General features: G+C 58.4%; 100 protein-coding genes, 5 tRNA genes, 1 pseudogene and 1 other annotated feature (2 of these 107 only partly in view). Of the genes and pseudogenes, 57 read left to right on the top strand and 49 right to left on the bottom strand.

Annotated features, from left to right (window positions below; all coding sequences use genetic code 11):
- Together G5193_RS03740 and G5193_RS03735 are read left to right on the top strand one after the other, a co-directional pair.
- On the top strand, window positions 1-116 hold the end of the coding sequence (locus tag G5193_RS03740) for a phage tail terminator protein (RefSeq protein ID WP_106843615.1). The gene continues 331 nt to the left of window position 1, outside the view; the window shows 116 of its 447 coding nt (coding positions 332-447); its start codon lies beyond the left edge, outside the window; its stop codon occupies window positions 114-116.
- Entirely contained in the window at window positions 116-865 is a 750-nt protein-coding gene (locus tag G5193_RS03735) for a hypothetical protein (RefSeq protein WP_421204972.1), read from the top strand. The genes G5193_RS03740 and G5193_RS03735 overlap by 1 nt, the downstream gene beginning before the upstream one ends.
- Window positions 866-931: 66 nt before the next feature.
- Here the strand turns inward: G5193_RS03735 and G5193_RS03730 are convergent, their stop codons facing one another.
- The 3 genes from G5193_RS03730 to G5193_RS03720 form a co-directional block, all read right to left on the bottom strand.
- Window positions 932-1,531 carry a hypothetical protein gene (locus G5193_RS03730; RefSeq protein WP_421204971.1) on the bottom strand — a complete coding sequence of 200 codons (600 nt, stop codon included), beginning with the start codon at window positions 1,529-1,531 and terminating at the stop codon, window positions 932-934.
- Between the two features lie 200 nt (window positions 1,532-1,731).
- Window positions 1,732-2,016, bottom strand: coding sequence for a hypothetical protein (locus tag G5193_RS03725; protein WP_421204970.1), 285 nt, complete (start codon window positions 2,014-2,016; stop codon window positions 1,732-1,734).
- Window positions 2,017-2,762: 746 nt separating this feature from the next.
- Complete coding sequence (locus G5193_RS03720; protein ID WP_421204969.1) at window positions 2,763-3,518, bottom strand: hypothetical protein; 756 nt, start codon at window positions 3,516-3,518, stop codon at window positions 2,763-2,765.
- A 110-nt stretch (window positions 3,519-3,628) separates the two neighbouring features.
- Here G5193_RS03720 and G5193_RS03715 point away from each other — a divergent pair, with 110 nt between their 5' ends.
- The gene (locus G5193_RS03715) at window positions 3,629-3,772 is read left to right on the top strand and encodes a hypothetical protein (RefSeq protein ID WP_421204968.1); all 144 of its coding nucleotides are present in this window, start codon (window positions 3,629-3,631) and stop codon (window positions 3,770-3,772) included.
- A 121-nt stretch (window positions 3,773-3,893) separates the two neighbouring features.
- Here the strand turns inward: G5193_RS03715 and G5193_RS03710 are convergent, their stop codons facing one another.
- Window positions 3,894-4,610: a hypothetical protein gene (locus G5193_RS03710; RefSeq protein WP_098968959.1), complete on the bottom strand. Its 717-nt coding sequence runs from the start codon at window positions 4,608-4,610 to the stop codon at window positions 3,894-3,896.
- Window positions 4,611-4,678: 68 nt separating this feature from the next.
- On the bottom strand, window positions 4,679-5,017 hold the full coding sequence (locus G5193_RS03705) for a hypothetical protein (protein WP_098968960.1): 339 nt from the start codon (window positions 5,015-5,017) through the stop codon (window positions 4,679-4,681).
- A gap of 309 nt (window positions 5,018-5,326) precedes the next feature.
- On the opposite strand from G5193_RS03705, the gene G5193_RS03700 reads away from it, so the two are divergent.
- The 11 genes and pseudogenes from G5193_RS03700 to G5193_RS03650 all read left to right on the top strand — a co-directional run bounded on the left by G5193_RS03700 (window position 5,327) and on the right by G5193_RS03650 (window position 19,244).
- Window positions 5,327-6,622: a hypothetical protein gene (locus G5193_RS03700; RefSeq protein WP_421204967.1), complete on the top strand. Its 1,296-nt coding sequence runs from the start codon at window positions 5,327-5,329 to the stop codon at window positions 6,620-6,622.
- Window positions 6,619-6,993: a hypothetical protein gene (locus G5193_RS03695; protein ID WP_127006641.1), complete on the top strand. Its 375-nt coding sequence runs from the start codon at window positions 6,619-6,621 to the stop codon at window positions 6,991-6,993. The genes G5193_RS03700 and G5193_RS03695 overlap by 4 nt, the downstream gene beginning before the upstream one ends.
- Window positions 6,994-6,997: 4 nt before the next feature.
- Window positions 6,998-10,615: a curculin (mannose-binding) lectin protein gene (locus tag G5193_RS03690; protein WP_421204966.1), complete on the top strand. Its 3,618-nt coding sequence runs from the start codon at window positions 6,998-7,000 to the stop codon at window positions 10,613-10,615.
- Between the two features lie 83 nt (window positions 10,616-10,698).
- Complete coding sequence (locus tag G5193_RS03685; protein ID WP_421204965.1) at window positions 10,699-11,907, top strand: hypothetical protein; 1,209 nt, start codon at window positions 10,699-10,701, stop codon at window positions 11,905-11,907.
- 2 nt (window positions 11,908-11,909) lie between these two features.
- Window positions 11,910-13,487 carry a hypothetical protein gene (locus G5193_RS03680; protein WP_421204964.1) on the top strand — a complete coding sequence of 526 codons (1,578 nt, stop codon included), beginning with the start codon at window positions 11,910-11,912 and terminating at the stop codon, window positions 13,485-13,487.
- A gap of 2 nt (window positions 13,488-13,489) precedes the next feature.
- Window positions 13,490-13,894, top strand: a complete 405-nt coding sequence (locus tag G5193_RS03675; RefSeq protein ID WP_421204963.1) for a hypothetical protein — start codon at window positions 13,490-13,492, stop codon at window positions 13,892-13,894.
- A gap of 11 nt (window positions 13,895-13,905) precedes the next feature.
- Window positions 13,906-15,858 carry a hypothetical protein gene (locus G5193_RS03670; protein WP_421204962.1) on the top strand — a complete coding sequence of 651 codons (1,953 nt, stop codon included), beginning with the start codon at window positions 13,906-13,908 and terminating at the stop codon, window positions 15,856-15,858.
- Complete coding sequence (locus G5193_RS03665) at window positions 15,855-16,079, top strand: hypothetical protein (RefSeq protein ID WP_075114441.1); 225 nt, start codon at window positions 15,855-15,857, stop codon at window positions 16,077-16,079. Before G5193_RS03670 ends, G5193_RS03665 begins: the two co-directional genes overlap by 4 nt.
- 122 nt (window positions 16,080-16,201) lie before the next feature.
- A pseudogene (locus G5193_RS03660) lies at window positions 16,202-16,423 on the top strand (AEC family transporter); the annotation flags it as partial.
- Window positions 16,424-16,660: 237 nt separating this feature from the next.
- Entirely contained in the window at window positions 16,661-17,125 is a 465-nt protein-coding gene (locus G5193_RS03655; RefSeq protein WP_076491525.1) for a hypothetical protein, read from the top strand.
- Between the two features lie 283 nt (window positions 17,126-17,408).
- Window positions 17,409-19,244, top strand: a complete 1,836-nt coding sequence (locus tag G5193_RS03650) for a sigma 54-interacting transcriptional regulator (RefSeq protein ID WP_421204961.1) — start codon at window positions 17,409-17,411, stop codon at window positions 19,242-19,244.
- Window positions 19,245-19,414: 170 nt separating this feature from the next.
- Here the strand turns inward: G5193_RS03650 and G5193_RS03645 are convergent.
- From G5193_RS03645 to G5193_RS03615, 7 genes are all read right to left on the bottom strand, one after another.
- A tRNA-Val gene (locus G5193_RS03645) sits at window positions 19,415-19,491 on the bottom strand.
- A 38-nt stretch (window positions 19,492-19,529) separates the two neighbouring features.
- Window positions 19,530-19,606, bottom strand: a tRNA-Val gene (locus G5193_RS03640).
- Between the two features lie 26 nt (window positions 19,607-19,632).
- Window positions 19,633-19,709, bottom strand: a tRNA-Val gene (locus tag G5193_RS03635).
- Between the two features lie 18 nt (window positions 19,710-19,727).
- Window positions 19,728-19,804 (bottom strand) — tRNA-Val (locus G5193_RS03630).
- 12 nt (window positions 19,805-19,816) lie between these two features.
- Window positions 19,817-19,893: transfer RNA gene (locus G5193_RS03625), tRNA-Val, on the bottom strand.
- A 159-nt stretch (window positions 19,894-20,052) separates the two neighbouring features.
- Complete coding sequence (locus G5193_RS03620) at window positions 20,053-21,432, bottom strand: MATE family efflux transporter (protein WP_040069252.1); 1,380 nt, start codon at window positions 21,430-21,432, stop codon at window positions 20,053-20,055.
- Window positions 21,433-21,581: 149 nt separating this feature from the next.
- Window positions 21,582-21,788: a YaeP family protein gene (locus G5193_RS03615; protein WP_005345813.1), complete on the bottom strand. Its 207-nt coding sequence runs from the start codon at window positions 21,786-21,788 to the stop codon at window positions 21,582-21,584.
- Window positions 21,789-21,920: 132 nt separating this feature from the next.
- Here G5193_RS03615 and G5193_RS03610 point away from each other — a divergent pair, with 132 nt between their 5' ends.
- Window positions 21,921-22,538, top strand: a complete 618-nt coding sequence (locus tag G5193_RS03610) for a riboflavin synthase subunit alpha (RefSeq protein WP_216978855.1) — start codon at window positions 21,921-21,923, stop codon at window positions 22,536-22,538.
- A 174-nt stretch (window positions 22,539-22,712) separates the two neighbouring features.
- Here the strand turns inward: G5193_RS03610 and G5193_RS03605 are convergent, their stop codons facing one another.
- From G5193_RS03605 to G5193_RS03590, 4 genes are all read right to left on the bottom strand, one after another.
- Window positions 22,713-22,916 (bottom strand): CPXCG motif-containing cysteine-rich protein, encoded by a 204-nt coding sequence (locus G5193_RS03605; RefSeq protein ID WP_005336871.1) that lies wholly within the window; start codon window positions 22,914-22,916, stop codon window positions 22,713-22,715.
- 271 nt (window positions 22,917-23,187) lie between these two features.
- Window positions 23,188-23,847: a hexitol phosphatase HxpB gene (hxpB, locus tag G5193_RS03600; RefSeq protein WP_421204960.1), complete on the bottom strand. Its 660-nt coding sequence runs from the start codon at window positions 23,845-23,847 to the stop codon at window positions 23,188-23,190.
- A gap of 126 nt (window positions 23,848-23,973) precedes the next feature.
- Complete coding sequence (purT, locus tag G5193_RS03595) at window positions 23,974-25,152, bottom strand: formate-dependent phosphoribosylglycinamide formyltransferase (RefSeq protein WP_421204959.1); 1,179 nt, start codon at window positions 25,150-25,152, stop codon at window positions 23,974-23,976.
- Window positions 25,153-25,237: 85 nt separating this feature from the next.
- Complete coding sequence (locus G5193_RS03590) at window positions 25,238-26,128, bottom strand: DMT family transporter (protein ID WP_224967576.1); 891 nt, start codon at window positions 26,126-26,128, stop codon at window positions 25,238-25,240.
- Between the two features lie 226 nt (window positions 26,129-26,354).
- On the opposite strand from G5193_RS03590, the gene G5193_RS03585 reads away from it, so the two are divergent.
- The gene (locus G5193_RS03585; RefSeq protein WP_005352326.1) at window positions 26,355-26,942 is read left to right on the top strand and encodes an FMN-dependent NADH-azoreductase; all 588 of its coding nucleotides are present in this window, start codon (window positions 26,355-26,357) and stop codon (window positions 26,940-26,942) included.
- A gap of 184 nt (window positions 26,943-27,126) precedes the next feature.
- On the opposite strand, the gene G5193_RS03580 is transcribed toward G5193_RS03585, so the two are convergent.
- The 4 genes from G5193_RS03580 to G5193_RS03565 form a co-directional block, all read right to left on the bottom strand.
- Window positions 27,127-27,306, bottom strand: a complete 180-nt coding sequence (locus G5193_RS03580; RefSeq protein ID WP_005336860.1) for a hypothetical protein — start codon at window positions 27,304-27,306, stop codon at window positions 27,127-27,129.
- 163 nt (window positions 27,307-27,469) lie between these two features.
- The gene (locus G5193_RS03575; RefSeq protein ID WP_204383253.1) at window positions 27,470-27,658 is read right to left on the bottom strand and encodes a DUF4250 domain-containing protein; all 189 of its coding nucleotides are present in this window, start codon (window positions 27,656-27,658) and stop codon (window positions 27,470-27,472) included.
- A gap of 2 nt (window positions 27,659-27,660) precedes the next feature.
- Window positions 27,661-28,125 (bottom strand): MarR family winged helix-turn-helix transcriptional regulator, encoded by a 465-nt coding sequence (locus G5193_RS03570; RefSeq protein ID WP_005345795.1) that lies wholly within the window; start codon window positions 28,123-28,125, stop codon window positions 27,661-27,663.
- Between the two features lie 170 nt (window positions 28,126-28,295).
- Entirely contained in the window at window positions 28,296-29,510 is a 1,215-nt protein-coding gene (locus G5193_RS03565; protein ID WP_421204958.1) for a UPF0149 family protein, read from the bottom strand.
- 231 nt (window positions 29,511-29,741) lie between these two features.
- On the opposite strand from G5193_RS03565, the gene G5193_RS03560 reads away from it, so the two are divergent.
- A complete protein-coding gene (locus tag G5193_RS03560) occupies window positions 29,742-30,602 on the top strand; it encodes a CvfB family protein (RefSeq protein WP_005336853.1) in 861 nt (286 codons plus the stop codon).
- Between the two features lies 1 nt (window position 30,603).
- On the top strand, window positions 30,604-30,915 hold the full coding sequence (locus tag G5193_RS03555; RefSeq protein WP_100653668.1) for a DUF1289 domain-containing protein: 312 nt from the start codon (window positions 30,604-30,606) through the stop codon (window positions 30,913-30,915).
- A gap of 56 nt (window positions 30,916-30,971) precedes the next feature.
- Here G5193_RS03555 and G5193_RS03550 read toward each other — a convergent pair whose 3' ends face one another.
- Window positions 30,972-31,295 carry an HI1450 family dsDNA-mimic protein gene (locus G5193_RS03550; protein WP_005336851.1) on the bottom strand — a complete coding sequence of 108 codons (324 nt, stop codon included), beginning with the start codon at window positions 31,293-31,295 and terminating at the stop codon, window positions 30,972-30,974.
- Between the two features lie 147 nt (window positions 31,296-31,442).
- Here G5193_RS03550 and G5193_RS03545 point away from each other — a divergent pair, with 147 nt between their 5' ends.
- Window positions 31,443-31,571 carry a hypothetical protein gene (locus tag G5193_RS03545; protein ID WP_019445852.1) on the top strand — a complete coding sequence of 43 codons (129 nt, stop codon included), beginning with the start codon at window positions 31,443-31,445 and terminating at the stop codon, window positions 31,569-31,571.
- Between the two features lie 3 nt (window positions 31,572-31,574).
- Here the strand turns inward: G5193_RS03545 and mtgA are convergent, their stop codons facing one another.
- The 5 genes from mtgA to minC all read right to left on the bottom strand — a co-directional run bounded on the left by mtgA (window position 31,575) and on the right by minC (window position 34,693).
- Window positions 31,575-32,366 carry a monofunctional biosynthetic peptidoglycan transglycosylase gene (gene mtgA, locus G5193_RS03540; RefSeq protein ID WP_421204957.1) on the bottom strand — a complete coding sequence of 264 codons (792 nt, stop codon included), beginning with the start codon at window positions 32,364-32,366 and terminating at the stop codon, window positions 31,575-31,577.
- Entirely contained in the window at window positions 32,351-32,677 is a 327-nt protein-coding gene (locus G5193_RS03535) for an HI1450 family dsDNA-mimic protein (protein ID WP_005352317.1), read from the bottom strand. Before G5193_RS03535 ends, mtgA begins: the two co-directional genes overlap by 16 nt.
- A gap of 196 nt (window positions 32,678-32,873) precedes the next feature.
- Complete coding sequence (minE, locus tag G5193_RS03530) at window positions 32,874-33,140, bottom strand: cell division topological specificity factor MinE (RefSeq protein ID WP_005336848.1); 267 nt, start codon at window positions 33,138-33,140, stop codon at window positions 32,874-32,876.
- 2 nt (window positions 33,141-33,142) lie between these two features.
- The gene (gene minD, locus G5193_RS03525) at window positions 33,143-33,955 is read right to left on the bottom strand and encodes a septum site-determining protein MinD (protein WP_005336847.1); all 813 of its coding nucleotides are present in this window, start codon (window positions 33,953-33,955) and stop codon (window positions 33,143-33,145) included.
- Between the two features lie 18 nt (window positions 33,956-33,973).
- Window positions 33,974-34,693 (bottom strand): septum site-determining protein MinC, encoded by a 720-nt coding sequence (minC, locus tag G5193_RS03520; protein ID WP_127005681.1) that lies wholly within the window; start codon window positions 34,691-34,693, stop codon window positions 33,974-33,976.
- 107 nt (window positions 34,694-34,800) lie between these two features.
- On the opposite strand from minC, the gene G5193_RS03515 reads away from it, so the two are divergent.
- Window positions 34,801-35,079 carry a YcgL domain-containing protein gene (locus G5193_RS03515; protein ID WP_005360946.1) on the top strand — a complete coding sequence of 93 codons (279 nt, stop codon included), beginning with the start codon at window positions 34,801-34,803 and terminating at the stop codon, window positions 35,077-35,079.
- A gap of 854 nt (window positions 35,080-35,933) precedes the next feature.
- Here the strand turns inward: G5193_RS03515 and G5193_RS03510 are convergent.
- From G5193_RS03510 to G5193_RS03500, 3 genes are all read right to left on the bottom strand, one after another.
- The gene (locus tag G5193_RS03510; RefSeq protein ID WP_005336844.1) at window positions 35,934-37,304 is read right to left on the bottom strand and encodes an L-serine ammonia-lyase; all 1,371 of its coding nucleotides are present in this window, start codon (window positions 37,302-37,304) and stop codon (window positions 35,934-35,936) included.
- Between the two features lie 275 nt (window positions 37,305-37,579).
- Complete coding sequence (locus G5193_RS03505; protein ID WP_139429870.1) at window positions 37,580-38,965, bottom strand: L-serine ammonia-lyase; 1,386 nt, start codon at window positions 38,963-38,965, stop codon at window positions 37,580-37,582.
- Window positions 38,966-39,117: 152 nt separating this feature from the next.
- Complete coding sequence (locus G5193_RS03500; RefSeq protein WP_005336842.1) at window positions 39,118-39,402, bottom strand: pyrimidine/purine nucleoside phosphorylase; 285 nt, start codon at window positions 39,400-39,402, stop codon at window positions 39,118-39,120.
- 270 nt (window positions 39,403-39,672) lie between these two features.
- On the opposite strand from G5193_RS03500, the gene G5193_RS03495 reads away from it, so the two are divergent.
- Entirely contained in the window at window positions 39,673-40,914 is a 1,242-nt protein-coding gene (locus G5193_RS03495) for a dicarboxylate/amino acid:cation symporter (protein ID WP_167569304.1), read from the top strand.
- Between the two features lie 1,636 nt (window positions 40,915-42,550).
- Here G5193_RS03495 and pfkA read toward each other — a convergent pair.
- From pfkA to elyC, 3 genes are all read right to left on the bottom strand, one after another.
- Window positions 42,551-43,522 carry a 6-phosphofructokinase gene (pfkA, locus tag G5193_RS03490; RefSeq protein ID WP_005336840.1) on the bottom strand — a complete coding sequence of 324 codons (972 nt, stop codon included), beginning with the start codon at window positions 43,520-43,522 and terminating at the stop codon, window positions 42,551-42,553.
- A 149-nt stretch (window positions 43,523-43,671) separates the two neighbouring features.
- Window positions 43,672-44,427 carry a triose-phosphate isomerase gene (tpiA, locus tag G5193_RS03485; RefSeq protein ID WP_040069280.1) on the bottom strand — a complete coding sequence of 252 codons (756 nt, stop codon included), beginning with the start codon at window positions 44,425-44,427 and terminating at the stop codon, window positions 43,672-43,674.
- 135 nt (window positions 44,428-44,562) lie between these two features.
- Window positions 44,563-45,333: an envelope biogenesis factor ElyC gene (elyC, locus tag G5193_RS03480; protein ID WP_421204956.1), complete on the bottom strand. Its 771-nt coding sequence runs from the start codon at window positions 45,331-45,333 to the stop codon at window positions 44,563-44,565.
- 101 nt (window positions 45,334-45,434) lie between these two features.
- On the opposite strand from elyC, the gene cmoM reads away from it, so the two are divergent.
- The 6 genes from cmoM to G5193_RS03450 all read left to right on the top strand — a co-directional run bounded on the left by cmoM (window position 45,435) and on the right by G5193_RS03450 (window position 54,109).
- Entirely contained in the window at window positions 45,435-46,211 is a 777-nt protein-coding gene (gene cmoM, locus G5193_RS03475; RefSeq protein ID WP_421204955.1) for a tRNA uridine 5-oxyacetic acid(34) methyltransferase CmoM, read from the top strand.
- A 100-nt stretch (window positions 46,212-46,311) separates the two neighbouring features.
- The gene (gene mukF, locus G5193_RS03470) at window positions 46,312-47,646 is read left to right on the top strand and encodes a chromosome partition protein MukF (protein WP_026034988.1); all 1,335 of its coding nucleotides are present in this window, start codon (window positions 46,312-46,314) and stop codon (window positions 47,644-47,646) included.
- Window positions 47,627-48,346, top strand: a complete 720-nt coding sequence (mukE, locus tag G5193_RS03465; RefSeq protein ID WP_042055934.1) for a chromosome partition protein MukE — start codon at window positions 47,627-47,629, stop codon at window positions 48,344-48,346. Before mukF ends, mukE begins: the two co-directional genes overlap by 20 nt.
- Before the next feature lie 3 nt (window positions 48,347-48,349).
- The gene (mukB, locus tag G5193_RS03460; RefSeq protein WP_421204954.1) at window positions 48,350-52,777 is read left to right on the top strand and encodes a chromosome partition protein MukB; all 4,428 of its coding nucleotides are present in this window, start codon (window positions 48,350-48,352) and stop codon (window positions 52,775-52,777) included.
- A 259-nt stretch (window positions 52,778-53,036) separates the two neighbouring features.
- Entirely contained in the window at window positions 53,037-53,423 is a 387-nt protein-coding gene (locus G5193_RS03455; protein ID WP_162506377.1) for a septal ring lytic transglycosylase RlpA family protein, read from the top strand.
- Window positions 53,424-53,581: 158 nt separating this feature from the next.
- Complete coding sequence (locus G5193_RS03450; RefSeq protein WP_236727593.1) at window positions 53,582-54,109, top strand: DUF6979 family protein; 528 nt, start codon at window positions 53,582-53,584, stop codon at window positions 54,107-54,109.
- A 36-nt stretch (window positions 54,110-54,145) separates the two neighbouring features.
- Here G5193_RS03450 and G5193_RS03445 read toward each other — a convergent pair whose 3' ends face one another.
- The 3 genes from G5193_RS03445 to G5193_RS03435 all read right to left on the bottom strand — a co-directional run bounded on the left by G5193_RS03445 (window position 54,146) and on the right by G5193_RS03435 (window position 56,995).
- A complete protein-coding gene (locus tag G5193_RS03445; protein WP_042055942.1) occupies window positions 54,146-54,772 on the bottom strand; it encodes a heme-binding beta-barrel domain-containing protein in 627 nt (208 codons plus the stop codon).
- A 298-nt stretch (window positions 54,773-55,070) separates the two neighbouring features.
- Window positions 55,071-55,274 (bottom strand): hypothetical protein, encoded by a 204-nt coding sequence (locus G5193_RS03440; protein WP_042055946.1) that lies wholly within the window; start codon window positions 55,272-55,274, stop codon window positions 55,071-55,073.
- 479 nt (window positions 55,275-55,753) lie between these two features.
- Complete coding sequence (locus G5193_RS03435) at window positions 55,754-56,995, bottom strand: esterase/lipase family protein (protein ID WP_421204953.1); 1,242 nt, start codon at window positions 56,993-56,995, stop codon at window positions 55,754-55,756.
- Window positions 56,996-57,207: 212 nt separating this feature from the next.
- On the opposite strand from G5193_RS03435, the gene G5193_RS03430 reads away from it, so the two are divergent.
- On the top strand, window positions 57,208-58,212 hold the full coding sequence (locus G5193_RS03430; RefSeq protein WP_421204994.1) for a Wadjet anti-phage system protein JetD domain-containing protein: 1,005 nt from the start codon (window positions 57,208-57,210) through the stop codon (window positions 58,210-58,212).
- A gap of 41 nt (window positions 58,213-58,253) precedes the next feature.
- On the opposite strand, the gene G5193_RS03425 is transcribed toward G5193_RS03430, so the two are convergent.
- Window positions 58,254-58,847, bottom strand: coding sequence for a hypothetical protein (locus G5193_RS03425; RefSeq protein WP_421204952.1), 594 nt, complete (start codon window positions 58,845-58,847; stop codon window positions 58,254-58,256).
- A gap of 605 nt (window positions 58,848-59,452) precedes the next feature.
- Here G5193_RS03425 and ygeW point away from each other — a divergent pair.
- From ygeW to G5193_RS03390, 7 genes are all read left to right on the top strand, one after another.
- Entirely contained in the window at window positions 59,453-60,640 is a 1,188-nt protein-coding gene (gene ygeW, locus G5193_RS03420) for a knotted carbamoyltransferase YgeW (protein WP_005336811.1), read from the top strand.
- A gap of 138 nt (window positions 60,641-60,778) precedes the next feature.
- On the top strand, window positions 60,779-61,978 hold the full coding sequence (gene dpaL, locus G5193_RS03415) for a diaminopropionate ammonia-lyase (RefSeq protein ID WP_139408281.1): 1,200 nt from the start codon (window positions 60,779-60,781) through the stop codon (window positions 61,976-61,978).
- Window positions 61,979-62,103: 125 nt separating this feature from the next.
- Window positions 62,104-63,321, top strand: a complete 1,218-nt coding sequence (locus G5193_RS03410) for a YgeY family selenium metabolism-linked hydrolase (RefSeq protein WP_033113252.1) — start codon at window positions 62,104-62,106, stop codon at window positions 63,319-63,321.
- 105 nt (window positions 63,322-63,426) lie between these two features.
- On the top strand, window positions 63,427-64,851 hold the full coding sequence (hydA, locus tag G5193_RS03405) for a dihydropyrimidinase (RefSeq protein WP_421204993.1): 1,425 nt from the start codon (window positions 63,427-63,429) through the stop codon (window positions 64,849-64,851).
- A 95-nt stretch (window positions 64,852-64,946) separates the two neighbouring features.
- Complete coding sequence (gene arcC / locus G5193_RS03400) at window positions 64,947-65,879, top strand: carbamate kinase (RefSeq protein WP_421204951.1); 933 nt, start codon at window positions 64,947-64,949, stop codon at window positions 65,877-65,879.
- 171 nt (window positions 65,880-66,050) lie between these two features.
- Entirely contained in the window at window positions 66,051-66,974 is a 924-nt protein-coding gene (locus tag G5193_RS03395; protein ID WP_076491567.1) for a DMT family transporter, read from the top strand.
- 160 nt (window positions 66,975-67,134) lie between these two features.
- Window positions 67,135-68,220 carry a calcium/sodium antiporter gene (locus tag G5193_RS03390; RefSeq protein ID WP_335873188.1) on the top strand — a complete coding sequence of 362 codons (1,086 nt, stop codon included), beginning with the start codon at window positions 67,135-67,137 and terminating at the stop codon, window positions 68,218-68,220.
- Window positions 68,221-68,327: 107 nt separating this feature from the next.
- On the opposite strand, the gene yqeB is transcribed toward G5193_RS03390, so the two are convergent.
- Complete coding sequence (gene yqeB, locus G5193_RS03385) at window positions 68,328-69,920, bottom strand: selenium-dependent molybdenum cofactor biosynthesis protein YqeB (RefSeq protein WP_421204950.1); 1,593 nt, start codon at window positions 69,918-69,920, stop codon at window positions 68,328-68,330.
- Between the two features lie 27 nt (window positions 69,921-69,947).
- Window positions 69,948-70,796: a selenium cofactor biosynthesis protein YqeC gene (gene yqeC, locus G5193_RS03380; RefSeq protein WP_236563756.1), complete on the bottom strand. Its 849-nt coding sequence runs from the start codon at window positions 70,794-70,796 to the stop codon at window positions 69,948-69,950.
- A gap of 1 nt (window position 70,797) precedes the next feature.
- Between yqeC and mocA the strand changes: the two genes are divergently transcribed.
- The 11 genes from mocA (at window position 70,798) to xdhC (ending at window position 88,708) form a co-directional block, all read left to right on the top strand.
- Window positions 70,798-71,433 (top strand): molybdenum cofactor cytidylyltransferase, encoded by a 636-nt coding sequence (gene mocA / locus G5193_RS03375; protein ID WP_265344603.1) that lies wholly within the window; start codon window positions 70,798-70,800, stop codon window positions 71,431-71,433.
- Window positions 71,434-71,764: 331 nt separating this feature from the next.
- Window positions 71,765-74,875 (top strand): putative selenate reductase subunit YgfK, encoded by a 3,111-nt coding sequence (gene ygfK / locus G5193_RS03370; RefSeq protein ID WP_421204949.1) that lies wholly within the window; start codon window positions 71,765-71,767, stop codon window positions 74,873-74,875.
- A 30-nt stretch (window positions 74,876-74,905) separates the two neighbouring features.
- Window positions 74,906-76,234, top strand: a complete 1,329-nt coding sequence (ssnA, locus tag G5193_RS03365) for a putative aminohydrolase SsnA (RefSeq protein WP_421204948.1) — start codon at window positions 74,906-74,908, stop codon at window positions 76,232-76,234.
- Window positions 76,235-76,314: 80 nt separating this feature from the next.
- Window positions 76,315-77,091, top strand: a complete 777-nt coding sequence (gene ygfM / locus G5193_RS03360) for a molybdopterin-dependent oxidoreductase FAD-binding subunit (RefSeq protein ID WP_421204947.1) — start codon at window positions 76,315-76,317, stop codon at window positions 77,089-77,091.
- Entirely contained in the window at window positions 77,088-79,985 is a 2,898-nt protein-coding gene (locus G5193_RS03355) for a molybdopterin-dependent oxidoreductase Mo/Fe-S-binding subunit (protein WP_421204946.1), read from the top strand. Before ygfM ends, G5193_RS03355 begins: the two co-directional genes overlap by 4 nt.
- 95 nt (window positions 79,986-80,080) lie before the next feature.
- Window positions 80,081-81,604, top strand: coding sequence for a nucleobase:cation symporter-2 family protein (locus G5193_RS03350; protein ID WP_421204945.1), 1,524 nt, complete (start codon window positions 80,081-80,083; stop codon window positions 81,602-81,604).
- A gap of 52 nt (window positions 81,605-81,656) precedes the next feature.
- Window positions 81,657-82,973 (top strand): guanine deaminase, encoded by a 1,317-nt coding sequence (gene guaD / locus G5193_RS03345; RefSeq protein ID WP_319920229.1) that lies wholly within the window; start codon window positions 81,657-81,659, stop codon window positions 82,971-82,973.
- Between the two features lie 397 nt (window positions 82,974-83,370).
- Window positions 83,371-84,672: an NCS2 family permease gene (locus tag G5193_RS03340; RefSeq protein ID WP_180343373.1), complete on the top strand. Its 1,302-nt coding sequence runs from the start codon at window positions 83,371-83,373 to the stop codon at window positions 84,670-84,672.
- A gap of 364 nt (window positions 84,673-85,036) precedes the next feature.
- Complete coding sequence (xdhA, locus tag G5193_RS03335; protein WP_421204944.1) at window positions 85,037-87,355, top strand: xanthine dehydrogenase molybdenum-binding subunit XdhA; 2,319 nt, start codon at window positions 85,037-85,039, stop codon at window positions 87,353-87,355.
- Window positions 87,348-88,226 (top strand): xanthine dehydrogenase FAD-binding subunit XdhB, encoded by an 879-nt coding sequence (xdhB, locus tag G5193_RS03330; protein ID WP_266134682.1) that lies wholly within the window; start codon window positions 87,348-87,350, stop codon window positions 88,224-88,226. The genes xdhA and xdhB overlap by 8 nt, the downstream gene beginning before the upstream one ends.
- Window positions 88,223-88,708: a xanthine dehydrogenase iron sulfur-binding subunit XdhC gene (gene xdhC / locus G5193_RS03325; RefSeq protein WP_005336775.1), complete on the top strand. Its 486-nt coding sequence runs from the start codon at window positions 88,223-88,225 to the stop codon at window positions 88,706-88,708. Before xdhB ends, xdhC begins: the two co-directional genes overlap by 4 nt.
- 117 nt (window positions 88,709-88,825) lie before the next feature.
- Here the strand turns inward: xdhC and G5193_RS03320 are convergent, their stop codons facing one another.
- Window positions 88,826-89,365, bottom strand: a complete 540-nt coding sequence (locus G5193_RS03320) for a glycine zipper 2TM domain-containing protein (RefSeq protein WP_088868906.1) — start codon at window positions 89,363-89,365, stop codon at window positions 88,826-88,828.
- Window positions 89,366-89,858: 493 nt separating this feature from the next.
- Here G5193_RS03320 and G5193_RS03315 point away from each other — a divergent pair, with 493 nt between their 5' ends.
- Window positions 89,859-90,047: a hypothetical protein gene (locus G5193_RS03315; protein WP_005345660.1), complete on the top strand. Its 189-nt coding sequence runs from the start codon at window positions 89,859-89,861 to the stop codon at window positions 90,045-90,047.
- Between the two features lie 62 nt (window positions 90,048-90,109).
- Here G5193_RS03315 and G5193_RS03310 read toward each other — a convergent pair whose 3' ends face one another.
- On the bottom strand, window positions 90,110-91,636 hold the full coding sequence (locus G5193_RS03310) for a YfcC family protein (protein WP_227340604.1): 1,527 nt from the start codon (window positions 91,634-91,636) through the stop codon (window positions 90,110-90,112).
- A gap of 666 nt (window positions 91,637-92,302) precedes the next feature.
- Here G5193_RS03310 and G5193_RS03305 point away from each other — a divergent pair.
- Window positions 92,303-93,925 (top strand): acyl-CoA synthetase, encoded by a 1,623-nt coding sequence (locus tag G5193_RS03305; RefSeq protein WP_421204943.1) that lies wholly within the window; start codon window positions 92,303-92,305, stop codon window positions 93,923-93,925.
- A 99-nt stretch (window positions 93,926-94,024) separates the two neighbouring features.
- Here G5193_RS03305 and G5193_RS03300 read toward each other — a convergent pair whose 3' ends face one another.
- Complete coding sequence (locus G5193_RS03300) at window positions 94,025-95,314, bottom strand: sensor domain-containing diguanylate cyclase (RefSeq protein ID WP_421172355.1); 1,290 nt, start codon at window positions 95,312-95,314, stop codon at window positions 94,025-94,027.
- 359 nt (window positions 95,315-95,673) lie between these two features.
- On the opposite strand from G5193_RS03300, the gene G5193_RS03295 reads away from it, so the two are divergent.
- The gene (locus tag G5193_RS03295; protein WP_421204942.1) at window positions 95,674-97,134 is read left to right on the top strand and encodes a KAP family P-loop NTPase fold protein; all 1,461 of its coding nucleotides are present in this window, start codon (window positions 95,674-95,676) and stop codon (window positions 97,132-97,134) included.
- A 33-nt stretch (window positions 97,135-97,167) separates the two neighbouring features.
- On the opposite strand, the gene hisIE is transcribed toward G5193_RS03295, so the two are convergent.
- The 8 genes from hisIE to hisG are packed head-to-tail and all read right to left on the bottom strand — an operon-like array spanning window position 97,168 to window position 104,401.
- Window positions 97,168-97,818, bottom strand: a complete 651-nt coding sequence (hisIE, locus tag G5193_RS03290; protein WP_421204941.1) for a bifunctional phosphoribosyl-AMP cyclohydrolase/phosphoribosyl-ATP diphosphatase HisIE — start codon at window positions 97,816-97,818, stop codon at window positions 97,168-97,170.
- A complete protein-coding gene (gene hisF / locus G5193_RS03285) occupies window positions 97,811-98,584 on the bottom strand; it encodes an imidazole glycerol phosphate synthase subunit HisF (RefSeq protein WP_421204940.1) in 774 nt (257 codons plus the stop codon). Before hisF ends, hisIE begins: the two co-directional genes overlap by 8 nt.
- Window positions 98,584-99,345 carry a 1-(5-phosphoribosyl)-5-[(5-phosphoribosylamino)methylideneamino]imidazole-4-carboxamide isomerase gene (gene hisA, locus G5193_RS03280; RefSeq protein ID WP_421204939.1) on the bottom strand — a complete coding sequence of 254 codons (762 nt, stop codon included), beginning with the start codon at window positions 99,343-99,345 and terminating at the stop codon, window positions 98,584-98,586. Before hisA ends, hisF begins: the two co-directional genes overlap by 1 nt.
- Window positions 99,346-99,975 carry an imidazole glycerol phosphate synthase subunit HisH gene (hisH, locus tag G5193_RS03275; protein ID WP_421204938.1) on the bottom strand — a complete coding sequence of 210 codons (630 nt, stop codon included), beginning with the start codon at window positions 99,973-99,975 and terminating at the stop codon, window positions 99,346-99,348.
- The gene (hisB, locus tag G5193_RS03270) at window positions 99,975-101,084 is read right to left on the bottom strand and encodes a bifunctional histidinol-phosphatase/imidazoleglycerol-phosphate dehydratase HisB (protein WP_421204937.1); all 1,110 of its coding nucleotides are present in this window, start codon (window positions 101,082-101,084) and stop codon (window positions 99,975-99,977) included. The genes hisH and hisB overlap by 1 nt, the downstream gene beginning before the upstream one ends.
- A 15-nt stretch (window positions 101,085-101,099) precedes the next feature.
- The gene (gene hisC, locus G5193_RS03265; RefSeq protein ID WP_421204936.1) at window positions 101,100-102,170 is read right to left on the bottom strand and encodes a histidinol-phosphate transaminase; all 1,071 of its coding nucleotides are present in this window, start codon (window positions 102,168-102,170) and stop codon (window positions 101,100-101,102) included.
- Window positions 102,167-103,492, bottom strand: a complete 1,326-nt coding sequence (hisD, locus tag G5193_RS03260) for a histidinol dehydrogenase (protein WP_421204935.1) — start codon at window positions 103,490-103,492, stop codon at window positions 102,167-102,169. Before hisD ends, hisC begins: the two co-directional genes overlap by 4 nt.
- A 12-nt stretch (window positions 103,493-103,504) precedes the next feature.
- Window positions 103,505-104,401: an ATP phosphoribosyltransferase gene (gene hisG / locus G5193_RS03255; RefSeq protein ID WP_071910208.1), complete on the bottom strand. Its 897-nt coding sequence runs from the start codon at window positions 104,399-104,401 to the stop codon at window positions 103,505-103,507.
- A 28-nt stretch (window positions 104,402-104,429) separates the two neighbouring features.
- Window positions 104,430-104,554, bottom strand: a sequence feature (His leader region).
- Window positions 104,555-104,741: 187 nt separating this feature from the next.
- Between hisG and G5193_RS03250 the strand changes: the two genes are divergently transcribed.
- From G5193_RS03250 to dsr1, 8 genes are all read left to right on the top strand, one after another.
- On the top strand, window positions 104,742-104,987 hold the full coding sequence (locus tag G5193_RS03250) for a hypothetical protein (RefSeq protein ID WP_047440092.1): 246 nt from the start codon (window positions 104,742-104,744) through the stop codon (window positions 104,985-104,987).
- 67 nt (window positions 104,988-105,054) lie between these two features.
- Window positions 105,055-106,974, top strand: a complete 1,920-nt coding sequence (locus G5193_RS03245; protein ID WP_421204934.1) for an ATP-dependent DNA helicase — start codon at window positions 105,055-105,057, stop codon at window positions 106,972-106,974.
- A gap of 90 nt (window positions 106,975-107,064) precedes the next feature.
- Window positions 107,065-107,766 (top strand): tRNA (adenosine(37)-N6)-threonylcarbamoyltransferase complex dimerization subunit type 1 TsaB, encoded by a 702-nt coding sequence (gene tsaB, locus G5193_RS03240; RefSeq protein ID WP_421204933.1) that lies wholly within the window; start codon window positions 107,065-107,067, stop codon window positions 107,764-107,766.
- Window positions 107,767-107,884: 118 nt separating this feature from the next.
- Window positions 107,885-108,400 carry a Slp family lipoprotein gene (locus G5193_RS03235; RefSeq protein WP_019446435.1) on the top strand — a complete coding sequence of 172 codons (516 nt, stop codon included), beginning with the start codon at window positions 107,885-107,887 and terminating at the stop codon, window positions 108,398-108,400.
- 8 nt (window positions 108,401-108,408) lie between these two features.
- Window positions 108,409-109,287 carry an alpha/beta fold hydrolase gene (locus tag G5193_RS03230; protein ID WP_421204932.1) on the top strand — a complete coding sequence of 293 codons (879 nt, stop codon included), beginning with the start codon at window positions 108,409-108,411 and terminating at the stop codon, window positions 109,285-109,287.
- Between the two features lie 198 nt (window positions 109,288-109,485).
- Window positions 109,486-111,162: a long-chain-fatty-acid--CoA ligase FadD gene (fadD, locus tag G5193_RS03225; protein WP_421204992.1), complete on the top strand. Its 1,677-nt coding sequence runs from the start codon at window positions 109,486-109,488 to the stop codon at window positions 111,160-111,162.
- A gap of 108 nt (window positions 111,163-111,270) precedes the next feature.
- Complete coding sequence (gene rnd / locus G5193_RS03220; protein WP_019446433.1) at window positions 111,271-112,383, top strand: ribonuclease D; 1,113 nt, start codon at window positions 111,271-111,273, stop codon at window positions 112,381-112,383.
- Between the two features lie 153 nt (window positions 112,384-112,536).
- Window positions 112,537-115,343, top strand: the 5' portion of a protein-coding gene (gene dsr1 / locus G5193_RS03215; protein ID WP_421204931.1) for an anti-phage defense-associated sirtuin Dsr1. The gene runs 910 nt beyond the window's last position; only the first 2,807 of its 3,717 coding nucleotides appear in the window; it begins with the start codon at window positions 112,537-112,539; its stop codon lies off the right edge, out of view.

The following is a 115,343-nucleotide window of genomic DNA, read 5'->3' as shown; positions in this document are numbered from 1 at the left end:
GTGGTGACAGTACCTTTCGCCGGGTCACCCCACCGGTCAAACCCAGTTACAGCGGCGGTGCTGCCTATCTGCCGCTTGCCTTTACTACCCGAGTGAAATTTAAAGGAGAGCGATAATGAGCGAAACACTGCACCTGGAAGGGGATCTCTTTATCGAGACCTTTACCAACGGGGTCTCGGCCGGGGTGATTGGCCCCATCGATGTGGACAGCCTGGAAGTGAAACCCGACAGCCAGAAGATCTCGATTCCCAGCAAGCGCAAGGGCCAGTATGGTCAGGCGCGGGAGAACTACCACATTCCCAAGCCTGCCATGGTCACCATCAAGACCACCGAGATCCCGCCCGTGCTGCTGGCCGCTGCCTTTATGGGTCTGGAGAGCCCCATCAATCAGGGGGCCGGGACGCTGACAGATCTGCCGGTTGTTCTGCCCGCCTGGCCGAAGTGGGCTCCGCTCGGCAAAAGTAATATTGCCGCAACCGGTCTGGCCATCAAGGAAGGGGTCACCGCGCTGGTGGTGGGTACCGATATTGAGGTCAACTATGCGTTCGGGCTGGTACGGGCGATCAAGGGGGGCTTGGTGGCGGATGGCGGTAGCCTGACGGTCAGCGGTACCTATAACGCGGTGACCGGTACCCGCATCGCGGGCAATATCCAGCCGGAGATCAAGGCGCGGTTGCTGCTCGATGGCCGCAGTATTGTCAGCGGCGAGGCCATCAAATTGACGGTGCCCCGTGCCAGCTTGTCCCCCAAGAAGGCGGTGGACTTTATGAGCGACAAGCCCATCGAGATCGAGCTGGAGGGGGAGCTGCTGGCCGTGGATGGCGAGACCGCACCCTTCTATGTGGATCGGCCGGTGACGGTGTGATGATTGGGGCTGTGGGGAATGAAAAACGGCGAGGAAACTCGCCGTTTTCCATTATTTCATTTCTGCTTATTTTTTGTCTGGGGTTGCTGGTGGTTTTACCACCTCTGGTTGCTTCTCTTCTGGTTTTTTTCCGCTGTTTCTTAAGTCGTTAAGCGTAGCCATAAATGCTTGGTCAACCTGTGCCGGTGCCATGGCACATCTGGATGCCAAATTAATAGCACTTAGAACCGTTGGCTTTTCAGCATAAGCATCTTGACCCTTTTCCATCTCTCTCTGAATTTGTGCTCGCCGAGCCGTCACAAGGGCATAGTCAAAGGACTGGTCATAGGATATTTGTAGGGCATTGGTCGCCCCCGAAAAGCCAGACCATGCAATTGCTGCTGATCCCGTGGCTATAGGCGCAAAGACTGCGCCAGCCATTGTACCTAGTGCTGCCAGACCAAATTTTGCTGCTTTGGTAGAACTACCGCCTGCGGCGTAATACTGCTGGAGTTTGACGCAATACGCAGTTGCTTTTAGATATTCAGCTTGGGCATTATCGCCTGGTTTGTTGTCGGGCCAGGGCCATTCGATGGCCGTAGATTCGGCTAACTTGTCCGGTATGCTTGAACAGCCAGTAAGGGGGGCTATACAGACTGCCAAGATTAGACAGGGAATTTTTTCCATGATCGCACTCTCCATTTATGTATGGGGACTGCAGAGCTGGCAAAGCTCACCACCATGATCGCTTCCTGCTTACACTTTAAGACTAGTGCTCGAGCTCTAAATCAGGGGCTGGTAAGTGTGATTTGCCGCACATAACCATCAAGTTAAATCAAGAAAGTGTGTCTCGACACAGGAGGGGGAACGATTAGAGGTGATTGGTTTTAACGCAATGCTAGCCGCTTAATCATGACCAGTGGTTGAGATGAGGCAGAAAGGGGAAGGGTGGATTGTTCTAGCCACTGCCAATCCAGCGGCGGAGTACCCTCCTTAAACTTCTGGTATGGCACGCCATCCTTGATAGTCAGGAAAAGGGTGCAAGGGGTATCGGCACGGCAGACATAGCGCACCATCACATCGCCATGGAGTGAACGCAGTAGATGTTTCAGGATCGGCAGCCCTTGTATGGTGTGGTGCCCCCCTTCATGCCAGGCGCCAAATTGATGCATTCATGTGGTACCTTTGCTCAAGTGAATCTAAGTTTTGACCGTCTGGGCTCACTTACCACTGTCAAAAATGACAGGCGATAGTATCTTTAGCTGTGAGATTTACGGTGCTAGGTTTGGAGTTATGGTCGATAAACCCACCTAGAGCAAGCTGGAACGAAAATCACCACGGCCACAATCCTTGACGCTCAAGGAAATCACCTTCTACGACCATCGTTATTTCAGTTAACTGTGTAATAAGCGAGTTGCGATGGACTCGAACGTTATCAAATGTGTGGATCGCGGGACGGCCTTTATGAGATGTCAGAGTTATTGATCTGGTTGGGTCTGGTACAAATAGAATGCGTTTCTCTTGATCCTTCCGTGGTGTCACGTCGATGAGCCTTCCATCTGGTGACTGCCATACAGAGTGGAAAATTGCCTCTGCAAAACATTGTTGCTTGTCTTGGGCTAAGATCCAGCCTGACTGTGGCTTACCCTCGGAGTATCTAGTTTGGAGCCATACATTGAAGTGGCAATAGTCAGGCTCTGGTTCGAATGCCGTAGGTCGTGAGAATTTTAGGTGAACGGCATCATTCACATTGAGCCCAAGATAATCCACGAGGCCATGAATAGTCCTATCGATCTTCTTAGGTGATAGTGGTCGAAGTTGGGTGGCTAACATTGTGATATCTAATTCTTCATGTAAATAGAATTTAAAATATAACGGCATTTCTTGCCGTGAACTTATTAATATGGAAGGTTTTAATTTAAGTTTTATGTTTTGATATGGGAATAAATACCCCTATGTGCGAGTCTAAATTATATGATATACCACCGCCAGTTTTATAATCTTCAGATTGTGACTTTAGCTCTTCAGAGTCTGACTCAAATAACGTGAATCGATACTTTTCACTAAACACTGTATTTCCTGGTCTGGCAAATACACTTAGCTTAATAACGTATTCGCCAGGGTTCCAGATAAATAACTTATTGAACATTTTTGTAAAAGGCTCAACCAGTTCAGGTTCGGCAACAACCAATTCATTTTCCTCTTTTGACCTGGTGTTAAGTTTTTTTTGTATGTCTTTTTTTAATGCTGACTCTGATTCTCGATAAAATTTTTCATCTGTCCTATCAAATAAGTTTAAAAAAATTACTGGGTGTGACCAAGAATCACCAGGTCTCAAAGAAAATGGGACGAAGAGTATGGCTGCTTGAGAGGCTGTATTTTCGAAGTAATTCTGTGCGGGGAGAGTTAGTAATGGCTTGCCATCACGAACGATTTCAATTTCTATTGACCTTATTTGAAGAGCCCGTCCCCCAATGTTGTTGAGGTTTACAAACATGCCTACATTTGGATTCCCAACTTTATGAGTTAACTGAATTCTACTATGTACTTCTACCTCTAGGCGTCGGGGGCGAAACCAGAGCTTCACCGGAGGCAATTGAGACAGAACTATGGCTGTAACTGTGCCAAGAGCGGACCAAAACTGCCAGTCGAGGTATAGAGGGGAAGTGTCCACAGATGTCGTTCTCCTAGTCAAAACATTATGTAAGTTCTAATGAGCCATAAACCTTCTTATTCTGCCATCTCTTTACCATGGGGCATATCTGAATCTGATCGGAATGCCCCATGTCCACCTCTACCACCCTCAAGCTGGCCCTGGAGCTGGCGGCCAAGGTCACCGGTCGGGAAGACCTGGCCGCCTTGGCGAGTGAGGTTTGGCGAATGTCCGATTACGCCTGCCGGCTAATCGCACCTACGCCCACTCTCTGATAAAACTATCGCCGAAACGACGCAGCTGCTGGCCACCGTTAACGGTAGCCAGCGGCTTACAAGGGGGGAATAAACAAGCAGAGGGGTTTGCCGCTATCGATGGTCTCGGCAACAATAGGGGTCAGCGTAAAAGAAACAGGATATGGCGTTTGTCGTCGTGTTCTGCATAATCGACGACATCAAACTTGCTGCTGCTCTCTTGGGTGATCTGCTGGTGGGTTAACCCGGTCAGGCACCAGGGTTTGAAGCTGCCCGGTTTGATGGGATAGTCGAGATAGCCGCGAATGGACTGACGTTGTGCGTCGTAAACTTCAATACATTGTGAGGTGAGTTGATTGATACCAATCAACCAGAGCAGTGCCCCACTCAGGGTTTGCATATCATCGCTGACCACACAGCCATATTTTCCCCGCAGATATTGATACACTTGTCGGGCAAGGCCGCTGCGGTAATCCGGGTCGATAAAGGCGCCACGGATTTGAATACCCTGTTGATCTTGTGCTTCTGCATTGATGGGCAACTGTACCGGGTTATAAACAAAGCGGCCCACAACCGTATCGTTGCCGGTGCGGGCATCTGCGACAGAGGCTAGCAGCTCTTCCTCGCTCCACTGGCTGTCATCTTCGATAGCATCGGTCAGCCACTCATCCACCCCCAGCTCGGTTACCACCAGACAGCATGAAAAGTCGCTGTCGTCGCTCATGCGATATTCAGTCAGCGCCAGTATTGCCAATCTGCGTCGGGCGATCATGAAGTGCTGAAAGGTCACCTCATTTGTCATGCCTTCGGGGTCGGTATCGAGTTGTTTGCGGTAGGTCTGAACCAGATTGGGGGCCATAGTCTTCCCGGACTTGTCTCAAAAATAAAAAAGCCTGATTCAGAGATCAGGCTTTTACCACTCTTTGTTTATGCCAGCAGTTGCAGCTCTTGGGTCAGCGCTTCGTTGACTGCGCATTTTACCGCTTCGTCAAAACGTGAGTTAACTCTGTGGTGACTCGACGGTTTGACGGCATAACGGAGCTTGTCATTCTTGACCAACAGCTCTGCGATCGGTTCGATGTAGTAGCTTTCTGCACTGCTGTCGTTGCGCTTGGTTTCAAACTCATCACGCCACAGCACTATGTATCTTGGCTGATTGTATCTGGTGATATCACGGCGGATCTGGATGGGGCGCGGAAAGCTGTTATCGCTGACCTCTTTCACCACTTCAGTTTTTTGCAGTAAAGAGTGCATCGAGATTGTCATGTTGCACCTCCTTTGTTGCCGTGCCTGACAGTTGGTTGGTCACTCAGCCTCTTCTTGGCGCTAAGCTTGCCAGCAAGCTTAGCGCCAAGAAGAGGCTGAGTACACACGAATTCGCTTGTAAACCATACAAATATTGGCTGTTAACCATCCCTTTATGCAGGGATGGAGTGGCAAAATATCACACATCCTTCCTTTCATTCTAGCGTTTCACCTCCTTGTGGCGCTCTTTTTTTAATCCACCATAACCCCTTGGCATCGCCTTGCATGGGCAGAATGAGCATGTCTGTTCACTGATTGGTAAGGCTGCCCATGTCAGACCCCCGAACCCTCAAACTCGCGCTGGAGCTGGTTGCCCGTGTTGTTGGCCGCGAAGAGCTGCAAGGGCTACTGACCGAGCTGGAGGCCCTTGGCCCCGGCAGTGCACAGGCGGCAACGGCAACGACCACCTTGACCGACGCGCAGGAGGCATTGCAGCAGAGCCTGCCCGAGAGTAGTGAACTGCTGGCCCAATCCACCCCCCAGTGGCAGGGCTGGGGCCAGCAGTTGGCTGCGGTGGTCGAGACCCTGTTGCTACTGGACAGTCGCTCCACCCAGGCTGCGCAGCGCATGGTGAGCGAGCAGCAGTTGATAGGGCAAGCCACCCGCCAAAGCGTCGATGGGGCGGCAGAACTGGCCAAGGCCTTTGCTGTGTTGGGGCTGGACTTCGAACGGGCCAATGGCCGTATCGGTGAGGGATTTCAGAAGACCATCGGCGCCCTGGATGTATTGGTGGCGCACACGGGGGCCAGTAGCGCCGCCATCGAGGAGGCGCTGGCCGCCGCCTACAACAGCGCCAAGACCACCGCCGAGATCGATGCGGTGATCGCGCGTCAGAAGCAACTGGCCGCCCAGGGCAAGATCACTGGGGATGCGCTAGCCCGTTCCATGGCCATCGCCGCCGATGCCATGGCCAAGGTGAAAGGGGGGAGCGGAGATGCCAAAAAAGCTGTTGCTGCGATTGGTGATGGCTTTGACGAAGCTGCCGCACGGGCCAAAGGGGCCACCGATGCGATGCGAGCAGGGCTTAAAGGGGTACAGGATGAAGCCAAGCAGACGAATGCCAGCCTTGCCAGTAGCGGCGGGGGCGGTGGTCGAGGCGATATCACCCGCACCGTGAATGCCGGTTCCTTCTACTACAAGAGCGTGGATATCAACAGCCTGCGCGGCAATGCCGAGGGGTTGGCCAATACCCTGGCCGGGGTGGAGGAGGAGCTGGCCCGCTACAGCCAGAAGGTCAAGGATATTCCGGCCTACAGCGAGTGGAGCAAGTATTACGGCGAGAAGTTCCAAAAAGAGATGGAGGCGATGCAGGCCCGCCTTAAAGAGGAGCTCAACAAAGCGTTGGCCAAAGAGAGTGCCAAAACCAATCAGGCCGCCGCCCAGCAACCAGTCCCAACTGCAGAGCCATCTACCCCCAGCGCCAACACCCCAGGGACACGCAGGCCCTTATCCGAGCGGATCACCATCGAGCTCAAAGGGGCAGGGGGTACGGCCGAACTGCAGGCCGATGAGGCCAATGCGAATGCCCTGATTTCCCTTCTTAAACAGCAAGGACTTCGCCAATGAACGTGACCTTAAACAGCGTGCTGCTACCAGATGATCTGGTCTGGCGCGACGAGTTCGAGTGGGCGCCGGTCGAGCAGGTGGTGACCCCGACCTTGAGCGGCGCCCTGTTGGTGGAGGAGACCGCAAAGCCCGAGGGGCGGCCGCTGACCCTGAGCGGGCACTGCTCCCGCGCCAAGGTGCAGGAGCTCAAGGTGCTTGAGGCACAGGTGGCCCGGCTGATGACGTTGACCCTGCTCGATGGCGTGGCCCGCACAGTGGTGTGGCGCCGCCCTGGTGTGGTGGCCACGCCTTTGTACGAGTTGGCTGACCCAGACGGTGATCACCCTTACGCCCTGACCCTGAATCTGACCGAAATTGAGCGCGGAGAGTAACCCCATGAGCATTCTATCTGGCGATATCAAGCTGATGGCCAGCCAGCGGATGACGGACACCGAGGACGGTGGCGGTCGCATCACCGGCAAGGAGATCGTCAGCGGCGAACATAACAGCATGTTTCCAGATATCAGCGATCTGGATCGGGCCTATGGGGTAGTGAACCTGCGCAAGGTGTTTTTGGCGGTTCAGACCGACAACGTAGACACCTACTATGGTGCGAATGCCGCCGTGCTGCTGCCGCCCTACGATCCGAACGTGGGCCTTGCCCTGATGACCACCAAAGACCACCACGACACCCGCAACAACGCCCGCGATGTGGTGGAGCGCTATCTGGCGCGTGGCCCCAAATGGCAGGGTTTTCTCTACGATACCCAGCTGGAAGGGCAGCGGGCGATCCGCTTCTTCCAGCGGGTTGAGGCCCGCTTGCCGGAGGTGGGCGAAACCCTGGTGATGGTCGGCAACGAGAACAAGGCCGGGGAGTTCGAGCAGTATGTGCGGGTGCTGGAGGTAACCCAGAAGCTGACCAAGTTCCAGATCCAAGGTGTACCAGAGTTCACCCGCAACGTGGTCACCTGCACCCTGGCGGATCCGCTGCGCTACACCTTCGAGGGTGAGCAGCCGACCCCCTATGATGTGGTGACCAACCCCAAGACCGCCCTGCGCGAAACCGTGGTGGCCGATGCGGCCAACTACTTTGCATCTACCCGGATGGTGGAAGATGCCGCCTTTGGCTCGATGCAGGTACGGGCCAAGACCATCTTTACCCAGCTGGTGCCAGCGGCCCGCAGCGAGACCCCTGCGGTGGATCTGACCGCTGCCGGTGAGCTGGCCAGTCTGGTGGATTCTGGCCGGGGGCTGGTGAGCATCAACACCGCCGCCGTGATCGCCCCGAGTCGTGGCCTGTTCCTGGGCAGCGGTGCCAAGCCTGGCACGGTGACCATCACCATCGGCGCGGCCACCATCACCGACAAGGGCGGCGAGCTGGTTGTTGCCGGGTCGGTAGTCGGCTCCATCGACTATGGCCGTGGCCAGCTGGAGTTCAATGCCCAGTGCCCGAACTACGGCACCCAGAGCAAGACCGTCTCTTTCTGGCCAGCGGCCCGTCCTGCCCGTATCGCTGACACGGCGCGGATCGAGGTCAAGGCCAACAACCGGGGCTATGCCTACACCATCACCCTGCATCCGACCCCGGCGCCTGGCACCACTACCGTCAGCTTTATGGCGCAAGGCAAATGGTATGACCTGAAAGACAACGGGCGCGGGGAGTTGCTGGGCATCGACCGCTCTTATGGCTCTGGCACCATCAACCTGGCCACCGGGTCGGTGATGCTGACCCTTGGCGCCCTGCCGGATGTGGATACCTCCATCATGTTCAGCTGGGCCACCCCGGTGAACTACACCAACCGCAGCGGGCAGGCCATCAGCATCGGCAAAAGCGCCTGGCAGCTCCCCCACAAGGGGATCACCCCCAAAAGCGTGATCCTCACCTGGGGCGATGGCAAGCGGGCCACCGATGTGGCGGGGGACGGCAAGATAAGCGGCGATATCACCGGCATCATCAACTATGCCGAGGGGATCATCGATCTGGAGCACGTGACCTTGCCCGCCTTGGGTCAGGAGTACGCCGCCCAGTACCAGTACGGTGAGCCGGTGACCGAGCGCCATATCGAACCTGGGCGCCTCAATACCCCCGGCCAGGTGGGGCATCTCTCCATCACCCTGGACGGCAAGGACGGCGGCGGCGCCCACAACCTCACACCGGGATCGGTGCGGGTCAAGTTCAACGCCCTCTATCACAAGTTTGATGTGGACGATCAGGAGCTGGTGATCCAGACCCGCGATCCCATCATCACCCTGCGCGATGACGGGCTGGGCAAGCTGATCGATGCCAGCGGTGTGGTGCTGGGTGCCATCGACTATGCGGCGGGAACCCTGCACTTTATGCCGGATGGCTCCAGCCCATTGCCCAAGCCGAAATATGCCTGGGTGACCGTGGGCACCCGCTGGGAAGGCAACAACCAGATCGCGGTACAGCGCTGGACGATGACCGGTATCGAGTACCACAACACCGCTTACACCTTCCCTGATGGGGAACAGGGGTGGGTGGATGTGACCTACCGCAACAACAACTCGGCCTTGGCCCAGAATGCCACCCTGACCGCCCAGGCGCTGCGCATAGACATTACCCCAGGCTTTGCCGAGGCGATTCTGGAGGGGTCGATGCGCTTCACCCTGGGCGGCTCTACCTACGTTGACCGGCAAGGGCTGCTCTACCGCGACCCGGATCCCTCAACCGGGGCAGGCATCCAGGCGGGCACCATCGACTATTCCAACGGGTTGGCGGTGCTGGCCGACTGGGCAGCCGGGCAACCGGCCCAGCCATCGCTCCAGAGTCTGGCCACCTCATTCAGTGCCCAGTCAGTGGATGCGGTGACGTTCCGCACCCCAGGCGCACCCTTGGCACCGGGCAGCCTCTACATCAGCGCCAACACCGCGAGCGGGCGCCGTATCGAGGCCACGGCAGACGGGGACGGGTTTTTCACCACCACCGACATGGATGGCAAGGTGAACTATCAGACCGGCATCGTGACCGTGCGCTTTGGCCGCAAGGTCACGGCAGCGGGCAACGAGACCCAGCCATGGTATGACGCCGAGCAGGTGGGGGAGGATGGCAAGATCTGGAAGCCGATCAGCGTGGTGGCTGACCCCATTCGCTTCAACTGCGTGGTGTTCAGCTATCTGCCGCTCGATGCCGACATTATCGGGCTGGATCCGGTGCGGCTGCCGTCTGATGGCCGGGTGCCGTTTATCCGCAAGGGCAACATCGTGGTGGTGCATTCGACCCGGCGCGGTGCTTACCCGATGGGGGTGACGGCGGGCCAGCAGTTCAACACCGGGCGCCAGCGGCTGGCCTACTGCCATGTGGAGGACAAGAACGGCAAGCGGCTCGACCCTGCGCTCTACAGCGCCAATCTGGATAGCGGGGTGGTCACCCTGGCCACCCCGTTGAGTCTGACCGGCTACATAGAGCCGTTGGCGGTGGTTCACCGGATCGAGGATATGAGCCTGGTCACCGATGTGGAGATCTCTGGCCGCCTGGTGCTGGCCCGCCCCCTGTCTCACGCCTATGACGCCGCTGACACCCTGGTGTCGTCAGCACTGATCATGGGCGACTTGTGGGCGCGTTACACCAATCTGTTTGACCAGAAGGTTTGGACGAACAAATGGCAGGACTTTGTAGACGGCGACCAGAGCACGGCGCAGTACAACGACACCGATTTCCCCATCGTGGTGACCAACCGCGCCACCCTGGAGGAGCGCTGGGCCATCATCTTCCAGACGAGTACCAGCTTTGTGCTGGTCGGGGAGCATGTGGGCCAGATTGCGCTGGGGGATGTGAATACCGACTTTGCCCCCATCAACCCCAACAACGGCCAGCCCTATTTTCGGCTGGACAAGCGCGGTTGGGGCGCGGGCTGGGCGAGTGGCAACGTGCTGCGCTTCAACACCAAGGCAGCCAACTTCCCGATCTGGGCCATTCGTACCGTGCTGCAATCGGTGGCGGCCAGCGAAAGCGACCGCTTTGAGCTGCAACTGCGCGGCAACGTCAACCGCTAACCGGGTGGGGCACCGTGCCCCGCCCATTATTTTTTGTGGGGCACTCTTTTGTAGAGCTGCGCCCCACCATGGAGAACGGCAACATGGCTGAATACAAGGTCAAATGGTTTGCAAGCGAAATGCAAGGCGCCCCGAGCCTGGGCGATACCGCAGATGGCGCCCTGGCTGCGCTGCTCAAGGCGGTACTGGTCACCGGCTTTGGCACCCTGACGATTAACGCCCTGTCGTTTGATGCCGCCAAGGGGTGGGCGGTGGCCACCTTTAGCGGCGGCCATGCCTATCTGCAAGATTCAGTTATCCAGGTCGATGGGGTATCGCCTGCCGCCTACAACGGCGAGCATCGGGTAATGCAGGTCAGCACCACTCAGGTGTGGTTTGAGATTGACGGTGGCAACCCAGGCGCTGCCGGTTCCGGCGCGGCCATGACCATGAAGGTGGCGCCGCTGGGCTGGACGATCACCCATGAAAGCGGTGACGGCAAGGTGTTTATCGTGCGCCCCACCAACGTCAGCGAGTCGGGGAACGTGTCGTGGCGGATTGATAACAGCGCATTTACTGGCTGGACTGGTACTGCCGGTGGCTCCACGCATTATCTGGCAAAAATAGCCATGGTGGAGGATGTGGTGGATATCAACACCTATACCACCATCTACGAACACCGTTGGCCAGCGACCCAGCGATACGCATCTAAAGTCTGGGATCTGATTGGTGATCATCAGCTGTTTTATTGGTTGCCAGCTATTGGCAACACCAGCTATCAAACCGTCTATTGTGCGGGATATATCAGGTCAGTAAGACCTGGCGATCGCTATCATGCGGTACTCTGCCACTATCCATCAACCAATGCGGCAGATAGCGCTGTCGTTTGGAATAGCAGAGAAGCTACAAACCCAAATAACTGGGGTACGCCACTCACCACATTTGACCAGACAGGCCAGCGAGCTATAGCCCGCCCCTATCACCAGCTGTTTGGCACCACATCCTGGTGGTTAAAAGGGCTGTTTGGACGATTTGGGTCTGGTTTGTCGCTCCCCAACGGCCCTGATAATGGATTCTACTTCTCCACCGACCCCTGCATGGTGCTGGAGAACGGCAACCATCTGCGCGGTTATATGCCAGGGGTGATCGTTCCCTTCGCTGATACCACTGCCTGGCACCGTAAAAACTTTGGTGATTTGCCCGCCTTGCCTGGCAAAAATGCCCGCTTTATTCGTGGTCTTTATCAGGTAAACGTATGGAACAGTGACCCGCGATCACTGATTGGGTTCGATATCACCGGCCCATGGAGGTAGTCATGTTTTTGCCAACAGCTGGCTATCTGATGTTGTCTATGGCCAACACCCGAGTTTACACACCGTCACTTGATGTAAGCGCCACCGAGGATCCAGGTTGGCTAGATAACTTTGCCCAGACCCAAGGCATTGGCACGTTAAAATATACGTTCAATGCCTCTGCCGCCGCTGATACCGGATTATGGAATGGTGAGCTAATTCCATTTCGCCCCTTGGGGTACACATTCTATTTGCGTGGCTGGTGCAACTGGTGGCAGGGCGATGATGTCAGCATGGACTGGGAGTTTTTTGACAGCAGCAATAACGTGGTTGCCGCTTTGCGTATTAGAAAGGAGAGCGAGCTTAAAAGTGGCTTATGGTATGGCCCATCGCTTAACTCGCTCACCAAAACAGCCCAGCGCGGCGCATATCCTAATACGACAGGGGATGTAAAAATTAATGCTGACGGGATTGTATTTACCCATCAGACATTAACGGATGGCGAGAACCAATCCTTTTCATTCCCCTGCAATATGGCCAGCGTAGTAGCAATGCGCTTCACCAATTTGCGGGGAAGATCAACATACCTATCAGGAGGAAGCCCACAAGGTGGTTGCTACTTAAAAATAAAAGTGGCGCCGCCAGTACCTGATGGTGAATTGGCCGGGATAACGACCGAGCAATTCAACGCCCTTAACTACCCGGTTTTTTTGCCCGCAGGCGCGGCCATCACCCATCAAACAGGGGTGGGGGTAACAGCAACAGGGACAGCTCCCGCCTACCTTGGTGCTAGTGGGGTTTTACCTGGGCAAACAGGGGTATGGCTTGATGGTGCCGCAGTTCTAGCCAGACTGACATACCTGAATGGCGTGGCTAGCCTGACCGTGCAGGGTGAAACGGTATCGGCAGTCACAGATGTGCCATTTCTCTACATGACGGTGTTAAATACCCAATTACTGGTCTGTAGTGGCGACAAGGTTATTTTGCGCTCGCCAAAATTTGGCACCACCGCTCTGGGTGATTCATACGTTGAGATTGCCCCTGGTCAATCTGTGGCAAGGGTCATTACCTCGTTTAACTTCATCCTCCCGCAACTGGCGGCGTTAGCGCTCAAGATCCCCTGCACAGTCATCCCTGCCAACCAGGAGCCACGGAGCCAGTTCCAGCCGCAAGATGTGGTCTGGCGCGGCACCCCGCCGATGTATGCGGGGCCGGTCAACCTCCAGCAACAGACCCAGTACCCCCTCTGCAAGGGGCGGGACTATTTCTGGATCCGCGATGGGGTGCGCAATGTGGAACAGGGCTATATCGAGAGCACGGTGACCATCAGCGGGGTGGGGGTGCGGCGCCGGGTTCTTTGCTTTACCCAGGATGGCGAACTGGTTGGCGAGACCTACAGCCGCGCATCGGATGGGGTCTATCGGTTCGATCTGCTGTGGCTGAACAAGCGTTATATGCTGGTCGCCCAGGACGACCCCGCCTTTGGCCCCGCCGACTATAACGCCGTGGCCGCCGACTACCAGGCACCGAAACCCTACCCGCCTGGCGGGGGTGTGGCCCCTGCGCCGTTCCCCATGCTGGCCCCGCTCAAGAGGAAATAGCCATGCTCACCTATGTGGACACGCTGCGCACCAGCCGCGCCCAGCTGCTGGCAACGGCCATCGACACCGGCAGCGGCCCCAGCGCTACCCTGACCATCTACACCGGCACCAGACCGGCGCCGGGGGCGGCCATCACCGACCAGCTGGCTCTGGTGGTGCTCAAGTTCACCCACCCCTGCGCCAAGACGGTCAGCGGCGGGGTGCTGACCCTGAAACCCCTGGCCGAGCAGATGGCCACCGCCAGCGGCGCCCCCACCTGGGGGCGCATTGCTGACAGGGATGGCGCTTTTGTGGCGGATCTCGATGTGGGGGTGCCAGGTAGTGGCGCCGATCTGGAGATACCAGCGAGCGAGTTTTTTGCCGGTGCGCTGATCCGCATCAATAATGCCACCATCACCGAACCGTAACCGGGGGCTATATGGCCAGAAAGGATGCGAGCTTAGAACTACGCAAGGCCCGCAGTACCACCGGACAGCTGGAGCTGAACCAGGCCGAGGTGGTGCGCTATGAGGCGATCTTGGTTGGCGCCTCCATGCCGCCGCGCCTGGCCGTCTCCCCCGACCTGCTGACTCTGCCCGCCAGCTGGGCCAGCCAGCCGAACCGCCCCATAGCCGCGCTGGCCGGTGCCGTGGTGCTGGAGGGGAGTCTCGCCAGTACCACCGCACCAGAGTGCGCCATGGTTGGCGCATTCATCATTGAGTGCGGTATAGCGGCCAGTAATCAGCAGCCGGTGCCAGTGATCGCCGGGGAGTACGATATCAACGTATTCCGTGGCCCGAGCGCCGCCCAGGAAAGCCAGTGGGAGCGGGCTGGGCTGGTGAGTAGCCGGGTAGCCAGCACCTGGGAGCGGCCAGAACTGGCCCGCACCGTGGGCGCCGTCAGCTGGCAGGAGGCCGAACCAGCCAACAGTGAGCAGGTGGAGCAGAGCGCCATCATGCCCCAGCGCTACACGCTTTCCCGCAGTCAGTACCAGGAGGGGCTGGTCACCGGTCACGATCATGGCCAGCAGGTGGAGCACCTGGCCCCCGGCCATGCCGTCAATCGCGCCCTCTGGGTCGAGGGGGACAAGGCCGGTATGTGGCAGGTCGGCGGTTATCGCAACCCGCCGCGCTTTGACAAGGTGTGGCAGGCCGACCAGTGGAGCCAGGGCGATGCCGTTGGCCTGCTGCTCTATGGCCGCCGCTTGCGCCTTGGCCTTCCGCTCTGGAAGGGGTGGCACGATGGCTGGGAGGAGGCGATGCAGCCGGGGCCAGGCACCAGCCCGGATCCGAAACCGCCGATCATCCCGGAGCGCCCAGACAAGCGCACCCTGCGCCTGGAGTTCGGGCGCAAGCGTGGCGAGGCCGAGCTGGAGTTTGTTTGGCACGGCAGTGATGCCGCAATCGTTATTCCAACCAGGAGGGTTTATCCGGTGAGCAATACAGCGAAGATCGTGCGGGTACGAGATGGGCTCGATATCCCAGCTACTGCGGTGAGTATCGAACTCGATACTGACTCCTGGGCGTGGCAGTTCAGTGCCCAGATCCCCCGTATCGCGGCGGCTGCACTGACCGATGAGGAAGAGGTCAGCATCCATATCAATAGGCAGCAATGGGACTGCGTGTGTGATGGCTGGCAATCGAGCCAGAGCTTTGGCCGTGAGTCAGCAACGCTGACGGGACGCTCTCGCACCGCTTACTTGTCGCCGACTCATGTATTGGCGCAGGCGGTGAGTGAGCGTGCAGCCGCGACCATGGCCCAGTTGGCTGCTGCCGTATTGCCGGTGGGTTGGACGCTGGATTGGCAAGCGGCTGACTGGTTGGTGCCTGCCGGGTTCTTTAGCCTGGATAACCAGACCCCGATCGAGGTGGTCAGGTACCTGGCCGAGGCGGCCGGTAGCTTTGTGCTGCCACACCAGCGCAACCGTCATCTGGTCATCAAACCACGTTATCCAACGGTGCCGTGGCAGCTTGATACTGCAGAGGCCGATGTGGCGATCCCCCGCGCCATCATTACCACCCTGGGCAGTGACTTCCAGCCGGGTCATGCTGCCAACGGGATCTGGGTCAGCGGTGGCCATCAGGGCATCAGTGCGCGGGTGGTACGCCAGGGGACGGCTGGCGAGCAACAAGCGCCGACCATTACCCACCCGCTGGTATGTGATGTGACGGCCGCCCGTGCCCAGGGGGTGGTGGGGCTTGCCAAGACCATGCCCAAGCGTACCCAGACCATCGAACTGCCGTTGTCAGCTGATACCGGCTTGATCCTGCCGGGGGCGCTGCTCGCCGTGGACGGTTGGAAGGGTTACAACCGGGGCGTCAGGGTCTCTGCTGCGTTGCAGAACCGGGCCATGACGGTGCGCCAGCAACTGAGTGTGGAGCGATTTGTATGAACCTGTTTAAGCGATTCCTTGAGCTGGTACCAGGCGCAGATCCCTTGTTGGTTGGTACCGTGACAGCAGTAGGTTCCACGACCACCACTCTCAGCGCGTTGGCGGGTGGAACGGTCACAGTACGGGGTACCGGGGTAGCCATCGGCAAGAAGGCATTTTACAGGGGAGGGGAGCTGGCAGGGGAAGCGCCGGATTTACCGACCTATGAAATAGAGGTTTAATGCCGGTTTAACGGGGTTATCAAACTCAGTGATTCCGGTGCCATCAAGTTTGATAAACTACCGGGCCGATAGCTTTTCATTTTCCCCGTAACTCTTTTTCATTTTCGGCGGCGGGCTACAGATTGTCGCTACTGCTGGCGATCTGGCTGTTGCCCCTCAAGACGGAGTGGATCCCGCTGTTGATGTTGTCGGTTTCCTTGCCCCCTGCGGTCTTGAATTACATGCTCTGCGAGCAGTATCACTGTCAGCCGGACAAGGTGGCCAGTATCGTGCTCGGCGGCAATGCCCTCTCTGTGCTGGTGATCCCGCTGGCGGTCTGGTTGGCACTTCATCTGCCCGGCTAAGCCAGATTGAATCGCTGCGGCGGTGCGACTCACTGGTCTATTGCTTGATCGAACCGAGTCGCAGTAGTTAGCATCTCATCCATGCGATTTCTGTCCAACATTGCCTCCGTGATACATCTGTCGTCCCCTTATCCGGCCCCCGGCCCCCGGCCCCCGGCCCCCGGCCCTAACGGCGACAGCTATAGTTGAAACAGAGCTGACTGACACTGTTTAACCAATGCCAGTGAGGGAAACCGGATGAGCACAAGTGAGCAATCTGATCCTGTGGGGCAGGCAAAATCGCGCTATGACCCGGCATTGCCTACCGGTTATGACTGGCGCAGACACCGCCGTTTTATTCTCAGTGGGGGTGGTTACAAGGCAGAATGCAGCCGTCGTAACTGGTTTCTGGAGTTGCTCAACCCGGTGCCCTATGTGGTGGTGCGCGACATAGCCATCGGCGGCATCGGTATTCTGGGGGCCATACGGTTGAAGGAGGGGGATGAGCTGGTGATTGCCATTCCCTCTGGCGAGAAACTGCGCGGTCTGGTCGTGAGATCCCAGCCAGACCCACTCTTTCCCAAACTCTATCGCACCGGTATTCGTCTGCATCGATATCCGACGGCCGAGCTGTTTGCCCGCTGGCAAAGTTACATTCAGCCGCAAGATAAAGCGGATTTCGACCATGAGTGCCAAGTCTTGAAACAGGTACGTGGCGCGTGAGCCAAATGCCATTTCAGTGGTTGTTTTCCCCATAGTCAGCATGATTTGTCGATGGACTTTGCGGATCAGCAGGCTTGGCTGTTCCGAGTGGTTTATCTTGCTGCATGTGTTTTCATCTTTATGTTTTTATTGAATTTTATCTGTACCTCTGAAGTCGTGGAGGATACGGATCATTTTCCCTTTTCGTGATCCCCCCCGAAGTAGTTCCCCCTGATATCCCTTAGTATCTGGCCAGCATGACTCCCTTTAGGGGGAAGATAACAAGAACAAAAAGGAATGATGGATGAGATCCGTGAGCAACCAGTGTCTGTTGATGCAGATCCAGCCGACCATCTTGCGCTTTGCCAAGATGCTGGCGAGTGTGCTGCAGCTTGAGGTCGAGATTGTGGATGCCGATATGGTTCGGGTGGCTGGCACAGGGCCCTATGGCAAGTTCTTCGGACGTCAGCTGGAGGGGGATTCCCGCCTGCTGCGCTATGTGATTGATAATCAGCGGGAGAAGATCGTTACCCACACCAGCGATGATCCCGTGTGTGACGGCTGTACCTGCAAGGAGAGCTGCCGTGAGCGCGCCTTCCTCGGGGTGCCCATCATGGTGGACGAGCGCTGCATAGGGGTGATCAGTCTGGTGGCCTTCAGCGACGAGCAGCAGGCGCGCCTCAACAACAATCTGCAGGATGTGTGCGACTATGTGCGCCACATTTCCACTATCTTTGTGGCCAAGTTGCTCGATTCACGCGGGCTGTCGGACGGGGTCAACAAGGTGTTCCTCAATCTGATGACCAATATGGATCAGGGTTGCCTGCTGCTCGATGACAAGAGTCAACTGCTCTACGCCAACGAGGCGGCACTCCATCATCTGGGTTGCCAGCAGGAACAGCTGCAGGGGCGCGAAGTGGGGATCCGCCCGCTCACCTTCTCCCAGCAGGGGCTGAGTGGTCATCTTCAGCACATCATCACTTTTGAAGGTCGTCAGGAGCTGATCATCGGCCAGCTACATCATGTGCAGGGCCAGCAGCTCTTTCTGATGGCGTTTCACCAGTCCCACTCCGGTCAGGTTCAGGAGCCGGATCCGGATGTGCGGATCGATCAGCTGATCGGCGAGAGCAAGCCGATGCGCACCCTCAAACGACTGCTGCACCGCATCGCCCAGAGTCCTTCCAGCGTGCTGATTTGTGGCGAGAGCGGCACCGGTAAAGAGGTGGTGGCCCGCGCTGTCCATCGCCTGAGTCCGCGGCAGGACAAGCCTTTTATTGCCATCAACTGTGCCGCCATTCCCGAACAACTGCTGGAGAGCGAGCTGTTTGGCTATGTGAAGGGCTCCTTTACCGGTGCCTCCAGCGGTGGCAAGCAGGGCCTGATCCAGGCAGCCCATCAGGGCACCCTGTTCCTTGACGAGATTGGCGACATGCCGCTCACCATGCAGGCCAAGCTGCTGCGGGTGCTGGAGCTGCGGGAGGTGACCCCCATCGGGGCCAGCCGACCGGTGCCGGTGGATATTCGCATCATCGCCGCCACCCACCAGCATCTCGATCAATACATAGCCGAGGGGAAGTTTCGCGAGGATCTCTACTACCGCATCAACGTCATCCCCCTCAACCTGCCGCCACTGCGGGAGCGGGAAGGGGACGTGGAGCTGCTGACCCACTACTTCCTCAACCTGCACACCAGCCGCATTGGCATTGTCTATCCCGGTCTGGCGCCCGAGGTGATGGCGCTGCTCAAGGGGTATCGCTGGCCTGGAAACGTGCGCGAGCTCAGCAACCTCATCGAATATCTGGTCAACGTCAGCCAGGCGGGCGAGGTGATTGACGCCAGCCTGCTGCCCCCCAACATCATCCGCAATCAGGAGCCCCATCGCGTCACCGCCCAGTCGATCCCGGTGACCAATCTGGATGCGGCGTTCAATGTGCCTGCCACCGCTCCGCTCGCCGCAATGCCGGAGAAACTGCCTGAACCCGCTCCGGGTGAGAGCGGCCTTGAGAGCATGGAGAAACAGATGATTGAAGAGACCCTGCAGCGGCTCGGCAACAAGAAACTGGCCGCACAGGCGCTGGGGATTGGGATTGCCACCCTCTATCGCAAGATAAAGAAGTACGAGATTGCCGTGCAGAGCTGAGGCGCTGGCGGCATCTATCCGGCCCGTGTCGTTCATCGGATGACACGGGTTTTTTATGGGAACAAGGCTTTGCGCCATTGCCGAACAGTGCTGAACGGATTGGCGGGGCAGGGGAGTGGCTGCATTGCAGAATGCAAAAAGCCCGCTCGATGAGCGGGCTTTTTATAATCTGGTGCGTCCTAGTGGATTCGAACCACCGACCCCCACCATGTCAAGGTGATGCTCTAACCAGCTGAGCTAAGGACGCAGGGTGCGCAATGCGACTTTTATTTCTTTATGCAGAAGTGGTGGGTTTAATTGGATTCGAACCAACGACCCCTACCATGTCAAGGTAGTGCTCTAACCAACTGAGCTATAAACCCACATCTGCATTTCTTTCAATGCTGAATGGTGCGTCCTAGTGGATTCGAACCACCGACCCCCACCATGTCAAGGTGATGCTCTAACCAGCTGAGCTAAGGACGCATAATCAGTATTCTGTAATGGTGCGTCCTAGTGGATTCGAACCACCGACCCCCACCATGTCAAGGTGGTGCTCTAACCAGCTGAGCTAAGGACGCATCACAGAAAAGTGGTGGGTTTAATTGGATTCGAACCAACGACCCCTACCATGTCAAGGTAGTGCTCTAACCAACTGAGCTATAAACCCACTTTCTCTTACTTCACTACGCCAGCGCTGCTGACGTGGTCGGCATACTACCCATGCCCCCCAAGGCTGTCAACAGGCCATATGCACAAAGGAGACTGTTTGCCCAGTTCTTGCGCAGCCTGTTGATTTTGCAGGCGAGTTGTCGCTTGCCAAGCCCTGTTACTGAGATCGCGACAGGGTAGTGCAGGCCTCCGGAGTGGCAAAACGGCCGTAGATGTAGCGCAATCTTGCCCCCAGCATCAGGGCCGCACTGGTGAGGCCGACGATAAAGCCGATCCAGAAACCCTGCGGCCCCATCCGTGGCACCAGCCAGTCGGTCAGACCCAGGATCATGCCGGTGGGCAGCCCCAGTCCCCAGTAGGCGACGATGGTGACGTAGAAAATCGCCTGGGTATCCTTGTAACCGCGCAGTGCGGCGGCCGCGACCACCTGTACCGAGTCGGAGATCTGATAGATGGCGGCGAAGAACAGCAAAATGGCCGCCAGGACGATCACCTGCTGATCATCGGTATAGATGGAGGCGATCTGCTCGCGCAGTAACACCGTCATGGCGGCAGTGGCAGCGGCAATGGCCATCCCCAGCATCAAGCCGGTGCGAGCCGCCACCCGAGCATGATGGGGCTGCCCTTCGCCGATGCTGTGACCGACCCGGATGGTGACACCCACCCCGATGGAGAGGGGCAGCATAAAGACCAGGCTGGAGAAGTTCAGCGCAATCTGGTGGCTCGCCACCGTCTCGGCGCCGAAGGGGGCCAGCATCAGGGCCACCACGGTAAACAGGGTCACCTCGCAGAAGATCGCCATGGCGATGGGGAACCCTAAGCGGAACAAGCGCCAGATCCGGCTGCCGTTGGGGCGAGCCAGCTGGGAGAAGAGCCGGATCTCGGTGAAGTGACGGGAGAGCTTCACATAGAGGATCATCGCCAGCAGCATGGCCCACAGCACGATTGCCGTGGCCACGCCACAACCCACCCCGCCAAGCTTGGGCATGCCGAAGTGACCGTGGATGAAGATGTAGTTGGCGGGAATATTGACCGCCAGCCCGACAAAGCCGATCACCATGGTGGGCATGGTGTGGGAGAGCCCCTCACTGAAGTTGCGCAGCACCTGGAACATCACGAAGGCGGGCAGGCCCCACAGGATGGCGTGCAGGTAACCAGTGGTCTTGGCGGCCATCACAGGCTCCACATCCATGAACTGCAACGCCAGCGGGCTGTAATAAAGCGCAATCATCGCCAGCGGGGTGACGATCAGTGCCAGCCAGAAACCCTGATGAACGGCCGGGCGAATGGCTTCGCGTTTACGGGCGCCATTGAGCTGGGAGACGATGGGGGTGAGCGCCATGATGATCCCCTGCACCAGCAGGATCACCGGTAGCCAGAAGCTGGACGCCACCGACACGGCGGCCAGATCGACCGCACTCACCTGACCCGCCATCACGGTATCGACGAAGTTCATGGCGACCTGAGCCACCTGGGCGACCAGAATGGGGCTGGCTAGACGGACGAGCTGCTTCGCCTCGGACCAATAACGTTGCACTGACACCTCCGAGTGGATCAGATAAGAGTAAAAAAGAGCGGAAATCGGGAAGAGCCTTTGCACTTTCGGACGAAAGTGCAAAGGGTGGGGGAGGCATTCTAGCCTGAAATTCAGCCAGGACGAAATAGTTGCCACCCCAAGGGGCAGGATCAGGCGTCTTCGTGATCGCTGATCAGCAGGTTGGCAGCGGCATAGGCAGCCTGCTCGCGCAGCTCGGCGGGTACCCGCTCATCAGCGGCGACCGCGTTGAGGGCGCGGATAGTAGCGGCGATGGCGTTTGGCACATAGCCCTGCTCGCCGGAGCCAATCTGGTTATAGGCGATACGGATCGCTTCACAACATTGATATACCTGCATTTCTTTTTCCTTGTTTACCCGGATGTGAACGGCGTCACTATAGCGATCGGGCGCAAGCTTGTCAGCCTGTACCCTTGTCTCACCCTCTGCCCGAGGTTAACCTGCCCTTTTTGCAGTAGCAGGAGACGAGAGATGTTCACTGGCATAGTGCAGGGGACCGCCGAACTGGTGGCCATCGAAGAGCAACCCAACTTCCGTACCCATGTGATCCGCATGCCCAGCCGGGAGTGGGGGGAAGGGTTGGCCCTCGGTGCCTCGGTCGCTCACAACGGCTGCTGTTTGACCGTCACCCGGGTCGAGGGGGAGCTGGTCAGCTTCGATTTGATGCAGGAGACCCTGCGCCTGACCAACCTCGGCAAGCTGCAGGTGGGGGACAAGGTCAATGTGGAGCGGGCTGCCCGCTTTGGCGACGAGATCGGCGGTCATGCCATGTCTGGCCATATCATCGGCATGGCAGAGGTTACCTCGGTGATCGACACACCCAACAACCGTCAGGTGTGGTATCGCCTTGCTCCCGAGCTGATGAAATATGTGCTGACCAAGGGGTACATCGGCATTGACGGCATCAGTCTGACCATCGGCGAGGTGCGTGAGCGGGAGTTCTGCGTCCACCTGATCCCCGAGACCTTGGCCCGCACCAACCTGGGTTGGGCCAAGGCTGGCTGGCAGACTAATATCGAGATCGATCCTCAGACCCAGGCCATCGTCGATACCGTGGAGCGGGTGCTGGCGGCACGCGGGGGTAACTGAAAGGAAACGGCTCTGTTTCAATCCCCTCATAAGCAAGGGCCTGCAGTGTGCAGGCCCTTGTTATTTACATGGTGAAAATATCCACTCAACTTTTTATGGCTCGCAGTCACAACATCTGCTCAGCTCTTTGCGACTTGCATGCAAAACAGCTGCTCGGCCTTTTGTGACTCGTAATCAAAACAGTTGCTCGTCGTCTGCATCCACAAACAACTGCAAACAGTCGCGTGCTTCGTCGCGGTGAAGCCGCAGATGGATCGGATTGCAACAGGCCATGCAATCTTCGTAAAACTCCTGATCACCCTGGCTGGCATCCAGCTCGACCCGGGTATGGTGGCCGCAGTGGGGGCAGACGATGCGCTTGCTGGTGTACTCGATCATGATAACCTCCTCGGGCCCTGAGGCCGCCTATCTACCCTGATTCTAGTCGGGCTGCAGGGGGTTAACCGCGAGCAAACGCACGTTTATGACAGAGATCAAGCCTGAGGGATGGCAAGGTGAAACCGGCTGGACTGGTCGTGTGCGATAAGCACAATCCGGTTGTGATTGACGGGTGAAAAGAGGGGAATTGCCAACGGTTGTTTGGCAATAACAGGGGGCTGGAGCCCCCTGCGGATATGAGAACGCGAGCGCAGCAAGGCGCCGATAGGCGCTATTTGACCCAGCTGGCCAACATGTCGGCATTGAGTTCGGCCAGCGAGCCGAGCTGGTAGTTGGCGATGGCCAAGCGTGGGTCGCCCACTAAAGCGGGATCCGGCACGATCAGCGCTGTCATGGAGGCCGCCTTGGCCGCCAGCAAACCGGTAAAGCTGTCTTCGATGGCCAAGCAGTGCACCGGTTCCACCCCCAGTTTCTCGGCGGCGTGGATATAGACATCCGGGTGCGGTTTGCCGAAACGCTCGATTTCCGCAGAGTGAACCGCCATAAAGCGATCGCGAATGCCGAGTTTGCCGAGTACAGCTTCTACCATGGCAAAGGGTGAGGAGGTCGCCAGACCCACTTTCAGGCCGCGGGCCTCGATAAGGTCGAGCGCCTCCTGCACACCGGCTTTGGCCTGACCTTCGGAGAGGATCAGGGCGTTGACCCGATCCAGAATGCGCTGTACCACCTCTTCCTGAGTCGGGCCGCTCCACGGGCGCAGGCGATACCAGTGGGCAACCAGCTGATCTATGCGCACGCCGATGGTCGACTCACAATCCTCGACGGTGTGGGGGTGACCCAGATCGGAGAAAACGGCGATTTGGGCCCGTTGCCAAAAGGGTTCCGAGTCGATCAGAACACCATCCATATCGAAGATCACGGCAGCTAACATTTTGTACTCCTGACAAATTTGAAGAGGGGATTATAAGCCTGACGGGGAAATGCAAAAGGGGCATTGCCATGCCCCTTGCGCTCGATCACATCGGCAAACGTTTGTTTTGCTGTGGCAAAAAAGCCCTTAGAACAGTACTTCGACCTTGGCGGCCACAGCTTTGGCTTTTTCCACCGCATCCTGGCAATCCGCTGCGCGGGTCAGCGCCACGCCAAGACGGCGGCGACCGGCGCTCTCCGGCTTGCCAAACAGCCGCAGCTGGGCGCCCGGCACCAGCGCCAATGCCTCACCAATTCCCTGATAGCGGATGTCCTGGCTGTGCCCTTCGCGCAACACCACGGCGGAGGCACTCGGCCCGTACTGGGTGATGGTGCCGACCGGCAGCCCCAGAATGGCGCGCACGTGCAGGGCGAACTCGGAGAGATCCTGCGAGATCAGGGTCACCATGCCGGTATCGTGGGGGCGGGGGGAGACTTCGCTGAACCACACCTCATCCCCCTTGATGAAGAGTTCGACCCCGAACAGGCCGTAACCGCCGAGGGCCTCGACCACCTTGGCCGCTACCTCTTTGGATCGGACCAGCGCCAGCTCGCTCATCACCTGTGGCTGCCAGGATTCGCGGTAGTCGCCATCTTCCTGCCGGTGGCCGATAGGGTCGCAGAAGTGAATGCCATCGACGGCGCGTACCGTGAGCAGGGTGATCTCGTACTCAAAGGGAACGAAGCCCTCGACGATCACCTTGCCACGACCGGCGCGGCCACCCTCCTGGGCGTAGGTCCAGCTCTCATCCAGCTTGGCGAGATCGCGCAGTACACTCTGCCCCTTGCCGGACGAACTCATCACAGGTTTCACCACGCAGGGCAGGCCGATAGCCTCGACGGCGGCGACAAACTCCTCTTTGCTTTGGGCAAAACGATAGGGTGAGGTGGGCAGACCCAGGGTCTCGGCGGCGAGGCGGCGGATCCCTTCCCGGTTCATGGTGAGTTGGGTAGCGCAGGCGTTGGGCACTACCTTGACCCCTTCTTGCTCAAGGGCAGCCAGGGTATCAGTGGCAATCGCTTCAATCTCGGGGATGATGAGGTCGGGTTTAACCTCGGCAACCAGGGCACGCAGGGCGTTGCCATCGAGCATGTCCAGCACGTGGGCTGCGTGGGCCACCTGCATGGCGGGGGCGTTGGCATAGCGGTCGGCGGCGATCACTTCGATCCCGAACCGTTGCAACTCGATGGCGACCTCTTTGCCAAGTTCGCCGGAGCCCAGCAGCAGGGCACGGGTGGCGCCGGGGCGGGTTGCGGTTCCAAACATACGATCTCTCCTGATGTCGATGGTCATTGTTGATGATCGCTATCGCACGAATAGCGGACAAAAAAAGAGGCACGCATGGCGTACCTCAGGAAACGGGTTTGTGAGCGCGCTGCTCCAGATGGGTCAGCAAGGTAATGGCGCCAATGATGATGGCGGCGCCAAGCCACAGACGGCCGGGGGGCGCCCAGCCAAATACCAGCCAGCCCGCCAGCACGTTCATCGGCAGCTTGGCAAAATCGAAAGGCTGCACGAAGGAGGCCTCTGCCACGCTGTAAGCGCGAGCGATGGACATTTGGGCCAGTGCCGTCAGCACGCCGGAGGCGGCTACCAGCAGCCACTGGCTCTCGCTTGGCCACTGCCACTCCGGCAGGGCCAGCATGATGTTGAACGGGGTACTAAAGATAAGCAGATAGACCACAATGGTGTGGGATGATTCGTTGGCCGCCTGATAGCGCACCATCAGGGAGTAGCCGGCCCAGAACAGCGCCGCCGCCACCGGCAGCAGGGAGGCCCAGTTGAACTCGTCAGTCCAGGGGGCGAGGATCAGCATGGCGCCGGCAAAGCCCGCCAGGGTGGCCAGAATGCGGGTGCGGCTCACCTGCTCCTTGAGCAGCAGGGCGGAGCCCAGGGTGGCAAACAGCGGTGAGGTCATCAGCAGGGCGATCCCCTGCCAGATGGGGACGGGGTACGCCAGTGCCCAGAGCCAGAGCTGGATGCCGATCACTGCCAGCAATACCCGCAACAGGTGCAACCGGAACTGATTGGTCATCAGGGATTGGCGCAAGCCATGACGAACCAGCCAGGGCAGCAGGCAGATCAGGGCGATCAGGTATTGATGGAAGGCGACCTGAGTCGATGGGAGGCCAAGCTTGAAGCTGACATACTGGCTCAGGCTGTTGACGGCGGCGAAGCAGAGTCCTGCCACCATCATCCAGACTGCACCGGCCAAAGGAGAGTGCCTGCGCGAGGGTATCATGGGATCCGGGTCGCTGGAAAAAAGTGCGGCGGATCATAACGGCAATCGTTTGTTCTGCCAAGGGTGGAAGCGCGGCCGCAGGGTTGGCTGGCGAGGAAGTGGCCTTGCATCAAAAAATTTGAACAAGTTGAGCATCTATTTTCGCTATCAGCAAATAAGCACAATGTTTAGAGTGACCTCCATCGACAGCAAGGCTGTTCAACCGACAACCAAATGGAGTTTCACCATGGCCAATATCCTCGTACTCAAATCCAGCATCCTGGGTCAATATTCCCAATCCAACGCCCTGATCGACGGCTTCCTGGCTGATCATCAGGATGATGCCGTCACCGTGCGTGATCTGGCGGCCCTCAACCTGCCGGTGCTGGATGGCGAGCTGGCCTCCGGCCTGCGTGGTGGTGATAACCTCAATGAGCGTCAACTGGCGGTGATCGCCCAGTCCGACGAGCTGATCGCCGAACTGAAAGCGAGCGACTTGGTGGTGATTGCGGCCCCCATGTACAACTTCAACATCCCGACCCAGCTGAAAAACTGGATCGATCTGGTGGCTCGTGCTGGCGTCACCTTCCGCTACACCGAGACCGGTCCGGTGGGTATGGTTGAAAATACCCGTGCGCTGGTGATCAGCCCCCGCGGCGGCATGCACGTCGGCAGCGCCACCGATCTGGTCACTCCCTACATGCGTACCGTGCTCGGTTTCATCGGTATCAAAGAGGTGGATTTCATCTACGCCGAAGGGATGGGGATGGGCCCGGATGCCCAGAGCAAGGGGATGGAAGCGGCCAAAGCGCAGCTTGAGGCTCTGGCTATCTAAGGGCTCTCTTTTATAAGGGCTCTCTATCCCGTCAGGGGTTATCTCTTCAAGGGGTTGCCCCACCAGATACAAGAACGCAGCCATCAGGCTGCGTTTGTTTTTTGGCTCGATATGATTGTGACAGACGTTGCTGCTACAGAGAGTATCGCGGCAAGCGGTCGGTATGGACGCTCTGGCGGAGTCACTACTCCATCATAAAGCGGCGACAACCGCGCACCAGCAGCAGTGCCACCGCGACCAGCAGGCCAAGCAAGAGGGTGGTCAGCCACTGTTCGGTACTTTGCGGCAAGTGGGGCGTGAAGAGGCTGATCATCAACAGGGTGCAGAGCGTGATCAACAGGCTCTGTCGGGTCATCAGTATCATGGGGTCATCCTTGGTTTGCTCACCTGAAACGATTTTAATGCCCTCTTGTGACAGGGTGATGTATCCGTGCATCACCCTGTTGGGGCTCTTCAGACCATATCAGGTTTTTACCGCAGAGCCAGCGCCATCACTGGCGCTGTGATCCCGATCCCGCTAGCTCTCTTTATCTGAACTGTTTCTGCGCCGGCTGGTAGTGAAAATCGCCGCTGGCGAGCCGCGCTTCCAGTGCTGCTTGATCGATCTCCTGCGCCTTGCAGAGATCATCCAGGTCGTCATAGTGATCACGCAGCTGCATATTGACGACGCTCAACAGCATGTTGATATCCATGGTGGCGAACTTTTTCAAATCCATGATTATTTCTCCCGATCCAGTGATTGCAGCTGCTCGATGGCGGCGCTGACGCTGTGCAGATGCTGGCGGATCGCCTCGCGGGATTCGCTCGGCAGATAGTCGGTCAGGGTATGTTGCCAGCTGCCAGCTTCGCTCTTGAGCTGCAGGAAGAGTGCCTGGCCGGCATTGGTGAGGGAGACCAGGCTGATGCGTTTGTCCTGCTCGCTGCTCTCGGTGAAGATGATCCCTTTTTCGACCAGACGGCGGATCTCGCGGGAGATGCGCACCTTGTCCATGCCGCTCGCCTCGACCAGCTCTTTCTGGCTGATGGGGTAGTTGGGGCCGAGCACCATCATCAGGCGCCATTGGGGCACGGTCAGCTGGTAACGCTGTTCATAAAACTGTTCGAAGGTATCCCGTAGCATCTCGGCGGCATGTACCAACTGATAGGGCGGGTAGTGAGCGAGTAACGCTATGATTTTTGACATATTACACCCTGCTGTGACGGCTGCATCAGATGCAGTTTCTTTTGATACTTTGACATTGATGATACGAAACTCAAGCTGATTTGTCTGACCCGGTTGCGATGAAATGTGCGGTGGCGCACGCCCTCAAGGAAAAACCGGGTCTGACCGACGGGATTTTAAGCCAACGCTGTTCAGCCTTTACGCAACCAGATGAGGGCGTTCTGCTTGAGCCAGGCCTCGCGTGTGTGGATAGCGTAGAGCGCGGCCTCGTCGCGGCTGCCCGCTTGCCAGCTTTGTGGCTCCTGTTTGGGCAGCTTGCGCTGACCCAGCAGGCAGGCCGGAATGTGCGGGTTGGCCTCGATGGCGACCAGCAGATGGGGCTTGGCTGCCTCGGCACCCTCGGTAGCAAAGACCATCAGTGCCTTGTTATAGAGCAACCAGCTGGAGGCTTCATCGAAGCGCACCAGCAGGGCGGCCAACGCCTGCCAATCCCCTTGCAGTGCATAGAGGGTGGAGAGGTTGTAGCGGCAACCCAGCTCATCGGCCATGCAGATTGTCAGCAGCGCCAGATATTCGGCTTTGGCCTCGCCCAGCTTGCCAAGGCGCAGCAGGCAGTCGGCGCGGCCGGCTCTGGCGGCCAGCAGAGGACGCAGCTCGGGGGCACTCCAGCCGTGGGCGTCGATTTGCTGCCAGAAGGCTTCATCAAAGAGCGGAGTGGCATCGGCGATGATCTTCTCGAACCAGCCGAGGCGGGCCTGATGATCGCGGCAGCTGTCGGCCAGCTCGAACCAGGTCTGCCACTGTTGGGCCTGCTCGCCATTGAGGGAGACATCAGCGCTGGGAGCTGCCTGATACTGGTCGAGGTTGAGCAACTGGTTGAGGGCGGTTTTCATGTTCTGGCGCTGGCGTTTGCAGAACTCGACAAAGGGGAGTTCGCTGGCGGCGGCGCTATAGAGCATCTGGGCCATCTGCTTGTCGCGAAACAGGCTCAGCTCGGCGGCCAGACTGAAGCGGTACTGGGTGGTCGGGTCGTTCAAATCCTTCGGCTTGGGCCAGGTGGCAAAACCCATGCTGAAGCCATAACACCATTGACCGAGGGGATGGCTCTGTTCGAACACCTGCTCGGGGTTATCGCTGGGCAGGCGGCACTGGCTTGGCAGGGCCAGCTGAGCTTCGTCGGCCTGGGATTCCAGCTCGGCGATCAGGTGGTTGAGGGCTTCTGCGCTTTTTTCATCCAACTCGGCATCCTGTTCCAGCAGACCAGCCAGCGGGCGTTGCCAGTCAGGGCTTTCCGGCCCCACCAGACGAGCACAGAGAAAACCGTGCAGGGCCGGGTAGGTCATGTCCTGATCGCTGTTGCTCTGGATCCATTGATTAAGATGGCGGGTGCGAGTGGATGGGTTCATCGACAGTTCCTCTGGATTTGAACAGCCGCGAAGTCTACCTAAAAGTGGGGTTATTTGCAGCAAATGGCCGCCTGTTTGGCGATTTAATCACCATTGGCGGATAAGATAGGGGCGAAAGGGCGGCTCGTGGTGGCTTGGGGACTAGGCCGGATCACCGCTCTTGAGGTAACATGCGCGCCCATAGGGGCCATGTTCAGTTGGCCCATCCGGGTAATGAAAAAAGAGAGCACCATGATACAGATTGGCAAGATGAACACCCTCACCGTTGTTGAACTCGAAGACCGTGGCGCCTGGCTTGCGGCCGATGAGTACGGTGAACTGCTGCTGCCCAAGCGTCAACTGCCGGAAGGGGTGAAAGAGGGGGATAGCGTGCAGGTCTTCCTCTATCTGGATGCCGATTGCGAGCCGGTGATCACCACCGACAAGCCATTTGCCATGGTGGACGAATTTGCCGGTCTGAAAGTGGTCAATGCCAACAAGATTGGTGCTTTCCTCGACTGGGGCATGAAAAAGGATCTGTTTGTGCCCAGCCGCGAGCAGAACAAGCCGATGCAGGTGGGCCACGTTTATCTGGTGCGTCTGCAACTGGATAACGAAGGGCGCATGGTCGGCACCAGCCGCATCGAGCGTTTCCTGACCCCGGCCGGCAGCAACTTCAAGGTTGGTGACGAAGTGACCGCGCTGCCGGGGGAGCACTCGCCCCTTGGCATCAAGGTGATCGTCAACGGTCAGTATCCGGGCATGCTGTTCAAGAACGAAGTGTTTGGCCGGGTGATGACCGGTCGGCCGCAAACCGCCTGGGTCAAGCAGGTGCGCGAGGATGGCAAGCTCGATCTGACCCTGCAAAAGCCGGGTCTGGCGCGGGTTGATGATGCCGGTGAACGCATTCTGAGCCGGATGAAAAAGCAGGGCGGCAGTCTGGCGGTGGGTGACAAGAGCGAACCCGAGCTCATCTACAAGCTGTTCAGCATGAGCAAGGGCACCTTCAAGAAGGCGATCGGTGGCCTCTACAAGCAGGGCAAGATTGTCATCGAAGACAATGCCATCACTCTGGTGGCCACAGAGACCGACTCGGCAGTGGATAGCGAATAAGATGCCGAGTCCCTGTGTTGGCCTCTGCAAGGCGAAGGATGGGCTTTGCCTGGGTTGTGGCCGCACCCTGACCGAGATCGGCCACTGGTCGGCGATGGATAGCAAGGCCCAGCTGGCGGTGATGGCCGAGTTGGATGGCTCGAAAAGCACCCACCGCTGCCCGGGTTGTGGCGAACCGGCCTATTGCGCCGTCTCTGCCGGTCAGACCATTGCGCAGTGCTGGTGCAGCCAGTTGCCGGTATTACCGATGCAGGAGGCCAGCGCTTGCTGGTGCCGCCGCTGTCTGGCCAAGGCCATCGCGGCGCAGGATTAGCAGAGAACAGCAATAAGAGTGCACAGAAACAAGAAAGGCGCCGATGGCGCCTTTTTTTATGCCTGCTGCTGGCGATGCCAGCGCACATGCACTTGATCTTCGGTCAACAGACGGGGCAGCAGGAAGGTGGCGAAGATCACCTCAAACTCATCCTGATGATCCAGCAAACCGACCCACACTTCGACCCAGCGCTCCATATCGACCGGCTCACCAAGCTCGGTCGACCAGTCGGCATTGGGCAGGGTTGCCTCCACGGCGCCACGCTGCTCAAACTCCAGGGTGATGTCGACTATTTGTTCGGGGGCCAGCATATCGGCGGCCTGCTCAAGAAACTGATCATAGGCCCATTCGACCAGCTGATCCGGGGTACGCTGTTCCATGAAATCACTCCAGATACATCGAGGTTCGCTACTGTAACAATTATTGGCTGTGGCGGCCAGACCAGTGCGCCGGGCGTGCCTGACCTGTCCAAGTTGCCGTTGGGGGAGTATGGTTAAGGCGCGGATCATCTGGCAGGGAGTAAGGGGATGAAGCAGCGGGGACGGCGGCAACAGATCAAGCGACGGCGCGAGGCCTGGTGGTGGCACTATCTGCCGCTTCACCGCGAGACGGTGGGCGGCCATCTGGGCCCACCGGAGAAACCCGATGAGCCCTGAGGATCAGTCGGCCTGATGCACCCGATTGAGGGTGATCTGGCCCAGTTGTCCCATCTGGCGGCGGATCCAGACCGAGCGCTTCTGCACATAGGGTGACGGGAGCTTGACCCGATAGCGCCACGGATTGGGCAGGGCGGCGGCCAGCAGGGATGACTCGTAGCGGGTCAATCGGCTGGCCGGTTTGCCGAAGTAGGTGCGGGCGGCGGCTTCAGCGCCATAGATGCCGGGGCCGAACTCCACGATATTGAGATAGACCTCGAGAATGCGGGCCTTGTCCCAACCCAGCTCCATCAGCAGGGTAAACCAGGCCTCCAGCCCCTTGCGCAGGAAGCTGCGATCACTCCACATAAAGAGGTTCTTGGCGGTCTGCTGGCTGAGGGTGCTGGCGCCGCGCACCCGCTCGCTGTGCTGGTTGTGTTTGAGCGCGGCGTTGATGGCATCCATGTCAAAACCGTTATGGTCGGCAAAGTGCTGATCCTCGGCGGCGATCACCGCCAGCTGCAGCTCCTTGGAGATGGACGCCAGATCTACCCATTGATGGCGCACCTGGGTGATCTTGGCGGGCGGAAACAGAGCCCGCTCGATACGCCAGCTCCACATCGGCGGATCAATAAAACGCAGCAAGGCGACCGAGCCGACCGAGCAGAGCAGCCCGGCCAGCGCGATCTTGCCTGCCCACCTCAACACCCGGCGCCCAAGGGATGCAGATGGGCGCACGGGGGCCACGGCGTCAGGGCCAGATTCCCACTGATAGTGGCTGGGATCATCGGGATCCGGAATTATTGGGGCAGCCATTCGATGTGGCAGAACTTCTCGTCAACACGGCGGGAGAGCAGCATGCGGGCAAACAGATGCTCATACTCTTGTTCTTCATTGCCAAGGCCAACCCAGATCTCGGCATAGTCGGTGTCGCTCACGGCAAAACCCACGTCCGCCTCCCAGTCATCGGCCGGGTCGGTTTCGGCCAGCAGGCCGCGGTCGTTGAACTCCTGATTGAAACGGGCGATCTCCTGCTCCGGCAGGTTGTCAGAGGCCAGCTCCATAAAGAGTTCGAGGGCGGTATCGAGCAGTTCCTCGACGCTGTGCATTTCGTCATTCATAGACATAAGCGATCTGTTCCAGAAAAGAGAAAAAGGTGCCGCGCAGATCACTGCCTGCGGGGCGGCGCTATTCTAGCGGTCGGCAGACCCCTTGGCGAGATGAGGCGAGCCGCTGTGACCTGTTTTTGTGCCAATAAAAAACCGGATCCAGTGACAGGATCCGGTCTTCATTGGGGGAAGGGGTCACGCATAGGGCGTCAGCTCATCCCTTCTTGTCATCGGCGAAGGTGATGTTGAGCTCCAGTACCGACAGCTCATCACTCTTCTGATCCAGTTGGACGGTTATCTTCTCCGGATCAATGTTGACGTATTTGCGGATCACATCGAGGATATCCTGCTTGAGCTGGGGCAGGTAATCCGGCCCCCCTCTGGATGAACGCTCGTGAGCAACAATGATCTGCAACCGCTCTTTGGCCAGTTGTGCGGTGTTCTGTTTCTTGTTGGAACGAAAATAATCCAATAATGACATGTTTAACTCCCGAACAGTCGGCTAAAGAAGCCCTTCTTCTCTTCTTCCAGAAAACGAAATTCCTTGGCATCGCCCAGCAGGCGGGACACCGCATCTTCGTAGGCCTGACCGGCATCGGACTCCTTGTCCAGAATGACCGGTTCGCCGGAGTTGGAGGCGCGCAGCACCGCCTGGGACTCCGGGATCACCCCGAGCAGCGGGATGGCCAGGATCTCCTGTACATCCTGCACGCTCAGCATGTCGCCGCGGTTGACGCGGGTCGGGCAGTAGCGGGTCAGCAGCAGGTGCTCCTTGATGGGGTCTTCACCACGCTCGGCGCGGCGGGACTTGGAGGCCAGGATGCCAAGGATGCGGTCAGAGTCACGCACGGAAGAGACTTCCGGGTTGGTGGTGACGATCGCTTCATCGGCAAAATAGAGCGCCATCAGCGCGCCTGCCTCGATCCCCGCCGGGGAGTCGCAGACGATGTAATCGAACTTCATCTCCGCCAGCTGATCCAGGATCTTCTCGACCCCCTCACGGGTGAGGGCATCTTTGTCCCGGGTCTGGGAGGCGGGCAGGATAAACAGATTTTCCGAGCGTTTGTCCTTGATCAGCGCCTGATTGAGGTTTGCTTCCCCATTGATGACGTTGACGAAGTCATACACCACGCGCCGCTCGCAGCCCATGATGAGATCCAGGTTTCTCAGACCGATGTCAAAGTCAATGACCACTGTCTTGTGACCACGCTGGGCTAAGCCGGTGCTCAGGGCCGCACTGGTTGTGGTCTTGCCAACGCCACCTTTACCCGATGTAACGACTATGATTCGCGCCATTCTCGCTTCCTTGTAACTCTATTTGATACGGTCTATTCGGAGTTGTTCGTTGTCCAGCCGGACGTGTACCGGTTGCTGGATCAGGCCCGCCGGCAATGCATCGCTCAGCTGGAATGTGCCCGCGATGGAGAGCAGCTCGGCCTGTAATTGCTGGCAATAGATCCGGGCCTGGGTGTTTCCCCGGGCACCGGCAATGGCTCTGCCACGCAGGGTGCCATAAATATGAATGCTGTCGTCGGCGAGCACTTCGGCTCCCGGACTGACGGACCCCAGCACCACCAGCGAGGTGCCGGCGGCGTAAATCTGCTGGCCGGAACGAACCGGTCCCACATGTACTTTGCTCGGGATCAAGGGGGCGGGTTCGGGCTCGGGAACCACCTCAGGGGCGGCTGGCGCGGGGGCAGGCTCGGGTGCCGGTTCGCTCTTGCGACTCTTGCCCGAGGCCATCACGGCCAGTCCCACCGCCTTGGCGGCAGTCTTCATCTCTTCACTGCGCGCCCCCGTGATGCCGACCAGCACAAATTCTTCGGACTCCACCAGCTCTTTGAGCTGTTCGAAATCGGGAATATGTTCCAGTCGGGAAACATTGATCACCAGCGGCGCACAATTAAAAAAGTAGGGTGCCTGGGCCACTTTTTCGGCCAACAACTGACGGATCCGCTCAGGCTCGCCATCGCTGATATGCAACACAGAAATAGTGAAGGTGGTCCCTTTCAATTCGTTATCGCGCTCAACCATGAATCTTCCCCGAGGCAGAGATGCTAATCCGTTATTGTTATTCAATTCCTGATGTTATAGTTTGCCTCCATCAGAGGCAATAAACTCGTCGGATTATATCAATTTCCATGTTGTGTGCAGTCTATAAAAGTCGCAAAAAAGCCGAGACCTACCTTTTTGTTGAAAAAAGAGAGGATTTCTCCCGCGTTCCCGAGCCATTGCTGAGCGCATTCGGGCGTCCCGAGCTGGTGCTGATGACCAAGCTGGATCCGGCCAAGCCCTTGGGGTTGGCTGATGTCGGCAAGGTGATGGCCGCGCTGACCAACCAGGGGTTCTACCTGCAGGTGCCGCCGCCCCCTGAGAATTTGCTGGAGCAGCACAAGGCCAGCCTGAAAAAACCATCCTGAATATCTAGCCCCGTGGTGTGTTCTGCCCAGCGGGGCTAATTCTTTGTGACTCTGCATGACGCCTTCCGGCCCGGGAGAGGTGGCCTGCGATAATCCCGTGACAGGATCTGGCCAAATTAAACCCTCCCTTTGGTGATATTCACTTTTCGTTGTTTAAATAGAAAGTCAATCTGCTCCCAACACCATATCCTCAACCTTTGCTGGCGCTCACAAAAATAGAGAGTGGCGCGTACTCATATCCTCCATTTCAACGGCTATTGGCTCATTCATCGATTATTTTCAGCCTCTTCCTTGGGCGCTTTTTTGGCCTCCACTGCGTGATGAGTTGTCCATCAAAGGGCGCGTAAAGAGGGCGGTGATAACGGTGCTAAAACCAGTTTGCGCGATGCGCTGTGGCCAAAATGATGAACTAACCCCCTGTTTGTGTGCTTGATTGTTTGCCCTGATCACGAAAGTGCCACATAGGAGGCAATCAATGTGGCGGCGTGATAATCCGCAGGGTGAGCGGTAACCGCGTCTTGCCAAACAAGGGTATGACCAAAGGAGGGATATTGAGCTGAGGGGGCATCTCGATATCGATTAGTTGTGGAATCGTGACCGGGGCAAGATAGCGGGTAAATGTTACTGGCAGGGGCAGAACGTCGCTTCCAATCCACTGAGACGAGTTAATCAAGGTATCTCATCAGAGAGGCATTCAGAAAAAGCAATCCGCATTGCGGTGGCGTAGCAGGGTATATCCACGACGCCCAACAGTGAAATGGTCGGTATGCCGGTATAAGTGCTCGGCATCCCATTCGGGCAATAAAAAAGGCGGGATATCCCGCCTTTGTTCAGATGAGGGTCGTAACCCTTATTTATTCGCAGGCAACCTGCATCACCTTGATGGCCAGACCGCCACGGGAGGTTTCACGGTACTTGGAGTCCATGTCCTTGCCGGTGATGTACATGGTTTCGATCACCTTGTCCAGGGAGACGCGCGGCTTGGAGGTACGACGCAGGGCCATACGGGAGGCGTTGACTGCCTTCATGGCTGCGATGGCGTTACGCTCGATGCAAGGCACCTGTACCTGACCGGCAACCGGATCACAGGTCAGACCCAGGTTGTGCTCCATGCCGATTTCGGCAGCTTCGCAGACGTGCTCCGGGCTACCGCCCATCAGCTCGGTCAGACCGGCAGCGGCCATGGAGCAGGAGACACCTACTTCACCCTGACAGCCCACTTCGGCGCCGGAGATGGAGGCGTTCATCTTGTAGAGGATGCCGACGGCACCGGCAGCCAGATAGAAACGGGTGTACTCGTCGCGGCCAACCGGCTGGATGAACTTGTCGTAGTAAGCCAGTACGGCCGGGATGATACCGGCAGCGCCGTTGGTCGGTGCAGTGACCACGCGGCCACCGGCAGCGTTCTCTTCACTCACGGCCAGAGCGAACATGTTGACCCAGTCAACGATGTTCATCGGATCGCTCGAGAGGTTCTCGTTGGTGTTGAGCTGACGGTAGAGCGGTGCGGCACGACGGGGTACGCGCAGCGGGCCGGAGAGAACACCTTCGGTACGGCAGCCGCGCTCGATACCTTCACGCATGGTGTTCCAGATCTTGCCGAACTTCTTGTAGATCTCTTCCGGAGTGTTGAAGCACTTCTCGTTTTCCATCATCAGGGCAGAGATGGAGAGACCGGTCTGGCTGCAGTGGGCAACCAGCTCGGCTGCGCTCTTGAACGGATAGCGTACGGACATGTCGCCGCTGTCAGCCTTGCCGAAGTTCTCTTCGTCAACGATGAAACCGCCACCGATGGAGTAGTAGGTCTTGCTATAGACCACTTCATCTTCGATCAGGGCAGTCAGCTTCATGCCGTTTTCGTGCAGCGGCAGGGCTTCGTCGTGGAATACCATGGCGTCACGCGGGAAGCTGACGGTGTGGCAGTGCAGGCCGATCGGCAGGCGCTCGGTCTGCTCAACACGGGAGATAAACTCGGGGATGGCATCGATATCGACATTTTCCGGCAGGTTGCCAGCCAGGCCCATGATGATGGCGGTGTCGGTATGGTGGCCTTTGCCGGTCCAGGAGAGGGAGCCGTAAACATCGACATTGATCCGGGTTACATCGCGGATCTTGCCGCCCGCGCGCAGCTCGTCAACAAACTGTTTGGCCGCTTTCATCGGGCCAACAGTGTGGGAAGAAGAGGGGCCTACACCGATTTTGAAGATATCAAAAACGCTGATCATGTCACTATTACCTCAGGGTAGAAGGGGGCGGCATGCCCACTCACAGAAATTTGGGAGATCCATGGAACGCGCTTGTCAGCGCAGGTCACAGAACCAGATAACCGTAGTGTAACGGCTCCAGACCTAAAAAAAGTTGAAATAGATCTATTTTTGTTGAATCTGAGGCGCGAGTATAAAATTTATTTTTGTGCTTATCCATTTTGTTAAGCGTTTGCCCATAAAAATACCCGGCGATGCCGGGCATTTCGGAACCAAATGGAGTCATTTGCCGTTTTTTAACATTCGGTAATGTTAACGGCGAGGCCGCCACGGGCCGTCTCCTTGTATTTGGTCTTCATGTCGTTGCCGGTCTCCCACATGGTCTTGATCACCTTGTCGAGCGACACCTTGTGCTCGCCGGTGCCGCGCAGGGCGAGGCGGGCGGCATTGATCGCCTTGACCGCACCCATGGCGTTGCGCTCGATGCAGGGCACCTGCACCAGTCCGCCTATGGGATCGCAGGTGAGGCCGAGATTGTGCTCCATGCCTATTTCGGCAGCGTTCTCCACCATGGCCGGGCTGCCACCCAGCAGTTCGGTCAGCGCGCCAGCCGCCATGGAACAGGCGACTCCCACTTCTCCCTGGCAACCCACTTCGGCCCCGGAGAGGGAGGCGTTCTTCTTATATAAGATGCCGATGGCAGCCGCGGTGAGGAAGTAGCGGATCAGCGTCTCGTCATCCACCTTGTGAACGAAGCGATCGTAGTAGTGCAGCACGGCGGGGATGATGCCCGCAGCGCCATTGGTGGGGGCGGTCACCACCCGGCCACCGGCGGCGTTCTCTTCATTGACGGCCAGCGCAAAGAGATCGACCCACTCCATCACCATCAGCGGATCCTTGTTGAAGTTGGTCTCGCAGCTGAGCTGGCGGAACAGCCCCGGGGCGCGGCGCCGAACCTTGAGGCCGCCCGGCAGCACCCCTTCGCTTTTGCAGCCTCGCTCGACGCAGCCCTGCATCGCCTGCCAGATCTTGCGTAGCCCCGCTTTTATCTGCTCATCGCTGCGAAATACCCGCTCATTGGCCAGGATCAGCCCAGAGATGGAGAGGCCGCTCTCCTGACAATGGGCAAGCAGTTGGGCGCCGCTGTCGAACGGGTAGGGGACAGGATGTTCGGCATCGGACTTGGCGGCCTCTTCTTTGGCGGTGGCAAAGTGGCTCTCTTCAATGATGAAGCCGCCCCCGATGGAGTAGTAGGTCTGGCTGAAGCGCAGGTTTTCCTCTTTATCAAAGGCCCGCAGAGTCATGCCATTGGTGTGGGCCGGCAGGGTCTTGCGGCGGTTGAAGATGATGGCACCGGTGCGGGGAAAATGGCTTGGTTGCTCGCCTGCCAGCGGCAGGCTCTGCTCCTTTTCCACTCGAGCCAGAATGGCGGGAATCGCATCGATATCGACCGACTCCGGTTCAAAGCCCGACAACCCCAGAATGATCGCCTTGCCGGTGCCGTGCCCTTTGCCGGTCTGGCCCAGCGAGCCGTAACACTCCACTTCGACCCGCGTGACTTGTTGCAGATGCCCTTGCAGTTTGAGCTGCTGGACGAAAGCATAGGATGCACGCATGGGGCCGACGGTATGGGAAGAGGAGGGGCCAATTCCGATGGAAAACAGGTCAAACACGCTGATCATGACATCAATCCGGTGATGGTTTATGTCTGTTTATTCTAGGATTTTTGCCGTGGATGGAAAGCGGGGATGTGCGGTGCTGTGACATGGACACAGATAATGGGGCTGGGGGGACCAAGAAAGTTGAAGGGGCTGATCCCCTTCAACCGGCCTGATCAGTCGAGAAATTCGCACAGGTAGGCGGTGGGGGTTTTCACTTCCAGTTTGAAGGAGGAGTGACCGGCAACCAGGAAGGATTCACCCTGGCTGTAGGTGTGCCACTCATCTTCATCAGCCAGCTGGATGGTGAGGGCGCCCTTGATCACCGTCATCCGCTCGGGGGCGGCGGTGTTGAACAGGTAGTCACCGGCGTTCATCACCCCGACGGTTGATTTCTCACCTTTTTGTTCGAAACCGATGGATTTTACATTTCCGTCGAAATACTCGTTAACTTTCAGCATCTTTACATCCCTGAGTGTACGTTTGTGCAGCCAAACTAGCACAAACTTTTGCCAGTTGTCATGGGGGATGAGGTAAAAATCGCCGAGACCGCTTTGAATCTTCACTTTTTCGCAAACTTATTAATAGCCAAGGTTAATGATTTGCTGATTTAAAACAGCAATTAAATGTGAGATAACACGCGCAAACAGGGGAATGGGCAGCTGCTCATTCCCCTGTTTGGTTAATTGCACTGGGAAAAGTGTGAATTTTGCTACATAAAGGAACATATTGTGTTAACTAAAGGACTCATTAAAAACATCGGCTTCCAGGTTGTGGTCGCCATGGTACTGGGCGCAGTGGTCGGCGCGTTCATGGGTGAACAAGCCACCGTGTTTGCACCGCTCGGTACCCTGTTTATCCAGCTGATCAAGATGCTGGTGATCCCGCTGGTGGCGGTTGCCATCCTCTCCGGCGCCGCCAATCTGGGCGCCAGCCCGGCTGCGGGCAAGATCGGTGCGGCTACGCTGGCCTTCTTCCTCGTGACCTCAGCGTTGGCCGTGTTGCTGGCGCTGGTGATGGGGCAGATCTTCAAACCGGGTGTCGGGGTCGATTTCGCTTCCGTTGCCTCCATGTTTGGCGGTGACTATGCCGATAAAGGGGCGTTGCCGGATGCAGTCGCCACCTTGCTTGGCATGATCCCCACCAACGTCTTCAACTCCCTCAACGAAGCGAACATCCTGCAGATCCTGGTGTTCTGCATGTTCCTCGGCATTGCGCTGGCCAAACAGCCGCGCGAGCGGGCCAAGCCACTGGTCGATGGGCTCAATACCCTGGTGGATGCCTTCGTCTGGATGATCAACAAGGTGATGATCATCGCGCCGCTCGGGGTGTTCGGTCTGATGGCAGAGGCCATCGGAACCTATGGCTTCGATGTGCTGACCCTGGTACTCAAGCTATTCGTGGTCTATGTGGCTGCCATCCTCATCTTCGGCTTCGTGGTCTATCCGCTGCTGGTGATGATGTTCTCCAACACGCCGGTGATGAAGTACCTCTCTGCCATGAAGAAGCCGCAGATCGTGGCCTTCTCCACCGCCTCTTCCATGGCGACCCTGCCGGTCAATATGGAGACCTGCGAGCATGATCTGAAAGTGACCAACGCGACCGCTTCCTTCGTGTTGCCGCTGGGGGCCACCATCAACATGAGCGGCAACGCCATCTATTACGGTCTGGTCGCCATCTTCTTCGCGCAGGTTTACAACATCGATCTGAGCGTCGGTGCCTGGGCGGCCATCATTGTGACCTCTACTCTGGGGGCGATCGGTCAGGCCGGTGTGCCGGGCCCAAGTTTCCTGGTGGTTGCCGTGCTGCTGGCGGCCGGGATCCCCATCGAAGGGTTGCCGCTGCTGTTCGCGCTGGATCGACTGTTCGATATGATCCGCACCTCCCTCAATATCACCGGCGATGCGGCCTGTGCTGTCATTGTTGACCGCTTCAGCCCGGAATATGACCCAGATCGCTGGAACAAGGCATAATTGCTTTGAGCTGGACTGGGATATAACAGCCCTAAGCTGACACTGCGTAACGCGAGCCCCTGCCATGATGGCGGGGGCTTTTTTATATCTGCCGGACAAGTATCAGAGCAAAGGTGTGCACAAGAGATTGCTGACGGATGTAGCTGTGTTGAATGGAGAGCACGGGAGGGAAAACATCAGTTGTGGGCATGGGCCGTGTGGCGTCAACCGGCCTGTTGTAGATGCCGGGGCAGGGGATTGTCAAACGGCGGGTAACAAAAAGGGGAGCCTTGCTCCCCTCGGATATGATCTGCTGCTGGTTCTACTCCATCAGGCCATATGGTTAAACCATCCTGGTTACACCCTTGTGGTGAAAGAAACAGCGTCAACGTGATGAAATCATATCTATGTTGACCATCTCGGCATTATTACTGAAAAGCGCCAGTTGATGGCGATTAAACAGACATGGCAAAGAGGGTCGGTCCGGATTGATGCCTCTCTATCCGGCTCAGAACTGTGACAGTGAGGGCAGAGAGACAGCAACCAGGGTGAAAAACACCGTGAAAACGGCAGTAACGACAAACTCTTTCATTTTTCTCTCCCTAAGTTGTTGGTTAATGTAGTCAAGATACCATAACAAGGGGGTAAAACAAGGTGTAAATTGATAAAATAGCCACTTTATGTTTTTGGTTGGTTGAAATGGCTGTTTTTGTCATATTGAGCTGATTTTATCACCTGCTCTGGCATGGTAGGCATTCAAGATTCTATTTTTATGATTATTTCATTTAAATTCAATTGGTTGGTGAGATGCTGGTTGGCTTGGTGGTGGGTCTTGTATGGAGCTTTAGTGGCGTTTTATAAGTTTTCACCCTTGCAACAGTGCCATTGAGGCCATAAAAAGTGTGTAAGGCCATAGTTTGACGATTCCTGACGTAGATAGCTCATCCAAAAGAAGTCTATGGAGACAATCTGGTTGCCAGCCCTTGTCGTACCATCACTTTATCAGTCCGGAGTCTCCGCATTTTTACAGCAATATACTGGGTTCATAGGGAGGAGAGCGGTGCATCGGGGGGATACAGAGTAGCAGCTGGCTGTTTTATCACCGCCAATTTTCCCGTCGGGCTCGGTATAGACATGGCCGCAGCAAGAGTGAGGTGCGCAATAGGCCAGAGGCGTATTCTCTGGCTGGGCTGGGCTGGGCTGGGCTGGGCTGGGCTGGGCTGGGCTGGGCTGGGCGCGAGTAGCGATTTGCGTAGCCGGTGCATCTGCGTGAATCATGTGAGTGCAATACGAGAACTGCGCCGGAGCATGGTTGGATAAGATATCTGAATCCCTTCTGCAAGATTGAGATATAAAAAGCGGCGTATGACGAGGAGGCTGAACAAGCTCGTTTCAGGGGCGACAGAGCACAGGTCAACGCAATCCGGTTCGCAGTGATAAAACATCCACGACAATACCGGAACTCTGTTCGTAGGCTGAAGCCGGTTGCTGTGAGCAGAGGAAGGCTAGTGATCAGTCAGATGGCGCAAGGGTTGGGGATCAGGCAACCCGTATGGTGAGGGCCACACAGCGTGCCGATACATCAGTTTTTGTAAGATATAAAAAACCCTCCGATGGAGGGTTTTTGTCATCAACAGCCGGTAAAAAGCCACGAGGCTTAGAACAGGGTGGTGGAGAGGTTGTACAGCTCCTGATCGAACGGACGCTTCATGTTCTCGATGCAGTCGATGATGTCGTGGTGTACCAGCTCGTTGCGCTGGATACCGACGCAGCGACCACCGTGGCCAGCCAGCAGTTGCTCAACGGCGTATGCACCCATACGGCTGGACATGATGCGGTCACGAGCAGTCGGGGCACCGCCACGCTGGATATGACCCAGGATGGTGGCGCGGGTTTCACGACCGGTCAGGGCTTCGATGTCCTTGGCCAGCGCGTTCACGTCGGTAACGTGCTCGCAGATGGTGATGATGGCGTGCTTCTTGCCCTTGGCTTCGCCTTCCTTGATCTGCTTGAGTAGCTTCTCTTTGTCGAAGGCTACTTCCGGCACGATCACATATTCGGCACCACCGGCAACGGCGGCAGACATGGCCAGATCGCCACAGTGGCGGCCCATGATCTCGACCACGGAGATACGGTGGTGGGAGCTGCAGGTGTCGCGCAGACGGTCGATGGCGTCAACAACCACGTTCAGGGCAGTATCAAAGCCGATGGTGAAGTCGGTACCGGCGATGTCGTTGTCGATGGTGCCCGGCAGGCCGATGCAGGGGAAACCCTCTTCGGTCAGCTTCTTGGCACCCATGTAGGAGCCGTCACCACCGATGACGACCAGCGCATCGATACCGTGTTTTTTCAGGTTTTCGATCGCTTCGGCGCGCACTGCGGGGTCTTTGAAGGCAGGGAAACGGGCGGAGCCGAGGAAAGTACCACCACGGTTCACCACGTCGGAGACGCTGTGACGCTCCAGCTTGACGATGCGATCCTGGTGCAGACCGAGGTAGCCATCATAAATACCGTAAACTTCCAGGCCATGATGCAAACCGGCGCGAACCACGGCGCGAATGGCTGCGTTCATACCGGGTGCGTCGCCACCACTGGTCAAAACACCAATACGTTTGATTTGTTTGGTCATGAGTGCCTCTGGATCTGAGTTGTCAAATACGAATGTTTAAATAGACAAGCCACTTTTACTATATCGGCTTTCATATGGGATGCGGGGGCCACCATAGGAAAAGCGATACAAGAGAGGGGACGAGCCCCCCTCTTTGCCGTAATCTGCGATTACTTGGCAGCGCCAGCGATGATCTGGGAGAAGTCGTCCACTTTCAGGGACGCACCACCGACAAGGCCACCGTCGATGTCCGGCTGACCGAACAGGTCGGCTGCAGTGGCACCAGTGACGGAACCGCCGTACAGGATCTGTACTTTGGCAGCAACGGCGGCATCAAAACCGGCCAGGTACTGACGGATGTGAGCGTGAACGGACTGAGCGATCTCCGGAGTGGCAGTCTTGCCAGTACCGATGGCCCATACCGGCTCATAAGCGATAACGGCGTTGTTGAAGGAGGCGATGCCGCAACGGTCGATAACGGCTTTCAGCTGGGTCTCAACCACGTTTTTGGTCACGCCGGCTTCGAACTGCTCCAGAGTTTCACCGATGCACAGAACCGGCACCAGGCCGCCTTTCTGGATCGCTTCGTACTTGGCTGCAACCACGTCGTCACTCTCTGCGTGCAGGGTACGACGCTCGCTGTGGCCGACCAGAGAGTAGGTGCAACCAAAGGCTTTCAGCATGGAGGGGGCGTTTTCGCCGGTGAAGGCACCAGACTCGTGAACATCAGCGTTCTGGGCACCGTAGGCAATCTTGCTGCCAGCGGTCAGTTGCTCAACCAGACCCAAAAAGATAACCGGCGGGCAGACGGCGACTTGCACAGAAGGATGAGCGGCAGCAGCCGGGGTCAGTCCTTTGATCAGAGCTTCTACAGAAGCCTTGGTGCCGTTCAGTTTCCAGTTACCCATTACCAGGTGCTGTCTCATCTTGTATATCTCCTAGGCATTTGATTGCGCGACATTATATGAATTGAACCGAGCCCAAGATAGCTGACCCGGCGGCAAATGACGTAATTTTTTTTCGCTTTCCTGATCCAAATCAGGAATGAAACGCTTGATCGCTCATTCGTTAACCTGCCCCCGCAAGCGAGCCCACCATACCCCAATCCATTCGTGGATGGCAGCTTCGGAATACATCAGATAACGTCCTTTGGGTAAAAAACTGTAGAGCGGCTGGGGTACCTGGCTCTGCTTGGCGGTGTAATCGGTGGGGGCCGGCACGGCCTTGAGTCCCTGACCCTGATAGAGGGCCATGGCACGTGGCAAATGAGTGGCCGAACTGACCAGCGCCACCTCTTTTCCTTTCAGATGGCGGCTGATACTGACCGCTTCATCATGAGTGTCTTTGTTGTTTTCAAACAACGTCATCCGCGAGCGGGGTATGCCGAGGCTCTCGGCCATCCGGGCATTGACCTCGGCATTGGAGAGAGGATCCCCCGACACATAGCCGGAGAACACCAGCTCGGCGTCGGGATAGGCCTGGGCAAGGCGAACCCCTTCGAGAGTGCGGGCCAAGGCAATATTGTTTTGCCAACTGCGCATCGGCACCGCCGGGTCGCTGACATGGCCATTGCCGAGCACCACGATGGCTTCGATGTTGGGATGCTGGCTCACCTCGAACGGCGGGTAGGTCTGCTCCAGCCCGCGGGCCAGTTCATAGCTCATCGGCCGCATCCCCATCAGCGCCACAATGAGCAGCGAGAGAGTGGCCAGTAGTTTGCCGGTTTTCTGAAAACGGGTGAACCAGAGCAGCAGCAGGGCGACCAACAGCAGGGAGAGGGAGAAGGGGAGCGGCATCAACAGCTGACCCAGCCACTTTTTAATCACAAACACGGCAGACACTTCCTTGAGTTTTCAGCAAATTCGGGATGTGACAGAATACCTCTCTTTTTTGGGATGGCCACAACCCTGTGGCGCTAATGTTGAGTTTCTCCTTGAAGCACGATCAGAGTTTTGACGGGCGCGCCGACAAGTTCGCCCGCAACATTTACGACTCCACCAAGGGGCGCATCCGCACCACCATTGTCTGGAGCGACATCGAAGCCTGCCTGGCCCGCCTTGGCAACCGACCGCTGCGCATCCTCGATGCGGGAGGCGGTTTTGGCTATTTCGCCCAGAAGCTGGCGGCCATGGGCCATCAGGTGGAGCTGTGCGATCTGTCAGCCGAAATGCTGGAACTGGCCCGCAGCCAGATCGCCGAGAAGGGGCTGGAAGACAAAATTCGTCTCATCCAATGCCCCATTCAGGATCTGAAGCAACACGTGACCGGTACCTTTGATCTGGTGCTCTGCCATGCGGTGCTGGAGTGGCTCGCCGAGCCGCGCCAGACCTTGCTGGGTCTGTTCCCTTTCGTCAATGCCGGGGGCATACTGTCGCTGCTTTTCTACAACCGTCATGGTTTGCTGTTCCAGAGCTTGGTGGTGGGCAATTTTGACTATGTGCGCCTTGGTCTTCGCAAGAAGCGGCAGACTGCGCTTACGCCCACCAACCCCCAGTTGCCGGAGCAGGTCTATGACTGGATTGGTCGCGGGGGGCTGCGCATCATCGGCAAGACCGGGGTGCGGGTGATCCACGACTATATGCGTCACAAGCAGGATCAGGTGGAGAAGTTCGACGATCTGCTGGCCATGGAGCAGCAATATTGCCGTCAGGAGCCTTTTGTCGCCCTCGGTCGCTATATCCATGTGATGGCCCAGAAGCCGGCCAGTTGATTGCTCGCGGTTCACTTCGATGTGAACCATGTTTTCGATGCTACCGGATGTAGCCGCGCGCACGATTTTGCGCCCAATACAACAACGAGATGACAACATCATGATGAGTACATCCCGTACCCTGCCAGAGCGTTCTTTACCGGAGCTAGTAGGGTGGGTCAGGCAGGAGGGGTTGGCGTTGAGCCTGCCAACCGACCGGCTGGCCTTTCTGATTGCAATCAAGACCCTGTCCGAAGATGAGTCGGACTTGTCGGAAGCGGCGCTGCACGACGCCTTTGGCTATGTCAGCAGCGCTTTCGGCCAGATGGACGAGACCCTTACCGGTCGCGCCAACAACGCCATCAACGATCTCATTCGCCAGCAGCTGCTGTCGCGCTTCAACACCGACATGGTGGCGGGGGAGAGCCTCTACCGCCTGTCACGCCTGGGTGTGAGCATCGTCGACTTCTTTATGGATCAGCGTCAGGTTGACTCCATCAAGCTCTCCATTCTGCTCGAACACCTGGCTGCCGAGCTCGACACCGCCCGCAAGGCGGCGCTGGAAACCAACACCCGTGAGCAGTGGGATGCCGAGGTGCTGCCGCGCCTCACCTTCTCGCTGGAAGAGACCCTGGGCCGCATCGATCTCACCCAGCGCGCCATGGATGAGCAGCAGAATCAGGTCAAAAGCGAAATCGCGGCCCTGCTGACCCAGAACTGGGTCGATGCCATTCACAGCTGCGAAAAGCTGCTGCACGAGACCGGCCAGACTCTGCGCGAGCTGCAGGATACCCTGGACGCTGCCGGCCACCGCCTGCAGGCGGGGCTGCTCAACATTCAGGAAGCGGCGCAGGGGCGCGACGATCTGTTCCACGTCGAGGAGCTGACTCACGCCTTGCAAGGGCGCCTTGACGTCATCACCAGCTGGGGTCAGCAGTGCATCGAGCTCTGGTCCCGCTACGACAGACATGTCCACAAATTTATCCGCAACGCCATCGACATGGACAAGAACCGCGCCTTCAGCCAGCGGCTGCGCGAGTCCATCCGCAACTTCGAGCAGCACAACTGGCAGCTGCGGGTGGCCGAAGAGCCCCGCCTGCTGGAGCTGCGCGACGAAACCATCGCCATCCACGACGAGGAGGTGACCGGTGAGGTGCCCCTCGAGATGGAGTATGTCGAGATGGTGGATATCAACCAGGAGCTGGCCGAGCGCATCGAGCGCTATCTGGCCCGCTACCCCGAGCAGGGCCAGCAGCTGGACTTGGCCGATGTGCTGCGCGAATACCTGCTGGACTACCCGGCTCATGCCCACTTCGATGTGGCGCGTCTTCTGATCGACCAGGCCGTGCGCCTGGGCCATGCCAGCGGCGAGCGCGAACTGCATCGCCAACCCGCATGGAAACCCATTAACCAAGCTGGATCCAAGGTTCAGGCCTATGTCATTGATCAATTCTGAGTTTCCCTTGCCGCTGCGCCTCGCAGAGGCGATTGCCAACCCCTTGTTTCCGCGCATCGACACAGCCTTGCGCTCCGGTCGCCACATCAGTGCCGACGAGTTCGAGCAGCATTCGGCGCTGCTCGAATATCACAGCGAGCTGGAGATCTTCTACGGCCGCTATCAGGTGGAGCTGATCAAGGCGCCGGAAGGCTTCTTCTACCTGCGCCCGCGCCCGAGCTCCGACATCGGCACGACTGTGCTCTCCGAGCTCGATATGCTGGTGGGCAAGGTGCTCTGCTACCTCTACCTGAGTCCGGATCGTCTCGCCTCGGAAGGGGTATTTGCCATGGCCGAGCTGCAAGAGGAGGTGCTGAGCCTCGCCGACGAGAAGCAGCTGCTGCGGATGGTCAACAGCCGCTCCGGCGGTACCGATCTCGACAAGAAGAAGTTGCTCGAAAAGATCCGTACCTCCATGCGCCGTCTGCGCCGCCTTGGCATGATCACCGCTCTTGGTAACGGGGATAAATTCCGGGTCAACGAATCGGTGTTCCGTTTCGCCGCCGACGTGCGCTCCGATGAAGATCCGCGCGCCGTTCAGCTGCGGATGATCCAGGAGGGTGAAGCCATCTTCCACGACGACGAAATGCCGAGCAGCGACTCGCTCTTTGATGACATCGAGGCGGATCTCGATGAAGAACAACTGGATCTGGAGGTATAACCGGTGCGAGGCAAGTTCAAATCCCTGACCATGGTCAACTGGAACGGCTTCTTTGCCCGGACCTTCGATCTCGACCAGCTGGTCACCACTCTTTCCGGCGGCAATGGCGCGGGCAAGTCCACCACCATGGCGGCCTTTATCGCGGCGCTCATCCCCGATCAGTCACTGCTTCACTTCCGCAATACCACGGAAGCGGGATCGAGCAGCGCCTCCCGTGACAAGGGGCTCTACGGCAAGCTGCAGCGCGGCCACTGCTATTCCCTGCTGGAAGTGATGAACAGCCGCGAACAGCGGATCTGGGTCGGCGTTCACCTCGAACAGGTGGCCAACCGCGACAACAAGGTCAACATCACCCCGTTTGCGCTGGTGGATGTGCCGGAGAATCTGGCGCCGACCGATCTGCTGCTGGAGAAGCTCGATGGCGGCAAGGGGCGGGTACGCGCCTTCGCCGATCTGAAAGGGGCGGCAGCCGAGCTGGGGGCGCTGAAAGTCGCCAAATTCAATACGGTGACCGACTATCACAACTTCATGTTCGAGTTCGGCATCACCCCGAAGAAGCTGCGTGACCAGAAGGATCGCGGCAAGTTCTATCGCCTGATCGAGGCTTCCCTCTACGGCGGCATCTCCTCGTCCATCAGCCGTTCCCTGCGCGAATACCTGCTGCCGGAGAACTCCGGCGTGCGCAAGGCGTTTGCAGACATGGAGGCGGCCATCTATGAAAACCGCCGCACGCTGGAAGCGATCAAGGAAACCCAGGGGCAGCGGGATCTGTTCAAGAACCTGATCACCGAAACCACCCACTATGTGGCTGCCGACTATGTGCGCAACGCCGCCGAGAAGAGCCGTCTCTCCGAGCTGGCCCTCAAGGCGCGCCAGGAGCTGGCCGACAAGCGCCGCATTCTGGCCGAAGAGAAGCAGCGTGCTATCTATCTGGCCGATGAAGTGGAGCAGCTCACCAACCGCGAAAAACTGCTGACCGACGAGCTGGAGTCTGCCTCCGAGCATCTGGCCAAGGTGATGGCGGCTGTCAGCTTGCAGAAGAAGATCGAGATGTACCGCGCCGATCTGGCGGATCTCTCTGACAAACTCGAACAGCAGCAGGCGGTGGTGGAGGAGATCCACGGCCAGCTGCTGGAAGTGGAAGAGCGCAAGGAGCTGGCACAGGCAGAAGTCGACAGTCTCAAGACCCAGCTGGCCGACTACCAGCAGGCGCTCGATATCCAGCAGACCCGCGCCATCCAGTACCGTCAGGCGGTGCAGGCGCTGGAGGCTGCCCGCGAGCAGTGCGAGCTGTCGGGGCTGACCGCCGAACAGGCGAGCGACACCCTGCACCAGTTCCGCGCCGCCGAGCAGAGCCTCACCAGCCGGGTGCTGGGGGCAGAACAGCAATTGGCGCTGGCCAAGGCGGCAGTGGCCGAGCACGAAGCGGCGCTGGCGCTGCTGCTCAGCATCGCTCCGGAAACAGTGCGCGAGGCCGCCTGGCCCACCGCCCAGGCGCTGCTCAAGCGTCACATCGAAGACAAGGCTCGCATTGCCCAGGGGCAGGGGCTGCGCGCCGCGCTGGCTCGCCTCGAGAAAGAGAGCGAAAGCCAGAAGAGTCTCTTCAAGCTGCGTGACGAGCTGCAGCAGGCCTCTGGCCAGCTGATTGCCAGCAGCGATGAGCTGGAGATCTTCCTCGAAGCCCAGCGCACCCGTCAGGAGGAGCTCTCCGAGCAGCAGGCTGAGGTGAACCAGCGCCGCGCCAGCCTCGAGCATCAGGGCACTCAGCTCGGCCGTGATATTGCGGAGTTGACCAAGCTGGCGCCGCGCTGGCTGAAATCCTTTGAAAAGCTCGAACAGCTGCGCGAGCAGAGCGGTCTGCCACTTGCCACCGCCGAGGCACTCTCGGCCGGCATGCAGAGCGTGCTCGACAAGGAGCGCGAGTTCGAGCAGGAGAGCAACCGCATCGCGGCGCAGAAACAGGCGCTGGAGCTGCAAATTCGCAACCTGCAGCTGGGGGCCGGCGAGGCGGATCCGCGCCTGGCACGCATCGCCGAGCAGGTGGGGGGCGTACTGCTCTCCGATGTCTACGACGACATCTCCATCGACGATGCCCCTTACTACTCCGCGCTTTACGGCCCGGCTCGCAGCGCCCTGGTGGTGCTCGACCTCGAAGGCGCCATCGAGCGGCTGAAAAAGCTGGAAGATTGCCCGGAGGATATCTACCTCATTCAGGGCAACCCCGACTCCTTTGACGAGGATCTGGTGGAAGCGGACGAGCTGGGGGATGCCGTGCTGGTGCGCACCAGCAAGCGTCAGGTGCGCTTCTCCCGCTACCCCGAGTTGCCGCTGTTTGGTCGCGCCGCCCGTGAAAAGCGGATCGAGCAGCTCGACCTTGAGCGCGAAGGCCTCATCGAGGGTTACGCCAAGGCCGCCTTCGAGCAGCAGAAGTACCACCGTCTCTACGGCCACTTCCGCGACTTTATCGGCCAGCATCTGGACATCGCCTTCCGCCCCGACCCCGAAGCCGAAGTGCAGGCCAAACAGCACGAGCAGCGTATGCTGCAGGGAACCATAGCCGAGTGCGACAAGCAGCTGAGTGATGCCAAAGCGGCTGCCGCTCAGCTGACCCGCCATATCCAGCTGGTGCAGGGGATGCTGCCCTTTGCCCACCTGTTTGCCGAGACAGATCTGGCGGCCCGCCTCGAGGCGGCCCACGCCGACGTGGAAGCGCTGAAACAGGCCGAAGCCTTTATCGCCAAACACGGCAAGGCGCTGGAGAGGCTGGAAACCATGGTGCAGGTGCTGCGCCAGGATCCGCAGGATCTTGCGGCGCTGCAGGCGGCTTACGATGAGGTGAGCGACCTGCTGGCCGAGCAGAAGCGCCGTTGCTACGCCCTCGATCAGCTGGTGGCCCGTCTGCCACACTTTGCCTATCAGGATGCGCAAGACCTGCTGGGCAAGGCGTCCGAGATGAGCGAGCGACTCAAAGAGAAGCTCAAGGCGGCCGAGCTGGCGGCCCGCACCGCCGGCGAGCAGCACAAGCAGATTGCCCAGCGCCACACCGAGGCGTTGCAGCTGCGCACTGCGCTTAACTCCAGCGTCGAGGCCAAGCGCCAGACCCTGACCGAGTTCGAGCAGGAGCTGGCGGCCATGGGGCTGACCCTCTCTGACGATATGGAAGAGAAGGCGCGTGCCCACAAGAAAGAGATCGAAGAGCTGCTTATTCGCACCCGTTCCCGTCGCACCAGCGCCGAGGCCCAGTTACAGGTAACCAAGCGTGAGATTGAATCCCTCGGTGGCCGTCTCAAGCTGGAAGGCAAGGATTACTACGGCGCCCGTAAATCCCTGGTGGGTCACAAGGCGAGCTGGTCACGGGTGGTGCGTCTGGCGCGGGAGACCGACGTCGAGAAGCGCCTCAACAAGCGTGAGCTGGCGTACCTCGACAGCGACGAGCTGCGCTCCATGTCGGACAAGGCCCTCGGCGCCCTGCGGGTGGCGGTGGCCCACGACGAGGCCCTGCGCGATGCGCTGCGTCTCTCCGAGGGCAACCGCAGCACCGAGCAGAAGGTGGCCTTCTATGTGCAGGTCTACCGCTACCTCAAGGATCGCATTCGCAACGACATCATCCGCTCCGATGATCCGGTAGAGGCGATCGAGGAGATGGAGATCGAGCTGGCCCGCCTGGCCGATGAGCTCAAGCAGCGGGAAACCCATCTGTCGCTCTCCTCTCACGAGGTGGCGGCCAAGATCACCAACATCATCCGCCGTGAGCAGAACCGCATACGGGTGCTCAACCAGGGCTTGCAGAACATCGCCTTCGGTCTGGTGCGCGGGGTGCGCCTCAACGTCAATATTCGTGAGGCCCATACCCGTCTGCTGACGGCGCTGGCCGACCAAACTGCCATGCACAACGATCTGTTCGCCGACAAGGAGCTCAGCTTCTCCGAGGCGATGGCCAAGCTGTTCCAGCGCCTCAACCCGCAAGTGGAGCAGGGGGATCGCAGCTATCAGGTAATGGGCGACGTGCTGCTCGACTATCGCAACTATCTGGAGCTGGAGATCGAGGTGCAGCGCGGGGCCGATGGCTGGCTGCGGGCCGAGAGCGGCGCGCTCTCCACCGGCGAGGCGATCGGTACCGGTCAGGCCATCTTGCTGATGGTGCTGATCAGCTGGGAGGAAGAGTCCCGCCGTCTGCGCGGCAAGGACATCGCCCCGTGCCGCTTGCTGTTCCTCGACGAAGCGGCCCGTCTGGATGGCAAATCCATCGCCACCCTGTTCGAGCTGTGCGAGCGGCAGGATATGCAGCTGCTTATCGCTGCGCCCGAGAACATCAGCCCCGAGAAGGGCACCACCTACAAGCTCATCCGCAAGGTACAGGGCAAGCACGAGCACGTACATGTGGTGGGCCTGCGCGGTTTCGGCTTTGCCGACGACAAGCTGATTGCCTGAGAAGTCTCTGGCCCATCCCGACAAAGGATGACCGGTAACTAGTTGAAAGGGAGGCATTTGCCTCCCTTTTTGCATGGAGGATATGGCAAAGTAGCCGCGCGGTCGCTGTTGCCTGACAACAAGACGAGTAACATGATGAGTGCCTTGGAGCTATGGCAAGGTGAGGTCTCCCGCCTGCAAGCGTGTCGCCAGCGTCACCGGCCGTATCGAAGAAGAAAAATTGCGCATAGAGAAAAGAAGAAGAGAGGAGAGGGGAAAGGTGCAACATATCCAGAAAGGGCTGCTGTTATCTCTTTGCCTGCTGCTGGCGGCCTGTAGCAGCCGTTATGACGAGAGTCACGGCGGCAGCTGGCGCGGCTATAGCGAGACCGGTTACGCCAGCTATTATGCCGACCGTTATCACGGCAAAAAGACCGCCAGCGGCGAGATCTATCGCAACAACCTCAATAGCGCCGCCCATATGGAATTGCCCTTCGGCTCCATGGTGCGGGTCACCAACCTCGCCAACGGCAAGAGCGTAGTGGTCAAGGTCAATGACCGCGGCGCCTTTAAAAGTGGGCGTATTATCGATCTCTCCAAATCTGCCTTTAGCACCATCGGCAATATTCGCGACGGGATTATCAAAGTAAAAATAGAGGTGCTCTAGGCTGGGTGAACCCGTTTATACACGAAAATGGATGTTGATGAATGATATTGGAAGGCTGACATCGACCAGTCAGCCTTTCGGTAGATAAAGATATAACATTGATATGGATCAATATTTAATTCAGCTAAAAATGGATTTGTTATCAATGGAAAAAATCGATGATCGTGATTGATATTTATTTTAGCTTATCTCGCCTGTTCGGCCTTACTATGGGGCAAAAGGAGGGATTAGTGATGATTATCTATGGTAAATATGGTGGTGCAGCGCTGAGAGCTGTTCATCTGATGGTGCAGAATAATTATGGGCATGCCACCGCTTGGGATATGGCTATTGCTGAAGCATTTGGTGATGATATTAGTACAGGGAAATTCAAGAATAATCCAAAGGTAACTTTTTTGACTCTTTGCAGTCTTGGTTGTATCAGTTGCATCATGCCAGTTCATTATGTAGCTGCGACCAAAACCAGAGCATATGTGTTGGCTGCCATTGATTTATTGTCACACAAGGATATTACCAAACCGATCAATCCCGAGCAGTTATGGCTGGAAGTGGTCTCGGCCTGTAAGAGCGGCAAGGTTGTTAAGCATAACAATCAGATGGATGTCATTCTGACACTCTGGTATGCCGGTGTGCTTAACCCCGAGTGGGATAGGGATGCCATCAGGATAGACTATCGACGAATATAAAAAAGCCAAGGTAATGAATACCTTGGCCATGAAACATCAATTGGTTCTGGTCAGGGATGCACTATCGGAGTGTGCGAATGGCTTGCCATACACCATCAGGTTGGTGGTTTGACTGTATTTGAGGAGATCTTTCTCTGAGAAGTCCAGAGTCATCGAGAAATCCGTGGTGGAATCATTAATGGTCATATAATTGCTTTCCGCAATACCGCGCTTGCCCGTCTTGAACTCGATTTTGTTACCCGCTTTGCCTTCAGTGACCACACAGACTGCACGGGGTATACAGTATGAGTTGTAAACAAGCTGATTAGTCTTGTCATAAATCAGATAGCCGCGTTGGTCATGAAATTTCCCATTATCGCTTTTTCTGAATACTTCCTGTTTGTAATACATGGCTACCAGATATTGTTCGCTGGCATTTTTAGCATCGGCTGCCGGTTCAAAAGTAATGACTTCGTAAAAGGGTTCCACTGCCGGCCCCCCTTTGCCAACTTTGCTACCCTCCTGGCCGGGTGCTACATCTACACCACCAGCATCGGTGCTTTTCCATGTGCCAGCCAACTGAGCTAATGGACCAAAATCCAGACCGTTGATAATAGTGCTGGACTCTGCGTGAGCGAGCGTGGCACAGGTAATTAATGCTATGGGTAAGATAACTTTATTCATTGTGATAACTCCATCACTAATAATGACTTGCGAATAAATATGTTCAGCAAAGTAATTGTTATAACGCACCAAGGGTGTGGTCAATGATATTGAGTGATAGTGGTTCGTTTTTGTGATGTATGATTTGCTTTTTCGTGGCTAAATAAATTGAATTTGATATAAGACAATGTTGTATTTTTTCATCGCGCTTCCTCAGATATATCGTGATAGAGATAAAGGAACATTGACATGATGCGATGATTATTATGTCAACGGCGTGAATATTTCACTCAGCCCCATCAATTGAAGGCGATAGCCACTAACTCTGTGGCACCCTGACCCCTTTATCGAGATAGAGGCTGCTGTAGTGGGCGCGGTGGGTGACAAACATCACCTGATGGCGGCTGCCGTCGGAGAGGATAACAAAATCCCCCGCCTGAGCGGGGCTCTGCAAGGTGATCTCCTGCTCGGGGGCGGTCAGGCGATCGACATCTTCCTTGAAAGTGAGGGTGTAAGAGTACATATGGCGCTCCACTGCTGGCTCATATCAAACACTCCGTTGAAGGTAGTTGCTGACAAGGGGGCGCGCGGCGCCCGATTGGCGCTGTTAGACCAAATAGCGGTGATGAGAACGTGCGTGGTTTCAGCTGGGTTGTTCTGCTGAGGTGCGCTTGAGGCGTTTACATCAAGGCCATTGGTATCAAAACGATGGTAAAGGGGCGAAAGGGGGATGAAAAAACCGCCTATTGGCGGTTTTTCTTATGCGATGGGCCCTACTTCAGGGCCTTCTTCAGCTTCTTGATCTTGCTTTCATGCTTGGCAATTTTCTCAAGACGAGCGGCGATCTTCTTCTTGATCTCTTTTTTGCTTGCTTTGGCCATCGGTGGCGCTCCTTTGCAGTGGGGACACATCAAGTGTCAGTGTGGGTCTTCCCTTTGACGTCCCAGAGTGCCACAGGGCTCCTGTGTGAACCAGCATTCTGTTGCTTTAATAGCCAGTTCGCTATAACTGCAAGGGGCTGAGCCAGCGCAGCAGTTGCTGGCCAACCTGCGGGTTGGCGAGCAGGGCCATATGGCTGGTGCGATAGACAATCAGGGTATGGGCAGGAAGAAAAGCCAGCTGATGGCGCGCTTCGTTGTGCTGACCGAGGGCACTGCGTAGCGGCACCAGTCCATCGCCAATCAGCCGGTCGGCCAGCAGGCTGCGCTTGGCGGCAGTGGTCGCGGCGATGGCATAACAGTTGACGCTGCAGGGTAAGGGGAGTGGAACGCGGGGATCGCGCAAGGGCACGGCGGGGTCGGGTTGGGCCACTTCGTCGATCACCTTGCCGTGGCGCAGATCCTTGATGCCTGCACTGCGCAGCCGCGCCAGTCTGACGAAGGGTTCGCTGTAGGCGGTAGCGGGCAACAACTGTTCCAGCCAGTGACCTGCATGTTCGAGCGGTGCGCCGTGGTGTGGTGTGCCGAGAAATATCAGGTTGGCAAGGTGCGCAGGCCAGGTGAGCCCGGCCACGCCGGCATGGTGGCAGGCGCTGCGTGCAACCAGTCCCCCCATGCTATAGCCCATTATCGTTATCTCTTTGAGCTCTCCCGGCCAGTGGGCGAGCAACTGCTCCAGCAACAGAGCAAGTTGCTGCCCGTTTTGTGCGATGGGCAGGCCCGAGTTGTAGCGCAGGTAAAGAGGCTGATAGCCAAGCGCGTTGGCAAGTTGCTCCCCGTGATTGACCGGCTTGCCTTGATGCTCGGTCTGCCACTGCAGATCGTTCATGCAGAGGCCATGGATCATCAGCAGCACCCGTCCCTCGCGGGGTAGATCCTTTGGCATCGCTTGCCAATCGAGGGGCTTGCCCTGATAGCGCAGTGTCATGGGGGTGGCGAGGGCATTGTGGTGCTCGACCAGCTTGTCCCCCAACATGCCGTTGAGCGTGGCGATCAGGGCTGCACGTTTCGGGGTTTCGGGGATCTGGTGGGGCGGCGGAGTGGCTGGCAGGCGGCTGAGCAGTTGGTTGATGCCGCTGCTTAGGTTGTTGGCGGCGCCATGTACCCCCTTGTAGACCAGCCCGGTGATCCCGGCTGTCTTCCCCTCATCCCGCCCCTTGAGACCCATACCGCTTAGCACCGCCTGATGTACCGCTTCGGTGATCTCTACCGCGGCGGGCAGCGCCAGAGTCAGCAGGTGCGCCAGCTCGCGGATATCCGAAAGATGCCAGGAAGAGGATGGCGATGGGTCTGTGGCGTCGGTCATGGCAAGCCCTTGTGAAAGCGGGTGTCGCGTTGTCGTGCCGCGAAGAGCGCTGCGTATCTCTATATCAAACCAGCTTGCGCCCTTTGTAGTGGGTTTACCAGTAACGGGCCATGCATGGCGGGGTTGATAAGAACCGCTTGCGAAGCCGGTCACGGTAATGACAGGGAAAATCACCTCTACTTCGTCATATGAAGCCGCATGGAGAGGTGATGATGTCGCTGTTTGATGAGGTGCGGGTACAGAATTTGTGTGCACGGTTGTTCGATAGCCAGAATGGAAAGGGCTGCTCCCTTGAGAGTCGGCATGGCCGCGAGTTGAAGGATCTGTTGCAGGCAGTGGCGGGGATCAAGCCGGTTGGCCGAGGTGCTCATTATGCGTTGACCGACGCGGGGCGGACTTATCTGACCGGACAACTGGCACGGGCAGAGCACCCCGAACCGGACAAGGGTGAGCTGCTGCAACGTTTGGGAGTGAGTTTGCCTGCACGGCTCAATCAGGCCTGCTTTTATGCCCTCTGGCATGGGGACAGCAAGCATTCGCGATCAGCATCCCTTGCAGCGCCAATGCTTGCGGACTTGACGCTCACGCAAGATGAGGTGATCCGCATCCGTACCCTCGAGCCGCTCTCACTGGTCGATCTGCACGGTCAGCAGCACGATATGACGGCAATAATGGCGCTGCTGGGGGAATTGGCGTTGCCGGAGCGGACTCTGGGCACGCTGGCGGCCATCGGCTGGCAAGGTGAGCGGGTCATTACGGTGGAGAACAAGGGTGCCTTTGTCGACTACCCGCTGCAACCCGGGCAACTGCTGCTCTTTGCCCCCGGTCGCAATACTACCCTGGCCAAGCAGCTGATCCCGCTGCTGCCTGCGGGCGTGCAGTGGGCACATTTTGGCGATCTCGATCAACGGGGTATCGATATTGCCATAGAGCTGGCGCGCGAGCTAAATCGACCGGCCATGCTCTGGCTTCCCTGTGAGCTGCAACCTTATCTGGATCACTATGCCCGTCCGGTACGCACCTTTGCGACGGACAGTGGCAAGGTGCCCTGGCGTGTGACTAAGCAGGCTGATCAGGTCGATAGTCATGGCGCGTTGGCAGGCGTTCCCTGGCTCGATAAACTGATCACAGACGGGACTTGGCTGGAGCAGGAGGTATTGATTCTGGCCCCTCACTGGCGGAGTTGGTCATTGGACGCGATGGGCAATCAGGGGTGAAACGGGGTGCCCGCGCTCCCCGTCATTTCGTGGTCAGCTGCTTACTTGGCGTTGATGGGCCCCTTGGTGCCGGCATCATTATCGACCCAGCCGTCTTCACCCTTGATGCGGCGATCCCCCTGAATGGTGTAGATGACCATGCCATCTTTGAACACCAGCGCGCCATCGGATTTCTTGGCATTGACCTTCTTGTCGTTGACCCACACCTGATCCTTGCCATCGATGCGGATATTGGCCACGGTGGCGCCGGTTTGGGGGAAAGTGGCGATCCAGTTGCCCGCATAGGGGCTGGCGCTGGTTGCCGCGGCCGGAGCATTGCCAACACCGGTAGCCGCGTTCTCAGCCTTGGTTTTGTTGATATCGCAGCCATTGAGCTCGCTCACCTGAGTGCAGCCCGAGCGCTCCAGCTTCTGCTCATAGCTGAGATTCAGACCGCCCTCCGCGGCCGGGGCGGCCGCGCTAAATCCCGCCTTGGCATTTTCCGCTTTGGTTTTGTGAATGTCACAGCCCTGCGCCTCGGTGACCTGGGTGCAGCCGGAGCGCTCCAGCTGCTCGGCATATTTGGCGCTGATGGCGTGGGCAGGGGCGATCCCGAGCAGGGTCAGGGTGATGAGCAGAGCAGCATTCCTGGACATAGATAATCCCTCAAAGATGTAAGTCATGCAGGTTCTTCCGCGCAGTTGCGGTAGTGAACGTCGGGCTCTTCTGAGCATCCGAGACAGATGCGCAGCTGGCGTATTCACGTTAGCACCTTGGGCCAACCGCGCCCAGCGATGTGGCCGGAAGATAAGGCGAGAGGCGATACGGGAGTGCAGGGGAAGCGAGATAGCAGCAGTGTCAACGCTGGAGAGATCATTCCAAGAGAAAAGGTGTTGCGGGCATTATCATAATGATAACAACAGCCCCGTCGATATCATTTCAGCCCCTGAAACTGACCTTTGATGATAATTCTCACCGATGCCGAGATATCGCCTCTGATTATTATCACTCGGCTATTTTATGGCTTGGCTGATCCGCTCACCTTTTTATGGATTAAATCGCTGAAATAGCCGCTGATTTTGTGGGTGGCATCACACACTTTTGCCATTTATTAATATCTGCCTGCATTTTATTGGTTTGGCACGGTTATTGATTGCCTCATATCGACGCTAACCGACGCGCTCACCCACAACCGGGATGCTGGTGACATCGTGAGTGAAAGGGGAGCTATCCATATCTCATCCAATGATTGGGGCGAACGATGAAAGCAGTTAACGAATTAATCAAAGAGATCAGAGCACTCAAATCCAACCTGCATGAAAAAGATTTTCTGCTGACCTGGGAGCAAACTCCTCAGGAGCTGGAGCTGGTATTGAAACTGGCCGAATCCCTCAAGACCCTGCGCGCCGAAAATATCTGCACCAAACTGTTTAACAGCGGGCTCGGTATCTCGGTTTTCCGCGATAACTCCACCCGAACCCGCTTCTCTTACGCCTCTGCGCTGAACCTGCTCGGTCTGGCCCAGCAGGATCTGGATGAGGGTAAATCCCAGATCGCCCACGGCGAGACCGTCCGTGAAACGGCCAACATGATTTCCTTCTGCGCCGATGCCATCGGCATCCGTGACGACATGTTCCTCGGTGCCGGTAACGCCTATATGCGTGAAGTGGGCGCGGCACTGGATGAAGGGTTCGAGAAGGGGGTGCTGCCCCAGCGTCCGGCGCTGGTCAACCTGCAGTGCGACATTGATCACCCGACCCAGTCCATGGCTGATCTCGCCTGGTTGCAGGAGCACTTTGGCAGCCTGGAGAGCCTCAAGGGCAAGAAGATTGCCATGACCTGGGCCTACTCCCCGAGCTACGGCAAGCCGCTCTCCGTGCCGCAGGGCATCATAGGTCTGATGACCCGCTTCGGTATGGATGTGACCCTGGCCCATCCGGAGGGGTATGACCTGATCCCGGACGTGATCGAAGTGGCCAAAGAGAATGCCAAGGCCTCCGGCGGCAGCTTCCGTCAGGTCACCTCCATGGAAGAGGCTTTCAAGGATGCAGATATCGTCTATCCCAAGTCCTGGGCTCCCTACAAGGTGATGGAGCAGCGTACCGAGCTGTTGCGTGCCAATGACCACGCCGGTCTCAAAGAGCTGGAGAAACATTGCCTTGAGCAGAACGCCAAGCACAAGGATTGGCACTGCACCGAGGAGATGATGAAGCTCACCAAGGGGGGCGAGGCGCTCTATATGCACTGCCTGCCGGCCGATATTTCCGGCGTCTCCTGCAAAGAGGGTGAAGTGACCGAAGGGGTATTCGAGAAATATCGTATCGCCACTTATAAAGAGGCGAGCTGGAAGCCCTATATTATCGCCGCCATGATCATGGCTCGTAAATTCTCCGCGCCGGCAGAAACCCTGGAAAATCTGATTAAAGAGGCGCAAAAGCGGGTGAAATAAATAACAGCAGGGGCAGGGTGAATATTCATCCTGCCCACACTGTCGAATCCATTATTTCGAGTTTTCTCCCCGTGGTATCTGGATAACGGATCTCCCGGCGAGGCAGCTCTTTGTCAGGTAACGCCTAGTGAGGTAAGCATGTCCCAATTTTCGCTGAAGATGGATATTGCCGATAACCGCTTTTTTACCGCCGAGCCATCTCCGCTGTTTTCTCGCGCCGAAGCACAAAAGGCTCGCGCTTTTCATAAAAAACTGGCCGGTTATGAGCCGACCCCATTGTGCGACCTGAAAGATCTGGCCGCCTATATCGGGGTGAAAAATATATTGGTCAAGGACGAGTCAAAGCGCTTTGGCCTCAATGCCTTCAAGATGCTGGGTGGCGTTTATGCCATCGCCAACCTGCTCTGTGAAAAGTACGGGGTGGCCATCGAAGATTTCTCCTTCGATCTCATCAAACGCACCATCAAGGAGCCGATGACCTTCGCCACCACCACTGATGGCAACCACGGTCGTGGCGTCGCCTGGGCCGCCAAGCAGGTGGGTCAGCATGCGGTGGTCTACATGCCCAAGGGCTCTGCCCAGGAGCGGGTTGACCACATTCTCAATCTCGGTGCCGAGTGCATCGTCACCGACATGAACTACGACGACACCGTGCGCCTGACCATGAAGATGGCCGAAGAGCGCGGCTGGCACATAGTGCAGGACACCGCTTGGGAGGGTTACACCAAGATCCCGACCTGGATCATGCAGGGGTACTCCACCCTGGCCGACGAAGCGGTCGAGCAGATGCAGGATATGGGCATCAAGCAGCCGACCCACGTGCTGCTGCAGGCTGGGGTAGGGGCGCTGGCGGGCGGTGTGCTCGGTTATCTGGTGGACTGCTTCGGGGCGAAAAATCTGCACAGCATCGTGGTCGAGCCGGATCAGGCCGACTGCATCTACCGCTCCGGCGTGGCGGGGGAGATGGTCAACGTGGGGGGCGACATGCGCACCATCATGGCCGGTCTTGCCTGTGGCGAACCCAATCCGCTTGGTTGGCCGCTGCTCAAGAGCTGCACCACCCAGTTTATCTCCTGTCACGACAAGGTATCGGCATTGGGCATGAGAGTGCTTGGCAACCCTCTTGGCAATGACCCCCGCATCATCTCCGGTGAGTCCGGCTCGGTCGGTACCGGCGTGCTGGCTGCGGTGCGTCACCACCCGGATCGCGCGGCGCTGATGGCGCGTCTCGGGCTGGATAGCAACTCGGTCGTGCTGATCATCAACACCGAAGGGGACACCGATGTGAAGCACTACCGGGAAGTGGTGTGGGAAGGCAAACATCCTGCCTGCGACTAGCTCTCCCGCCAGAGCAGAGACACGAATTGAAGCATTGATCGCGCCTCGCCAACGGTGCGCGGTAACGGGCACAGGGCGCGGCCGACGAACAGGCCGCGCACTCTCAGTTGTTATGGAGAATCACAATGAGCAAGCAAATTCCGTTTGAAATGGTGTTGGAGAAGGCCTACCAGTACAAGGCCGAGATGAGTCAGTTCCTGCGCGACATGATCGCCATCCCGAGCGAGAGCTGCGATGAAGAGCGCGTCGTGCTGCGCATCAAGCAGGAGATGGAGAAGGTTGGCTTTGACAAGGTCGAGATCGACCCCATGGGCAACGTGCTGGGCTATATCGGCCACGGCCCGCACCTGATCGCCATGGATGCCCACATCGATACCGTGGGCGTCGGCAACATGGCCAACTGGAAGTTCGACCCCTATGAGGGGATGGAAGATCACGAGATCATCGGTGGCCGCGGCGCATCTGACCAAGAAGGCGGCATGGCATCCATGGTCTATGCGGGCAAGATCATCAAGGATTTGGGGCTGGAAGATCAGTACACCCTGCTGGTGACCGGTACCGTACAGGAGGAGGATTGCGATGGCCTCTGCTGGCAGTACATCATCGAGCAGAGCAAGATCCGCCCCGAGTTTGTGGTCAGTACCGAACCCACCGACTGCCAGATCTACCGTGGCCAGCGTGGCCGCATGGAGATCCGCATCGATGTGCAGGGGGTCAGCTGCCACGGCTCCGCACCGGAGCGCGGTGACAACGCCATCTTCAAGATGGGCCCCATCCTTGGCGAGCTGCAGGAGCTGAGCCACAACCTCGGCAATGACGACTTCCTCGGCAAGGGGACCCTGACCGTCTCCGAGATCTTCTTCACCTCCCCAAGCCGCTGCGCCGTGGCAGACAGCTGCGCCGTCTCCATCGACCGCCGCCTCACCTGGGGCGAAACCTGGCAAGGGGCGCTCGACGAGATCCGCGCCCTGCCTGCGGTGAAAGCCGCCGGTGCCGAGGTCTCCATGTACCAGTACGATCGTCCGGCCTACACCGGTCTGGTCTATCCGACCGAGTGCTACTTCCCGACCTGGAAGGTGGAAGAGGATCACATCACCGTCAAAACCCTCTCCAAGGCTTATCGTGAGCTGTTCAACAAGGAGCCGGTGGTGGACAAATGGACCTTCTCGACCAACGGGGTCTCCATCATGGGTCGCCACGGTATTCCGGTCATCGGTTTTGGCCCGGGTAAAGAGCCGGAGGCCCACGCCCCGAACGAGAAGACCTGGAAAGAGCATCTGGTCAAGTGCGCCGCCATGTACGCCGTGATCCCCATGCTCTATCTGGCCGAGCTGGACAAGTAAGGGGTCTGCCGGGTGGTGGCTGCCATCGCCGCCCGGCTGTTGCAAGTGCCCCGTCTCCATTGAGGCGGGGCTTTGCTGTTTGAAGTGATGTTCGAGGTGGTGGGGATGAAACGGCTGATCAAAAACGGTGTGCTGGTCGATGCGCAGGGTGAATATCGTCAGGATCTGCTGATCGATAACGGGGTGGTCCGCGCGAGAGCCGCCGCTATCCAGCCCGATGGCGAGACCGACGTGATCGATGCCAGCGGTTGTTATGTGATGCCGGGTGGCATCGACGTTCATACCCACTTCAACATCGACGTGGGCATTGCCCGCAGTTGCGATGACTTTTTCAGCGGTACCCGTGCTGCCGCCTGTGGTGGCACCACCACCATCGTCGATCACATGGGATTTGGCCCGGCAGGGTGCAATCTGCATCACCAGCTGGCCCGCTATCACGACTATGCCGCCGATCAGGCGGTGGTCGATTACAGCTTTCACGGCGTTGTTCAGCATGTGGATGACGCCATCCTCCACGAGATGGCCGCCATGGTGCAGGAGGAGGGGATCAGCAGCTTCAAGCTCTATCTCACCTACCAGTACAAGTTGGGTGATCACGACGTGCTGCGCGCCTTGGCCCGTCTCAAGGCGGTGGGGGCGCTTGCCACCGTCCATCCCGAGAACGATGCAGCCATCGCGGCGCGCCGGGCGGCCCTGCTGGCCGCGGGTCACCATGAACCCTGGTATCACCCGCAAAGCCGCCCACTGGAGTGCGAGGCGGAAGCCATCGCCCGGATGATCAATCTGGCGGGGCTCGCTGGCAATGCGCCACTCTATATCGTCCACCTCTCCAATGGCTTGGGGCTGGAGTATCTGAAACTGGCGCGTCGGCAGGGACAGCCGGTCTGGGTGGAGACCTGCCCGCAATATCTGCTGCTCGATGAGCAGTGTTATTACAAGGAGAACGGTGTCGACTATCTGCTGAGCCCGCCGCTGCGCTCGCGCCGCGAGCAGGACAAGCTGTGGGTCGGTATCGTTGCGGGCGACATCGATACGGTAGCGACCGATCACTGCAACTTCTCCCACGCCCAGCGCATGACCCTCTCGGGGGGCGATTTCAGCCGCTGCCCCAACGGCTTGCCCGGGGTCGAAAACCGGATGCTGCTGCTCTTTGCCCACGGGGTATTGGGCGGGCGCATCTCGCCGTCCCGCTTCGTGGCCCTCACCAGCGCCAATCCGGCGCGCCTGTTTGGCCTCTGGCCGCGCAAGGGCAACCTGCAACCGGGGTCTGACGCCGATCTGGTGATCATGGATCCCCGTGGTGACACCCTGATTTCCCATCAACAGTTGCACGACAACGGCGACTACAGCCCCTACGAGGGGATGCACTGCCCAGGCCGGATCAGGATGACCCTGAGCCGTGGCGAGATAGTCGCTCGCGATGGCGAGTTCCTCGGGCGGCGTGGTCATGGCCGGTTTTTGGCCAGAGCGCCCTTTGATCCGGCGTTGGCGCCGGAGCTGCACTCGCCTTGCCCCTTGGTAGCAGGCTGACAATTCGTTCGAAATACGCAAATCAACAAGGTTATGTGAACAACGAAAGGTGGGCCGGTATTGCGCCGGCTTGTCCCATCACTGGAGATAACAAGATGAAACAGAGAATCGTACTGGCCCTTGGTGGCAATGCGCTGGGCAACAACCTGCCCGAGCAGATGAAGGCGGTGCAGAGCACGGCGGGCACCATTGCCGACCTGATCGCCCAGGGGCATGAGGTGGTGGTGACCCACGGCAACGGCCCGCAGGTAGGGATGATCCAGCAGGCGTTCGAGGTGGCGGCCCGCCACGATCCCAAGGCGCCCCATCTGCCCATGTCGGTCTGCGTGGCCCTGAGTCAGGGTTATATCGGTTATGACCTGCAAAACGCCCTGCGCGAGGCACTGCTTGAACGTGGTATCCACAAGCCGGTCGCCACCTTGGTGACCCAGGTTGAGGTGGATAAAAACGATCCCGCCTTCCTCGACCCGAGCAAACCCATCGGCGGCTTCTTCAGCAAGGAGGAGGCCGAAGCATTGATGGCCAAGGGGGAGCGGCTCAAAGAGGATGCCGGTCGCGGCTATCGCCGGGTGGTGGCATCCCCCAAACCCGTCGATATCATCGAGAAAGAGACCGTCTCTGCCATGCTGGCTGCCGGTCAGGTGGTGATCACCGTCGGTGGCGGCGGCATTCCGGTGCTGCGGGAGGGCAATCACCTGCGCGGTGCCAGTGCGGTGATCGACAAGGATTGGGCCAGTGCCAAGCTGGCGGAACTGATTGACGCCGACATGCTGATCATCCTTACCGCGGTAGAGAAGGTCGCCATCAACTTTGGCAAGCCGGATGTGCAGTGGCTCGATCAGCTGAGCGTGGCCGATGCCAACAGCTTTATTGCACAGGGGCAGTTTGCCAAGGGTTCCATGCTGCCCAAGGTGGAGGCGGCGCTCTCGTTTGCCACTTCCATGCCGGGGCGCAAATCCCTGATCACCTTGCTGGAGAAGGCCGCCGACGGCATTGCCGGCAAGACGGGAACCCTTATCTGCCGCTAGGCGTTCCAGCTCGGGTTGAGTGTGATTGCGGGGGCCGACGGCCCCCTTGTTCATTTCGGGGCGACCATGGTCAGCGGAGGATGAGCGGCGTAAGATGGCCGCCTTCAAGCGCGGGCAAGACGTCGAGAGTTGAACCGGCGCAATGAGTGACAAGAGGTGAGTAACAAGCAAATGAGCGGAAAGATCAATATGGCGGCGCTGGTGGGATTGATCCTGCTCACCGCCATCTGGAGTTACAGCTGGATCGTGATGAAGCAGGTGATGCTCTACGCGGGGGCCTTCGAGTTCACCGCCCTGCGCTGCTTGTGCGGATCTCTGGTTCTGCTGCTGGTATTAGCCCTGCGCGGGCGCCGTTATCTCAAACCCACCCCGTTTCGCTATACCCTCGCCATCGCCCTGTTCCAGACCTGCGGCATGGTGGGGTTGGCCCAGTGGGCTTTGATCAGCGGCGGGGCGGGCAAGGTGGCTATTCTGAGCTACACCATGCCGTTCTGGGTGGTGATTTTCGCGGCGCTCTTTCTCGGCGAGCGGATGCGCAAGCTCCACTATCTGGCGGTCGGGGTGGCTGCCTGCGGTCTGCTGCTGGTGATCGAGCCCTGGCAATTGCATCTGGATTCCATGAAGAGTGCGCTGCTGGGGATTGCTTCCGGCATTTGCTGGGGGATTAGCGCCATCATCGCCAAGCGGATGTATGCCCGCCATCCCGCGGTGGATCTGATGTCCCTCACCACCTGGCAGATGATCTACGCCACCATGGTGATGGCCGTGGTGGCGGCGCTGGTGCCGGAGCGACCCATCGACTGGCAGCCCTATGTGTTTGGCGCGCTCGCCTACAGCGCCATCTTCGCCACGGCGCTGGCCTGGAGCCTCTGGCTGTTCGTACTGAAAAAGCTGCCGGCAGGGATCGCCAGCCTCAGCACCCTGGCGGTGCCGGTGAGCGGCGTGCTGCTCTCATGGTGGCTGCTTGGTGAAAATCCGGGGCCGGTGGAGGGGAGCGGTATCGCCCTTATCGTGCTGGCGCTTCTCGTCATCAGCCGCAAGGGCAAGCGCTCTGTGGTGTCGGTGGCGGGGGAGACTCGCATCAAGCATGGTTGAGTGGTGACTGGGCTGCCAGTGGCACGATAAACGGCACTCAAAAGAGCCCGCGACAGGGGACCAACCCCTCGTTACAATGGCGTGGTTTGACTGTGCTGGAGCACAGGTATCTGATTTATTGTGATTATTTCAACGAACCTAACGGCAAGGATGAGACCGTATGATGACGCTGGTGTGGTTGGCTGTAGGCCTGGTGTGTCTGGTGGTGGGGGCCGAATCTCTGGTGCGGGGCGCATCTCGCCTCGCCACCATGATGGGGATATCGCCACTGGTGGTGGGATTGACCATAGTGGCCTTTGGGACCAGTGCTCCCGAGCTGGCTGTGAGCATCCAGTCTGGCCTCGAGGGGCAGGCAGGGATCGCAGTGGGAAACGTGGTCGGCAGCAATATTTTCAACGTGCTGTTTATTTTAGGTATTTCGGCACTGATCGTACCGTTGACCGTCTCCCAGCAACTGGTACGTCTCGACGTTCCCTTGATGATAGTGGTCTCTTTTCTAGTGTTGTTGCTGGGCTACGATGGCCGTATTGCACCACTGGAAGGGGCGCTGCTGTTTGCCGGCATCATCGCCTACACCGTGTTTCTCTTTGTCCAGAGTCGACGGGAAAACAAAGTGGTGCAGGCGGAGTATGAGCAGGAGTTTGGTACCCGTGAAGCGAGTACGGCGGGCAACTGGTTGCGCAATCTGCTCTTTATTGCCGCAGGTCTGGGTCTGCTGATCCTCGGCTCCCGCCTGCTGGTTGGCAGTGCGGTTGAGATTGCACACTACTTCGGGGTGAGCGATCTGATCATCGGCTTGACCATAGTGGCGGCCGGTACCTCCTTGCCCGAAGTGGTGACCTCCATCGTCGCAGCCCTGCGCGGGGAGCGGGATATCGCTGTGGGGAACGTGGTGGGCAGCAATATCTTCAATATCCTCTGCGTGCTGGGGCTCACCTCCATCGTCACTCCCGGTGGGCTTGAAGTGTCGGCCACCGCCCTTCAGTTCGATATTCCGGTAATGATTGCGGTGGCGCTTGCCTGCCTGCCCATCTTCTTTACCGGTTACACCATCGCCCGCTGGGAAGGGGCGCTGTTTCTGGCCTACTACATCGGCTACACCTGCTGGCTGATCCTCCACGCTACATCCAGTCCGCTGCAAGGTCAGTTCAGCGCAGCGCTAACCGGTTTTGTATTGCCGCTCACCGCCATCACTCTGGTTGTGCTGGCGGTGCGAGCCTGGCGATTGCAACGAACCCGGTCGTGATGCAGGTTCCCCTGATGTAAAGGAGCTGCATCAACCGACAGGCGGAAAAAAGCCCCACCATCATGGTGGGGCTTTTGCTTGGTGCTGAAGAGGGACGCGAAGCGCCGTTATCGGCGCTGGGCCAGATGCATCATGGCTTCCAGCACGGCGCCGCCGATGGCGCGTGCCTTGTCCGATACCGTGGTAGCATCGGCCCGCTCGCCTCTGGGGTCGATGTCACCGATCTTGAAGCCGACGGTCACCTCGATGCCATCGCTGAGCAGCCCCCGCACCATGCCGGAGAGGGGCGCGATAATGGGGGCGTCCCCCACATGGGCGATCACATCCCCCTCCTGCACCAGATCACCGAGCTTGATAATGCTCTTCATCACTCCGGCGACGGGGGCGCGCACCACCCGGCGGGCGGAGTGCCCCTCGATCACCCCGGGAATGCCGGTATTGGGCTGGGCGGGGCCCTGATAGATGACCCGGCCCAGATGGTGGCCGCGGTTGGTCTCAATGACCGCATCGCAGTCGCGCCCCGCCTCAAACCCCGGGCCAAGGGCTACCGTAATGGGGGCCATCTCCTTGTGGGTGCCGAGATTCTGCTTGGCGAGGATGGCATCCACCAGATAGCGGGGTTTGAGCTCGGCGAGGGTGGCACAGTCAGGGTCAACCAGCAGCGGAATGACGCCCCGATCCAGCTGCTCGAACGCCTGTTCGACGTTCTCGACCCGCTTGGCACGCACTCCCTCGACCCTTGTTTCGCCGTCGAACATCCCCTGAGCGAAGGCGACGGTGCGGCGGATCACCGTGGGCTTGTCGAGATCCAGCATCACCACCTTGAAGCCGGCATTGTGCAGGCGCAGCGCCACCCCGGTGGCGATATCGCCGGAGCCGCGCATCACCACCAGCTGATCCCGCTTGAGGCGCACATCATCCTGCATCAGACCGCCTGCCTTGCCGTTTTTCACCTGCAACAACTCGGCGAGAATGCTGATGGCGATCTCCTCGGGGGTCTCGGCGCCGATGTTGTAGCCGATGGGGGCGTGCAGTTGCTGCAGTTGCTCCTGGCTCACCCCTTGCTGGCGCAGCGCCTGGGTGAAGGTCTGCACCTTGCGCTTGCTGGCGAGCAGCCCCAGATAGGCGAGGGGACGGCTGATCAGCCGATCCAGCGCCTCCTTGTCCTGATGGTTGGTGGCGATGATGACGAAGTTGGCAGGCTCGATGGCCAGCGCCTCGATCACCGCGCTGATGGTATCGGCCTGCTTGAGATGGGTACCGGCGGGGAAGTGGTCTGGGTTGAGGCTCCCTTCAAAGCAGTCGCCCACATGGATATCAAAACCCAGCGGCGAGGCGGCATGGGCCAGCGCCCGGTTGACGTGACCTGCGCCGATCAATACCAGCCGTGGCCGCAGGCCATAGACATCGATATAGACCGACATGGCGCCACCACAGTCCGACCCGACCGCATGTTCGCCGTTGCGGGCCATCCGACCGTGGAAGATGCGGGGCTTGCGCTCGGCAATGGCGGCCATCGCTTCCTCGATCACCAGCCGCTCGATCATGCCGCCGCCGATGGTGCCTAGGATCTGGCCATCGGCCATTACCAGCATCTGGGCCTGATGGCGGGGTGTGGAGCCACGGCTCTCGATGATCTGGGCCATAGCAAAGGGAATGTTCTCCTGTTCCAGTCGGGCTGCGTGTGAAAACAGATTCATAAGGTACCTCTTCTTATCCTTAAACCATCATGGGCGAGGCGGCTGTGCCTCATCCTGAGCGAAGTAACCGAGTGCGAGGCGAATGGGCTGTGGTTCGCGAACCGCCCCCTGCCAGATGGCATGGATCTCGGGGTGGCGGCTATGCAGCTTTATCAATTTATCGAGCCACGACGCCTCATTTTGATAATCCCCATTGATAAACCAGATCCGGCGCGCCCTGGCCGGGGTGCCCTTGAACAGCCCCTCGGGGTGGGAGAGCAGTTGGTGAAACAGGGCCCAGTCGAGGCGGTCACCGGCCTCTATCCCGCACAGGGCCTGAAGCTCTGCCCAGCGGTGGATCTGCTGCGGGTCGGCCTTGGCCCCCACCATGGCGCCGCCCGTCAGGGCGATCACCCAATCACTGTGCTGAGGAATGCAAGGTTCGTGCAAAGCGGGCACTTTCAATAACTTGTGATGGGCGCCATCCGCTTCGACCAGGATAAGATCGAAGCGCTGCTGCCCCTTGATGAGATCAATCTGCTGGGGCGTGGGGCCCGCCACCTTTCCGGTGCACTCGTCGAGATGGCTGAACAGGGCAACCAGCGCCGGGCCATCCGGTAGCGCCTGACAGCGGGTAAGTTGACGAACGGGGTCCGTCTCGATAATCAATTCCCGATAGTGTGACGGGGCAGGCAGAAACATCCGGGTGGTGGTGGTAATTAGCACCCTTTTACCCTGTTGATAAAAATATTCCGCCAGCCAGAACAGGGTGCTGGTTTTCCCACCGGCCCCGCAGAGGCTAATTAAGGTGGTATGACTATCAATATTTTTGGTGAGCGGGTTTAATAGCGGATCTATATCTGGAAATGCGACAGCAACAACATGTGGTAGCGACATAATGACGACCAAAATAAATATCGAAGGGAGTGGAAAACAACGTTGCCAGGAACAAGTGCAGTGTGACTGTATAATAACGGCGGCGGGTTTATCTTCCCGAATGGGTACCTGGAAAATGATGCTACCTTATTGCCAGGGGACAATGCTTGATGCAAGTCTCAAAAATGCCCTGGCTTTTTGTCAGCGGGTTATTCTGGTGGTGGGCCATCGTGGCGAGGAACTTCAAGCGCGCTACGGATCACGGCCGGATATTGTTGTCGTCCACAACCCAGACTATCGGCAGGGGCTGGGCAGCTCCATCCGCTGCGCTCTGGCGGCCAGTGAAGCTGACTACCTCTTTATCAGCCACGGGGATCTCCCCTGTATCCCGCGCGAGGTCTATCAACAGCTCTGGCAGGCACGGGGTTGTGAGGCTCTTTTCCCCACCTGGCAGGGGGAGGCGGGCCATCCGGTGTTGCTGCCAAAATCCCTAGTCCGCGAGCTGGCAGCGGCCCCGGTGCAGTCGTCGGTACGATGCTGGTTGCAAGGACATCCGCACCGTATGGTGCCCGTCGACAGCCCCGCCATCCTGTTTGATGTGGATACCCCGGAGCGCTATCAGGCGCTGCTGGGTGGCATTCTTGAAAATGAGAGTTAGCCCACGAAATAACCCAGTTTAAAAAGATAACGGGGAGATAAATGGCGTATCAAAGTGATATTTCTCGCACTTGATCTGATAGTGCGAGTTCTTTTTGAACTGCTCATTAAGTAAATTCCAGAGTGATTGATAACTACTCGCAATACCCATAATGGTGGCATCGTAAATTCTCTCCATTAATTGGAGCTGTCTCACGCTTTTACCGTAAAAAATAGTTTTGTAACTGTAGTGGCCTGATTGTTGCTCTTCTCCTTGCCAAGGGGGAACACCCGTGCGGGATACCCCATTTATTCATGCTGCCAATGGGCAGAACAGCTGCAAGGAGATAGCCATGGGCGATATTATGCGACCCGTTCCGTTCAAGAATCTGCTGACCCGTATTTTCGCGGAATATAAAGAGAGTCAGAGCATTTTCGGTATTCCCGCCGCGCAATTCTATCGCAAGCAGGACGAGCGCAAGATCAAGGTGTTCGGTGAAACCTGCGAGACCCCCATTGGCCCGGCAGCCGGCCCCCATACCCAGTTGGCCCAGAACATCGTCACTTCCTGGCTGACCGGCGGGCGCTTTATCGAGCTCAAGACGGTGCAGATACTGGACCGTCTCGACCTGGAAAAGCCCTGCATCGATGCCGAAGACGAGTGCTTCAACACCGAGTGGTCTACCGAGTTCACCCTGCCCAAGGCGTTCGACGAGTATCTGAAAGCCTGGTTTGCTCTCTATCTGCTGGAGGAGGTATTCGATCCGCGTCTTGAGGGGGAGGCCAAGTCCTTTATCTTCAACATGAGCGTGGGTTACAACCTCGACGGCATCAAACAGCCACCGATGCAACAGTTTATCCACAGCCTGATGGATGCAAGCCAAAGTCCGAAATTTGCCGAGTACCAGCAGGTGGTACGCGAGCTGGTGGCCGACGAGCAGTTTATCGCCGAGCTGGGACTGGGGGCGCGCCGCGCTCGCCTGCAACAGCTGGTGGATCGTATCCCGGCCAATCTGGTGCACGGCGTCACCCTCTCCACCATGCACGGCTGCCCGCCCAACGAGATTGAGGCCATCTGCCGCTACATGCTGGAAGAGAAGGGGCTCAACACCTTCGTCAAACTGAACCCGACCCTGCTGGGCTACCCGCGGGTGCGCGAGATCCTCGATACCTGCGGCTTTGATTACATTGGTCTGAGCGAAGCGTCGTTCGATCACGACCTCAAGCTGGATCAGGCCAAGGCGATGCTGACCCGTCTGATGGCGCTGGGGGCCGAGAAGGGGCTCACCTTCGGGGTGAAACTCACCAATACCCTTGGCACCATCAACCGCAAAGGGGCACTGCCCGGCGATGAGATGTATATGTCCGGCCGGGCGCTGTTCCCGCTCTCCATCAACGTGGCCGCCGTGCTGTCCCGCGCCTTCGATGGCAAGCTGCCCATCTCCTACTCGGGCGGTGCCAGCAAGTTCAACATCGCCGAGATCTTCGAGACCGGTATCCGTCCCATCACCATGGCCACCGACCTGCTGAAACCGGGCGGCTACCTGCGCCAGATCGAGTGCCTCAAAGAGATCGACGCCTCTGACAGCTGGGGCATGAGTCAGGTAGATGTGGCCAAGCTGGAAGCGCTTGCCGCCAAGGCCCTCACCATGGATTACACCCAGAAGGAGTGGAAGTCCGAGGATCGCATCGAAGTGGGGGGTGGCCTGCCGCTGACCGACTGCTACGTGGCGCCGTGCGTCACTGCCTGCGCCGTGCATCAGGATATCCCCGAGTACATTCGCCTGATGGGCGAGGGGGAGTATGTGGCAGCCCTTGAGCTGATTTATCAGCGCAACGCCTTGCCTGCCATCACCAGCCATATCTGCGATCACCAGTGCCAGTACAACTGCACCCGTCTCGACTACGACAGCGCGCTCAATATCCGCGAACTGAAAAAAGTGGCGCTGGAGCGCGGCTGGGAAGGGTACAAGGCCCGCTGGCACAAACCGGCCGGCAGTGGTGACAAGCACCCGGTGGCGGTCATTGGCGCCGGTCCGGCCGGTCTCTCCGCCGGTTACTTCCTGGCCCGTGCCGGCCATCCGGTCACAGTGTTCGAGCGCGAAGCGGATGCCGGTGGCGTGGTCAAGCACATCATCCCCGAGTTCCGCATTCCGGCCGAGCTGATCCAGCATGACATCGACTTTGTTGCCGCCCACGGGGTCAAGTTCGAGTTTGGTTGCGATCCGGCGCTCACCGTCGACAAGCTGCATGCCCAGGGCTTTAGCTATGTCTTCGTCGGCATCGGTGCCGACAAGAATGGCGGCATGCGCCTCGAGGGGGGTCACGAGCGGATTTACAAATCCTTCCACTTCCTGCGCAGCTTCAATCAGGGCAAACCGCTGCCGCTGGGCCGCCATGTGGCGGTGATCGGTGCCGGCAACACCGCCATGGACTGTGCCCGCGCCGCCCTCAAGGTGCCGGGTGTCAGCGATGTGACCGTTATCTACCGCCGCAGCGAAAAAGAGATGCCCGCCTATCGCGAGGAGTATCTGGAAGCAGTGGAGGATGGGGTGCGTTTCTGCTTCCTCACCAATCCGGATCGCTTTGAGAAAGATGGCAAGCTTACCGTGCGGATGATGGCGCTGGGGGAACCTGACGAGCAGGGCCGCCGCCGTCCGGTGCCCACCGAGCAGACCGAAGTGATGCAGATGGATGCCCTGATCACCGCCATCGGCGAGCAGCCTGATTGCGAGGTATTGAAAGCGATGGGCATTCCCCTTGGCAGCGATGGCTGGCCCGAGGTGGATGGCCAGACTGGCGAAACCAGCCGTCGCAACGTCTTCCTCATCGGTGACGTGCAGAGCGGACCATCCTCCATCGTCGGTGCCATCGGTGGTGCCCGCCGCGCCGCGGATCTGGTGCTCTCTCGCGAGCATATCGCCAGCCAGCAGAGTGTCGTGACCATCCAGCCGTCAGGCAAGGATGAGATCTATCGCCGCAAGGGGAGCATCGCCGTCACCATGGTTGACAAGAGCGAGCGCGATGCCTTCGTGGCGCAAGAGGCGCACCGTTGCCTCGAGTGCAACTACCTCTGCAGCAAGTGCGTGGATGTCTGCCCCAACCGGGCCAACGTCGCCATCGCGGTGCCGGGCTTCAAAGACCAGTTCCAGACTCTGCACCTGGATGCCTACTGCAACGAATGTGGCAACTGCGCCCAGTTCTGCCCGTGGCAGGGCAAGCCCTATCAGGACAAGGTCACCATCTTCAGCCTGCCCGAGGACTTCGACAACAGCCGCAACCCCGGGTTCTATCTGGCTGACGGTGGCGAACTGCGGGTGCGTCAGGATGGCGAGACCTATCGCCTGACCATAGACGCCCAAAGCCGGATCAAGGATGCGCCAGCGGCCCTTGGCGACATGTGCCGGATCATCAGCCATGTCCATGCTCATCACCACTACCTGTTGGGGGCCGTCGAGGCCTGAGCGAACCACGAATAAGCGAAGGAGCACACCATGTTTATTCTGAAGAACGTCACCGCTGTCCAGCTGGAGCCGACCCGGGTGCTGGAAGGGGTGGATATCGCCATCGAAGGATCGCTTATCAAAGCGGTGGGGCCCAATCTGCGGGCCCTCTACCCGGAGGCCAACTATCGGGAGATGGGCGGCAAGCTGGTGATGCCGGGCATCGTCTGTGCCCACAACCACTTCTACTCCGGCCTGTCGCGGGGGATCATGGCCAATATCGCCCCCTGCCCGGACTTTATCTCCACCCTGAAAAACCTCTGGTGGCGGCTCGATCGGGCGCTCGATGAAGAGTCCCTCTACTACAGCGGCCTTATCTGCTCGCTGGAAGCGATCAAGAGCGGCTGCAGTGCGGTGATCGACCACCACGCTTCGCCCAACTTCATCAAGGGCTCCCTGAATGTGCTGCGCAAAGGGTTTATGGAGGCGGGCCTGCGCGGCATGACCTGCTTCGAGACCACGGATCGCAACGGCGGCCTTGCCGAGCTGCAGGCCGGGGTAGAGGAGAACATCCTGTTCGCCCAACAGATCGATGCGGCCAAAGCCAAGGGGAGCGAACCCTATCTGGTGGAGGCTCATATCGGCGCCCACGCCCCCTTCACCGTGCCCGACGAGGGGCTCGCCATGCTGCGCGAAGCGGTGCAGGTCACCGGTCGTGGTCTGCATATCCATGTGGCGGAAGACCGCTACGACATGGCCCACGGTCACCACCACTATGGCAAGGAGCCCATCGCCCGGTTGGACGAGTTTGGCCTGATCGACAGCAAGACCCTGATCGCCCACGGCATCTACCTGAGCCCGGCTGACATCGAGCTGCTCAACAGCCGTGATGCCTTCCTGGTGCATAACGCCCGCTCCAACATGAACAACCATGTGGGCTACAACATGCACCTGCCGGAGTATCGCAATCTGGCGCTCGGCACTGATGGTATCGGCTCCGACATGCTCGAAGAGCTCAAGTTTGCCTACTTCAAGCACAAGGATGCCGGCGGAGCGCTCTGGCCAGACAGCTTTGCCCGCTTCCTCTGGAACGGCAACACCTTGCTGGAGCGCAACTTCGGCGCCAAATTTGGCCGCCTGGAGCCCGGCTACAAGGCCGACCTCACCATCTGCGACTACGACGCACCGACCCCGCTGGCGCCGCGCAACCTCGGTGGCCATCTCGCCTTCGGTATGGGATCGAACAGCGTCAACAGCGTGATGGTGGAGGGGCGCATGGTCTATCAAGACCGCGAGTTCCCGTTCGATGTTGCGCCCATTTACGAGCAGGCCAGCAAGGTGGCGAGCCGCCTGTGGCAACGGATGGATCAGCTGGCCTAAGGCCACCCTCCACACGTTTGGACTGGATTGCCCGCCCTGTGGATTTGCCCGGCGGCGGGCAGCAAGAGTAAGGACGACACATGATTGAGCAATTCTTCCGACCCGAGCAACTGGGTCAGGCTTTGGAACTCAAGGCCAGTTTCGGCAACGACGCCGTCTACATGGGAGGCGGCAGCAAGCTTAACGCCGCTCCGACTCGCACCGACAAGAAGGTCGCAATCTCACTGGACAAGCTGGGACTGAACCAGATTGAGCAGCAGCACGGCCAGCTCCATATCGGCGCTACCGTCACCCTGCAGACCCTGAAAGATGATCCCCGTACTCCGGCCGCCCTGTGCGAGGCGCTGGGGTTTGTCTACTCCCGCCATCTGCGCAATCAGGCCACCCTCGGCGGCGAACTTGCCTGCCAGCAGCAGGACTCACCCTTGCTGCCGGTACTGCTGGTGCTTGAAGCCGTGGTCGTGCTGGAGAACAACCTGTTGCAACCCATCGACGCCTATCTGGCGGGGCAGCGCAATGCCCTGGTGCTCGGAGTTGTGCTGCCGGAGCCTGAACTGCGCTGCGCCACCCGCCGCATCAGCCGCAATGCCGATGGCTTGGCGGTGATGACCGCCGCCGTGGCCCTCGACAGCATTGGCGAGATGCGGGTGGCCGTCGCTGGCGTTACGCCGCAAACGATGCGTCTGCGTGATGTGGAGCGCCGCGATCTGCACGATGCCGCGCTGGAGGCGGCCGTGAGCGAGCTGGTTGCACCCCGTGAGGATCTCGGCGGCAGCGTGACCTACAAGCGCTATATCAGCGGGGTAGTGGTGGCGGATCTTCTGGTCGAGTGCCAGCAGCAGGAGGTACAGGCATGATGGAACTCAACTTCACACTGAACGGTGCCCTGCGCACCGTCATTACCCCGGCTGGCGAGAATGCCCAGCGGGTGCTGTTCAACCAGTGCCGGATGCACTCGGTGCGCAACAGCGACGACGGCTTTGGCTTTGCCGGCTCCGACGCCATTCTCTTCAACGGCAAGGTGATCAACGCCTCCCTGCTGATCGCCGCCCAGCTGGATGGATCCGACGTGCGCACCGCCGAGTCGCTGGGCAGCTGGAACCAGCTCAGTCTGGTGCAGCAGGCGATGGTGGATGTGGGGGTGGTGCAGTCCGGCTACAACGATCCGGCCGCCGCGCTCATCGTCACCGACCTGCTTGATCGCCATCCCGAGCCCACCCGTGATCAAATCGACGATGCCCTCTCGGGCCTGTTTCACCGCGATGGCGGTTATCAGCAGTTCTATCAGGCCATCGAGCTCGCTTGCTCACGGATGAAGGATCCCGATTACCTGTGCCAGATCGCCCCGGAGTTTCGCGACGATCTGCGCCATATCGGCAAGAGCTGCCCAAAAGTGGACGCCGCCAAGATGGTGCAGGCCAAGCCCTGCTACGTGGAGGACAGGGTTACCGAGGATGCACTGATCATCAAGATGTTGCGCAGCCCCCATCCTCATGCGGTGATCACCAAACTCGACGTGAGCCGCGCGCAAGCGCTGCCGGGCGTCGTGCATGTCATCACCCACCTCAACTGCCCGGATGTGTTTTACACCCCGGGTGGACAGAGTGCTCCCGAGCCATCACCGCTCGATCGCCGCATGTTCAGCCGCAAGGTGCGCCATGTCGGTGATCGTGTTGCCGCCGTGGTGGCCGAGAGCGAAGCCATCGCATTGGCAGCCCTGAAACTCATCGATGTCGAGTATCAGGTGCTGCCAGCGGTCATGAATATCGATGAGGCGATGGCCCCCAATGCACCGCTGGTGCACGACGAGCCCATCGTCTACATGGCCGGTGCGCCGGCGGATCTCGAGCAGCAGAACGCCTGCTCGGTACGCCGTGGCGACGAGCACATGATCATCAACTTCCCCATCGGCTCCCGCCCGCACGAGAACCTGGCTGCCAGCGTCCATGGCCAGATCGGTGATGTGGCCAAAGGGTTTGCCGAGGCGGACGAGATTGTCGAACGCACCTACGAATCGACCCAGGCCCAGCAGTGCCCGACCGAGCCGCATATCTGCTTCACCTACATGGATGGGGAGCGTCTGGTCATTCACGCATCCACCCAGGTGCCGTGGCACGTGCGCCGTCAGGTGGCGCGCATCGTCGGCATGAAGCAGCATCAGGTGCACGTAATCAAGGAGCGGGTAGGGGGCGGTTTTGGCTCCAAGCAGGATATCCTGCTGGAAGAGGTGTGCGCCTGGGCGACCAAGGTGACCGGCCGTCCGGTCACCTTCCGCTACACCCGTGAAGAGGAGTTCATCAGCAACACCTCCCGCCATGTGGCCAAGGTGAAGGTGAAAGTGGGCGCCAAAAAAGATGGCACCATCACCGCCATCGAGATGGATTTTCGCGCCAACACCGGCCCTTACGGCAACCACTCTCTGACGGTGCCGAGCAACGGCCCGGCGCTCTCCCTGCCGCTCTATCCGTGCGACAACGTGCGCTTTACCGTCAACACCTACTACAGCAACATCTGCCCGACCGGCGCCTATCAGGGCTACGGCGCGCCCAAGGGCAACTTCGCGCTGACCATGGCCATTGCCGAACTGGCCGAGAAACTGGGTATCGATCAGCTCGACATGGTGGAGCACAACCGGGTGCATGAAGGGGACATCCTCAAGGTGCTGGGGGCCATCGGCGAGGGCAAGATGCCGACTTCTGTGCCCCACGCGGCCAGTTGCGCCCTCGAGCCCATCCTCAAACAGGGTCGCGAACTGATTGCCTGGGATAGCCCCAAACCCGCCGATGGAGATTGGCGCATCGGTCGTGGCGTCGCCATCATCATGCAAAAATCGGGGATCCCGGATATCGATCAGGCCAACTGCATGGTCAAGCTGGAATCGGACGGCACCTTTATCGTCCACTCCGGTGGCGCCGATATCGGTACCGGCCTCGATACCGTGGTCGCCAAGCTGACCGCCGAGGTGCTCGGTTGCCCGCTCAGCGATGTGCATGTGATCTCTGGCGACACCGACCACGCCCTGTTCGACAAGGGGGCTTACGCTTCGTCAGGCACCTGCTTCTCCGGCAATGCGGCCAAGATGGCGGCCGAGAACCTCAAGGCGAAGATCCTGTTCCACGGCGCCGCCATGCTGGGCGAGCCGGTGGAGGATGTGGAGCTGGTTCATCCGGGTATAGTGCGCGGCAAGCAGGGGGAGGTGACCCTTGCCAAGCTGGCCCACAAGGCGGAGACCGGTACCGGCTTCGGTATCCTCGTGGGCACCGCCAGCTACATCACCTCTGAGCTTGCCTTCCCGTACGGGGCCAACTTCGCCGAGGTGGCGGTCAACGTCAGAACCGGCGAGATCCGGCTCGACAAGTTCTACGCCCTGCTCGACTGCGGCACCCCCATCAACCCGGAACTGGCGCTCGGTCAGATCTACGGGGCGACCATGCGGGCCATCGGCCACACCATGACCGAGGAGATCTGCTACGACAGCAAGGGCATCCCGCTGACCCGGGATCTGAAGAGCTATGGCGCGCCCAAGATTGGCGACATTCCCCGCGACTTCCGGGCCTTCCTGGTGCCGAGTGACGACAAGGTTGGCCCCTACGGCGCCAAGTCCATCTCGGAGATCGGGGTCAACGGCGCGGCGCCTGCCATCGCCACCGCCATCCACGACGCCTGTGGTGTCTGGTTGCGCAAGTGGCACTTCACGCCGGAGCAGATCCTGCGCGAACTGGGCAAGCTGGAGCAAAAAGTGTCGGCATAACAAAAGAAAAGGTGAGGGGCGGGCACCAGCTCGCCCCCAGCGCCTGACGGCGGAATGAGTACTCCGCCTACATTCTGTGTGATGGGACAAACACGATGTCTAAAACAACACGCAAGCACTCGGATCTCATTTACGAGCTGGAAGACAACCCCCCGTTTTATCAAACCCTGATGGGCGCAGTGACCCATCTGCTGGCGATTTTTGTCCCCATGGTGACCCCGGCGCTGATCGTCGGCGGCGCCCTGGGCCTCTCCACCGAGATCACCGCCTATCTGGTCTCCATGGCGATGATCGCTTCCGGTATCGGCACCTGGCTGCAGGTAAACCGTTATGGCCCCATCGGTTCGGGGCTGCTCTCCATCCAGTCGGTCAACTTCTCCTTCGTCACCGTGATGATCGCGCTCGGCGGCGCCATGAAAAAAGATGGCATCCATGAGGAGCTGATCGTCTCGACCCTGCTCGGGGTCTCCTTTGTCGGCGCCTTTCTGGTGATGGGCTCCTCCTTTGTGCTGCCCTACCTCAAGCGGGTGATCACCCCGACCGTGAGCGGTGTGGTGGTACTGATGATTGGCCTGAGCCTTATCAAGGTGGGGATCATCGATTTTGGCGGCGGCTTCTCCGCCATGAGCAGCGGCACCTTTGGCAAATACGAGCACATCGGGCTGGGGCTCTTGGTGCTCTGCGTTATCGTCGCCTTCAACTGCAGCCGAAGCCCGCTTCTGCGGATGAGCGGGATCGCCATCGGTCTGATGGTGGGCTATGCGGTGGCCCTGATGCTCGGTATGGTGGATTTCTCCGCCCTTGAAAACCTGCCGCTTATTACGGTGCCGATCCCGTTCAAGTACGGTTTCTCCTTCGATTTTCACGCCTTTATGTTGGCGGGCACCATCTATCTGTTGAGCGTGCTGGAGGCGGTGGGGGACATCACCGCCACCGCCATGGTCTCCCACCGGGATATTCAGGGTCCCGAGTTTCAAAAACGGCTATCCGGCGGCGTGCTGGCTGATGGGTTGGTGTCGGTGATCGCCTCTGCCCTCGGCTCTTTGCCACTCACCACCTTTGCCCAGAACAACGGCGTCATCCAGATGACCGGGGTGGCCTCACGCCATGTGGGCAAGTTTATCGCCGTCATTCTGGTGCTGCTGGGGCTCTTCCCGGTAGTGGGGCGCTTCTTTACCACCATACCGTCACCTGTGATGGGGGGCGCCATGGTCATCATGTTCTCCATGATCGCCATCGCCGGTGGTCGCATCATCATCAGCCACGGCTTCGATCGGCGGGAGACCCTGATTGTCGCCACTTCGCTGGGTCTTGGGCTCGGGGTTTCCTATGACCCGAACGTCTTCAAGGTGCTGCCGGCGGGTATCTACATGCTGGTGGAGAACCCCATCTGCGCCGGCGGCATCACCGCCATCATCATGAATCTGGTGCTGCCGCAAAGCCGCAAACGCAAGGCGGCCGTCAGGGATGCCGAGGCGGTGGAGGTGATCCAGCTGAGCGACAAGCCGGATGTGAGCTTTACCGCCCGCAGCGCGGGCATGTCATCGGCCAGCAAGGGTGAGGGGTCACCAGAGCCAGTGCCCGGGCAGGCGGTGGCGCCACAAGTGGAACGGATCTGACGGTTAAACCGGCAAAAAACGTCAACAGAACAAGAAAAACAGGGAAACGGTTATGAAAAACGACAACTCTGTCAAAGCGGTACGCGGCAGCTTCTTCGATATCACCCGGGTGGTGGATCAGCCCGAGGAGATTGAGTCCAACGCCCGTCTTATCGAGGATGGTCTGCTGATCATTCGCAACGGTTGCATCGACTGGTTCGGTGAGTGGGAGGAGGGGAAAGATCGCATTCCGGCCGAAGTGCGGGTGCGCGATTATCGCGGCAAGATGATAGTGCCGGGCTTTGTCGATACCCACATTCACTATCCCCAGAGCGAGATGGTAGGGGCCTATGGCGAGCAGTTGCTGGAGTGGCTCAACCGCCACACCTTCCCGGCCGAGCGGCGCTACAACGATCTCGAGTATGCCCGCGAGATGTCCACCTTCTTTATCAAGCAGTTGCTGCGTAACGGCACTACCACGGCGCTGGTGTTCGGCACCGTACACCCCGAGTCAGTGGATGCCCTGTTCGAGGCGGCCAGTCGCATCAATATGCGGATGATCGCGGGCAAGGTGATGATGGATCGCAATGCCCCCGATTATCTGCTCGATACCGCCGAGAGCAGCTATGTGCAGAGCAAGCAGCTTATCGAGCGCTGGCACGGCAACGGTCGACTGCTCTATGCCATCACACCACGATTTGCACCCACCTCGACACCCGAGCAGCTGGCGATGGCGCGGAGACTGCGCGAAGAGTTTCCCACCACCTATCTGCACACCCATCTGTGCGAGAACAAGGACGAGATCGCCTGGGTCAAATCCCTCTTCCCGGCGCACAAGGGTTATCTCGATGTCTATCACCAGCACGGCCTCACCGGCCACAACTGCGTGTTTGCCCACTGCGTCCATCTGGAAGAGCAGGAGTGGGATTGTCTGAAAGAGACCAACTCCACTATCGCGTTTTGTCCCACCTCCAACCTCTATCTCGGCAGCGGCCTCTTCAAGCTGCACAAGGCGTGGCGCAAGCAGGTGAAAGTGGGGATGGGCACCGACATCGGCGCCGGTACCACCTTCAACATGCTGCAGACCCTCAACGAGGCCTACAAGGTGATGCAGTTGCAGGGTGAGCGGCTCTCGGCCTATCAGGCCTTCTATCTGGCGACCCTGGGCGGCGCACATTCGCTCGGGCTGGATGAGAAGATCGGCAGCTTTGCGGTGGGCAAGGAGGCGGACTTCGTGGTGCTCGACCCGGTCGCCACCCCGCTGCAGCAGCTGCGTTATGACAACTCCACCACCTTGCGGGACAAGCTCTTTGTGCTGTTGACCCTGGGGGATGACAGATCCATTTATCGCACCTACGTGGATGGCCAGCTGGTGCATGAGCGGGGGTAGGGGCTGGAGTGGGCTGCCGCGGCGCAGCCCCAACGAATACGGCGGCTGGCGTGCCCCACAGGGGCGCCAGTCTTGCCGCACGACAGGGGATCTCCCCGCATAGAACGTGAAATGGCCCGGTTTTTTTGACCAGCAAGGCAAACGTTTGAGTCAAGGCTGCCTGCCCTGGTCTGTCTGTCGCATCCTCTGCCACCATCGCCTGTTTCTCATCAGACTGGCGCTCGGCAGACCCGCAGATCCTGTCGCCATTTCGTCATGAAACATTCAGGCGCGTGTGAAGGAGTTGGGTATGACCCAAGCAAACAGCAGGATAAACAGCGTGGAACAGCTGGCCAATAATGACGCCAGCCAGAGCGCAGCAAAGCAACAGCCGCTCACGGCTCTTGATCGCTACTTTATGATCAGCGAGCGGGGCAGCAACGTCAGACAGGAGGTGCTGGCGGGCCTCACCACCTTCCTAGCCATGGTCTACTCGGTGATCGTGGTGCCGAGCATGCTCGGCAAGGCGGGCTTTCCTCCCGGCGCCGTGTTTGTCGCCACCTGTCTGGTGGCCGGTTTTGGTTCGCTCTTGATGGGGCTCTGGGCCAAGCTGCCGATGGCCATCGGCTGCGCTATTTCCCTCACGGCGTTTACCGCCTTCAGTCTGGTGCTGGGGCAGCAGATCCCCATTCCGGTGGCGCTGGGGGCCGTCTTCCTGATGGGGGTGCTGTTTACCGCCATCTCGGTGACCGGGGTGCGTAGCTGGATCCTCGACAACCTGCCGATGGGGATTGCCCACGGCACCGGCATCGGGATTGGTCTCTTCCTGCTGCTTATTGCCGCCAACGGGGTGGGGCTGGTGATCAAGAACCCGCTGGAGGGGCTGCCGGTGGCGCTGGGGGCTTTTACCTCCATGCCGGTCATCATGTCCCTGATCGGCCTTGCGGTGATCTTCGGGCTGGAGAAGCTGAGAGTACCGGGGGGGATCCTGCTGGTGATTATCGCCATCTCCATCTTCGGCCTGATTTTCGATCCGGCGGTGAAGTATCAGGGACTGTTCGCCCTGCCGAGCCTCTCGGACGATCAGGGCAAGTCCCTCATCTTCAGTCTGGATATCATGGGGGCCCTCTCGCCGCTGGTGTTGCCCAGCGTGCTGGCGCTGGTGATGACGGCGGTATTCGATGCCACCGGCACCATTCGCGCCGTGGCGGGGCAGGCCAATCTGCTGGATAAGGATGGCCACATCATCAACAGCGGCAAGGCGCTCAGTGCCGACTCGGTCAGCAGCATCTTCTCCAGTCTGGTGGGGGCGGCCCCAGCTGCCGTCTATATCGAATCGGCGGCGGGCACGGCAGCGGGGGGCAAAACCGGCCTGACCGCGACTGTGGTTGGCGGCCTGTTCCTGCTGATGCTGTTCCTCTCGCCGCTCTCCTATCTGGTGCCCGCCTATGCCACCGCACCAGCCCTGATGTATGTGGGGCTCTTGATGCTGAGCAACGTCACCAAGCTCGATTTCGATGACTTTGTCGGGGCCATGTCCGGGCTGGTGTGCGCCGTCTTTATCGTGCTCACCTGCAACATCGTCACCGGCATCATGCTTGGCTTCAGCTCGCTGGTGATCGGCCGCATCTGCTCGAAGGAGTGGCACAAGCTCAACGTCGGCACCGTGGTCATCGCCCTGGCGCTGGTGCTCTTTTATGCTGGAGGGTGGGCTATTTAGGGATAACCCGCCCGTTTGGGGTCGCTCTGGCGGCCCCATTTTTATATCTGCGGCGCTCTGACCGTCAACGCTGGTTACCATGCCTTAGCCGCTGGTGCCATCGCGATACCATTTTGATAAATCCCCCTACCAGATTGATAGGATCCCACCCTTGCTCTCCTCGCTCTGCCGCTTTTTTCACCGCTAATGTGCCCCGTTTGCTCAGGGGCTGCCCCTGGCTTGTCGCTTCGGGCCAACAAAAGCGGGCTAGATGGGATCCCCTTCACACTTCTCCCCATTGTCCTGACGATGTCGGGAAACAGGCGCATATCTTGCTGTTTTTTATGCCGGTTCCAGATTTTTCCATTCGAAAAAGGACTTGCATATGTCCATAGGATTACCGCTCAAGCGGGTGGATGCCGAGGCCAAGGTGACCGGCAGCGCCCGCTATACCGATGACAACATCATGCTCGGGATGCGCCACGCCAAGTACGTGCGCAGCAATATCGCCCATGGCAAGGTGCTCGTCATCGATGCGACCGAGGCACTGGCCCTGCACGGGGTCGAAGCCGTATTTACCCATGAAGATGTACCCAGCACCTGTTTTCGCACCGCCGGTCACGCCTGGTCCCTCGATGAGGCCAAACGGGACGTGAAAGACCGGCGTCTGCTCACCGACCATGTGCGCCACTTTGGCGATGGGGTCGCCATAGTCGTGGCCCGCGATCCGCTGGTGGCCGAAAAAGCGGCCGCGCTGGTCAAGGTGACTTACGAGCCGCTGCCGGTGATGACGGATGCCGAAAGTGCGCTGGCCGACGGTGCCTATCCCATCCACCCGAGCGGCAATCTGCTGCGCCAAAGCCAGCTTCGCGCCAATGACCCGGAGCAGGCCCTTGCGGCGGCCGATCTGCAGTTTCAGGGGCACTACCGGACGCCGGTGGTGCAGCACTGCCATCTGGAGACGGTGACCTGCTATGCCTATATGGATCAGCCGGACCACATCATCGTCGTCAGCAGCACCCAGATCCCCCAGATAGTGCGCAGCCGGGTGGCCAAGTCCCTCGGCCTGCCCTGGTCGAGCGTGCGGGTGATCAAACCCTATATGGGCGGCGGCTTTGGCAACAAGCAGGATGTGCTGGAAGAGCCGATGGCGGCGTTTCTGAGCTACAAGCTTGGCGGTGTGCCGGTCAAGGTGACCCTGAGCCGGGAAGAGTGCTTCTTTGCTTCCCGCACCCGCCACGGCTTTGCCATCGACGGCAAGATGGGTCTCAACCGCGACGGCACCCTCAAGGGCTATCAGCTCGACGTGCTCTCCAACACCGGCGGCTATGCCTCCCATGGTCACTCCATCGCCAGCGCCGGTGGCAACAAGATCAGCTACCTCTATCCGCGCAGCGCCTTCGGTTATGACGCCAAAACCTTCTACAGCAACCTGCCCACCGCCGGTGCCATGCGTGGTTACGGCGCGCCGCAGGTGATTTTTGCCCTCGAATGCATGCTGGATGACGCCTGCGCCGAACTGGGGCTGGATCCACTCGATGTGCGCATCGCCAACGTGGCGAGGGAAGGGGACGTCAATCAGGTCAACCAGAAGACCATCTACAGCGCCGGGTTGCCTGAGTGTCTGCGCCGGGGGGGCGAGCAGTTCCAGTGGGAACGGCTCAAGGCCGAATGTCTGGCGCAGGATCCGGCAAGCAGGGTGCGGCGCGGCATCGGGGTTGCGTGTTTTAGCTACGGCTCCAACACCTACCCGGTGGGGGTCGAAATTGCCGGCGCCCGCATGCTGCTCAATCAGGATGGCACCGTCAATCTGCAGATCGGTGCCACCGAGATAGGGCAGGGGTCGGATACCGTCTTTGCCCAGATGGCGGCCCAGACGTTAGGCATTCCGTTTGAGCAGATCCGGGTCATCTCGACTCAGGATACCGACATCACCGCCTATGATCCTGGCTCGTTCGCTTCGCGCCAGAGCTATGTGGCGGCGCCCGCCATCCATCAGGCGGCGCTGCAGCTGCGGGCCCGCATTTTGTCGCTGGCGGCCCAACTCTGCCATCAGGATGTGGGATCGCTCACCCTGATCGATGGTTACGTGGTGCTGGCTGGCGCACCGGACAAGGTACTGATCAGCGTCGCCGAAGTGTCGGTCAACGCCTACTACCACCTCACTATCGGCGGTCAGATCACCTCCGAGGTCTCCCACAAGACCACCACTAACCCGCCCAGTTTCGGCTGCACCTTTGTCGATCTCAGCGTCGATATCGATCTCTGCAAGGTGACTATCAATCGCATCATTAACCTGCACGATGCGGGCAAGATCCTTAACCCGCAACTGGCGGAGGGACAGGTGCATGGCGGCATGGGGATGGGGATCGGCTGGTCGCTGTTCGAGGAGATGATCATCGATGCCAAGAGCTGCGTGGTGCGCAATCCCAACCTGCTCGACTACAAGTTCCCCACCATGCTGGATTTGCCGGAGCTTGAATGTGACTTCGTGCAGACCTATGAGCCCCAGTCGGTCTATGGCCACAAATCACTGGGGGAACCGCCCATCATCTCGCCGGGCCCCGCAATCCGTAACGCCATTCGAATGGCGACCGGGGTCGCCATCAACGAGTTGCCCATCACCCCCAAAACCCTGTTCCGGGAGTTTGTCGCGGCGGGTTTGATTGGCGAGGGATCAGGGGAGAAGCAACACCATGTTTGATATTGCCCGTTACTACAAGGCGCACAGCGTGGCCGAGGCGGTCGCCCTGCGTCAGGCTGACCCCGAGGCGCGTTTGCTGGCAGGCGGCACCGATGTGATGATCCAGCTGCATCACCTCAACGCCGCCTATCGCCATATCGTCGATATTCACGACTTGCCCGAACTCAAAGGGGTGAGCGAGTTGCCGGACGGATCGATCCGTATCGGCTCCGGCACCACCTTTACCGAGCTGATTGAAAACGAGCTGGTGCAGCGCCGCCTGCCGATGCTGGCTGAAGCGGCCGCCACCATCGCCGGCCCGCAGATCCGCAACGTCGCCACCTATGGCGGCAACATCTGCAACGGCGCCACCAGTGCAGACTCGGCGGCGCCGACTGTCGCGCTGGAAGCGGAGCTGGAAATCGCCGGCCCCGATGGTACGCGCCGCATATCCATCGCCGGTTTTCACACCGGTCCCGGCAAGGTGGCGCTACAACCGGCGGAAATTCTGGTGGCGTTCCACTTTGCGCCGGATTCTCACCCCCATGTGGGCTCCCACTACTTCAAATACGCCATGCGCGATGCCATGGATATCGCCACCATCGGCTGCGCCGCCTACTGCCAGATTGAGGATGGTCACTTCAAGCGCCTGCGGCTGGCCTATGGGGTGGCGGCCCCGACCCCGGTGCGCACGCCTCACGCAGAAGCGGCAGCCGAAGGGCAACCCCTGACTCGCGCCACACTGGCCGCGATTGCCGAGGCTGTGGTGGCCGATGTGGCGCCGCGATCCTCCTGGCGGGCGGAGAAGGAGTTTCGCCTGCACCTTATCAAAACCCTGGCGCAGCGGGTGGTCGCCTGCGCAGTCGAACGTGCCGGAGGGAAGATCCTATGATGCAACCGCAAAGCTGTCCCGCCGTGGAGATCCAGTGCGAGATCAACGGCAAGCCTTACTCCTATGCAGTGCCGCCCACCATGTCGCTGCTCCACTTTTTGCGCGGGCAGGGGCTTATCAGCGTGAAAGAGGGGTGCAGTGTCGGTGAGTGCGGCGCTTGTACCGTGCGGGTGGATGGTACTGCCATCGACAGCTGCCTCTATCTGGCGGTGTGGGCCGATGGCAAATCCATTCGTACCGTGGAGGGGGAACGCAAAGGGAACGAGCTCTCCGACGTGCAGCAGGCCTTTATCGACGAGGGGGCGGTGCAGTGCGGTTTTTGCACCCCGGGCCTCGTGATGGCGAGCGCCGCCCTGCTCGACAAGACCGAACGTCGTCCGCTGACCGATGCGGAGATCCGCCGCGGGCTGTCGGGCAACCTCTGCCGCTGTACCGGTTATCAGAACGTGGTACGGGCGGTGAAGAAGTGCTGCAAAGGGTGATAGTTCGGGTGCCGTGAGTGGTGCGTGCCGTTGTTTGAAAAAAGGAAATCAAGCCGCCCAAAAACACAGGCCCGCCTCGAAAGAGGCGGGCCTGCTGCTGAGTGGGGTCTGGAGACATCACACTTTTGGCTGGTCGATCACCAATTTGCCTTCCTTGACCGGAATGGTGGCGCCGGGGGCTTGCTTCATGCGGATCACCCCCTCCTGACCTGCGAGGCGATAGGTCACGTCATAACCAATGGTGTTGACGCTCGTATCCTGTACGGTTTTGCAGCGCTGCTCGGTGGTGGTGTAGGTATCGCCCGCCTGCATATTGCCCTGCACCTGATTGCCGGCATAACCTCCCGCGACCGCCCCGGCGGCGGTAGCCACCTTCTTGCCGCTGCCGCCGCCAAACTGGTGGCCGACCACGCCACCCAGCGCCGCGCCCACCACGGTGCCGAGGATCTTGTGCTCATCCTGTACCGGCTTGCGGTGGGTCACGGTGACGTTGCGACACTCCTGGCGGGGGGTCTTGATGGTCTCGGTGATCGGCTTGCTGGCGATCACCTCAGCAAAGGTGGGCTGGGGTGTAAAGAGGGAGCCGCTGGCCGCCGCCGAGAGCGCCAGGGCCGAGGCGATGCCAATACCGATACCTGCCATCATGGATCTGTTCATTTTATGGTTCTCCTGCATACCCATACGGGCTGTTCCAATCTGGCGCCATCTTGTCATAACCGGTTGGCCGGACAAGGCGAGGGGGATGGGCTTGCGACAGGCACTGGCAAGGTCAAAAAACAGCCACCATGAAAAAGTGTCTGGCTTTGGCGACAACGGACTAAAAGTGACCAGTTTCCGGCGCATGGCGGGCTTTGCCAGTGTGATAAGGAGCAATTCGAGTCGCAATTTGCAAGGCGGGAGGTGAGCAGAATGCCAGAGTGCTGACGGGGGCAGGTCAAGGGAGGTCTTGAACAAGGGCTCTGTTCGTTGAGATGGCCACGCAAGTGGTTGATAAATGGCTCCAGCCCCATCGGATGTTGGCCGATAAGAGATCACGGCAAGCATTTTGCCTTGATTGGGTGAAGCAGAGGGTGAACGGGTCGGCAGACAACTGCGTAAGACCTGATATGAAGATGTTCACCCGAGATCACCGGATCAACGAGGTGGAGATATGTCAATGTTACCCAGCTGGATCACCCCGGCCATCCAGGCCAACATCATTACGGTGCAGCAGGCCGAACGTCTGCTCTCATCCCTCTACCGGCCCTTGGCCGAGCAGGGAGAGGAGCTTCCCGCCGATATCGCCGACATCAGCCTAAAGCTCTACTGCTTCCGCCAGCAGGGGCGGGTGCGCCACTAAGGCTGACAAAAGAACACCCCGCGCCAGGCACGGGGTGTTGTCACTCATGTATCACAGGCCCATCAGGCCAACATCACTTGCGTCACCAGCATCAGGGCGCCAAATCCCAGCACAAAGCCCACCATGGGCAGCACGAACTTGACCCACTTGTTGAACTGGATGCCGAGCATCTGCAGAGTGACCAGCACCAGTCCGGTGGGGGCCAGGAACAGCATGGCGTATTGGCCCCAGTTGTAGGCCGACACCACGATATAGCGGGGGATCATCACAGTATCCGCCAGCGGCGCCATGATGGGCATGGAGAGCACCGCGAGCCCCGAGGAGGAGGGCACCACCAGCCCCAGCAGGGTGAACACCAGCATCTGCGCCACTGCGAACACGGCGCCGTGCATGCCGGAGACCAGATCGGAGGCGTAGGCCAGAATGGTGTCCGAGATCATCCCCTGATCCAGCACCAGATTGACCCCCCGTGCCAGCCCGATGATGAGCGAAACGGCCACCAGCTCCGACGCCCCCTGAGTAAAGGCCTCGACAGCCTCTTTCTCTTTGAGACCCGAGATAAAAATGATGATGATGGCGATGGTCAGGAAGGAGGCCGCCATCTGCGGGAACCACCAACCGGCCATGGAGACGCCCCACACCATCAGCGGGAAGGCGAGGATAAACAGGGTCAGAATAATCTTGCGGCGCAGGGTGAAGGGCACCCCTTCGTCCATAGAGCCCTCTTTGAGAAAACGGGCGCGAAAACTCTCTCTGTCCTCATAGGTGTAGGAGAAGGCTGGATTGGCCTTGATCTTCTTGCAGTACCAGTAGAGATAACCGATCACCACCAGGGTGCCCACCAGACAGCCAATGGCGCGAAAGATCAGCCCCTCGGTAAAGGGAATGCCGGCGGCATTGGAGGCGATCACCACCGAGAAGGGATTGATGGTGGAGAAGGTGGTTCCCATGGAGGCGGCGAGGAAGATGGCCCCTACGCAGACGATGGAGTCATAGCCGAGCGCCAGAAAGATGGGTACCAGTATGGGGTAGAAGGCGACCGCTTCTTCCTCCAGTCCGCAGGTGGTGCCTCCCAGCGCCATCACGAAGCAGACCAGCGCCACAAACAGGAACTCGTTGCCCCGGGTCTTGTGTGAGAGGGCGACCAGCCCCGCACTGAATGCGCCTGTCTTGTTGATGACGCCGATCAGCCCCCCGAGCACCAGAATAAAGACGATGATATCCGCCCCCTCGATGGTGCCCTTGACCATGCTGACTGCCACGTCACTGAGCCCCTTGGGTGCTTGCTCCAGCCGTGCATAGGTGCCGGGAATGGCGATGGGCTTGCGGATGGTGCCGTTGGTAAATTGCTCCACCGCAATATTGATATTGAGTTTTGCCAGGGCATCCTGGGTTGCGGGAAGTCGGCTTATTTCCCCCTGTGGGCTATTGACCATCAGGCTTTCACTGGCTGTATTATAAGAGAGCTTGGCATAGGCGCCCGCCGGAATTATCCAGGTCAGTGCAATGGCCAGTAACATAATAAGAAACAGAATGGTAAATGCAGTAGGGAATTGTCTGCGTGGTGTGGTATTCGGCACGGCACACATAAAATGCTCCTTGATAAAGCAGGTTTGGGCTCGGCGGAATATCGGGTCGATAGGGTTTCTGCGTCATACATCCAAGGTACGCAAAATCACTGTATATTGCGTAGTGATTGGCGAGAAATCTGGCCTGATATTGAACATCCGGTGGATTGTTTCACGTTGTAACCGTAACCCGTGTGCGGCTGGATGAACATGGTGCCATGCTCGCTTTATGGGATGGCTCACAGAATTTATTTGTCATGGATTTAATGACTGGGGTGAAATAAATGGCGTTATGCAATAACTATTTCAGCTTTCATTTAACGTGCTTTGCCTTAAATAAACGGCATGAAAATAGTGCGTGCCGAGATGAATGAAATGACACATAAAGCAGCTTTGACGGAATAATATTCCACTATCGTCATTTTTTGTTTTTCGCCAAAAACAGCCTGTGAAAAAAATGGCACGCTTTCCAGTAACGAAATATTTTTTGCAACGAAAACAGGGGTCCCCTATTGGCAGCAGGCTGCCCCTGTCTAAGACGTTTTGCTAATACCTGCCGCCACAGGCTCACTGTTAGGCTGTCATCCCCATAAGAGACCAGTGACGGGCAGGATGCCCATGTCGCTTGCTGATCTCTGAATCATCCCGAAACTGCCCGTTTTGTGCCACTTGTGAGGAAGGAGTCCGATGACAGTGCAGAACATCTATGAGCGCGACCTTGCCAAAACTGCTGCCAATTTTGAGGCCCTGACCCCCATCAGCTTTCTGGGGCGGGCGGAGCGGGTCTATCCCGACTATCCGGCGCTGATCCACGGCTCGCTACGCCAGAGCTGGGGCGAGACCGCCCGCCGTTGCCGCCAGCTTGCCTCGGCCCTGCGGCTTCGCGGTATCGGGGAGGGGGATACCGTCTCCATCGTTGCGCCCAATATCCCTGCGATGTTTGAAGCTCACTTCGGGGTGCCCATGAGCGGCGCCGTGCTCAACACCATCAATACCCGGCTCGATGCCGAGTCGATGGCCTTTATCTTCCAGCATGCCCAGAGCAAGGTGGTGCTGGTAGACAGGGAGTTTGGCGCCGTGGTGCGCAAGGCACTGGATCTGCTGGAGTGCCAACCGCTGGTCATCGCCATCGACGATCCCCTCTACCGGGAAGGGGCGCTTGTCAGTGAACTGACCTATGAGGCTTTTATTGCCACTGGTAACGGCGATGAGCCCGGCTGGTTGCCAGAGGATGAGTGGCAGGCCATCTCCCTTAACTACACCTCCGGCACTACCGGCAATCCCAAGGGGGTGGTCTATCACCATCGCGGCGCCCACCTCAACGCCATCAACAATGTGCTCTCCTGGGAGCTGCCCAAACATCCCGTCTATCTCTGGACATTGCCGATGTTTCACTGCAATGGCTGGTGTTTCCCCTGGACCCTGGCGGCTACCGCCGGGGTGAGCGTCTGCCTGCGGCATGTGCAGGCAGACGCCATTTATGAGGCGCTGCACGAGCACAGGGTGAGCCATTTTTGCGCGGCGCCCATCGTGCTCAATATGCTCAACAATGCCGATCCGGTGCTCAAGCAGGGGCTGGATCACCCCATCAAGGTGATGACCGCTGGCGCTGCGCCCCCCGCCACCGTGATCGCCGGTATGGAAGCGATGGGGATCGCCGTGACCCACGTCTATGGCCTCACCGAAACCTATGGCCCCTGCGTGTTGTGCGAGCCGCAAAGAAGTTGGCAAGGGCAGGATGCCACGGCGCTCTCCCGCCTCAAGGCGCGCCAGGGTGTTGCGTCGCCTCTGCAGGGGGAGATGCGGGTCATCAACCCGGTCAGTGGCGAGCCGGTGGCCAAAGATGGCAAAACCATGGGGGAGATAGTGCTGCGGGGCAATGTGGTGATGAAAGGCTATCTCAAGAACCCGGCGGCCAGCGCCGAGGCGATGGCGGACGGCTGGTTTCGCAGTGGGGATCTGGCGGTGTGGCACCCGGATGGTTATGTGGAGATCAAGGACAGATCCAAGGACATCATCATCTCGGGCGGGGAGAACATCTCCAGTCTGGAGGTGGAAGATGTGCTCTATCGCCATCCGGATGTGGACGAAGCGGCGGTGATCGCCATGCCCGATGAGAAGTGGGGGGAGGTGCCCTGCGCCTTCGTCAAACTGAAAGAGGGGCGAGAGACCACCCAGGCGGAGCTGATCGCCTTTTGCCGGGAGCAGATGGCCCACTTCAAGGCCCCCAAACGCATCATCTTCACCCCGCTGCCGAAGACCTCCACCGGCAAGGTGCAAAAGTTTGTGCTGCGCAAACAGCTGGGTTAGGTGCTAATCGAGCGTGAGTGAAAGCAGCGTGCAATAGGATGACTAAGCTGTCGGGATAAATGCAGCAAGGGAAGTGGGAGTGCCTGACTGGCCAGCCAGCTATCGTGCCTTGCACGCGACGCAGTTGCGGCCGCTCTGTTTGGCCTGATAGAGCATCTGATCGGCGCGCGCGTAGAGGCTCTCCATCTGCTCCCCCTTGCTATTTTCCACCAGCCCGGCGCTGATGGTGATAACCAGCTCATCCCCATCGGCAAGGGGTAACGGGCTTTGCATCACCTGCTTGCGCAGCCGTTCGGCCAGTGATGCGGCGGCCGAGAGGGTGGTGTTGGGCAGCAAGATGGCAAACTCGTCACCGCCGATGCGGGCCAGCACATCTTCGCTGCGCAGCACCGATTGCATCACCCTGCCCAGATGGATCAGCGCCTGATCGCCCAGCGGGTGACCGTAGCGATCGTTGATGCATTTGAACTGATCCACATCCAGCACTATCAGCACCGAGGTGAGCTGGTGGCGCATGTTCATACTCAGGTTCTTTTCGCACACCTCGAAGAAGAAACGGCGGTTATAAAGTCCGGAGAGGCTGTCACGAACCGATTGATATTGCAGTTGTTCCTTGAGCTGGTGCAGCTCGGTGATATCGGAGGAGATACCGATCAGGGTGGGGGTACCATCAGCCAGCTTGAAGGGGACTTTGACAGACCAGTAGTAATGTTGCTTGCCTTCGGTATCGGTCAGTGACTCTTCACCGGCTTGCAGCTCACCCGTTTCGAACACCCGGTTGTCCAGCTGCCACAGCTGGTTGGCTCCGTGTGGGGAAAACAGCTCATTATCGCTGCGGTTGATGATCTGTTCGGCGGGTAAACCGAGCAGGGCACACACCTTCTGATTGACGTAGAGAAAGCGGTGCTGGCTGTCCTTCATATAGATATGGGCATCCACATTGGCCAGGATGATCTCCAGCAACTGATGCTGCTCGGCCATACGGGCCTCAATCAGCTTGTGTTCCGTGATATCGGTGGAGATGCCGCACAGACCGATCAGGTTGCCATCTCGGTCGTACATCGGCTTTTTCACGCTCCAGTAGACCCGTTTTTCTCCCGTGGGTTTGAGGTAGTTGATCTCCTCCCGGGCGATGGCGACCTGCTGCTCCAGCACCTGACGATCATTTCGTCTCAGATCTTCCGAGAAGTCGAGGTCAAAAAAGGCGCGATCATCCTTGCCTTGCAGTTCGGCTAGGGTACAACCAAAGAGATCCAGCACAGCCTGATTGGCATAGATATAACGGCCATCCAGATCCTTGGTAAAGAGGTAAGCCCCCATCTCGTTAAAGATGGATCTGAGGTGATCCAGCTCGTGCTGCAATCGGGTGGAGAAGGGTTCATCCTTCATGAAGTTGGCCATCCTTGGGTCGCTGTGATTGGTTGGCTGAACACGAGGCCAACGTGCATCAACTGCTTTAAATTAAGCACTCTTCACGGCATATTTCTCATTTATTTCCGCAGGTTCTGCGTTATGTCACATGGTTGTAACCTCTGAGCAAATCAAAGGAAATCAGTTGAGTCCATGGTTGTTGAGATAGCTTGCCACCATGTATCGACCCTCTATCATCGGCTCTCGGCAGAGAAGTTGAACAACAGCTAAATAAACCTCCCCAAGTGGCAAAAAGGGTAACGAACAGGTCTTTAGTCAAACTATTTCCTCGGTGTCCCTGATATCATCTCCAGCAACGCAATATGGAGAGATACGAGATGGCAGTGGCACCGTTTAATTGGAATGACACAGTTCAGTGGGACGGGCCGGGGGCCATTGCGGGTAGCGAAGAGAGTTTGAGCGCAGATCGGCTGGATCGCGCCCGCTATGCCGAATTTCTGACCAACTACCTCGCCGCCGAAGGCAAGCAGCGCAACTATGTGCTCAACCTCAATGCCGAGTGGGGGGCGGGTAAAACCTGGTTTATCAAGCGCTGGTATATGGAGCTGAAAGCGCACTATCCCACTGTCTATATCGACGCTTGGCAGCAGGACTTTTCCGATGATCCCTTATTGACGGTGATTTCGTCGATTATCGATCAATTGAGAGATGCAACGGGAAATAAGGTTGCCATACCTGATGGCATCAAGTCCAAACTATTGGGTTTGCTCAAAGTTGGCGGGAAATTGGTGCTCAAGTCAGCCATTAAAAAAGCTGGATGGGAAGATAGTGATTTTTCTGTGGAAGGCGAAGACGCAGATAAGCTGGTTGATACACTTTGCAGCAATCACAAAGAGCGTTATGAATCTATTCAGTATCTTAAACAAGAGATCCGGCAATGGGTTGAGGGAGCTGTTGGTTTAAGTGAAGGAGAACTGGATTATCCCGCATTCATTTTGATAGATGAGCTGGATCGCTGTCGCCCCTCTTATGCAGTAGAGATGCTTGAGACCATCAAGCATATTTTCGATATTCCCGAAGTGGTTTTTGTATTGGCCACGGATACCGAGCAGTTGCAACATTCAGTTAAAGCCATATATGGAGAAGGGTTTAACGCTCAACATTACCTAAGTAGATTTTTTCATAGAAGGTTCATTTTAAACTCAGATTCATTGAAGAATTTTATAGAAAATGAACTTGTATTACTCAGTGTTAATGTGGATGGCATATGGCCATGTTTTAAGAAAAACGCTTCACTAACTGATTTCGTTACGATGATGTTTGAGCATTTCTCGCTAAACCTGAGATTGACTACTCTTGTGTTGGATAGATTAAAAATAGTCTTATTAAGTTATTCAGATGAAAGAGAGTTAAATCTTCCGCTGTTACTTTTCTTGATCTCTTTGAATGAGGTCGATACTAACTTTTACAGTGATGTTGTAAATTTCAGGCTTGATGTTGATGAATTTAAACTGAAGATCAACATGTATGGAACCAAATTACATACTTATATAATAACTGACGCTGAGTGTGTTGATGTTGAGCCCTATTATATCTCTAAAGGGGCTACAGATAAAAGATATATCTATGTTGATCACTTTTTGATTAATTCATATCATTGGATGCGCGCTATTAATCATGGGGAGATTGATATTAGGAAAATCATGGTTGATATTTTGACGGAGGAAGGTGAATATGGTTTTCAAGAAAATGATTGGGTAAGAATGATCTTGTCGGAATTAGAGGATGATATGTCTATATATAGAATTTTAGTTGAGCGTTCTTTTTATCTTAAATGAGTAAAGCCGGGATAACCCGGCTTTACTCTCAGTTTATTTATTATGCCGCTCATAAAGCCGCTGAACCACATCCTGTAATCCCAGCCCCTCGTTTTGCAACAGCACGGTCAGGTGGTAGAGCAGATCGGCGGATTCGTTGATAAGCTCCTCCCGATCCTTGGCCATGGCGGCCAGCGCCACTTCTACACCTTCCTCACCGACCTTCTGGGCGATGCGCTTGGTGCCTTTGCCGTAGAGGCTGGCGGTGTAGCTGGTGGCCGGATCGGCCCCTTTGCGAGAAGCCAGTACCTGCTCCAGCTCTGCCAAAAAACCGAGGGGCGGCAGCGGGTGGCCATTAAAGCAGGAGGTTGTCCCCTTGTGGCAGGTGGGGCCGACGGGGTTGGCGGCAATCAGCAGGGAGTCCTGATCGCAGTCGGTGCTGATAGCGACGAGTTGGAGCACATTACCCGAGCTTTCACCCTTGGTCCAGAGCCGCTGTTTGCTGCGGCTAAAGAAGGTGACCTGGCAGGTAGCCAGGGTCTTTTCCAGCGCTTCGCGGGTCATAAAGCCCTGCATCAGCACCTCGCCGCTGGCGGCGTGCTGGACGATGGCGGGGATCATTCCATCGCATTTTGCCCAGTCGAGTTGCTCGGCAAGGGGGCGCGCGCTGGCGGTTGTATGTGTGTTATCTGAGAAGTTATTCACGGATGGCGACTCCTTCGGTTTTCAGCCAGCGTTTCAATTCGGGAATGGGGATAAGGCCCTTGTGGAACACAGAGGCGGCCAGCGCCCCGTCCACATCGGCGAGGGTGAAGGCATCGCGAAAGTGCGCCATGGCACCGGCGCCGCCGGAGGCGATCAGCGGCACCTTGCAGACGCTGCGCACCAGCTTGAGCTGGTCGAGGTCATAACCCTGACGCATGCCGTCCTGATTCATCACGTTCAGCACGATTTCGCCCGCGCCGCGCTTTTGCACCTCCTGCACCCAATCGAGGGTGTGCCAGGCGGTGGTGCGGGTGCGACTCTCGTCACCGGTAAACTGTTTGACCTGATAGTAGCCCGTGTCGGCGTCGAAGTAGGAGTCAATGCCCACCACCACGCACTGCACGCCAAAGCGCTCGGCCAGTCGGCTGATCAGGGTCGGGTCGGCCAGCGCCGGGGAGTTGATGGAGACCTTGTCGGCGCCAAACTCGAGGATCTGGCGGGCATCTTCGACGCTTTTGATGCCACCGGCGACGCAGAAGGGGATATCGATCACCTCCGCCACCCGGTTTACCCAGCTCTTGTCTACCACCCGGGCATCGCTGGAGGCGGTGATGTCATAGAACACCAGCTCGTCAGCGCCCTCTTCGGCGTAGCGGCGCGCCAGCTCGACAATGCCGCCCATCACCTCGTGGTTGCGAAATTGCACCCCTTTGACCACCACGCGATCCTTCACGTCGAGGCAGGGGATAATGCGTCTTGCCAGCATCAGTTGCCTCCTGTGGTATCGGCTGCGGGGGCTTGCCAGCAGGCGATGGCGTCACCCACCGAGAATTTTCCCTCCAGCAGGGCGCGGCCAAGGATGATCCCCTTGACGCCGGAGCCCTTGAGCGCCTCGATATCCGCGATGCCGCCAATGCCGCCGGAGGCCTGAAAGGCGACGCTCGGGTAGCGGGCGCAGAGATCACGATAGAGCTCGACATTGGTGCCAGCCAGGGTGCCGTCACGGCTGATGTCGGTGCAGAGCACGTGCTTGAGCCCGGCGGGGAGGAAGCGCTCGATCAGCACCTCGATGGTCACCCCGCTGTTCTCCTGCCAGCCCGCCACCGCGATATGGCGATTGCCCTGCTCATCGATATTGACGTCCAGCGCCAGCACGATCTGCTCGGGGCCATATTTCTCCATCCAGCTCGCCACCAGATCCGGGGATTTGACGGCGGTGGAGCCAATTACCACCCGGCTGGCACCGGCGGCCAATAGATCCGCCACATCCTGTTCGGTGCGCACGCCGCCGCCAACTTGCACCGGCGCTTCGGTGGCTGACAGCAGTTGGGTCAGCAGGGGCAGCTGGCGCGCCTTGGCATCCTTGGCACCGTCAAGATCCACCAGATGGAGCTGCACCGCCCCCTGGGAGACATATTCATCGAAGCGGGCCTGCGGGCTGCTGCTGTATTCGGTCTTCTGGTCGTAGTCCCCCTGATAGAGGCGAACTACCTGACCGTTGATAAGGTCAATTGCGGGAATGATCATTCATAGCTCCAGAAAATTTTGCAGCAAACGGGCACCGGCTGCGCCTGAGCGCTCCGGGTGGAATTGGGCGCCAAAGAAGTTGTCACGGGCCACAATCGCGGTAAACGGCTGGCCATAGTCGCAGGTTGCCAGCGTCGCTTCGGTTACCTCCAGCGCATAGGAGTGCACGAAGTAGAAGTAGCTGCCGCTCGGGATCCCCTTGAGCAGAGGATGGGTCTCGTCATGCTCAATCTGGTTCCAGCCCATGTGGGGCAGGCGCAGATTACCCACTTCCATCAGCCGGATCTTGCCCGGCACTATGCCGAGACAGTCGATGAGATCGCCTTCACTGCCATCGGCACTCATGCTCTCTTCGGAGGCCTCCGCCAGCATCTGCATGCCGAGGCAAAAGCCCAGCAGCGGCTGCTTGGCGGCGCGAATAAGGGGCACCAGCCCGCGCTCGTTGAGGTTCTTCATGGCGGCCACCGCGGTGCCGACGCCGGGCAGGATCAGCTTGTCCGCCTGCTCGATATCGGCTGCCTGGCTTGAGACCAGCGGCTGCACATCGAGGCGTTCGAACGCCATTCTGACTGATGCCAGATTGGCGCAGCCAGTATCGATAATGACCAGCTTCTGCTTGCTCACATCCATCACAGCACTCCCTTGCTGGAGGGAAGCTCGCTTCCTTCCACCCGAATAGCCTGACGCAGGGCGCGGCCAAAGCCTTTGAACAGTGCCTCTACCTGATGGTGGGTGTTACCGCTACCCACCTTCATCTGCAATGTGATGGCCATGGCGTCTGACAGCGAGCGGAAGAAGTGGGGCACCATCTCGGTGGCCATCTCGCCCACGTTGTCGCGGCCAAAGCCGCTCGGGCAGTCAAACACGAAGTAGGGGCGACCGCTGAGATCCAGCGCGGTGCTCACCTCCAGCTCGGTCAGCGGGCGCGCATCGATCACTGCCTGCACCTCGTCCATCGCCAGCACAAAGCCGAAGCGGCCGATCCCGCGTTTGTTGCCAAGGGCCTGACGCAGCGCCTGACCCAGCGCTAGCCCCACATCCTCTACCGTGTGGTGATCGTCAATATGCAGATCGCCGCTGACGTTCAGCTTGAGCTGGAAACCGGCGTGGGTCGCTATCTGATCCAGCATGTGATCAAAGAAGCCGATACCGGTGGCGATCTGGTTGCCGCCGCTCTTGTCCAAGTCAACTGCTACCTGAATGCGGGTCTCCTTGGTGTTGCGCTCCACCGAGGCTACGCGCCCCTTGGACAACAGCTGATCACGGATGGCGAGCCAGTTGTGATCCTGCGGGTGGTAGCGAATGCCGCCAATGCCCATATTCTCGGCCAGCTGCAGATCGGTCTGGCGATCGCCAATCACGAAAGAGTTGGCAAAGTCGATGCGACCAGAGGCGAGGTACTCCTTCACCAGCCCGAGGTGGGGCTTGCGGCAGCTGCAGCCGTCGGTGGGAAAGTGGGGGCAGATCAGCACCTGTTCCCACTTCACCCCTTGCGATTCAAACAGGTGCATCATCAGGTCGTGGGGTGGCTGGAAGTTCTCCAGCGGCAGGCTGGCGGTGCCCAGTCCATCCTGATTGGTCACCATCACCAGCACGTAACCGGCGGCCTGCAACTCGCGCAGCACCGGAATGACCATGGGCTCGAAGCGCAGCTTGGCGAGGCTGTCCACCTGCTTGTCGGTCACCGGCTCTTCAATCAGGGTGCCGTCGCGGTCGATAAACAAAAACGGGGTCTTCATCGCTACATCCTTGTTTTAAAGATAGGGAGAGGGCAGATCACGCAATACCGCCAGCACGGCATCCATCTCGCCCTGATAGCCGATGGTGACGCGAATGCTGTTATCAAGGCCCGGCTTGGTCGAGAAATCCCGCAAGATGATGCCGGCAGCCTTCATGGCGGCAAAGACGGCGGCGCCATCCACAAAGCGCACCAGCACGAAGTTGCCCTTGTCCTCGAACACCTCTTTCACGCAGGCAAGCGTTGTCAGCTCTGCCTTGAAGGCGGCTTTTTGCTTGTTGAGCTCTACCACTCGCTCGCGCATCAGCTCCAGTCCCATGGGGGAGAGGGCCTGCGCCGCGATCTGGGCGATGGGCTCGGGGATGGGATAGGGGGCGATCACCTTGGCCAGCATGGCGATCACCTCGGGGCTTGCCAGCGTAAAGCCGCAGCGGATCCCCGCCAGGGCAAAAGCCTTGGAGAGGGTGCGGGTCACCACCAGATTGGGGAAGCGGGCCAGCAGGTCCACCACGGACGCTTCTGGGCAGAACTCGATATAGGCCTCGTCCACCACCACGATGGCGCGATCCCGCGCTTTTTCCAGCAGGGCGATGAGGCCGTCGCGACCCACCAGATCCCCGGTGGGGTTGTTGGGGGAGCAGAGAAACACCAGTTTCACATCAGACAGACGGTCCGCAATGGCGGGCCAGTCTGGCTGGCGGCTGGCGGTCAGCGGCTGCTCAACAATCCCCACGCCACAGGTCTCGGCGCTGATGGCGTACATGCCGTAGGTGGGCGGACAGATGAGGATCTGATCCTCACCCGCTTCGCAGAAGGTGCGAATAAGCAGCTCGATGGCCTCATCGGCGCCTCGGCTCACCAGCACCTGATCCGGATTGACCCCGGCATAGGCGGCATAGCCGTTCACCACCTCGGCCGGTTGGCACTCGGGGTAGCGGTTGAGACGGCTTCCCTCGATGGTGAAGGGATAGGCCTGCGGCGCCTCGTTGGCGTTGAGCCAGACGTGACCCTTGCCGCCGATGCGGCGGGCGGATTGATAAGGGGTGAGGGCCCGCACCACGCGGCGCGCCAGATTGGCAATACTCATAACAAATCCTTCTGCTGTGCTGTTTGTTGGGGCGCGGCGGCCAGGGCGTTCAACCTGAGGGTGACGGCATTCTTGTGGCCATCGAGCCCCTCGGCCTGGGCGATGCGCTCGACTATAGGGCCAAGGCCGCGAATACCTTCGGTGCTCAGCTCCTGCACCGTGTAGCGGCGCTGATAATCGGCAAGGCCAAGGCTGGAGCAGGTGCGGGCATAGCCATAGGTAGGCAGAGTGTGGTTGGTGCCGCTGGCGTAATCGCCGACTGATTCTGGTGTCCATGCTCCCAGAAAGATGGAACCGGCATTCTCAAGCTGGTCCAGCAGCTCGCGGGGTGCGCGGGTCTGCACAATCAGGTGCTCCGGCGCGTAGGCGTTGGAGATGGCACACGCCTCGGCCAGATCGTCACAGAGGATCACCAGACTGCTGCCGAGCGCCTGCGCGGCGATATCGCGGCGGCTCAGTTTGGCCAGCTGGCTCTTGATCTCCCCTGCGATGGCATCGGCCAGCAGCGGTGAGGTGGTCACCAGCACCACCTGGCTGTCGGGGCCATGCTCGGCCTGGGAGAGCAGATCCGCCGCCACGAAGGCGGGGTTGGCGCTCTCGTCGGCAATCACCAGCACCTCGGAGGGGCCAGCTGGCATGTCGATGGCAGCGCCGCGCCAGTCGCGGGAAACCTGCCCCTTGGCTTCGGTCACATAGGCGTTGCCCGGGCCGAAGATCTTGTCCACCTTGGGAATGCTCTCGGTGCCGTATGCCATCGCCGCGATGGCCTGGGCGCCGCCGATGGCGAACACCTTCTCGACCCCGCAGGCGCGGGCGGCAAACAGGATCTCGTCGCTGGCGGGGGACGGGGTGCAGAGCACCACTTCACGGCAACCGGCGATAGCCGCCGGAATAGCCAGCATCATCACGGTGGAGGGGAGCGGCGCGCTGCCGCCAGGCACATAGAGGCCGACCCGGTTGATGGGCTGGGTGCGCAGCTCGCACACCACCCCGGGCTGGGTTTCTACCCGTACCACTGGCGGCACTTGCGCGGCGTGGAAGGTGCGAATATTGGCAATGGCCGCTTCGATGGCGCTTTTTATCTCGTCATCCAGCCGCGCGCAGGCGGCTTCAATCTCGGCCTCGCTAACGCGCAGCTGTTCACGGGGGGCGCGCTCGAAGCGCTGGCTCAGCTCGCGCAGGGCCTCATCGCCACGGCTGCGCACAGCGGCGATGATATCTCGCACCACGGCGCCGATATCCGCCTCGTCACTCAAGGCCGGTCGGGTCAGCACGTCGGCCTGCTGGGCGGGGGAGAGGGTTTTCCAGATCAGGGTCTGCATGATATCCCTTCCTTATTCCATCATTTTTTCGATGGGCAGCACCAGAATGGAGCTGGCACCCAGAGCCTTGAGCTGCTCCATGGTCTCCCAGAACAGGGTCTCGCTGGAGACGACGTGCAGCGCCACCTGATTGGTGTCACCGGCCAGTTGCATGATGGTGGGGCGCTCGGCACCCGGTAGCAGATCGGTGATGGCATCGAGCTTGTCTTTGGGGGCGTGCAGCATGATGTACTTGCTCTCGCGGGCCTGCTGCATCCCCTGAATGCGGGGCAGCAGTTTGTCGATGAGCTTCTGCTTGGCATCGGACAAGGGGTTGGGGGCCTGTACCAGCACCGCTTTGGAGCGGTAGATCACCTCCACCTCTTTCAGGCCATTGGCTTCCAGGGTCGCGCCGGTGGAGACCAGATCGCAGATGGCATCGGCCAGGCCCGCGCGGGGCGCCACTTCCACCGAGCCGCCCAGCATCACGCTCTTGAAGCCAAGGCCCTTTTCATCAAAGAAGCGCTTGAGCAGCCCGGGGTAGGAGGTCGCGATGCGCTTGCCGGCAAGGCTCTCTGGCCCTGTGTAGGTCACATCTTCCGGCACCGCCAGCGAGAGGCGGCAGCCACCGAAGTCCAGCTGCTTGAGGGTTTTGACCTCGAAGGGCAGTCCCTGTGAAGCGCGAATAAGCTGCACCTCTTCCAGCACGTTCTCGCCGATGATGCCAAGGTCGACCACCCCTTCCATCACCAGACCCGGGATGTCGTCATCGCGCACCCGCAAGATATCGATGGGCATGTTCTCGACATGGGCGATAAGGCGCTGCTCGCGCAGGTTGATTTTCAGGCCGCAGCTCTTGAACAGGGCTTGGGAGTCCTGGCTCAGACGACCGGACTTTTGCATGGCGATACGCAGACGTTGTGTTTCCATTGCTCGATTTCCTTCTAGTCAAAAACGAAAAAACCCTCGGAAGTGGGTGCTTCCGAGGGTTTATGAATCTTGCGGTCCTTTTGGAAGTCACCAGTTAAGTGTCTTCCAGCAGTCAACCTCCTGAAAGACTAGTCGGGATGATGATGGTGGTGATGAGTCTTCAGGGTGGTGAACTTCATGTAATCAATCCTTTACAAAATAAGATGTCGTAATTGACGCCTGATTTAAACTACCTGCCTTGACAGAAAATGCAACCCGAAATTGTGATTTGATCGATTAAAGTGGCGAAAACGGTTTTCTGGTCGATAACTAGACAATAACCCCTGCAGGAGTCGCCATCATGCCCAGCCAGGACCTGTTGTTCCCCATTTTGCCCCGGGCACCTGCCGCGCCCGGCAGCGAAGAGATCAAGCGGGAAGTGAATCAGATCAGCAAGAAGCATCAGCTGCGCAAGACCAGCACTGACAACAGTGATTCTCAGCAGCGCCAGCAGGCGTATAACACGCCCGCCAAACGTGATCAGCCCAAGGCGGAGGAAGGTGATCACAAGCCGGATCCCGAGCATCAGATCGATCTGTTCGTCTAGGCAGATTATCTGTCCCGCTTTTGCCGCGCTTTTGGCATAATGGCCGCTTTTGCTGCGGGACGCCCTTTTGACCATCCAGACCCTGTTCAAGCCAGATGGCCCTCTGGCCAGCCATATCGACGGTTTCAAAGCCCGCGCTCCCCAACTGGAGATGGCCGAAGCGGTCGCGCGCGCCATCAAAAGTGGTGGCCGTCTGCTGGTGGAGGCGGGGACTGGTACCGGCAAGACTTACGCCTATCTGGTGCCAGCGCTGAAATCCGGCAAACGGGTGGTGATCAGCACCGGCTCCAAGAACCTGCAGGAGCAGCTCTTCTATCGGGATCTCCCGACCATCACAGGAGCGCTCTCCTACACCCCGCCGGTGGCCTTGCTCAAGGGGCGCAGCAACTATCTCTGCATCGAGCGGATGAACCGGCTCTTGAGCGAATCCCATCTGCAAAAGCCTGAGATCCTGAACGATCTGGTGAAGGTCAAATCCTGGTCTACCGCCACCGATAACGGCGATGTGGGGGATATTCCGGGATTGCAGGAGAACGCCGAGATCCTCGCCCACGTCACCAGCACCAACGACAACTGCCTCGGTCGCGACTGCCCCTATTACGACGACTGCCATCTGGTGGTGGCCCGACGTCGAGCCATGGACGCCCAGGTGGTGGTGATCAACCACCACCTCTTCTTCGCCGATATGGCGGTGAAAGACACCGGATTTGGCGAGTTGGTGCCCGAAGCGCAAGTCTATGTCTTTGACGAGGCACATCAGCTGCCGGAGATCGCCACCAACTACTTCGGCAAGTCGGTGGGCAGCCGAACGATTCAGGATTTGGCGCAGGATATCCAGCTTGCCTATCGGGCCGAGGCCCGCGACATGGCCCAGCTTGGCAAGGCGGCAGACCGGCTCGCTATCGCCAGTCAGGATTTACGGCTCGCCTTCGGAGTGGATGGCGGTCGCGGCAATACCCGCGACATGCTGCGCCAGCCGCTCTGGGGTCAGGCCTTGGCTCGTCTCAACGATGCTATCGGGCTCTGCTACGAGGTGCTGAAACTGGCTCTCGGCCGGGGCGAGCAGCTGGATCACGCCTTCGAGCGCATCAGTGAATTGCGCACCCGCTTGGGTGAAGTGCTGGCGGTCAACCAGACCGGTTTCTCCTACTGGTACGACTGCTCGCGGCTTCATTTCACCCTCAATCTGACGCCGCTATCGGTGGCCGAGCGATTCAGTGCCGAGGTGCAAAGACCGGAAGTGGCCTGGGTCTTCACCTCCGCTACCCTGACGGTGGATATGCGGTTTGATCACTTCAAGGCCGAGCTGGGGCTGGCGGGCAGCGCCGAGCTGATCCTCGACAGTCCGTTCGACTATGGCGAGCAGGCGCGGCTCTGTGTGCCCCGCTATCTGCCGGAGCCCAACGCCTTTGGCCGTGGCGAGCAGCTGGCCAATCTGATGATCCCGCTGATCAACAAGACACCGGGCGGCTGCTTCTTCCTCTGCACCAGCCATCAGGTGATGCGTCAGGTGGCCGAGGTGCTGCGCCGGGAAATTGGTCGCACCGTCTTGCTGCAGGGGGAGGATAACAAGCAGCGGTTGCTCAAGGAGTTTGTCGAGAATGGCCGCGCCGTGCTGGTGGCGACCAGCAGTTTCTGGGAGGGGATCGACGTGAGAGGGGCGGCGTTGTCGTGTGTTATCATCGACAAACTGCCGTTTGCCAGCCCTGATGATCCGCTGCTCAAGGCGCGGGTGGATGATTGCAAACTCAAGGGGGGGGATCCCTTCGCCGAGCTGCAGTTGCCCAAGGCGGTGATTGCCCTCAAACAGGGGGTGGGACGGCTTATTCGTGATCGCAGTGATCACGGGGTGCTGGTGATCTGTGATCCACGCATGGTCAACAAACCTTACGGCGCCACCTTTATCAAGAGTCTGCCCGCCATCCCCCGTACCCGGGAGTTGGGAACGCTGGGGCGTTTTTTCGATCGCACTGAACGCGGTGAATAAGTGTGCCGCCAGCTAACAGATTTGAACAACGGGTGAGCGTATCTCGCTTGCCGGTTATGTAATTGACTGATTTTATAGAGATTGGAAAGCATGAACGAGTTGAAGATCCTGGCCGTTGATACCGCCACCGAAGCCTGCTCCGCCGCCTTGCTGGTGGGTGACAAGCTGTTCTCCCGCTGGGAGGAGGCGCCACGGGATCACACCCGAAAAATCCTGCCCATGGTTCAGGCTGTGTTAGAGGATGCCGGGATAAGTTTGAGTGACCTCGATGCCATTGCGTTCGGTCGCGGCCCGGGCTCCTTTACTGGCGTGCGGATCGGCATCAGTGTGGCGCAAGGTCTGGCGTTTGGTGCGGGTGTGCCGCTGATTGGCATCTCGACCTTGGCCGCTATGGCGCAAGGCGCCTATCGACTGGATGGCGCCGAGCAGGTGCTGACCGCCATCGATGCGCGGATGAACGAGGTATATTTCGGCCGCTATGAGCTCATTGATGGCCGCATGCAGCTGGTGGGGGACGAGGTGGTGAGTGAGCCCGCGGCGCTGGTTGATGCCCGTGGCAAGCTGACGGGCCCTGTGACCTGCGTCGGCACCGGTTTTGAAACCTATGGCGAGACCCTGAGTGGTCTGGCCGATGAGCTGGCGGTGAGCCAGGTGCGCTTCCCGGCGGCAGAGGACATGCTGCCGCTGGCCCGCGACGCCTGGCTGGCGGGGGAGGCGGTGCCTGTGGAGCAGGCGACGCCGGTCTATTTGCGTGACAAGGTGACCTGGAAAAAACTGCCGGGTCGCGAATAAGGGCAGGAGCGCTGACGTCATGTCGCTCTTGCCGCTCATCAGCTGCAACACAATCGGGTGGCCCGACGGGCCACGCCGGCAACGGGAGAGTGACATGATGTGTAAGTCCAGAAGCGACATGATGAAACGCACTATGGTGGTCGGGGCGCTGGCCCTGCTGCTCGGGGCCTGCAGCTCGGTCCCCAAGGAGCTGGCCTATGAGCCAGAGAACCAGCTGGTGGCCTATCAACCCGCCCTTGGCGGAATGGAGGGCAAACCGGCCCGCTGGAGCGGCGTTATCTCTGCGGTGCACAACAAGGCGGATCAGAGCGTTATTGAAGTGGTCTATCTGCCGCTCAAGTCCAACGGTGTGCCGGAGCAGACCGAGCAGAGCCCGGGCCGTTTTCTGGCCATCATGAAGGGTTTTGTCGATCCGACCCTCTACGCCAAGGGGCGCAGTCTGACGGTGCTTGGCACCATAGGCCAACCGGTGGATAGCCAGATTGGCGAGCACAAGTACCGCTTCTCGGTGCTCAATGTGACGGGCAGCAAGCTATGGCCGCCAGTCAAGGAGGTAGAGGTTCGCTATATGGACCCCTACTTCTACGACCCCTTCTATGATCCCTTCTGGCCGAGACGGCCGCTGCGTCGCTAAGGCTTGCCATGATTAACGTTATGATGAGCTCCATGCACGAGAGGCTGCTGACCCTGGCAGATGGGCGGCGGGTAGCCCTGCTGGATAACCAGTCTGCGGAGCATGATCAGCAGGACAAACCCCTGTTGATCGCCTTGCATGGCTGGCTCGACAACAGTGCCAGCTTCTTGCCGCTGGCGCCCCATCTGGGGGATTTTCACCTCATCTGTGTCGATCTGCCGGGACATGGTCACTCCGATCACAAAACCACCCCTTATGTCTTTGTTGACTGGCTGGACGATCTCTACCAGATCGTGCAGGCGGCAGGCTGGTCGCGCTTCACTCTGCTCGGTCACTCCCTCGGGGCGCTGATCGCCTCCGCCTATGCCGGGGTGTTCCCCGAACAGGTGGAGCGGTTGGTCATGCTGGAGGGGCTGGGGCCGCTGAGCCAGCCCGATGAGGAGGTACCTGCCCAGCTGCGACGTGCAATTTTAAACCGCAGCCGCACCCGGGAGCGCAGTGCCAACGGCTTTGCCTCCATCGATGAGGCTGTCGCCGCCCGTTGCAAAGTGGCGGATATCACGCCGCAGGCGGCGCGTCTTATCTGTGAACGGCAGCTTGAGATGAGGGCAGGGCGCTGGCACTGGCGCAGCGACCCCCGCTTGCGGGATCTGTCGCCCCTGAGAATGAGCGAAGGACAAGCCCGGGCACTGATGGCGGCTATCCGTTGTCCGGTGCTGTTGATTCAGGGGGAACAGGGCTTTGCTGCGCTTGAAGCCCAATGGCAGGCCCGTCAGGATGCCTTCCAGCAGATCGAGCGGGTCATATTGGGTGGAAACCACCATTTTCATATGGAAAATTCGGTTGATACGGCCGTTTGTATCGTAAAGTTTTGTCAAGTTCGGTAGAATCGCCAGCTTTCAATAATTCCAGGTTTGTTTTCTCCCTCACATTTTTCTGTTGTTAATTTGCTGTTAATTGATGTTGCGCTGTGTAAATATGTGCGGCATTAGAGCATCAGCTTAAAACAACCGATTAAAATGGATGTGAACCGGGACGGAGGCAACACAGTGAGCGCACAGGTGCTAGTTATGCAGGAGAAGTTTGTGGAAAAAGTCTGGCTGAAACGTTATCCGGAAGGGGTCCCCGCCGAGATCAATCCAGACCAATACAGCTCCCTGGTCGAGATGTTCGAATCCTCGGTAACCCAGTTTGCCGATCAGCCCGCCTTCGTCAACATGGGCCAAACCATCACCTACCGCCGGCTGGAAGAGCAGTCCCGCGCCTTTGCTGCCTACCTGCAAAACGAGCTGAAGCTGGAGAAAGGGGATCGGGTTGCGGTGATGATGCCTAACCTGCTGCAATACCCCATCGCCGTGTTCGGTATCCTGCGCGCCGGCATGATCGTGGTCAACGTCAACCCGCTCTATACCCCGCGCGAGCTGGAGCATCAGCTCAAAGATTCGGGTGCCAAGGCCATCGTCATCGTCTCCAACTTCGCCCATACCCTGGAAAAGGTGGTCTACGACACCCCGATCAAGCACGTTATTCTGACCCGGATGGGGGACAATCTGGGGCTGGCCAAGGGCACTCTGGTCAACTTCGTGGTCAAGTACGTCAAGAAGTTGGTGCCGAAATACAATCTGCCCCACGCCACCACCATGCGTCAGGCCCTCTCCAAGGGGCGTTTCCTGCAGTACATCAAACCGGAGATCACCAACGACGATCTCGCCTTCCTGCAGTACACCGGTGGCACCACCGGCCTCTCCAAAGGGGCCATGCTGACCCATCGCAACATGATTGCCAACGTCGAGCAGTGTCTCGGCGTCTACGGCCCCATGCTGGAGCGCGGCAAGGAGTTCGTGGTCACCGCATTGCCCCTCTATCACGTCTTTGCCCTGACCGTGAACTGCCTGCTCTTTATGCGTATCGGCGGTTACAACCTGCTGATCAGCAACCCGCGCGACATCCCAGGCTTTGTCAAAGAGATCAAGAAGTACCCCTTCACCTGCATTACCGGGGTCAACACCCTGTTCAATGCGCTGGTCAACAATGAAGAGTTTCAGGGGATCGCCTTTGACAAGCTAAAGCTGACCATCGGCGGCGGCATGGCGGTGCAGCGCGCGGTCGCGGAGAAGTGGAAGACACTGACCGGCACCCCGCTGCTGGAAGGCTATGGTCTGACCGAGTGCTCACCACTGGTGAGCGTCTGTCCCTACGACCTCACTGATTACAATGGCTCTATCGGTTTGCCGGTCTGCTCTACCGAGATCCGTCTGGTAGATGACAACGGTCAGGTGATCCACGACCTCGGCACCCCGGGCGAAATGCAGGTGCGCGGCCCGCAGGTGATGGTTGGCTACTGGCAGCGCCCCGAGGCGACTGCCGAAGTGATGCAGGATGGCTGGCTCTGTACCGGTGATATCGCCGTGTGCGACGAGCAGGGCTTCTTCAAGATCGTTGACCGCAAGAAGGACATGATCCTGGTCTCAGGTTTCAACGTCTATCCGAACGAGATCGAAGATGTCGTCGCTCTGCACCCGAAAGTGCTGGAAGTGGCCGCTGTCGGCGTGCCGCACAAGGTCTCCGGCGAGCTGGTGAAGATCTTTGTGGTCAAGAAAGATGCAAAATTGCAGGATGACGAGATTATTGCCCACTGCCGCAAACATCTGACTGCCTATAAGGTGCCGAAACTGGTAGAATTTCGTGACGAACTTCCCAAGACCAATGTGGGCAAGATCCTGCGCCGCGTACTGCGCGACGAGGAGATTGCCAAGCAATAACCGGACTGTGGCTGCAGAAGCCTCTGCAAACCAGCACCGTCGTTATGCAAAACCGTGGGTCATCCCACGGTTTTTTCTTTTTGGCCCTGATCAACCTCGCAGGCACAGATGCACTATCAACTTATCACTCAGCAAGACGAACTTGAGCAGTATCTCGCTTCTCTGGCCGACGTTCCCCTGGCTATCGATACTGAATTCGTTCGCACCCGTACCTACTACCCCCAGCTTGGCCTGTTCCAGATCTATGACGGCGAGCATCTGGCGCTGCTGGATCCGCTAACGCTGGATCTCTCCGCCCTCTGGCAGCGACTGGGCCGGGAAGGGCAGATCGCCATCCTGCACGCCTCTGGTGAAGATCTGGAGCTTATCCAGCATCAGGCGGGCCACCTGCCCAACCAGATGCACGACACCCAGCTGGCAACCGCCTTTCTCGGTTACGGTGTCTCGGTCGGCTTTGGTGCGCTGGTGAATGAATTCCTTGGGGTCGAGCTGGAAAAAGATCAGGCGCGCACCGACTGGCTGGCACGCCCGCTTACGCCGCGTCAACTCGAATACGCGGCGGCGGATGTCTTCTACCTGATGCCTCTCTACGAGAAGGTGATGGCCAAACTGCGGGAAAGCGGCAAGTTTGCCTGGTTCGAGCAGGAGTGCCAGAACCACTCCGCCCGCAAGACCCAGGGTAGTGATCCCCGTCAGGCTTATCTTGAAATCGTCAACGCCTGGCAGCTGGGTCGCCGCGAGCTCGCCATTCTGCGCGAGCTGGCCGCCTGGCGCCAGCAAGAGGCGGTGCGCCGCGATTTGGCTCTGAACTTCGTGGTCAAAGAGCTGCACCTGTTCAAGGTGGCAGAGCGTCGTCCTGCCTCCCTGCGGGATCTCAACGAGCTCGGCCTCTCGCCCATCGAGATCAAGATCCACGGCAAGCGGATGCTCGATATTGTCGCCAAGGCGCAGCAGAGCGATCCTGACAGCTGGCCCGAGCCCATTCGCCGGCTGGTGGACTTCCCCCAGTACAAGGCCGAGCTCAAGCGCATCAAGGCTATGGTGGAAGAGAAGGCCAAAGCGAGTAATATTCCGCCCGAGCTGATTGCCAGCAAGAAGATCATCCACCAGTACTTCACCTGGAGCTGGCGGATGAATGACGAAGAGCGGGCCCGCAGCGACAAGCCGATGCTGCTGCAAGGGTGGCGTCATGAGCTGGTAGGTCACCTGCTGGCACAATAAGCCACCAGACGGTTGCACCTATAAATCAATCCTCACCCTCGGGTGGGGATTTTTTATTGGACGAAAGCTAGAAATGGGTTCGCCGATCGAGGGGGGTATTGCGGTACCATATTCCAGTCAAGCCACCGTATCTACTGGATAGGAAACAGGAAAATGCAATTTATCCCCAATGGCCCCGATATTCCCAATGAGCTGCTGCATGCCCATGAAGAGGGACGTGTGTTGTTTTTTTGTGGGGCGGGCATTTCCTATCCAGCGGGTTTGCCTGGATTCGGTGAGCTCGTTATTAGGATGTCAAAGCATGCAGGCGAGCCATTAGATAGGTCTGAGCAAGACATGGTCACACAGGGTGGACTTGATCGCGCAATCGGACATTATGAGAAGCGCATTCAAGGCGGGAGAGCTGCGGTACGTCGTGGTTTACCATCCTGCCTGACTGCTGATTTATCAAAGCCACGAGCTCTCACTACTCATCTTGCTTTGCTGACTCTTGGCAAGGATAAAAAAGATAACCTGAAACTCGTTACCACTAACTTCGATACCTTGTTTGAAAAGGCGGGGAAATCACCGATAACCATTCATCAGGCCCCACCCTCCCGATCCCGTTGGAATGGAGTGGTGCATTTGCACGGACGTATGCCAGATTCAGCCTCAGAAGAAGACCTTGATCAGCTGATCTTGTCTGATGGCGATTTTGGACAGGCATATCTTACTGAAGGTTGGGCAGCTCGGTTTGTCGCTGGCCTATTCAGAGATTACACACTCTGTTTTGTCGGTTACAGCATTGATGATCCTGTATTGCGATATATGACCGCCGCCCATGCATTGGATGGTTCACGGAAGATTTTTGCTTTTGCATCCTATAAACGTGATGAATTGGATATCACGAAGCAGAAATGGCAAGACAAACATGTCATCCCCATTATGTATGACGATGTAAATTATCATCGCATGTTACATCAGACTTTGCATGTATGGGCATCTATATATCGTGATGGTGTAAGGGGCAAGGAGCGATTAGTTGCTCGGTATGCATATAAGCAACCCAATCAGAGTTCGTCACAAAACGACTTTGTTAGTCGAATGCGATGGGCTTTAGCCGATCCATCAGGCTTGCCCGCCAAATGCTTTGCCCAGCTTAATCCGACTCCATCACTGGACTGGCTTGATGTATTTACCAGCAAATGTTTTGGTCACAATGATTTAACATGTTTTGGTGTGCAACCGCAGGGTAAAATAAATGAAAGCTTGAGCTTTAGCTTGCTACAACATCCTGCTTCCTATATGTCTGCGCCAGCCATGAGTGTGGTTACAAATGGCTTGTCAGGCGATTGGGATGAAGTGATGCCACCTTTGGCATATTGGCTTACTCGCCACTTGGGGAACCCAAAATTACTACTTTGGGTTGTCTCAAATGGAGGTCAATTGCATAGACGATGGCGGAGGTTAGTGGAAAATGCCTTATCCCGCTTTGATTCAATGATGTGTGACGGTCAGTTTATCGAAATTGACGAAGTCAAGGATCAGTCACAGTATGCAATTCCAGACCCTATGATGCGCACCTTGTGGCGTCTGTTGCTGCTTGGTCGGATAAAGTGTTCAGATTGTGATAGAAATATTTTTCAGTGGATGTCGCGCTTGGGAAGAGAACCATCAAATGTGATGTTACGTTTGGAATTGCGGGAGTTACTTGCGCCTAAAATAGCGTTGAGAAAACCATATAATTTAAGTAGTAACAAAACGGACCAAGAACCAATAAATGTTCGGGATCGGGTAGATTGGGAACTCGTGCTTGCCGCAGATAATGTGAGATATGTGATTTCACATGATGTAAATAATCAACAATGGAAAACAGCCTTACCTTATTTTCTGGACGAACTCCAACAACTGCTCCGCGATGCACTGGATCTGCAGCGTGAACTGAATGATGCCAGCGAGTATCGAGACTTTTCTTATTTGGCACTGCCTTCCATTGCTCTATATGACTCCCATAGTGGTCATTATGACTGGCTTGTTCTTGTTGAATTACTGCGCGAAGCTTGGTTAATGGTACTGAAAAGTGAACGAGTACAAGCAATCAATATTGCGCAATCTTGGTTCTCTTTACCTTATCCCCTCTTTAAACGTTTAGCCTTATTTGCAGCCAGCCAGGAGGACTGCATCTCATCTGAACTGTGGTCGGAATGGCTACGCTCTGATAATGGACGGTGGCTTTGGGCCAGCGATACTGAGTCCGAGATGTTAAACTTATTTGAAGCGCAAGGAAAGTTACTGACAGGAAATGCTCAAGCACAGCTGGAGGCGGCTATTTTGGCCGGGCCACCATCTGAGTTGGAATCAACACGAATATATATCGAACACTCCATTTGGCAGCTATTGGCAAAGTTGAATGATTCAGGGCTTGTGTTGGGAAAAGAGGCAGCAGAACACTTCGCCATACTATCCAACCTTCATCCCGAATGGGGGGCAGAGGAAAGTAACGGCTTCGCTAGTGATCGCGGAGATGATGATATTGTTCCCCGAAAGCGTAAGTTATTGGTCGACTGGATGAAGCAACAATCATCTGGAAGGATGGATTCTTATCGAGATGGATGGCGTGATGTGTGCCGTACCCGTTTCTTTCACACCCTGCTAGCTCTGTATGACCTTTCGCAAGAGGGGGAGTGGCCTGTCGACCGATGGCGAGTCGCTCTGCAATGTTGGTCTGATGAAAAAATGCTGCTTCGTTCATGGCGATTCGTTGCTCCATTAGTGCTAACAATGCCCGAGCCTGTGTTGCTACAAATAATCCATGCAGTAACTTGGTGGATAGAGAGGGCAAGCACCCAAGAGCATAACGACAAATCCATCATTGCCATTTGTCATCGTATATTGGTGCTTCCAATGGAGGTCGATGCTGGGAGTCGTACCATTCGTAATGGAATTGAGGTTGATGATCCACTTGGTTCTGCCATTAACCA

The sequence above is a fragment of the Aeromonas sp. 601027 genome (assembly GCF_049174455.1).
GTDB lineage: Bacteria > Pseudomonadota > Gammaproteobacteria > Enterobacterales > Aeromonadaceae > Aeromonas > Aeromonas veronii_A.
This window is presented reverse-complemented; position numbering and strand designations above follow the sequence as displayed.

Coding starts and splice junctions, on each gene's coding strand:
- G5193_RS03585 (WP_005352326.1), top strand. CDS start 26,355: ATGGCCAATATCCTCGTACTCAAATCCAGCATCCTGGGTCAATATTCC.
- hxpB (WP_421204960.1), bottom strand. CDS start 23,847: ATGTTAGCTGCCGTGATCTTCGATATGGATGGTGTTCTGATCGACTCG.
- hisC (WP_421204936.1), bottom strand. CDS start 102,170: ATGAGTATTGCCAATCTGGCGCGCCGCGTGGTGCGGGCCCTCACCCCT.
- xdhB (WP_266134682.1), top strand. CDS start 87,348: ATGTTTGATATTGCCCGTTACTACAAGGCGCACAGCGTGGCCGAGGCG.
- G5193_RS03550 (WP_005336851.1), bottom strand. CDS start 31,295: ATGGAACAGCGTACCCCGGATCAGCTGGTCGAATGGGCCTATGATCAG.
- G5193_RS03535 (WP_005352317.1), bottom strand. CDS start 32,677: ATGTCTATGAATGACGAAATGCACAGCGTCGAGGAACTGCTCGATACC.
- G5193_RS03510 (WP_005336844.1), bottom strand. CDS start 37,304: ATGATCAGCGTTTTTGATATCTTCAAAATCGGTGTAGGCCCCTCTTCT.
- G5193_RS03425 (WP_421204952.1), bottom strand. CDS start 58,847: ATGTCCAGGAATGCTGCTCTGCTCATCACCCTGACCCTGCTCGGGATC.
- G5193_RS03715 (WP_421204968.1), top strand. CDS start 3,629: ATGTCCACCTCTACCACCCTCAAGCTGGCCCTGGAGCTGGCGGCCAAG.
- hisH (WP_421204938.1), bottom strand. CDS start 99,975: ATGGATGTGAGCAAGCAGAAGCTGGTCATTATCGATACTGGCTGCGCC.
- G5193_RS03730 (WP_421204971.1), bottom strand. CDS start 1,531: ATGGAAAAAATTCCCTGTCTAATCTTGGCAGTCTGTATAGCCCCCCTT.
- G5193_RS03440 (WP_042055946.1), bottom strand. CDS start 55,274: ATGTACTCTTACACCCTCACTTTCAAGGAAGATGTCGATCGCCTGACC.
- xdhC (WP_005336775.1), top strand. CDS start 88,223: ATGATGCAACCGCAAAGCTGTCCCGCCGTGGAGATCCAGTGCGAGATC.
- G5193_RS03390 (WP_335873188.1), top strand. CDS start 67,135: ATGATGACGCTGGTGTGGTTGGCTGTAGGCCTGGTGTGTCTGGTGGTG.
- G5193_RS03565 (WP_421204958.1), bottom strand. CDS start 29,510: ATGAACCCATCCACTCGCACCCGCCATCTTAATCAATGGATCCAGAGC.
- G5193_RS03235 (WP_019446435.1), top strand. CDS start 107,885: ATGATGAAACGCACTATGGTGGTCGGGGCGCTGGCCCTGCTGCTCGGG.
- yqeB (WP_421204950.1), bottom strand. CDS start 69,920: ATGAATCTGTTTTCACACGCAGCCCGACTGGAACAGGAGAACATTCCC.
- xdhA (WP_421204944.1), top strand. CDS start 85,037: ATGTCCATAGGATTACCGCTCAAGCGGGTGGATGCCGAGGCCAAGGTG.
- G5193_RS03250 (WP_047440092.1), top strand. CDS start 104,742: ATGCCCAGCCAGGACCTGTTGTTCCCCATTTTGCCCCGGGCACCTGCC.
- hisB (WP_421204937.1), bottom strand. CDS start 101,084: ATGAAGACCCCGTTTTTGTTTATCGACCGCGACGGCACCCTGATTGAA.
- G5193_RS03305 (WP_421204943.1), top strand. CDS start 92,303: ATGACAGTGCAGAACATCTATGAGCGCGACCTTGCCAAAACTGCTGCC.
- G5193_RS03605 (WP_005336871.1), bottom strand. CDS start 22,916: ATGATCGAGTACACCAGCAAGCGCATCGTCTGCCCCCACTGCGGCCAC.
- G5193_RS03450 (WP_236727593.1), top strand. CDS start 53,582: ATGATCGTGATTGATATTTATTTTAGCTTATCTCGCCTGTTCGGCCTT.
- G5193_RS03410 (WP_033113252.1), top strand. CDS start 62,104: ATGAGCAAGCAAATTCCGTTTGAAATGGTGTTGGAGAAGGCCTACCAG.
- G5193_RS03655 (WP_076491525.1), top strand. CDS start 16,661: ATGAGCACAAGTGAGCAATCTGATCCTGTGGGGCAGGCAAAATCGCGC.
- mocA (WP_265344603.1), top strand. CDS start 70,798: ATGACGACCAAAATAAATATCGAAGGGAGTGGAAAACAACGTTGCCAG.
- ssnA (WP_421204948.1), top strand. CDS start 74,906: ATGTTTATTCTGAAGAACGTCACCGCTGTCCAGCTGGAGCCGACCCGG.
- G5193_RS03560 (WP_005336853.1), top strand. CDS start 29,742: ATGATACAGATTGGCAAGATGAACACCCTCACCGTTGTTGAACTCGAA.
- hisD (WP_421204935.1), bottom strand. CDS start 103,492: ATGCAGACCCTGATCTGGAAAACCCTCTCCCCCGCCCAGCAGGCCGAC.
- G5193_RS03300 (WP_421172355.1), bottom strand. CDS start 95,314: ATGAAGGATGAACCCTTCTCCACCCGATTGCAGCACGAGCTGGATCAC.
- G5193_RS03435 (WP_421204953.1), bottom strand. CDS start 56,995: ATGACCGACGCCACAGACCCATCGCCATCCTCTTCCTGGCATCTTTCG.
- G5193_RS03590 (WP_224967576.1), bottom strand. CDS start 26,128: ATGATACCCTCGCGCAGGCACTCTCCTTTGGCCGGTGCAGTCTGGATG.
- G5193_RS03340 (WP_180343373.1), top strand. CDS start 83,371: ATGATCAGCGAGCGGGGCAGCAACGTCAGACAGGAGGTGCTGGCGGGC.
- G5193_RS03445 (WP_042055942.1), bottom strand. CDS start 54,772: ATGAATAAAGTTATCTTACCCATAGCATTAATTACCTGTGCCACGCTC.
- tpiA (WP_040069280.1), bottom strand. CDS start 44,427: ATGAGACAGCACCTGGTAATGGGTAACTGGAAACTGAACGGCACCAAG.
- hisA (WP_421204939.1), bottom strand. CDS start 99,345: ATGATCATTCCCGCAATTGACCTTATCAACGGTCAGGTAGTTCGCCTC.
- G5193_RS03725 (WP_421204970.1), bottom strand. CDS start 2,016: ATGCATCAATTTGGCGCCTGGCATGAAGGGGGGCACCACACCATACAA.
- G5193_RS03700 (WP_421204967.1), top strand. CDS start 5,327: ATGTCAGACCCCCGAACCCTCAAACTCGCGCTGGAGCTGGTTGCCCGT.
- G5193_RS03430 (WP_421204994.1), top strand. CDS start 57,208: ATGTCGCTGTTTGATGAGGTGCGGGTACAGAATTTGTGTGCACGGTTG.
- ygeW (WP_005336811.1), top strand. CDS start 59,453: ATGAAAGCAGTTAACGAATTAATCAAAGAGATCAGAGCACTCAAATCC.
- purT (WP_421204959.1), bottom strand. CDS start 25,152: ATGTTTGGAACCGCAACCCGCCCCGGCGCCACCCGTGCCCTGCTGCTG.
- G5193_RS03295 (WP_421204942.1), top strand. CDS start 95,674: ATGGCAGTGGCACCGTTTAATTGGAATGACACAGTTCAGTGGGACGGG.
- G5193_RS03315 (WP_005345660.1), top strand. CDS start 89,859: ATGTCAATGTTACCCAGCTGGATCACCCCGGCCATCCAGGCCAACATC.
- hisF (WP_421204940.1), bottom strand. CDS start 98,584: ATGCTGGCAAGACGCATTATCCCCTGCCTCGACGTGAAGGATCGCGTG.
- G5193_RS03685 (WP_421204965.1), top strand. CDS start 10,699: ATGGCTGAATACAAGGTCAAATGGTTTGCAAGCGAAATGCAAGGCGCC.
- G5193_RS03505 (WP_139429870.1), bottom strand. CDS start 38,965: ATGATCAGCGTGTTTGACCTGTTTTCCATCGGAATTGGCCCCTCCTCT.
- pfkA (WP_005336840.1), bottom strand. CDS start 43,522: ATGACCAAACAAATCAAACGTATTGGTGTTTTGACCAGTGGTGGCGAC.
- dpaL (WP_139408281.1), top strand. CDS start 60,779: ATGTCCCAATTTTCGCTGAAGATGGATATTGCCGATAACCGCTTTTTT.
- tsaB (WP_421204933.1), top strand. CDS start 107,065: ATGAACGAGTTGAAGATCCTGGCCGTTGATACCGCCACCGAAGCCTGC.
- arcC (WP_421204951.1), top strand. CDS start 64,947: ATGAAACAGAGAATCGTACTGGCCCTTGGTGGCAATGCGCTGGGCAAC.
- G5193_RS03675 (WP_421204963.1), top strand. CDS start 13,490: ATGCTCACCTATGTGGACACGCTGCGCACCAGCCGCGCCCAGCTGCTG.
- rnd (WP_019446433.1), top strand. CDS start 111,271: ATGCACTATCAACTTATCACTCAGCAAGACGAACTTGAGCAGTATCTC.
- G5193_RS03310 (WP_227340604.1), bottom strand. CDS start 91,636: ATGTGTGCCGTGCCGAATACCACACCACGCAGACAATTCCCTACTGCA.
- G5193_RS03615 (WP_005345813.1), bottom strand. CDS start 21,788: ATGCAGGTATATCAATGTTGTGAAGCGATCCGTATCGCCTATAACCAG.
- G5193_RS03575 (WP_204383253.1), bottom strand. CDS start 27,658: ATGGATTTGAAAAAGTTCGCCACCATGGATATCAACATGCTGTTGAGC.
- G5193_RS03395 (WP_076491567.1), top strand. CDS start 66,051: ATGAGCGGAAAGATCAATATGGCGGCGCTGGTGGGATTGATCCTGCTC.
- G5193_RS03735 (WP_421204972.1), top strand. CDS start 116: ATGAGCGAAACACTGCACCTGGAAGGGGATCTCTTTATCGAGACCTTT.
- G5193_RS03650 (WP_421204961.1), top strand. CDS start 17,409: ATGAGATCCGTGAGCAACCAGTGTCTGTTGATGCAGATCCAGCCGACC.
- guaD (WP_319920229.1), top strand. CDS start 81,657: ATGAAAAACGACAACTCTGTCAAAGCGGTACGCGGCAGCTTCTTCGAT.
- hydA (WP_421204993.1), top strand. CDS start 63,427: ATGAAACGGCTGATCAAAAACGGTGTGCTGGTCGATGCGCAGGGTGAA.
- G5193_RS03665 (WP_075114441.1), top strand. CDS start 15,855: ATGAACCTGTTTAAGCGATTCCTTGAGCTGGTACCAGGCGCAGATCCC.
- G5193_RS03610 (WP_216978855.1), top strand. CDS start 21,921: ATGTTCACTGGCATAGTGCAGGGGACCGCCGAACTGGTGGCCATCGAA.
- minC (WP_127005681.1), bottom strand. CDS start 34,693: ATGGTTGAGCGCGATAACGAATTGAAAGGGACCACCTTCACTATTTCT.
- G5193_RS03320 (WP_088868906.1), bottom strand. CDS start 89,365: ATGAACAGATCCATGATGGCAGGTATCGGTATTGGCATCGCCTCGGCC.
- mtgA (WP_421204957.1), bottom strand. CDS start 32,366: ATGGCTGCCCCAATAATTCCGGATCCCGATGATCCCAGCCACTATCAG.
- G5193_RS03705 (WP_098968960.1), bottom strand. CDS start 5,017: ATGACAATCTCGATGCACTCTTTACTGCAAAAAACTGAAGTGGTGAAA.
- hisG (WP_071910208.1), bottom strand. CDS start 104,401: ATGGAAACACAACGTCTGCGTATCGCCATGCAAAAGTCCGGTCGTCTG.
- G5193_RS03355 (WP_421204946.1), top strand. CDS start 77,088: ATGATGGAACTCAACTTCACACTGAACGGTGCCCTGCGCACCGTCATT.
- G5193_RS03515 (WP_005360946.1), top strand. CDS start 34,801: ATGTTGTGTGCAGTCTATAAAAGTCGCAAAAAAGCCGAGACCTACCTT.
- yqeC (WP_236563756.1), bottom strand. CDS start 70,796: ATGTCGCTACCACATGTTGTTGCTGTCGCATTTCCAGATATAGATCCG.
- G5193_RS03710 (WP_098968959.1), bottom strand. CDS start 4,610: ATGGCCCCCAATCTGGTTCAGACCTACCGCAAACAACTCGATACCGAC.
- G5193_RS03580 (WP_005336860.1), bottom strand. CDS start 27,306: ATGATACTGATGACCCGACAGAGCCTGTTGATCACGCTCTGCACCCTG.
- G5193_RS03695 (WP_127006641.1), top strand. CDS start 6,619: ATGAACGTGACCTTAAACAGCGTGCTGCTACCAGATGATCTGGTCTGG.
- ygfK (WP_421204949.1), top strand. CDS start 71,765: ATGGGCGATATTATGCGACCCGTTCCGTTCAAGAATCTGCTGACCCGT.
- mukE (WP_042055934.1), top strand. CDS start 47,627: ATGTCATTGATCAATTCTGAGTTTCCCTTGCCGCTGCGCCTCGCAGAG.
- minE (WP_005336848.1), bottom strand. CDS start 33,140: ATGTCATTATTGGATTATTTTCGTTCCAACAAGAAACAGAACACCGCA.
- G5193_RS03545 (WP_019445852.1), top strand. CDS start 31,443: ATGAAGCAGCGGGGACGGCGGCAACAGATCAAGCGACGGCGCGAGGCC.
- G5193_RS03690 (WP_421204966.1), top strand. CDS start 6,998: ATGAGCATTCTATCTGGCGATATCAAGCTGATGGCCAGCCAGCGGATG.
- G5193_RS03570 (WP_005345795.1), bottom strand. CDS start 28,125: ATGTCAAAAATCATAGCGTTACTCGCTCACTACCCGCCCTATCAGTTG.
- mukF (WP_026034988.1), top strand. CDS start 46,312: ATGATGAGTACATCCCGTACCCTGCCAGAGCGTTCTTTACCGGAGCTA.
- minD (WP_005336847.1), bottom strand. CDS start 33,955: ATGGCGCGAATCATAGTCGTTACATCGGGTAAAGGTGGCGTTGGCAAG.
- G5193_RS03680 (WP_421204964.1), top strand. CDS start 11,910: ATGTTTTTGCCAACAGCTGGCTATCTGATGTTGTCTATGGCCAACACC.
- G5193_RS03555 (WP_100653668.1), top strand. CDS start 30,604: ATGCCGAGTCCCTGTGTTGGCCTCTGCAAGGCGAAGGATGGGCTTTGC.
- G5193_RS03230 (WP_421204932.1), top strand. CDS start 108,409: ATGATTAACGTTATGATGAGCTCCATGCACGAGAGGCTGCTGACCCTG.
- G5193_RS03350 (WP_421204945.1), top strand. CDS start 80,081: ATGTCTAAAACAACACGCAAGCACTCGGATCTCATTTACGAGCTGGAA.
- G5193_RS03500 (WP_005336842.1), bottom strand. CDS start 39,402: ATGCTGAAAGTTAACGAGTATTTCGACGGAAATGTAAAATCCATCGGT.
- ygfM (WP_421204947.1), top strand. CDS start 76,315: ATGATTGAGCAATTCTTCCGACCCGAGCAACTGGGTCAGGCTTTGGAA.
- G5193_RS03670 (WP_421204962.1), top strand. CDS start 13,906: ATGGCCAGAAAGGATGCGAGCTTAGAACTACGCAAGGCCCGCAGTACC.